Source organism: Streptomyces sp. NPDC096323, assembly GCF_040302845.1.
Taxonomy (GTDB): Bacteria; Actinomycetota; Actinomycetes; order Streptomycetales; family Streptomycetaceae; genus Streptomyces.
Genome location: NZ_JBEOSI010000004.1, coordinates 228,270 through 342,630, shown reverse-complemented (window position 1 = coordinate 342,630; position 114,361 = coordinate 228,270). Strand labels below are relative to the sequence as shown.

Annotated in this window: 98 protein-coding genes, 1 tRNA gene and 3 pseudogenes (1 of these 102 running past the window's edge); 55 read left to right on the top strand and 47 right to left on the bottom strand. The window is 69.5% G+C overall.

The window, feature by feature from the left end; translation table 11 throughout:
* Positions 1-295: 295 nt before the first annotated feature.
* The 7 genes from ABTX18_RS12875 to ABTX18_RS12845 all read left to right on the top strand — a co-directional run bounded on the left by ABTX18_RS12875 (position 296) and on the right by ABTX18_RS12845 (position 8,813).
* Entirely contained in the window at positions 296-1,828 is a 1,533-nt protein-coding gene (locus tag ABTX18_RS12875) for a DUF8823 domain-containing protein (protein ID WP_352122764.1), read from the top strand.
* 207 nt (positions 1,829-2,035) lie between these two features.
* Positions 2,036-2,800: a peptidoglycan recognition protein family protein gene (locus ABTX18_RS12870; protein WP_352122763.1), complete on the top strand. Its 765-nt coding sequence runs from the start codon at positions 2,036-2,038 to the stop codon at positions 2,798-2,800.
* 58 nt (positions 2,801-2,858) lie between these two features.
* Positions 2,859-3,452, top strand: a complete 594-nt coding sequence (locus ABTX18_RS12865) for a GNAT family N-acetyltransferase (protein ID WP_352122762.1) — start codon at positions 2,859-2,861, stop codon at positions 3,450-3,452.
* Positions 3,453-3,589: 137 nt separating this feature from the next.
* A complete protein-coding gene (locus ABTX18_RS12860; RefSeq protein ID WP_352122761.1) occupies positions 3,590-5,809 on the top strand; it encodes an MMPL family transporter in 2,220 nt (739 codons plus the stop codon).
* A 5-nt stretch (positions 5,810-5,814) separates the two neighbouring features.
* Positions 5,815-7,002, top strand: a complete 1,188-nt coding sequence (locus ABTX18_RS12855; RefSeq protein ID WP_352122760.1) for a sensor histidine kinase — start codon at positions 5,815-5,817, stop codon at positions 7,000-7,002.
* 1 nt (position 7,003) lies between these two features.
* Positions 7,004-7,678, top strand: a complete 675-nt coding sequence (locus ABTX18_RS12850) for a response regulator (RefSeq protein WP_352122759.1) — start codon at positions 7,004-7,006, stop codon at positions 7,676-7,678.
* Between the two features lie 400 nt (positions 7,679-8,078).
* On the top strand, positions 8,079-8,813 hold the full coding sequence (locus tag ABTX18_RS12845; protein WP_352122758.1) for a dienelactone hydrolase family protein: 735 nt from the start codon (positions 8,079-8,081) through the stop codon (positions 8,811-8,813).
* 57 nt (positions 8,814-8,870) lie between these two features.
* Here the strand turns inward: ABTX18_RS12845 and ABTX18_RS12840 are convergent, their stop codons facing one another.
* Positions 8,871-10,403, bottom strand: a complete 1,533-nt coding sequence (locus ABTX18_RS12840; protein WP_352122757.1) for an extracellular catalytic domain type 1 short-chain-length polyhydroxyalkanoate depolymerase — start codon at positions 10,401-10,403, stop codon at positions 8,871-8,873.
* 27 nt (positions 10,404-10,430) lie between these two features.
* On the opposite strand from ABTX18_RS12840, the gene ABTX18_RS12835 reads away from it, so the two are divergent.
* Positions 10,431-11,633 carry a PucR family transcriptional regulator gene (locus tag ABTX18_RS12835; RefSeq protein ID WP_352122756.1) on the top strand — a complete coding sequence of 401 codons (1,203 nt, stop codon included), beginning with the start codon at positions 10,431-10,433 and terminating at the stop codon, positions 11,631-11,633.
* Positions 11,634-11,654: 21 nt separating this feature from the next.
* On the opposite strand, the gene ABTX18_RS12830 is transcribed toward ABTX18_RS12835, so the two are convergent.
* Positions 11,655-12,623, bottom strand: a complete 969-nt coding sequence (locus tag ABTX18_RS12830; protein ID WP_352122755.1) for an alpha/beta hydrolase — start codon at positions 12,621-12,623, stop codon at positions 11,655-11,657.
* A gap of 355 nt (positions 12,624-12,978) precedes the next feature.
* On the opposite strand from ABTX18_RS12830, the gene ABTX18_RS12825 reads away from it, so the two are divergent.
* Together ABTX18_RS12825 and ABTX18_RS12820 are read left to right on the top strand one after the other, a co-directional pair.
* Positions 12,979-13,767 (top strand): polysaccharide deacetylase family protein, encoded by a 789-nt coding sequence (locus tag ABTX18_RS12825; protein ID WP_352122754.1) that lies wholly within the window; start codon positions 12,979-12,981, stop codon positions 13,765-13,767.
* Between the two features lie 202 nt (positions 13,768-13,969).
* Entirely contained in the window at positions 13,970-15,421 is a 1,452-nt protein-coding gene (locus tag ABTX18_RS12820; RefSeq protein ID WP_352122753.1) for an SGNH/GDSL hydrolase family protein, read from the top strand.
* A 23-nt stretch (positions 15,422-15,444) separates the two neighbouring features.
* Here the strand turns inward: ABTX18_RS12820 and ABTX18_RS12815 are convergent, their stop codons facing one another.
* The 3 genes from ABTX18_RS12815 to ABTX18_RS12805 all read right to left on the bottom strand — a co-directional run bounded on the left by ABTX18_RS12815 (position 15,445) and on the right by ABTX18_RS12805 (position 17,776).
* Complete coding sequence (locus ABTX18_RS12815; protein ID WP_352122752.1) at positions 15,445-15,783, bottom strand: P-II family nitrogen regulator; 339 nt, start codon at positions 15,781-15,783, stop codon at positions 15,445-15,447.
* Entirely contained in the window at positions 15,780-17,105 is a 1,326-nt protein-coding gene (locus ABTX18_RS12810) for an ammonium transporter (protein WP_352122751.1), read from the bottom strand. Before ABTX18_RS12810 ends, ABTX18_RS12815 begins: the two co-directional genes overlap by 4 nt.
* 218 nt (positions 17,106-17,323) lie before the next feature.
* Entirely contained in the window at positions 17,324-17,776 is a 453-nt protein-coding gene (locus ABTX18_RS12805; protein WP_352122750.1) for an Lrp/AsnC family transcriptional regulator, read from the bottom strand.
* Positions 17,777-17,877: 101 nt separating this feature from the next.
* Here ABTX18_RS12805 and ABTX18_RS12800 point away from each other — a divergent pair, with 101 nt between their 5' ends.
* The 4 genes from ABTX18_RS12800 (at position 17,878) to ABTX18_RS12785 (ending at position 21,928) form a co-directional block, all read left to right on the top strand.
* Entirely contained in the window at positions 17,878-18,834 is a 957-nt protein-coding gene (locus tag ABTX18_RS12800; protein ID WP_352122749.1) for an SMP-30/gluconolactonase/LRE family protein, read from the top strand.
* 124 nt (positions 18,835-18,958) lie between these two features.
* A complete protein-coding gene (locus ABTX18_RS12795) occupies positions 18,959-19,861 on the top strand; it encodes a helix-turn-helix domain-containing protein (protein WP_352122748.1) in 903 nt (300 codons plus the stop codon).
* Positions 19,862-20,003: 142 nt separating this feature from the next.
* Positions 20,004-20,978, top strand: coding sequence for an SMP-30/gluconolactonase/LRE family protein (locus ABTX18_RS12790; RefSeq protein WP_352122747.1), 975 nt, complete (start codon positions 20,004-20,006; stop codon positions 20,976-20,978).
* A gap of 167 nt (positions 20,979-21,145) precedes the next feature.
* A complete protein-coding gene (locus tag ABTX18_RS12785; protein WP_352122746.1) occupies positions 21,146-21,928 on the top strand; it encodes a polysaccharide deacetylase family protein in 783 nt (260 codons plus the stop codon).
* 299 nt (positions 21,929-22,227) lie between these two features.
* Here ABTX18_RS12785 and ABTX18_RS12780 read toward each other — a convergent pair whose 3' ends face one another.
* A complete protein-coding gene (locus tag ABTX18_RS12780; RefSeq protein ID WP_352122745.1) occupies positions 22,228-23,517 on the bottom strand; it encodes a hypothetical protein in 1,290 nt (429 codons plus the stop codon).
* Positions 23,518-23,596: 79 nt separating this feature from the next.
* Positions 23,597-24,106 (bottom strand): SigE family RNA polymerase sigma factor, encoded by a 510-nt coding sequence (locus ABTX18_RS12775; protein ID WP_352122744.1) that lies wholly within the window; start codon positions 24,104-24,106, stop codon positions 23,597-23,599.
* A 915-nt stretch (positions 24,107-25,021) separates the two neighbouring features.
* On the opposite strand from ABTX18_RS12775, the gene ABTX18_RS12770 reads away from it, so the two are divergent.
* Positions 25,022-25,360, top strand: a complete 339-nt coding sequence (locus ABTX18_RS12770; protein WP_352122743.1) for a MerR family transcriptional regulator — start codon at positions 25,022-25,024, stop codon at positions 25,358-25,360.
* Positions 25,361-25,492: 132 nt separating this feature from the next.
* On the opposite strand, the gene dacB is transcribed toward ABTX18_RS12770, so the two are convergent.
* The 4 genes from dacB to ABTX18_RS12750 form a co-directional block, all read right to left on the bottom strand.
* Entirely contained in the window at positions 25,493-27,043 is a 1,551-nt protein-coding gene (gene dacB, locus ABTX18_RS12765; protein ID WP_352122742.1) for a D-alanyl-D-alanine carboxypeptidase/D-alanyl-D-alanine endopeptidase, read from the bottom strand.
* Between the two features lie 394 nt (positions 27,044-27,437).
* Positions 27,438-28,196 (bottom strand): SDR family NAD(P)-dependent oxidoreductase, encoded by a 759-nt coding sequence (locus ABTX18_RS12760; RefSeq protein ID WP_352122741.1) that lies wholly within the window; start codon positions 28,194-28,196, stop codon positions 27,438-27,440.
* A gap of 173 nt (positions 28,197-28,369) precedes the next feature.
* Positions 28,370-28,954, bottom strand: a complete 585-nt coding sequence (locus tag ABTX18_RS12755) for a TetR/AcrR family transcriptional regulator (RefSeq protein WP_352122740.1) — start codon at positions 28,952-28,954, stop codon at positions 28,370-28,372.
* A gap of 182 nt (positions 28,955-29,136) precedes the next feature.
* Positions 29,137-29,532 carry a winged helix-turn-helix transcriptional regulator gene (locus tag ABTX18_RS12750; RefSeq protein ID WP_352122739.1) on the bottom strand — a complete coding sequence of 132 codons (396 nt, stop codon included), beginning with the start codon at positions 29,530-29,532 and terminating at the stop codon, positions 29,137-29,139.
* 158 nt (positions 29,533-29,690) lie between these two features.
* Between ABTX18_RS12750 and ABTX18_RS12745 the strand changes: the two genes are divergently transcribed.
* Together ABTX18_RS12745 and ABTX18_RS12740 are read left to right on the top strand one after the other, a co-directional pair.
* Complete coding sequence (locus ABTX18_RS12745; RefSeq protein ID WP_352122738.1) at positions 29,691-30,422, top strand: alpha/beta hydrolase; 732 nt, start codon at positions 29,691-29,693, stop codon at positions 30,420-30,422.
* Between the two features lie 346 nt (positions 30,423-30,768).
* Positions 30,769-33,996, top strand: a complete 3,228-nt coding sequence (locus ABTX18_RS12740; protein ID WP_352122737.1) for an FG-GAP-like repeat-containing protein — start codon at positions 30,769-30,771, stop codon at positions 33,994-33,996.
* Between the two features lie 45 nt (positions 33,997-34,041).
* Here the strand turns inward: ABTX18_RS12740 and ABTX18_RS12735 are convergent, their stop codons facing one another.
* Positions 34,042-34,440 (bottom strand): hypothetical protein, encoded by a 399-nt coding sequence (locus ABTX18_RS12735; RefSeq protein WP_352122736.1) that lies wholly within the window; start codon positions 34,438-34,440, stop codon positions 34,042-34,044.
* Positions 34,441-34,934: 494 nt separating this feature from the next.
* On the opposite strand from ABTX18_RS12735, the gene ABTX18_RS12730 reads away from it, so the two are divergent.
* Positions 34,935-35,534, top strand: coding sequence for a hypothetical protein (locus ABTX18_RS12730; RefSeq protein WP_352122735.1), 600 nt, complete (start codon positions 34,935-34,937; stop codon positions 35,532-35,534).
* A 98-nt stretch (positions 35,535-35,632) separates the two neighbouring features.
* On the opposite strand, the pseudogene ABTX18_RS12725 reads toward ABTX18_RS12730, so the two are convergent.
* Both ABTX18_RS12725 and ABTX18_RS12720 read right to left on the bottom strand, forming a co-directional pair.
* Positions 35,633-35,964 (bottom strand): annotated as a pseudogene (locus ABTX18_RS12725) (DNA-binding protein); the annotation flags it as partial.
* Complete coding sequence (locus tag ABTX18_RS12720) at positions 35,961-36,206, bottom strand: hypothetical protein (protein ID WP_352122734.1); 246 nt, start codon at positions 36,204-36,206, stop codon at positions 35,961-35,963. The pseudogene ABTX18_RS12725 and the gene ABTX18_RS12720, both read right to left, overlap by 4 nt.
* A 26-nt stretch (positions 36,207-36,232) precedes the next feature.
* Here ABTX18_RS12720 and ABTX18_RS12715 point away from each other — a divergent pair, with 26 nt between their 5' ends.
* Positions 36,233-37,618 carry an FG-GAP-like repeat-containing protein gene (locus ABTX18_RS12715; protein ID WP_352122733.1) on the top strand — a complete coding sequence of 462 codons (1,386 nt, stop codon included), beginning with the start codon at positions 36,233-36,235 and terminating at the stop codon, positions 37,616-37,618.
* A 393-nt stretch (positions 37,619-38,011) separates the two neighbouring features.
* Here the strand turns inward: ABTX18_RS12715 and ABTX18_RS12710 are convergent, their stop codons facing one another.
* From ABTX18_RS12710 to ABTX18_RS12700, 3 genes are all read right to left on the bottom strand, one after another.
* On the bottom strand, positions 38,012-38,359 hold the full coding sequence (locus tag ABTX18_RS12710) for a transcriptional regulator (protein ID WP_352122732.1): 348 nt from the start codon (positions 38,357-38,359) through the stop codon (positions 38,012-38,014).
* 422 nt (positions 38,360-38,781) lie between these two features.
* The gene (locus ABTX18_RS12705) at positions 38,782-39,123 is read right to left on the bottom strand and encodes a helix-turn-helix domain-containing protein (RefSeq protein WP_148019876.1); all 342 of its coding nucleotides are present in this window, start codon (positions 39,121-39,123) and stop codon (positions 38,782-38,784) included.
* 6 nt (positions 39,124-39,129) lie between these two features.
* Positions 39,130-39,489, bottom strand: coding sequence for a type II toxin-antitoxin system RelE/ParE family toxin (locus tag ABTX18_RS12700; RefSeq protein WP_352122731.1), 360 nt, complete (start codon positions 39,487-39,489; stop codon positions 39,130-39,132).
* A gap of 90 nt (positions 39,490-39,579) precedes the next feature.
* On the opposite strand from ABTX18_RS12700, the pseudogene ABTX18_RS12695 reads away from it, so the two are divergent.
* A pseudogene (locus tag ABTX18_RS12695) lies at positions 39,580-40,251 on the top strand (tyrosine-type recombinase/integrase); the annotation flags it as partial.
* Between the two features lie 726 nt (positions 40,252-40,977).
* Here the strand turns inward: ABTX18_RS12695 and ABTX18_RS12690 are convergent.
* The gene (locus tag ABTX18_RS12690; RefSeq protein WP_352122730.1) at positions 40,978-41,625 is read right to left on the bottom strand and encodes a hypothetical protein; all 648 of its coding nucleotides are present in this window, start codon (positions 41,623-41,625) and stop codon (positions 40,978-40,980) included.
* A gap of 620 nt (positions 41,626-42,245) precedes the next feature.
* Positions 42,246-42,395, bottom strand: a pseudogene (locus ABTX18_RS12685) (DNA-binding protein); the annotation flags it as partial.
* Between the two features lie 423 nt (positions 42,396-42,818).
* Here ABTX18_RS12685 and ABTX18_RS12680 point away from each other — a divergent pair.
* Entirely contained in the window at positions 42,819-45,110 is a 2,292-nt protein-coding gene (locus ABTX18_RS12680; protein ID WP_352122729.1) for an nSTAND3 domain-containing NTPase, read from the top strand.
* A 609-nt stretch (positions 45,111-45,719) separates the two neighbouring features.
* On the opposite strand, the gene ABTX18_RS12675 is transcribed toward ABTX18_RS12680, so the two are convergent.
* From ABTX18_RS12675 to ABTX18_RS12645, 7 genes are all read right to left on the bottom strand, one after another.
* Complete coding sequence (locus ABTX18_RS12675; protein WP_175515524.1) at positions 45,720-46,031, bottom strand: endonuclease VII domain-containing protein; 312 nt, start codon at positions 46,029-46,031, stop codon at positions 45,720-45,722.
* A 454-nt stretch (positions 46,032-46,485) separates the two neighbouring features.
* A complete protein-coding gene (locus ABTX18_RS12670; protein ID WP_352122728.1) occupies positions 46,486-47,295 on the bottom strand; it encodes a hypothetical protein in 810 nt (269 codons plus the stop codon).
* Between the two features lie 407 nt (positions 47,296-47,702).
* A complete protein-coding gene (locus ABTX18_RS12665) occupies positions 47,703-48,032 on the bottom strand; it encodes a MazG-like family protein (protein WP_352122727.1) in 330 nt (109 codons plus the stop codon).
* Between the two features lie 27 nt (positions 48,033-48,059).
* Positions 48,060-49,382 (bottom strand): UDP-glucose dehydrogenase family protein, encoded by a 1,323-nt coding sequence (locus tag ABTX18_RS12660; RefSeq protein WP_352122726.1) that lies wholly within the window; start codon positions 49,380-49,382, stop codon positions 48,060-48,062.
* A 107-nt stretch (positions 49,383-49,489) separates the two neighbouring features.
* Positions 49,490-50,722 carry an SIR2 family protein gene (locus ABTX18_RS12655; protein ID WP_352122725.1) on the bottom strand — a complete coding sequence of 411 codons (1,233 nt, stop codon included), beginning with the start codon at positions 50,720-50,722 and terminating at the stop codon, positions 49,490-49,492.
* A 391-nt stretch (positions 50,723-51,113) separates the two neighbouring features.
* Entirely contained in the window at positions 51,114-51,437 is a 324-nt protein-coding gene (locus tag ABTX18_RS12650; protein WP_352122724.1) for a hypothetical protein, read from the bottom strand.
* Between the two features lie 178 nt (positions 51,438-51,615).
* Positions 51,616-52,845: a helix-turn-helix domain-containing protein gene (locus ABTX18_RS12645; protein WP_352122723.1), complete on the bottom strand. Its 1,230-nt coding sequence runs from the start codon at positions 52,843-52,845 to the stop codon at positions 51,616-51,618.
* A gap of 253 nt (positions 52,846-53,098) precedes the next feature.
* Between ABTX18_RS12645 and ABTX18_RS12640 the strand changes: the two genes are divergently transcribed.
* Complete coding sequence (locus ABTX18_RS12640) at positions 53,099-53,941, top strand: NAD(P)-dependent oxidoreductase (RefSeq protein ID WP_352122722.1); 843 nt, start codon at positions 53,099-53,101, stop codon at positions 53,939-53,941.
* Positions 53,942-53,976: 35 nt separating this feature from the next.
* On the opposite strand, the gene ABTX18_RS12635 is transcribed toward ABTX18_RS12640, so the two are convergent.
* The 4 genes from ABTX18_RS12635 to ABTX18_RS12620 all read right to left on the bottom strand — a co-directional run bounded on the left by ABTX18_RS12635 (position 53,977) and on the right by ABTX18_RS12620 (position 58,608).
* Complete coding sequence (locus tag ABTX18_RS12635) at positions 53,977-55,677, bottom strand: relaxase/mobilization nuclease domain-containing protein (protein WP_352122721.1); 1,701 nt, start codon at positions 55,675-55,677, stop codon at positions 53,977-53,979.
* Positions 55,674-56,198: a plasmid mobilization relaxosome protein MobC gene (gene mobC / locus ABTX18_RS12630; RefSeq protein ID WP_352122720.1), complete on the bottom strand. Its 525-nt coding sequence runs from the start codon at positions 56,196-56,198 to the stop codon at positions 55,674-55,676. The genes ABTX18_RS12635 and mobC overlap by 4 nt, the downstream gene beginning before the upstream one ends.
* A gap of 223 nt (positions 56,199-56,421) precedes the next feature.
* The gene (locus ABTX18_RS12625; protein WP_352122719.1) at positions 56,422-57,195 is read right to left on the bottom strand and encodes a DUF2637 domain-containing protein; all 774 of its coding nucleotides are present in this window, start codon (positions 57,193-57,195) and stop codon (positions 56,422-56,424) included.
* A 186-nt stretch (positions 57,196-57,381) separates the two neighbouring features.
* The gene (locus ABTX18_RS12620) at positions 57,382-58,608 is read right to left on the bottom strand and encodes a DUF3631 domain-containing protein (protein ID WP_352123084.1); all 1,227 of its coding nucleotides are present in this window, start codon (positions 58,606-58,608) and stop codon (positions 57,382-57,384) included.
* Between the two features lie 309 nt (positions 58,609-58,917).
* Between ABTX18_RS12620 and ABTX18_RS12615 the strand changes: the two genes are divergently transcribed.
* The 6 genes from ABTX18_RS12615 to ABTX18_RS12590 all read left to right on the top strand — a co-directional run bounded on the left by ABTX18_RS12615 (position 58,918) and on the right by ABTX18_RS12590 (position 64,514).
* Positions 58,918-59,403 (top strand): helix-turn-helix domain-containing protein, encoded by a 486-nt coding sequence (locus ABTX18_RS12615; protein WP_352122718.1) that lies wholly within the window; start codon positions 58,918-58,920, stop codon positions 59,401-59,403.
* A gap of 188 nt (positions 59,404-59,591) precedes the next feature.
* Positions 59,592-59,810 (top strand): helix-turn-helix domain-containing protein, encoded by a 219-nt coding sequence (locus tag ABTX18_RS12610; protein ID WP_352122717.1) that lies wholly within the window; start codon positions 59,592-59,594, stop codon positions 59,808-59,810.
* Positions 59,810-60,943: a tyrosine-type recombinase/integrase gene (locus ABTX18_RS12605; protein ID WP_352122716.1), complete on the top strand. Its 1,134-nt coding sequence runs from the start codon at positions 59,810-59,812 to the stop codon at positions 60,941-60,943. The genes ABTX18_RS12610 and ABTX18_RS12605 overlap by 1 nt, the downstream gene beginning before the upstream one ends.
* A 166-nt stretch (positions 60,944-61,109) precedes the next feature.
* Positions 61,110-61,913, top strand: coding sequence for a hypothetical protein (locus ABTX18_RS12600; RefSeq protein WP_352122715.1), 804 nt, complete (start codon positions 61,110-61,112; stop codon positions 61,911-61,913).
* A complete protein-coding gene (locus tag ABTX18_RS12595; protein WP_352122714.1) occupies positions 61,903-63,069 on the top strand; it encodes a helix-turn-helix domain-containing protein in 1,167 nt (388 codons plus the stop codon). Before ABTX18_RS12600 ends, ABTX18_RS12595 begins: the two co-directional genes overlap by 11 nt.
* 131 nt (positions 63,070-63,200) lie before the next feature.
* Positions 63,201-64,514: a hypothetical protein gene (locus ABTX18_RS12590; protein ID WP_352122713.1), complete on the top strand. Its 1,314-nt coding sequence runs from the start codon at positions 63,201-63,203 to the stop codon at positions 64,512-64,514.
* Between the two features lie 226 nt (positions 64,515-64,740).
* On the opposite strand, the gene ABTX18_RS12585 is transcribed toward ABTX18_RS12590, so the two are convergent.
* The 3 genes from ABTX18_RS12585 to ABTX18_RS12575 all read right to left on the bottom strand — a co-directional run bounded on the left by ABTX18_RS12585 (position 64,741) and on the right by ABTX18_RS12575 (position 66,410).
* Entirely contained in the window at positions 64,741-65,238 is a 498-nt protein-coding gene (locus ABTX18_RS12585) for a zinc finger domain-containing protein (protein ID WP_352122712.1), read from the bottom strand.
* Positions 65,239-65,284: 46 nt separating this feature from the next.
* Positions 65,285-66,025 carry a hypothetical protein gene (locus ABTX18_RS12580; protein ID WP_352122711.1) on the bottom strand — a complete coding sequence of 247 codons (741 nt, stop codon included), beginning with the start codon at positions 66,023-66,025 and terminating at the stop codon, positions 65,285-65,287.
* A 314-nt stretch (positions 66,026-66,339) separates the two neighbouring features.
* Positions 66,340-66,410, bottom strand: a tRNA-Gly gene (locus tag ABTX18_RS12575).
* A 474-nt stretch (positions 66,411-66,884) separates the two neighbouring features.
* Here ABTX18_RS12575 and dcd point away from each other — a divergent pair.
* Positions 66,885-67,460 carry a dCTP deaminase gene (dcd, locus tag ABTX18_RS12570; protein ID WP_136326616.1) on the top strand — a complete coding sequence of 192 codons (576 nt, stop codon included), beginning with the start codon at positions 66,885-66,887 and terminating at the stop codon, positions 67,458-67,460.
* Between the two features lie 5 nt (positions 67,461-67,465).
* Positions 67,466-67,966 carry a phosphoribosyltransferase gene (locus ABTX18_RS12565; protein WP_352122710.1) on the top strand — a complete coding sequence of 167 codons (501 nt, stop codon included), beginning with the start codon at positions 67,466-67,468 and terminating at the stop codon, positions 67,964-67,966.
* A 92-nt stretch (positions 67,967-68,058) separates the two neighbouring features.
* On the opposite strand, the gene ABTX18_RS12560 is transcribed toward ABTX18_RS12565, so the two are convergent.
* From ABTX18_RS12560 to ABTX18_RS12545, 4 genes are all read right to left on the bottom strand, one after another.
* Positions 68,059-68,964, bottom strand: coding sequence for a Yip1 family protein (locus ABTX18_RS12560; RefSeq protein ID WP_352122709.1), 906 nt, complete (start codon positions 68,962-68,964; stop codon positions 68,059-68,061).
* Between the two features lie 126 nt (positions 68,965-69,090).
* Positions 69,091-70,269, bottom strand: a complete 1,179-nt coding sequence (locus ABTX18_RS12555) for an FG-GAP repeat domain-containing protein (protein WP_503061135.1) — start codon at positions 70,267-70,269, stop codon at positions 69,091-69,093.
* Between the two features lie 163 nt (positions 70,270-70,432).
* Entirely contained in the window at positions 70,433-72,709 is a 2,277-nt protein-coding gene (locus ABTX18_RS12550) for a (Fe-S)-binding protein (RefSeq protein WP_352122707.1), read from the bottom strand.
* Positions 72,710-72,825: 116 nt separating this feature from the next.
* Positions 72,826-73,509 (bottom strand): sugar transferase, encoded by a 684-nt coding sequence (locus ABTX18_RS12545; protein WP_503061134.1) that lies wholly within the window; start codon positions 73,507-73,509, stop codon positions 72,826-72,828.
* Positions 73,510-73,835: 326 nt separating this feature from the next.
* Between ABTX18_RS12545 and dnaK the strand changes: the two genes are divergently transcribed.
* The 4 genes from dnaK to ABTX18_RS12525 all read left to right on the top strand — a co-directional run bounded on the left by dnaK (position 73,836) and on the right by ABTX18_RS12525 (position 78,059).
* A complete protein-coding gene (dnaK, locus tag ABTX18_RS12540; protein WP_352122705.1) occupies positions 73,836-75,689 on the top strand; it encodes a molecular chaperone DnaK in 1,854 nt (617 codons plus the stop codon).
* Positions 75,686-76,339 (top strand): nucleotide exchange factor GrpE, encoded by a 654-nt coding sequence (grpE, locus tag ABTX18_RS12535; RefSeq protein WP_352122704.1) that lies wholly within the window; start codon positions 75,686-75,688, stop codon positions 76,337-76,339. Before dnaK ends, grpE begins: the two co-directional genes overlap by 4 nt.
* 84 nt (positions 76,340-76,423) lie before the next feature.
* Positions 76,424-77,611 (top strand): molecular chaperone DnaJ, encoded by a 1,188-nt coding sequence (gene dnaJ, locus ABTX18_RS12530; RefSeq protein WP_352122703.1) that lies wholly within the window; start codon positions 76,424-76,426, stop codon positions 77,609-77,611.
* 1 nt (position 77,612) lies between these two features.
* Positions 77,613-78,059 carry a heat shock protein transcriptional repressor HspR gene (locus ABTX18_RS12525; RefSeq protein WP_093899393.1) on the top strand — a complete coding sequence of 149 codons (447 nt, stop codon included), beginning with the start codon at positions 77,613-77,615 and terminating at the stop codon, positions 78,057-78,059.
* Between the two features lie 33 nt (positions 78,060-78,092).
* Here the strand turns inward: ABTX18_RS12525 and ABTX18_RS12520 are convergent, their stop codons facing one another.
* The 3 genes from ABTX18_RS12520 to ABTX18_RS12510 all read right to left on the bottom strand — a co-directional run bounded on the left by ABTX18_RS12520 (position 78,093) and on the right by ABTX18_RS12510 (position 81,140).
* Positions 78,093-79,127, bottom strand: coding sequence for a helix-turn-helix transcriptional regulator (locus tag ABTX18_RS12520; protein WP_352122702.1), 1,035 nt, complete (start codon positions 79,125-79,127; stop codon positions 78,093-78,095).
* Entirely contained in the window at positions 79,124-80,104 is a 981-nt protein-coding gene (locus ABTX18_RS12515) for a helix-turn-helix transcriptional regulator (RefSeq protein WP_352122701.1), read from the bottom strand. The genes ABTX18_RS12520 and ABTX18_RS12515 overlap by 4 nt, the downstream gene beginning before the upstream one ends.
* 187 nt (positions 80,105-80,291) lie before the next feature.
* A complete protein-coding gene (locus ABTX18_RS12510) occupies positions 80,292-81,140 on the bottom strand; it encodes a helix-turn-helix transcriptional regulator (RefSeq protein WP_352122700.1) in 849 nt (282 codons plus the stop codon).
* Positions 81,141-81,628: 488 nt separating this feature from the next.
* Here ABTX18_RS12510 and ABTX18_RS12505 point away from each other — a divergent pair, with 488 nt between their 5' ends.
* Positions 81,629-81,949, top strand: coding sequence for a (2Fe-2S)-binding protein (locus ABTX18_RS12505; RefSeq protein ID WP_352122699.1), 321 nt, complete (start codon positions 81,629-81,631; stop codon positions 81,947-81,949).
* Positions 81,950-82,085: 136 nt separating this feature from the next.
* Here the strand turns inward: ABTX18_RS12505 and ABTX18_RS12500 are convergent, their stop codons facing one another.
* The gene (locus tag ABTX18_RS12500) at positions 82,086-82,490 is read right to left on the bottom strand and encodes a pyridoxamine 5'-phosphate oxidase family protein (RefSeq protein ID WP_352122698.1); all 405 of its coding nucleotides are present in this window, start codon (positions 82,488-82,490) and stop codon (positions 82,086-82,088) included.
* Between the two features lie 196 nt (positions 82,491-82,686).
* Here ABTX18_RS12500 and clpB point away from each other — a divergent pair, with 196 nt between their 5' ends.
* Both clpB and ABTX18_RS12490 read left to right on the top strand, forming a co-directional pair.
* Positions 82,687-85,281, top strand: a complete 2,595-nt coding sequence (gene clpB, locus ABTX18_RS12495; protein ID WP_352122697.1) for an ATP-dependent chaperone ClpB — start codon at positions 82,687-82,689, stop codon at positions 85,279-85,281.
* A gap of 140 nt (positions 85,282-85,421) precedes the next feature.
* Positions 85,422-85,982, top strand: coding sequence for a type III secretion system chaperone family protein (locus tag ABTX18_RS12490; RefSeq protein ID WP_352122696.1), 561 nt, complete (start codon positions 85,422-85,424; stop codon positions 85,980-85,982).
* 86 nt (positions 85,983-86,068) lie between these two features.
* Here the strand turns inward: ABTX18_RS12490 and ABTX18_RS12485 are convergent, their stop codons facing one another.
* Positions 86,069-87,247: a pyridoxal phosphate-dependent aminotransferase gene (locus tag ABTX18_RS12485; protein ID WP_352122695.1), complete on the bottom strand. Its 1,179-nt coding sequence runs from the start codon at positions 87,245-87,247 to the stop codon at positions 86,069-86,071.
* A 787-nt stretch (positions 87,248-88,034) separates the two neighbouring features.
* Here ABTX18_RS12485 and ABTX18_RS12480 point away from each other — a divergent pair.
* The 15 genes from ABTX18_RS12480 (at position 88,035) to ABTX18_RS12410 (ending at position 104,326) form a co-directional block, all read left to right on the top strand.
* Entirely contained in the window at positions 88,035-88,559 is a 525-nt protein-coding gene (locus tag ABTX18_RS12480) for a DUF2617 family protein (RefSeq protein ID WP_352122694.1), read from the top strand.
* Between the two features lie 84 nt (positions 88,560-88,643).
* Positions 88,644-90,245: a polyamine aminopropyltransferase gene (locus ABTX18_RS12475; RefSeq protein ID WP_352122693.1), complete on the top strand. Its 1,602-nt coding sequence runs from the start codon at positions 88,644-88,646 to the stop codon at positions 90,243-90,245.
* A 92-nt stretch (positions 90,246-90,337) separates the two neighbouring features.
* A complete protein-coding gene (locus tag ABTX18_RS12470; RefSeq protein WP_352122692.1) occupies positions 90,338-91,330 on the top strand; it encodes an SRPBCC domain-containing protein in 993 nt (330 codons plus the stop codon).
* A gap of 21 nt (positions 91,331-91,351) precedes the next feature.
* Entirely contained in the window at positions 91,352-92,149 is a 798-nt protein-coding gene (locus tag ABTX18_RS12465) for an aldose epimerase family protein (RefSeq protein WP_352122691.1), read from the top strand.
* Positions 92,150-92,185: 36 nt separating this feature from the next.
* Positions 92,186-92,725 carry an orotate phosphoribosyltransferase gene (pyrE, locus tag ABTX18_RS12460; protein WP_352122690.1) on the top strand — a complete coding sequence of 180 codons (540 nt, stop codon included), beginning with the start codon at positions 92,186-92,188 and terminating at the stop codon, positions 92,723-92,725.
* 200 nt (positions 92,726-92,925) lie between these two features.
* Positions 92,926-93,948, top strand: a complete 1,023-nt coding sequence (gene fbaA / locus ABTX18_RS12455; RefSeq protein WP_136326593.1) for a class II fructose-bisphosphate aldolase — start codon at positions 92,926-92,928, stop codon at positions 93,946-93,948.
* A gap of 107 nt (positions 93,949-94,055) precedes the next feature.
* Positions 94,056-95,222 (top strand): MalY/PatB family protein, encoded by a 1,167-nt coding sequence (locus ABTX18_RS12450; RefSeq protein ID WP_352122689.1) that lies wholly within the window; start codon positions 94,056-94,058, stop codon positions 95,220-95,222.
* 187 nt (positions 95,223-95,409) lie between these two features.
* The gene (locus tag ABTX18_RS12445) at positions 95,410-96,915 is read left to right on the top strand and encodes an MFS transporter (RefSeq protein ID WP_352122688.1); all 1,506 of its coding nucleotides are present in this window, start codon (positions 95,410-95,412) and stop codon (positions 96,913-96,915) included.
* A gap of 65 nt (positions 96,916-96,980) precedes the next feature.
* Complete coding sequence (locus ABTX18_RS12440) at positions 96,981-97,394, top strand: DUF3151 domain-containing protein (RefSeq protein WP_352122687.1); 414 nt, start codon at positions 96,981-96,983, stop codon at positions 97,392-97,394.
* Between the two features lie 194 nt (positions 97,395-97,588).
* The gene (locus ABTX18_RS12435) at positions 97,589-98,437 is read left to right on the top strand and encodes a tryptophan 2,3-dioxygenase family protein (RefSeq protein WP_352122686.1); all 849 of its coding nucleotides are present in this window, start codon (positions 97,589-97,591) and stop codon (positions 98,435-98,437) included.
* Entirely contained in the window at positions 98,430-99,626 is a 1,197-nt protein-coding gene (kynU, locus tag ABTX18_RS12430) for a kynureninase (RefSeq protein WP_352122685.1), read from the top strand. Before ABTX18_RS12435 ends, kynU begins: the two co-directional genes overlap by 8 nt.
* A 231-nt stretch (positions 99,627-99,857) precedes the next feature.
* On the top strand, positions 99,858-100,733 hold the full coding sequence (locus ABTX18_RS12425; protein ID WP_352122684.1) for an alpha/beta hydrolase family protein: 876 nt from the start codon (positions 99,858-99,860) through the stop codon (positions 100,731-100,733).
* Positions 100,734-100,870: 137 nt separating this feature from the next.
* Positions 100,871-102,172 carry a sensor histidine kinase gene (locus ABTX18_RS12420; protein WP_352122683.1) on the top strand — a complete coding sequence of 434 codons (1,302 nt, stop codon included), beginning with the start codon at positions 100,871-100,873 and terminating at the stop codon, positions 102,170-102,172.
* Positions 102,169-102,846, top strand: coding sequence for a response regulator (locus tag ABTX18_RS12415; RefSeq protein WP_352122682.1), 678 nt, complete (start codon positions 102,169-102,171; stop codon positions 102,844-102,846). The genes ABTX18_RS12420 and ABTX18_RS12415 overlap by 4 nt, the downstream gene beginning before the upstream one ends.
* A 256-nt stretch (positions 102,847-103,102) precedes the next feature.
* The gene (locus ABTX18_RS12410; protein WP_352122681.1) at positions 103,103-104,326 is read left to right on the top strand and encodes a cytochrome P450; all 1,224 of its coding nucleotides are present in this window, start codon (positions 103,103-103,105) and stop codon (positions 104,324-104,326) included.
* 72 nt (positions 104,327-104,398) lie between these two features.
* Here ABTX18_RS12410 and ABTX18_RS12405 read toward each other — a convergent pair whose 3' ends face one another.
* Together ABTX18_RS12405 and ABTX18_RS12400 are read right to left on the bottom strand one after the other, a co-directional pair.
* Positions 104,399-106,027 carry an ABC transporter permease gene (locus ABTX18_RS12405; RefSeq protein ID WP_352122680.1) on the bottom strand — a complete coding sequence of 543 codons (1,629 nt, stop codon included), beginning with the start codon at positions 106,025-106,027 and terminating at the stop codon, positions 104,399-104,401.
* The gene (locus ABTX18_RS12400; RefSeq protein WP_352122679.1) at positions 106,024-106,950 is read right to left on the bottom strand and encodes an ABC transporter ATP-binding protein; all 927 of its coding nucleotides are present in this window, start codon (positions 106,948-106,950) and stop codon (positions 106,024-106,026) included. Before ABTX18_RS12400 ends, ABTX18_RS12405 begins: the two co-directional genes overlap by 4 nt.
* 113 nt (positions 106,951-107,063) lie before the next feature.
* Here ABTX18_RS12400 and ABTX18_RS12395 point away from each other — a divergent pair, with 113 nt between their 5' ends.
* Positions 107,064-107,624 carry a GbsR/MarR family transcriptional regulator gene (locus tag ABTX18_RS12395; RefSeq protein WP_352122678.1) on the top strand — a complete coding sequence of 187 codons (561 nt, stop codon included), beginning with the start codon at positions 107,064-107,066 and terminating at the stop codon, positions 107,622-107,624.
* Positions 107,625-108,003: 379 nt separating this feature from the next.
* On the opposite strand, the gene ABTX18_RS12390 is transcribed toward ABTX18_RS12395, so the two are convergent.
* On the bottom strand, positions 108,004-108,861 hold the full coding sequence (locus tag ABTX18_RS12390; protein ID WP_352122677.1) for a diacylglycerol kinase family protein: 858 nt from the start codon (positions 108,859-108,861) through the stop codon (positions 108,004-108,006).
* 186 nt (positions 108,862-109,047) lie between these two features.
* On the opposite strand from ABTX18_RS12390, the gene ABTX18_RS12385 reads away from it, so the two are divergent.
* Positions 109,048-110,331 (top strand): adenylosuccinate synthase, encoded by a 1,284-nt coding sequence (locus ABTX18_RS12385; RefSeq protein WP_352122676.1) that lies wholly within the window; start codon positions 109,048-109,050, stop codon positions 110,329-110,331.
* 94 nt (positions 110,332-110,425) lie between these two features.
* Here the strand turns inward: ABTX18_RS12385 and ABTX18_RS12380 are convergent, their stop codons facing one another.
* Positions 110,426-111,967, bottom strand: a complete 1,542-nt coding sequence (locus ABTX18_RS12380) for a substrate-binding domain-containing protein (protein ID WP_352122675.1) — start codon at positions 111,965-111,967, stop codon at positions 110,426-110,428.
* 232 nt (positions 111,968-112,199) lie between these two features.
* On the opposite strand from ABTX18_RS12380, the gene ABTX18_RS12375 reads away from it, so the two are divergent.
* On the top strand, positions 112,200-113,090 hold the full coding sequence (locus ABTX18_RS12375) for a glycoside hydrolase family 19 protein (protein ID WP_352122674.1): 891 nt from the start codon (positions 112,200-112,202) through the stop codon (positions 113,088-113,090).
* 57 nt (positions 113,091-113,147) lie between these two features.
* Here ABTX18_RS12375 and ABTX18_RS12370 read toward each other — a convergent pair whose 3' ends face one another.
* Positions 113,148-114,361 carry the 3' portion of a helix-turn-helix domain-containing protein gene (locus ABTX18_RS12370; protein WP_352122673.1) on the bottom strand. It continues 304 nt past the right edge of the window, so only the last 1,214 of its 1,518 coding nucleotides appear in the window; its start codon lies beyond the right edge, outside the window; it ends in the stop codon at positions 113,148-113,150.

Below are 114,361 nucleotides of genomic sequence, written 5' to 3'. Positions count from 1 at the left end.
CGTCGGCGGCTCTGTGCCGCGGTTCGGGTACGGCGGGCCCCACCGCCGCGCGGCGGCCGTCACCGGTCCCCGCTTTCGTCAGAATATCGCCCGCGTCCTGTGTGGGCGTGTCGGCCTGCGGGGCAGCCTTTAGGGTTGCCGGGTGTATGCCAACGGGGAGTTGCGGACAGCAGCAGGGGACGTAGAGGGCATAGGGCGGGGCCACACAGGAGGGGTCCGCATCCCGCGGCAGCGGGGCGGGGTGCCGGAAGGCCGGAAGCCGTGGTGGCAGAGGCACCGTGTTCCGGTCGTCGCCGTGGCTGTCGTCGTTCCCCTCTATGCCGTGTGGGCTGCTGTCCTGGCCACCGGCGGCGGTGACCTCGCCGCCCAGCTGGCCTGGTCGGGCTTCACCGCCCGGCACCCGGGCGCGGCCTACAACCTCTCCTGGTACGGGGGGATGCACACGGCCAACTACAGCGTCTTCTCCTCGTACGTGATGGCCTTCTGCGGCGTGCGTACGGTGTCCGTGGCGTCCGGCATCGCGGGCACCTGGCTCATGGCCCTCCTCTTCGTACGCGGAGGTGTGCGGCACGCCCGGCTTCCCGCGGTCCTCGCCGCGCTGGCGCTGTGGTGCAACGTCGCGTCGGGGCGTACCACCTTCGCGCTGGGTGTCGCCATCGGGCTCGTCGCCTGCCTCTACCTGCACCGTTCGGTGACCGCCCTGGTGGCCGGGGCGCTGGCGACGATGGCCAGTCCGGTCGCCGGGCTCTTCCTCGTGGTGGCTGGGGCGGCATACCTCCTGGACCGGCAGTGGCGGAAGGGAGCGGTGCTGATGGTGCCGTTCTTCGCCGTCGTGGGCGCCACCACGGTGCTCTTCCCGTTCGAAGGCGAGCAGCCCATGCACGCCAACCGGTTGTGGATGCCGATCGTCGTCTCCGCCGTCCTGGCGGTCGCCGCCCCGGCGGGACGGGAATGGCGTCTGCTGCGGTACGGCGCCGTGGTGTACGCCGTCGGCGTGCTGCTCACCTTCCTCATCGCGTCCCCGATCGGTACGAACGTGGAGCGGCTGCACGGGCTCGTCGCCGTGCCCGTACTGCTCGCGGCGGTCCTGGCCCTCGTCCGGGAAAAGGCATGGGTGCGGACGGCCATGGTGGTGGTGGCCCTCGTGCTGTCCGCCAACTGGCTTGTCGACAAGACCGCGGACGACCTCCGGGTGTCGACCTCGGTGCCGTCCTGGGCGTCCCGCACCGAGGGCGTGGTCGGCGAACTGCATCGCCTCGGTGCCGAACGCGGCCGTGTGGAGGTCGTCCCGGCCCGCAACCACAGGGAGGCGGCCGTGCTCGCCCCGCACGTGAACATGGCGCGCGGCTGGAACCGCCAGCTCGACGTCGAACGGGGGCGGCTCTTCTACGACGGGATGCTGTCCCCCGCCGACTACCGGGCTTGGCTGGAGCGGTGGGCCGTCGGCTACGTGGTGCTGCACCACGGACAGCCCGACGGGCCCGCGGAGGCCGAGGCGGCACTGGTCAGGGCCGGGCAGCCCTGGCTGAAACAGGTATGGCAGGACGCCGGGTGGACGATCTACCGAGTGCGGGGCGCGACGCCGCTGGTGGAGGCCCCTGCCGAGGTCGTACGCGGCGACGACGCCGAGCTGGTGGTGCGGATGCCCGAGGCGGGATCGGTGACCATCCGCCTCGCCCATTCGCCATGGCTGCGGGTGAGCGGGGTCGACGGGGCGACCGGGGGCTGCCTGCGGCAGGACGGCGAGTGGACGAGGCTGACGGTGCCGAAGGGCGGGACGTACCGGCTGGACTCGGCGTACCGGGTGCCGCGCGGCGGGGGCTGCTGACCCGGCGAGAGCTGCCGGCCCCGGGGTGGCAGGGGCTGCCGGCCCGGGGTGCGGGGCATATCGACCGGCGGGGGCTGCCGGCCCGGGGTGCGGGCCATATCGACCGGCAGGAATGCCGGCTCCGCGCGGCGCGCGGTCCGGACCAGCGGTTTCACCCGATCGGCCACCGTATCTGCGCGCCGGGCGGAGAGGCCGCAGGGTGGTCCCATGTGGCTCCGTCACCGACTCTGGCCGGCCGCCGCGGTCCTCCCGCTCACCCTCCTGGTGCTGCGGGACGCCCCGGTGCGCTTCGCGCTGCCCCCGCCCGACGCCCCGGTGCAGGAGCGGACGCCCGGGGTGCCCCAGCCGCCGATCGTCACCCGGGCCGCCTGGCATGCGGACGAGAGCATGGTGCGGGAGCACGCGGTCTACACGGGCGCCGTCCGGGCGGTCTTCATCCATCACACGGGTGAGTCCAACACCTACGACTGTGCGGACGTGCCACGCATGCTGCAGGCGGTCGAGGAGTCCCACATCAAGGGCAACGGCTGGGACGACATCGGCTACAACTTCCTCGTCGACCGCTGCGGCACGATATACGAGGGCCGGGCCGGCGGCATCACACGTCAGGTGCGCGGGGCGCACACCACGGGCTTCAACGCGGACAGCGTGGGCATAGCCGTGCTGGGCAACTACGGGCGCGGGGCCGAGGTGCCGCGGGTTCTCGTCCGGGCGCTGGCCGAGGTGGCAGCGTGGAAGCTGCGGCCGGGGGCCGATCCGCGCGGCACGGTACGGCTGGTCTCGACGAACGACGCGAGCAGGTACCCGAAGGGCAGGCCGGCCGTGCTGCACGTCATCTCCGGCCACCGCGACGCGTACCAGACCAACTGCCCCGGCGAGGCGTTGTACGCGGAACTGCCCGCGATCAGGGAAGCGGCGGCCGCTCTGCGCGAAGCGCGGACGGGCGCGGAAGATGCTGAGAACCCTCGTTGAGAGCTGCATTAGTACGTATTCCCGTTCTGTCTAGTTCGAAATGAGTTAGCATTTCGGCATGCCTGCCACGACCCCGCTTCCCGTGACCCTCACCGGCCGCCACGTCCGCGTGGAACCGCTCACCCCGGACCACCTCGACGACCTCTTCGTCGCCGGCGGCGGTGACGACGAGGTCTGGCGGTGGCAGGGCGGGCCGACCCCGCACACCCCGGACGAGCTCGGCGAGAAGCTCACGAACCTGCTCGCGGCGGCGGGGCGTGGGGAATACGTCCCGTTCGCCGTCATCCACCGTGCGAGCGGCCGGGCAGTCGGCTGGACCACATATTTGGACATCGACGCGGCCAACGAACGCCTGGAGATCGGCTGGACCTGGTACGGCCGCGCCCACTGGCGCTCGGCGGTCAACACCGAGACGAAGCTGCTCCTGATCGGCCATGCCTTCGAGGAACTGGGCATGGGGCGCGTGCAGTTGAAGACCGACCACCTCAACGTCCGGTCTCAGGATGCGATCGCCCGGCTCGGCGCCCGGCGTGAAGGGGTGCTGCGCCGCCACCGCCGCCGCCCCGACGGCACCTGGCGTGACACCGTCTACTTCTCGCTGCTCGCTGACGACTGGCCCGAGGCGAAGGACCGCCTGGCCGCGCGCCTTTGACCGGACCGCGAGCTGGGTGGCCCGTCGACGACGACGATACGGGGGCAGGCCCCCGGCCCGGGTCCACCGGTCGGTGGACACCCGGTTCCACCGGTCGAGGCTGCCGGGCGAAGGGCTCCGCGAACCAGCATGGACGCATGGAAATGCGACCCGTACGTATGGCCCGTTGGAGCGCCCGGCATCCGTGGCGCGCGATCGTCGGTTGGTTCGTCTTCGTGCTGCTGTGCCTCGGCGCGGGCATCGCCGCCGGCAGCAACCCCGCCACCACCAAGGACTTCTGGGTTGGCGAGGCGGGACACGCCGAGTCGATGGCCACCGACGGCGGCCTCCAGCGCCGGCCCACCGAACACATACTGATCCGGGCGAAGTCGGGCCCCCTGGACACCGAACGGGCCACCGCGGCGGCCCGCGACCTCACCACCCGCATGGGCGCGCTGCCCGAGGTGGGCAGCGTGGCACCGCCCGTCCGCTCGAAGGACGGCACAGCCCTGCGCGTCACCGTGGTCATGAACGGCGCTGAGCTGGACGCCAAGAAGAACGTCGTGCCGCTCCTCGACCGGACCGCGCAGGTGGCTGCCGCCCACCCGGACCTGATCGTGGAGGAGACCGGCTCGCCCGCCATCAGCAAGGGCGTCAACGACCAGCGCGGTGAAGACCTCGCACTGTCCGAGCGCCTCTCCCTGCCGGTGACGCTCGTCATCCTGCTGATCGTATTCGGCTCGGTCGTCATGGCCGGGGTGCCCCTGCTGCTGGCGCTCTCCTCGATAGCGGCGACGATGGGCCTGGCCATGCTGGCCTCGCACCTGATGCCCGACCCCGGTGTGGGGACCAACATGATCCTGCTCATGGGGCTCGCGGTCGGTGTCGACTACACCCTCTTCTACCTCAAGCGCGAACGCGAGGAGCGGGCCCGGGCGGCCGGCCGGCTCAGCCCCGAAGCCCTCGTGGAACTTGCCGCGGCGACTGCGGGCCGGGCCGTCGTGGTCTCCGGCCTCGCGGTGATCGTCTGCACCGCCACCCTCTACCTGGCCACCGACGTCATCTTCTCCTCGCTGGCGACCGGCACCATCCTCGTCGTCGCCGTGGCCGTCCTCAGCTCGCTCACCGTGCTGCCCGCACTGCTCGTGAAACTCGGCCACCGCACCGAACGCCGAACGGCGAAGAAGGCCGCCCGGAGGGCGAAGCGGGGCGCCCCCGCCGCTGCGCAGCCCCCGAAGGCCGGGAAGCCCGAGAACGGGCGTGTGTTCGGTTCCCTCATGCGACCCGCGCAGCGCCACCCCGCGATCACCCTGTGCGTATCGGTCCTGGTCATGCTCGCCGTGGCCGCGCCGGCGCTGGGCCTCAAGCTCATCGACCCGGGCAAGGACACCTTCTCCCGTTCCATCCCTGCCATGCAGGTGTACGACCGGCTGACCGCGGCATTCCCCGAACTTCTCGTCAAGCACGAGGTAGTGGCCCGGAGCACCTCCGACCGGGCCCGCGAGGTCAGGCAGGCGCTGACGGAGCTGGGCAGGACCGCCCAGGCGGACCCGCTCTTCGCCCGCACCTCCCAGCCCGTGGTGCGGACCTCCGCCGACGGCCGGATCAGTGTGCTGGAGCTGGCGGTGCCGCACCCGGCGCCGTCCAACGAGGCGATCGCGTCGCTGGACCACCTGCGAGAGCGCTACATTCCCGACACCATAGGCAGGATGGAGTCAGCGGACACCGCTGTCAGCGGTGACGTGGCCCGGGGCCGGGACTATGTGCACCACGAGCGGAGCAAGCTGCCGCTGGTGATCGGGTTTCTCCTGCTGTTGACCTTCGTGACGACCGCGGTGTCCTTCCGTTCGGTGATCGTCGGCCTGCTCGGAGTCCTACTGAATCTGCTCTCCGCAGCCGCCGCGCTCGGCGCCCTCGTCCTGGTCTTCCAGGGCACATGGGCGGAGGGCCTGCTGGACTTCGACTCCCTCGGTGCCATCGCGTCCAGGGTGCCGCTCTTCCTCTTCGTTCTCCTGTTCGGTCTGTCGATGGACTACCAGGTCTTCGTCGTCAGCCGGATCAAGGAGGCCATGGAGCACGGAATGACGGCCCGCGAGGCAGTAGTGGACGGCATCGACCGTTCGGCGAAGGTGGTGACGAGCGCGGCGCTGGTCATGGTGACGATCTTCGCGGCCTTCGTCTTCCTGCACCTCACCGAAATGAAGCAGATGGGCTTCTGCCTGGCAGTCGCGGTCCTCCTGGACGCGGTGGTCATCCGGATGATGATCCTGCCGTCCGCCCTGCTCCTCCTTGGCGAGCGTGCCTGGCGGCCGCTGCGCCGGCCGCGCCGTGGGGTGCCCGGAGCCCCGTCTGCCAGTCCGCTGCGCCACGTAGGCTGACGGGCATGCTTCAACGGCCTGAGCGCGGCGACCCGTTCTGGATATGGGTGCTCCACGGGTGGGCGGACCTTTCCTGGGGGCTGATCGCCCTGGTCACCCTGGTCACCATGGCGGGCGGAACGCCCACGGACCGGAAGCTCGCCATCCTCGCGCTGACGGCCGGGCTCGCCGCTTGCTACGTATGGGTGCGCAGGCGTCCCGCCCGCGGGGCGCTGAGCGCCTACCGCTATCTGTGGGTGCTCGTCGTCGTGGTGGGGCTCCTGTCGTATCTCGGAGACGGTTTCGGGGTGTTCTACGCCGTCACGCTGGGCCAGTTCATCGTCTTCGCGGACAGTCCCCGGGGCGCGATCCTCTTCCCCGGTCTCGGCGCCGTGGTGATCACCGTCGGTGGCAGCCTGAGGGAGGGCGGACAGGCGGAGGTGTTTCTCCAGAACACCGTCTCCTCCCTCGGCGTGTGGGCGGTCGCCGTCGTGATGGCCCTGCTGACGCCCAGGGCGCTGGCTCAGCGAAACGAACGGGCTTTGCTGCGGAAGGAGTTGCAGAGCACCCAGCTCGAACTGGCCGAGGTGTACCAGCGCCAGGGTGCGGCGGAGGAACGCGAACGCCTCGCCCGGGAGATCCATGACACCCTCGCCCAGGGCTTCGCCTCCATCATCGTGCTCGCCGAGGCCGCCAGGTCACAGTTGGCCGTGGATGTGCACCGCAGCGCGCAGCAGCTCCAGTCCATCGAGCAGACGGCCCGGGAGAACCTCGCCGAAGCCCGGGTCCTGGTCGGTGCCGCCCCCAGCAGCGGCGTGGCCCCGGGCTCGGTCGCCGAGACGCTCCGCCGCACGCTGGACCGCTTCATCGAGGACACCGGCCTCGACGTGAGGGCGGAGCTCGCCGACATCGCGTGCGACCGGCCGACGCGCATCGCCCTGCTGCGCTGCACGCAGGAGTCCCTGGCCAACGTACGTAAGCACGCGGCGGCGACCACGGTCGGCGTGGTCCTGGCGCAGGGGCCCGACGCCGTGGAGCTGGAGATCACCGACGACGGCCGCGGGTTCGTCGTCGAGGACTCCCACGGCTTCGGTCTGGACGGCATGCGCAAACGGCTCGCCGAGTTCGGGGGCGGTCTCACCGTCACCAGCTCGCTCGGCGACGGCACCCGGATACTCGCCACCATCCCGCTCGACCTCGACGGCCAGGAGTGACATGACAGCGGATACGACCACCGCACCCCTGCGAATCATCCTGGCCGACGACCACACGGTGATGCGCGCCGGCCTCGTCGCGCTGCTGTCCTCGGAACCCACCGTCGAGATCGTCGGCGAGGCGGGTGACGGCCGCGAGGCGGTCCGCCTCGTCGAACGGGTCCGCCCCGATGTGGCGTTGCTGGACCTGCGGATGCCGGTACTGGACGGGGTGGGCGCCACCCTGGAGATCGTCGCGGGCGAGGCCGCTACCCGGGTGCTCATCCTGACCACGTACGACACCGACGAGGACATCGAGCGGGGCGTCGAGGCGGGCGCCACCGGCTACCTCCTCAAGGACGCCACCCGTGAGCAGCTGGTGGAGGCGATCCACTCGGCGTCGCGGGGCGAGACGGTTCTGGCCCCGCGGGTCGCGCAGCGCCTGGTGGCCAGGATGCGCCGGCCCGCACCCGTCACCCTGACCGCGCGAGAATCGGAGGTGCTCCAGGCGGTCGCGGACGGACTGTCGAACGTCGAGATCGGCCGCCGGCTGTTCATCGGCGAGGCCACGGTGAAGACCCACCTGCTGCGGATCTTCGCCAAGCTCGATGTGAATGACCGGACGCGGGCGGTGGTGGTGGCGATGAACGCGGGTCTGCTGCAGCGGCGTGAGGACGACGAGGGCGGCGGCAGGTAGACCATTCCGGCGATGTACTCGCGACCGCACCGCGCTGAACAGCCGCCACTGCACCGCGCTGAACAGCAGCGGCTCGCTGAGGAGTGCAGTGGACCGGGCAGCGCCGACGCCGCTAGGTTGTGGGGCGATGACTACCGGGACGGCTTTGCGCCACACACGGATCGGCGACCCGGCGGGCCCTTGAGGGCGGCCGCAGGGGCCGGGTCCGGCCCGCTGCCGGACCGACGGCCGGACGTGCTGTCGGGCCACGGGGCCGGCCCGTTGTGGGACCGGAGGCCGGGCCCGCTGCCGGGCCGAGGGCCCGGCGCGTTGCCCGGCCGAGGACCCGGACCATCCGCGCGGGCTCCGCCCTCCTGTCGTGCTGACCAGGTCCGACACGTCAACCACGACAGGAGAAGTCATGCCCACCAAAACGCTGCACATTTCCACCGCGGACGGCCAGGCCGACGCGTTCGCCGCTTTTCCCGAGGGCGGTGAGCGGCACCCCGGGGTGCTGATGTACCCGGACGGTTTCGGTATCCGGCCCGTACTGCGGGACATGGCCCGCGAACTGGCCGGGCACGGGTACTACGTGCTCGTCCCCAACATCTTCTACCGGCACGGCCCGACGCCGGTGATCGAACTCCCCGAGCACATCGGAGAGGAGGCCCGGCCCGCGGTCTTCGCCCAGCTGATGCCCTTGATCCAGGCGCACACCGAGGAACGCACGCTGAGCGACGCCGACGACTACCTCAGGTTCCTCACCGCTCAGCCCGAGGTCGGCGCAGGACCGGTCGCGGTGACCGGATACTGCATCGGCGGGCTGGTGGCGATGCGCACCGCCGTGGCGCACCCCGGCCAGGTGGCCGCCGTTGCCGCGTTCCACGCCCCCGTGGGCGCGGTCGGGGCCGAGAGCCTCGCGAAGCTGACCGCCCGGATCCATCTCGGCCACGCCGAAGGCGACCTGACGCCCGAGGCACTCGCCGAGCTCAACCAGGCCCTGGACGCGGCGGGGGTCGAATACACCTCCGAGATCTACCCCGGCACCGTCCACGGCTTCACCATGGCTGACACCGATGCCTTCGACGCCGCCGCCCTGCAGCGCCACTGGGACCGCCTGCTGTCCCTCCTCGACGGCGCCCTCAGCAAGAGTTGAGCGTCCTGCCCGCGCGTCATCGCCGAAGCAGGCGGTCCCAGCGACACGTTCGCCCGGTCAGCCCGTGGTGCAGGCCGCTCCGCCGACGGTGAACGAGGAGGGCTTGCCGGTGTTGCCCGAATGGGTGGCCTGGAAGCCGATCTGGACGGTGGCACCCGGTCCGACCGTCGAGTTGTACGGGAGTCCGGTGGCGGTCACCGCACCGCTGGTCGGGCTGTAGTTCGCACCCCAGCCGGAGGTGATGGTCTGGCCCGCCGGCAGGGTGAAGGCGAGCGACCAGTTGGTGAGGGGCGTGGTGCCGGTGTTGGTGAGGTTGATCGTCGCGGTCAGCCCGGTGTTCCAGGCGTTGGTGGTGTAGCCCACCCGGCAGCTTCCCGGCGTGGGGTCGGTGCCGGGGCCCGGGTCCGTGGGTGTGGTGGAGTCCAGGCCGAAGAAGGTGATCGCCCGGGCCGCCATGCCGGCGGCGGGCAGCGTGTGACCGGCGCCCTGGACGCTGACCGCCTCCACCGGGGCCTGGCTGCCGCCACTGCCGTAGCGCGTCCGGGTCCAGCCTGACTGCGGGCTGTCGGTGGAGGCAGGGGTCCGGCTCACGCCCAGAACGTTCGTCCACTGGTCGATCTCTTCAGTGAAGTTCGGGTACCGCAGCGTGGCGTCCTCCGTGCCGTGCCAGACCTGCATCCGGGGCCGGGTGCCGGTGTAGCCGGGGTACGCGGCACGCACGAGGTCGCCCCACTGCTGCGGGGTCCGGTCCACGGTTCCGTTGGCGCAGGCGCTGTTCCACCCCGAGCCGTCGGTGGTGGCGAAGCACGAGTGAGGTACGCCCATGAAGGCGGCGCCTGCCTTGAACACGTCCGGGTAGTCGCCCAGCAGGACGTTGGTCATCATCGCGCCCGAGGAGGCTCCGGTGACGAAGACACGGCCGGGGTCGGAGCCGTAGTGCTGCTGGACGTAGCTCACCATGGACCTGATGCCGACCGGGTCGCTGCCGCCGTCCCGCTTGAGCGCCTGGGGCGAGGAGACGTCGAAGCAGTTGCCGCTCCGGGTCGCGGACGGGTAGACGACGATGAACCCGTACCGGTCGGCGAGCGAGGCGAACTCCGTACCGGAGTAGAAGGCCGGGCCCGATCCCGTGCAGTAGTGGACCGCCACCAGGACGGCCGGCCGCGTTCCGACGCCGTTCGGCACGTAGAGGTGCATGCGCAGGCTGCTCGGGTTGCTGCCGAAGCTTGTCACCTCCGTCAGCGTGGCGGCGGAGGCGGGAGGTGCCACGGCGAGGAGGAGCGCCGATACGAGCGGGAGGACGCATCCGAGGAGTGCGGTGAGCAGTGTCCTCGGCGACCGTCGCGGCCTCGCCGGCGGCCGCACCTGGGGCGTCGATACGGCCGGTGTCGGGGTGGCCGGTGCGTGTGTGAGGCGCTTGGCCCCGGACCGCTTGGCCCCGGACCGCTTGGCCCCGGACCGCTTGGCCTCGGACCGCTCGGCCCGGGACTGGTTGGCCCCGGACCGCTTGGCCCGGGACTGGTTGGCCCCGGATCGCTCGGCCCCGGACCCGTCCGTCCCAGATCGGCCGGTCGTGGATCTATTGGTCATGTCCCTGTCCTTCCTAGACTGCCCGCTGTGAAGGGATTGCTGCTGCGGCTGTCGGCGCTGGACGCGGACGCCGCCACTGCCGTGCGTGTGATCGCCCACTTCGAGGCGCTGCTCGGCAGCGGTCCTGACCCGGTGGTCCTGACGCGGTCCACCGCGGGTCTTGCCGGATGCGCGGCGGGGCTCGAGCTCCCCGACGGCCGCTCGGCACGTTTCGGGCCCGACGGGACGGCTCTGGCCGGAGCGCCGGGGCATGTCTCGGGGCGGGTGGCTCTGGAGCCGTCCGGTTCCGTGTGGCTGGAACGGGCGGGCGCCCAGGGTCCGTTCGACGAGCTGGTCCTGGAGTGGATGGCCATCACCGCGAGGGTGCTGGCCGGCCGTCCCCGGCAGCCCCAGGCGCTCCGCGCGGCCGATCCGGCCCTGGTCGAGCTGGTGCTGTCCGGCCGGGAGGACGCCTCGGACCGGGTCCGCGCATTGCGGCTGCTGGGCCTGGCGCCGGAGGAGGAGCTGCGGGTGGTCGCGGTGGCCGGTCGGCCCGGGGCGGACGCCGGGGTGGAGGCCGTGGCGCTGCTGGGGCGCGGGGCGCTGCGGGGCACGGTCCGGGTGGCGCGGGTCGGCGCACTGGGCGCGGCGCTGGTGCAGCGTAAGGGCAAGGGCAGTGGCGAGGGCGAGGGCGCAGGAGAGGGCGAGAACGGTACGGCGGCGGAGCTGCGGGATGCGCTGAGGGCGCGCGACCGGGAACGGGGCGCGTCCGGCCGGCCCGCGCACGGGATCCGGGTGGGCATCGGCGGCGGTACGGATCCGCTGGACGCGCGGGCCTCATGGGCACAGGCGCGGGCCGCCCTGCGGTTCGCGGTGGCGGCCACCCCGCAGGACGCGGTGGCCGACCACGGCGAGCTCGGACCAGTCGCCCTCCTGGCGGACATCCCGGCCGACCGGCTGCGGGCCCAGGACGACGTGAAGCGGCTGGGGAGGCTGGCCTGCGGCGAGCGGGCCGGGCAGGGCGACGACCTCCTGGCGGCCCTGGCCGCGTTCTGCCGCACGGGCACACTGCGGCAGGCGGCGGCCGAACTCCACCTGCACCACAGTTCGGTGGCGGCACGGCTGGCCCGCGTGGAGAAGGAGACCGGCTGGAGCCTGCGTGATCCGCAGGACCGCTTCCGGGCCCAACTGGCCTTGTACGCGGTGCGCCTGGCCGGTAACGAGGGCGGCCCGGAGGACGCCGGGGACTGAGGGAGGCCCGTCGTCACCATGTCACCGCCGTCCGAGTGCCGTACCGAGCACCTGGATCGCCTCGTCGGTGGCGTCCCGTATGACGGTGGCGTGCTCCACGGCCCACGCTCCGTGGAAGGTTCCCGGGAGCACTCGGATCCGGGTGGGTACGGAGGCGCTCGTCAGGGCATGGGCATAGTCGACGCCCTCGTCCCGCAGCGGATCGAACTCCATGACCGAGATGTACGCGGGCGGGAGCCCGGTCAGGTCACCGGCCGTGGCGCGGGCGGGGGCGGCGTACGCGGAGACCGCGGCGGTGGCCCGTACGTCCGCGCCCAGATAGGCGTCCCAGCTGAGGCACGCGTTGTGCCGGTTCCACACCGGCGTATCGGTGAACAGCCGGGCGCTCGCGGTCTCCAGCCGGTCGTCGAGCGCCGGGCTGCACAGGTGCTGGAAGCAGACCGCGGGACCGCCGCGGTCCCGGCAGAGCAGCGTTAGCGCGGCGGCGAGACCGGCGCCGGCGCTGTCCCCCCACAGGGCGATCCGGTCGGCCCGGATGCCCAGGGCACCGGCATGGCCGGTCAGCGCGCACAGCCCCGCGTAGCAGTCCTCCAGGGCAGCGGGAAAGGGGTGCTCGGGTGCGAGCCGGTAGTCGACGGAGACCACGAGCACCTCCAGCTCCCGGCAGAGCAGCAGGTTCCAGTCGTGGTCGACGTCCGGCGACCCCAGGACGAAGCCCCCGCCGTGGATGCCGTAGACCACCGGCAGCGGGCCCGCCCCCCGTGCGCGGCGCTGCGGCCGGTAGACGCGCAGCACCACGTCCGGTGCGCCGGGCGGGCCGGGGGCGAGGAGATCGCTGACGTCGACTCCGGCGCTGTCGGACGCGGCGAGGGCCGCGGCCACTTGCCGGGCCTGGGCGGCCCGGGCGGCGGCCAGATCGGTGATGTCGACCTCGGGCATCATCGCGAGTGCGGCGGCGAGCTCGGGATCGAAAGTGTGCGGCGAACGCATGTCTCTCCTCCGGTACCGGACGAGCCCCGTGGGGTGGTGAGGTGACGCTCTCACGGCGCGTTGCCGCAGGTCATCAGACGTACGTCGGGAGAAGTGGCACCCACGCCCGACACGGTGACGAACTCTGGCGCCTTTTTGGTCGGTGTGCGGTTCTGTGACCGTGGAAAAGTAGCCGTTGACCTGCGCAAACGTCGAGTGGTGGAGTGTTGTGGGCTCCCTTGACGGAACCCGAAAACCTCCCTAGGTTCTCCCCGCTCGATCGCGAACACATCCGAAACTTTCGATCACGGCGACGAGGTGCACGGGCCCGAGGCCCGGAGTGCCGAGCCGTCGGCACGCGGAATTGGGGCCGGCATTGACCACCAGCAGGAGCACCTCCCACGCCTCCACCTCCACCGACGGGCGGCGCACCCGCCCCCGCCGCGGCCTGGCCCGCCGCGCGGCGCCCCTGCTGCTCACCGGCGGGCTGTGTCTGAGCGCACTGGCGGCCCCGGGTGTCGCCCAGGCGGATCAGGCCGAACAGGCCGGTACCGGCATCGCCGAATCCAGCGGCATCATCGACTCCACCCGGCACGGCGGCAGAACACTCGCCCTGACCTTCGACGACGGCCCGAACCCCGCCGACACCCCGCAGCTGCTGAAGGTGCTGCGCAAGCACCACGTCAAGGCGGTGTTCTGCCTGTGGGGCGAACACGTCAAGGAGCACCCGGAACTGGTGCGCGCGATCGTCGCGGGCGGTCACACACTGTGCAACCACACCATGCGCCACGAGGACCTTTCCTCCTGGTCGCCAGAGCAGATCCAGGACGACCTGGAGCGGACCAACGCCGAGATCCACCGGGCCGCGCCCGGCGTGCGGATCCCGTACTTCCGTGCGCCGTACGGGAGTTGGGGCAAGAGCCCGGAGGTGGCGAAGGGCCTGGGCATGCAGCCGCTGGGCTGGCGGCTGGCTGTCGGGGACTGGGAGCCGCCGGGCGCCGACGAGCTGGTCCGCCGCATCGAGGAGGGGATCACGCCCGGTTCCGTGGTGCTGCTGCACGACGGTGGCGGAGATCGCAGCCAGACGGTGGCAGCCGTCGACCGCGTGGTGCCGAAGCTCAGGTCCCAGGGCTGGCGCTTCGAACGCCCGGCCCGCCACGCGTAGTACCGCCCGGCACGCGTAGCACCGTCCGCCGCGCGCAGCACCGTCCGGCACGCGCAGCACCGTCCGCCACGCGTAGTACCGCCCGCCACGCGCAGCACCGTCCGGCACGCGCAGCACCGCCCGCCGCGCGTAGCACCGTCCGCCGCGCGTAGCACCGTCCGGCAACCGGCGGGCGCCCCAGACCTTCCCTTGAGGAGACCGCATGAGAAAGCACCTGGCGCGGCTTCGGACGCACCGTACCGGCGGCCGGTTCGTGGCCCTGCTGGCCGGAGCCCTGCTGCTGGCCACGGCCCAGCAGACCACCGCCGCGCCCCTGCCGACGGCTCCCGCCGCCTCGCCGGCGGCCGCTCACCGGGCGGCAGCTCCGTCCTGGACCGGCACATGGGCCACGACGCCCACGCAGACGCCCGCTTCGGACACCACCGCGTTCGAGGACCAGACCCTCCGCCAGATCGTGCGCGTCAGCATCGGCGGCGACCGGGTACGCATCCGGCTGTCGAACGAGTTCGGCGACCGCCCGCTGGTCATCGGTGAGGCCCGGGTCGCCCGCCCCGCCGCCGGGGGACCGGACTCGCGCATCGACCCGCGTACCGACCGCCCGCTCACCTTCGGCGGCCGCGCCGCGGTGACGATTCCGGCGGGTGCACCCCTGCTCAGCGACCCGGTCGACCTGCGGGTGCCCGCGGGGTCCGACCTCGTCGTGAGCATCCACCTGCCCGAGCGCACGGCGGGTTCGACGCTCCACGCGTTCGCCCAGCGGCAGAACTACGTCGCGTCCGGCAACGTCACCCGGAACACCGGCATCGAGGCGACGTCGACCAACGACCGCTGGTACTTCCTGAGCGGCGTGAGCGTGACCACGGGCCGGGCGGACAGCGAGAACAGGGCGGACACCACGGGCCGGGCGGACAGCGAGAACAGGGCGGACACCACGAGCCGGGCGGACACCACGGGCCGGGCCGGCGGCGCGTCCCGCTCCTCGGCCGTCGTCACCCTCGGCGACTCCATCACCGACGGCGCGAACACCGAACCGGGCGCCGACCACCGCTGGCCCGACTTCCTGGCCCAGCGCCTGCGCACCGCCTACGGGCCGTACGCGCGAGGCGTGCTCAACGAGGGCATCAGCGGCAACCGTCTCCTGCACGACCCCAATCCGCCCGCCGGGTCCGACGCGGAGAACTTCGCGGCCTACTTCGGCCAGAGCGCGCTGCGCCGCTTCGACCGCGATGTGGCCGCCCAGCCGGGAGCGGGCCACCTCATCGTGCTCCTGGGCGTGAACGACCTCGGTCACCCCGGCACGGTGGCCCCCGAGTCGGAACGGGTTTCGGCAGCGGACCTGATCGACGCCCACCGGCAGCTGATCGCCCGGGCACACGAGCGAGGGCTGAAGGCGTACGGCGGCACGATCCTGCCGTTCAAGGACGACACGCTCGGCTTCTACTCGCCGGCGAACGAGGCCGCACGCACCACCTTCAACCACTGGCTGAGGACCAGCGGCGAGTACGACGGCGTCATCGACTTCGACAAGGCGCTGCGCGACCCGTCCGACCCGCAGCGGCTCCTGGCCCGTTACGACAGCGGCGACCACCTCCACCCGAACGACGCGGGCGCCGAGGCGATGGCGGAAGCGGTGCCGCTGAAGTTCCTGCGCTGACGGCGGGCCGAGGCGCGGCGGGACTACAACGCGTCCGGCCCCCGCTCGCCCGTGCGGACCCGCACCACCGTTTCGACCGGCTGCATCCACACCTTGCCGTCGCCGATCCGGTCGGTGCGGGCCGCGCGCACGATCGCGTCGATGACGGCTTCCGCCTCCGGATCTGCGACGAGGACCTCGACCCGGACCTTGGGGACCAGGTCCACCCGGTACTCGGCGCCCCGGTACACCTCCGTGTGCCCGTGCTGCCGCCCGTATCCGCTGGCTTCGGTGACGGTGAGGCCTTGCACACCCAGTTCGCGCAGCGCGGTCTTCACCTCGTCGAGGCGGTGCGGTCTGACGACGGCGGTGATGAGCTTCATGGGGCGGGGTTCCTGTCCTTGGAGAGCGGCGTCGGCCGGGCGGCCACGGCCTGCGGAGCGCCGTGACCCAGGGCGCCGTGATCGTAGGCGCTCTCCGCGTGCAGTGTCTGGTCCAGGCCGGTGAGCTCCTCGTCCGCGGAGGTCCGCAGGCCCATGAACCGGTCGACGGCCTTGCCGATCCCGTACGTCATGAGGAAGGTGTAGGCCGCCACGGCCAGGACGGCGGCGGCCTGCCGGGCGAGCTGGCCGAGCCCGCCCCCGTACAGCAGCCCCTCCGCGCCACCGGTCATCGTTGCTGTCGCGAAGAGGCCGATGAGCAGGGTGCCGACGATGCCGCCGACGAAGTGCACGCCGACGACGTCCAGTGAGTCGTCGTATCCGAAGCGGAACTTCCAGGCGACCGCGTACGAGCAGACGACGCCCGCGGTGAGGCCGATCGCGGCACCGCCGAGGATGCCCACGGTGCCGCAGGCGGGGGTGATCGCGACGAGCCCGGCGACCGCGCCCGAGGCGGCGCCGAAGGTGGTGGGGTGGCCGTCGCGCTTCTGCTCGACGAAGAGCCAGCCGAGCAGTCCGGTGCAGCCTGCGACGAGGGTGTTGAGGACGGATGCGGCGGCCAGCCCGTTGGCGCCGAGCGCGGAGCCGCCGTTGAAGCCGAGCCAGCCGAACCAGAGCAGCCCGGCGCCGAGCATCACCATGGGCAGGTTGTGGGGGCGCATCGCGTCCTTCTTGAACCCGATGCGCGGCCCGACGACGAGCGCGAGCGCCAGTCCGGACGCCCCGGACGCGATCTCCACGACCAGCCCGCCTGCGAAGTCGAGCGCGCCCAGCGAGTCCTTGATCCAGCCGCCGGGGCCCCATACCCAATGGGCGACGGGGGCGTAGACGAGCAGCGTCCACACCGGTACGACGACGAGCCAGGCGGCGAACTTCGTACGGTCCGCGATCGCCCCGCTGATCAGTGCCGCGGTGACGATCGCGAAGGTCAGCTGGAAGGTGGTGAACAGCAGGGTCGGCACGCTGCCGGTCATCGTGTCGGGCCCGATACCGGCCATGCCGGCATGCCGCAGATTCCCGACGAGCCCGCCGAACGCGTCGTCTCCGAAGGCCAGCGAGTACCCGGCGAGCAGCCAGACGACGGTGACGAGAGCGATCGAGACGAAGCTCATCATCAGCATGTTGAGTACGTTCTTCGTACGGACCATGCCGCCGTAGAACAGCGCGAGCCCGGGTGTCATCAGCAGAACGAGTGCGGTGGCGGCGAGCAGCCAGGCGGTGTCACCTGTGTCGATGCCGGCCGCGGCCACGGTCACGGGGGTCACGGGGGAGTCCCTCCTCGGGGCGCGTGCGGTGCGAGCGACTGAGAGCGTGACCGGTGCGCGTTTCGTCGGAGAGACCCGGATGTTTCCGCCGTATTTCATTGCGCGGGAGTTGCCGAAGTCTCACTGCCGTGTGCGGTGGGCGAGCGCCGGGCAGCGGACCCCGTTCTACAGGCCGCTGGGGCACCGACCCCACCGGTGACCCGCCCGCGACCGCATGGTCAGCCGGTTGCGGCCCCGTGCGGGGAGACGGGGCGTTCGAAGAGTGCCTCCAGCACGATCGTGGCCCGGGTTCCGTTGACTCCGTCGATCGCGTGGATCCGGCGCAGGACGTCCTGGAGTTGTTCGGTCGTCGCGGTCCTGACCTTCACCAGCACCGAGGCGTTGCCCGCGATGATGTGGGCCTCCACGATCTCGGGGAGCGCCGCGAACTCCGGGGCGGTATCGCCCATCCAGCGGGTGGAGTCGACGGTCACGTACGCCAGCACCCCGTACCCCAGGGCCGTCGGATCGACCTCGGCCGTGGTGCGCCGGATCACGCCCCGCTCCCGCAGTTTCCGGACCCGTTCGTGCGCCGCGCCGGTGGAGAGGCCCGCTGCCTGGCCCAGCGCCGCATAGGACTGTGTCGCATCCTGCTGGAGTTGCTCCAACAGCGTCCGGTCGATGTGATCCACGACTCTCCATTCGGTGGGCACTTGAAGTGACCATATCTCATTCGACACTATTCGATCAGCACCGAAAATCATTCGGCACCTGTTGGAAGGGATGGATATCCATGACCACCGAGCGCCCCGCGCTGTACGAGATCCTCGACGACCGGTTCCGTACCGGGCGGTGCATGAACGGTGACGACGGTCTCGAAGTCCTGCACAGCGGTTGCCGTTGGGCCGAGGGGCCCGTCTATGTGCCCGCCTGGAGGCAGGTCGTCTGGAGCGACATCCCGAACGACCGACTGCTGCGCTGGGACGAGGAGACCGGCGCGGTGAGCGTCTTCCGGCGTTCCGCGGGACACCCGAACGGCAACACGCTCGACCGCGAGGGCCGGCTCATCAGCTGTGAGCAGGGCAACCGGCGGGTGACACGGACCGAGCACGACGGCACGGTGACGGTGTTGGCCGGCCACTGGCAGGGCAAGCGGCTGAACAGTCCCAACGACGCGACGGTGAAGTCCGACGGCTCGGTCTGGTTCTCCGACCCGGACTTCGGCATCACCAGCGACTACGAGGGCTACCGGGCGGAGAGCGAGATCGGCTCCAACAACGTCTACCGCGTCGACCCGTCAACCGGCGAAGTGCGCCTGGTCGCCGACTGTTTCGGCGCACCGAACGGGCTGGTCTTCTCCGCGGACGAGCGGCAGCTGTTCGTCTCCGACACCCGGGCCGGTTTCATCCGTGTCTTCGACGTACGGGACGACGGCACCCTGTCGGACGGCGAGGTCTTCGCCGCCGCCGGGGCGCGCGAGGCGGCTCGTTTCGACAACCTCCGCTTCGACGACGGCGGTCGGCTGTGGGCCGCCGCGATGAACGACGGGGTGCACTGCTACGACCCGGACGGCACCCTGATCGGCCGGCTCCGCGTCCCGGAGGCGGTGGCCAACATCTCCTGGGGCGGGGCGAAGCGCAACCGCCTGTTCATCGCCGCCGAGACGAGCCTCTACTCGGTGGTCATGGGCGTGACGGGGACGCACCCGACCGGCCCCGGGCGCAGGCCGTGGCTGGACCCGCGGGGCTGAACGATCCGGGGCGCGGGCCGCGCGGTGCCCGCGCTCCAGGGTCCCGCCCGTCCCGGGTCACCCCACGGAGCCGCACCCCAGCAGGGTGAGGCGGCGCTCGCCGAAGGTGCGCATACTCGGTCACATGAAGAAGCACGGGCAACTCGCCGACTTCCTCCAGGCGCGCAGAGGCCAACTGCGGCCCGGGGACGTCGGATTGCAGACATACGGTGAGCGGCGCCGGGTACCGGGGCTGCGGCGGGAGGAGCTCGCGATGCTCGCGGGCATCAGCGCGCCGTACTACTCCCGCCTGGAGCAGGGCCAGTCGCACAACGCCTCCCCGGAGGTCCTCGACGCCCTCGCCGGTGCGCTGCGGCTGGACGAGTCGGAACGTGCCCACCTGCACGCCCTGGCCCAGACACCGAGAGGAGGCAAGACCGCCGGCCGGCCGAGGCCCGAACGGATCACCGAGGCCACCAGGACCCTGCTGGCCGCCCTCGACGGCACGCCGGCCATCGTCCTGGGCCGCCGCAGCGACGTCCTGGCGTGGAACCGCCAAGGGCACGCGCTGTTCGCCGGACATCTCGACCGGAGCGGTCCCGACGATCCCGGCCGACGGCCCAACATGGCCAGGACGGTGTTCCTCGACGCGCACACCCGCGACCTCTACACCGACTGGCCGGCCAAGGCGAGGGCCGTGGTGGGCAACCTCCGGCTGACCGCCGGCCGCTATCCGGACGATCCGCTGCTGGCCGCTCTCGTCGGTGAACTGTCCGTGCACAGCACGGAGTTCTCCTCGATGTGGGCGGACCACCGGATCGTTGCCTGCGGCGCCGCCGACTACGAGATGCGCCATCCGCTGGTCGGGACGCTCACCGTCACCCAGCAGACACTGCAGAGCCCGCAGGGCGACGGGCCGGCCCTGGTGGTGGCCACGGCCGCGCCCGGATCGCCCTCCGCGACCGCTCTGGCCCTGCTCGCCCACACCGTGGCACCGCAGGAGACGGCCCGGCCACAGCACGACGTGAGCCCCAGCGCCACCGGCTGACCGAACCCTTCCGCCGACCGCCGCGTAGGCATCCGCCGCGGTGCCCCGCGCTGCTCCGCCCCTCACCGCGCCCGCCCGCCGGGCCGCACCCCTTGATCACGGCACCGCACCGCGGCTGCCCCATGCCCGAAAACGGAGAACCATGTCCAAGCGAGCCGTCATCACCACCCTGTCCGCCCTCCTCGCGGCCGCCGCAGCCCTCACGACTGCCGCACCGGCCGGCGCGACGCCCGGCAGCGGGGGGCCGCTGACCGACGTCCGGATCAGCCGCCACTTCAACCTGACGGAGCACCAGACGCCGGAGAACATCGCCTTGCTGCCCGACGGCTCGGCGTACGTCACCTTCGCCGCCGCCCGCCAGGTCGCCCGCATCGCTCCCGACGGCGCGATCCGCATCCTGGCGACACTGCCCGCACCCGCCGACGGCGGAGTCAACACACCCGTCCTGAAGTTCGCCCTGACCACCGGCATCGTCCGCACCGCGGACGGCACCCTGTACGTGCTGTACGCCACCGGCACATCCGACCTCACAGGCCTGTGGCGGCTGCGCCCCGGCCAGGAACCCCGGCGCATCGCCGCCCTGCCGGCGGACGGCCTGCCCAACGGCCTCGCCCTGGACGAGCGCGGCAAGCGGTTCTACATCACCGACTCGGTCCTCGGCACCGTGTGGACGGTACCCACGGCCGGCGGCACACCCACCGCGTGGTCCACCGCCCCCGAGCTCGCCTCGACCGGATTCCTCGGCGCCAACGGCGCGAAGCTGCACAACGGCGCGCTGTGGGTGAGCAATCTCGACCTGGGCACTCTCCTGCGCATCCCGGTCCTCCCCGGCAACCGCGCGGGCACCCCGCAGATCAAGGCGTCCGGCCTCGTCGGCATCGACGACTTCGCCTTCACCGGCCACGGCAACCAGGTCCTCGCCGCACTCAACGGCCCCAACCAGGTCGTACGCGTCCGCCCCGACGGCACCAGCGCCACCGTCCTCGACGCCGCCGACGGACTCCAGGGCCCCACCTCCATCGCCCTGCGCCGCGACAACGTGTACGTGCTCAGCGCCGCGTACAACACGTCCACCGACCCGAACCTGCTGCGCGCCCGCCTGAGCACGCGTCGGTGACGACCGGTTTCCTGACCGGCCGACGGCCTCCCCCGCCGGATTTCCGTCGATTGTCGTCGACTCCCTGCGGGTTCGTCCGCGATCGGTAACAGAGGCAGCCCGTACGGCCGTTCGTATGTCTATATAGGGGCAGGGGATCGATGGAAACGACAAAGGGGCGGGCCGGCATGGCAAGGCACAAGGGAACGTCATGGCACGGCCGGCTTCTCGCGGCGGCGCTCGGGGTGACCGCGTTGGCCGCCGCCACCTCGGTGTGGACCGCGCAGGCGGGCACCGTCGTCGCAGGTCCTCAGACGCGCGTCTCCTCGCCGGAGGCGGAGGAGAAGCCCCAGGACCGGGTGGCCAAGGTGGCGGTGGACATCGCGCACGCCTCCGACCGCGGCCCCAAGGGCGTCAACATCACCATCGACGACGGACCGGACCCGACCTGGACGCCCCAGGTGCTGCAACTGCTGAAGGACAGTGGCGTGAAGGCCACGTTCTGCATGGTGGGCACGCAGGCCGAGGCGTACCCGAACCTCGTCAAGGCGGTCGTGGCCGACGGCCACCGTCTGTGCAACCACACGGTCTCGCACGACACCGCCATGGACAAGAAGTCCGAGGCCTACCAGTCCAAGGAGATCCTGGACGCCGAACGCATGATCACCAAGGCGTCCGGCGGCGTCCGGCCGCAGTACTACCGCGCCCCGGGCGGTGCCTTCACCCCGTACAGCCGCCAGCTCGCCGCTTCCCGGGGCATGCGGCCGCTGGGCTGGAACGTCGACACCAAGGACTTCGAGCACCCCGGCGTGGACGCCATGGTCGCCACCGTCAAGAGCGAGATCTCCAACGGGCCGACCGTCCTCTTCCACGACGCGGGAGGGGACCGCTCCCAGACCCTGGCCGCGCTGCGCGAGGTGCTGCCCTGGCTGAGGCAGCAGGGCTACTCCTTCGGCTTCCCCGTTCGTTGAGCCGGCCCGTCGGCGCGGACGCCCGGACGACCGGGGGTAAGCACTCGCCCGCTCCGTACGCCCGGACACTCGGACGTACGGAGCGGGCGGCGCCGGTGAACGCTCGCTCAGCGGCGTCGGGCCGGGGTGCGTAACCGACGGGATCAGGTCGTCATCGACGGCTTCCCCGCCGACCGCTTCCCGGCCGGCGGCCTTTCGCGGAGGGCGTCGACGATCGCGCGCTGACCGGTGGGCCGCACCGCGGGCTCTCGCCGGGGTCGGGCCGGGCTCGCGGGGTCGCCCGGCCCAAACGAAGGACCCTAGCTCCGCCACACCTTGCTGGTGGCGATCTTCTCCAGCTCGGCGAGGGTCAGCGCGGGGTACTCCCGGGTGGCGGCCTGGTTCTGGTTCGCCGTGTTGAAGGCGGAGATCACCACACGGAAGCCGTCGGGACGGATCGTGTCGACCTGCCTCATGTTCACGCCCTCACCGCCCTTCTCGCCGGGTCCTTCGTGTGTGACGACCTTCGTGCCGTCCGCCAGGACCTTCGCGTCGGAGCCGAAGAGATCACCTGCGACGTCCGACATGTCCGGCTGCACGTTGATCTGTACGAGGCTCTGGCCCTGCCCGTCGTCCACCACGACGTACGCGTACTCCGTCTCCTGCTTCCCGGACGCCTGCACCGTCAGGCCGTCGGGAAGCTGCTTCTTCAACTCGCGCAGGATCGCCTCACCGCTCATACCCCGCGGGGCCGAGGGTGCCGGTGCCGGCTGCGCGGGTTCCGGGAGCGACTCCAGGATCGGGCGCCACTCGTTGGCCCGGACCAGTGCCTCCATCCGGTCCAGGGACAGCGGAGGCGCGGGACGGCTGACCGGAGCGCCCTTCTCCGCGGGCGCGTTCCATTCGGACACCGAGACCCGGTAGCCCTCGGGCGTCAGCAGGTCCGCGTACCACCACTTCGTCTCCTCGCGCCGGTCCGGATACTCCCAGCCCTTGAACAGCAGGAGGCGCGAGCCGTCCTTCAGCGTCGTGGCGGAGCAGGCCTCGTACCCGTTGAGATTCTTGTCGGGGCAGGAGAACTCGTCCTCGGTCAGCGTCTGGGGGGAGTGCTCCCGGGCCAGGGTCACCGACAGCGCGGACTTCCCGTGACCGTCGTCGTACACGACAGAGGCATACGGCGCGCTCAGGTCCTCCTTGCCACCCTTGTCGCCGGCGTCGCCGCTCCGCTGCTCGCTGAGGCGCCCTTCCGGCAGCAGACCCGCGAGTGTCTTGATCACCTGCGGCCCGGAGGAGGGACGCCCGGACGCGTCCTTGGCCCCGTCGGCGGACTCCGTCGACGGGGCGCCCACGGCCGCCCCGTCGCCCCCGGCCCGAGAGGCGCCGACGCCTCCGGTGACGTACGACCCGCCGAGCCCGATCGCGGCCAGTGCGGCCACGCTCCCGGTCACGACGGCGCTGCGGCGCAGCACCATCCGGCGTCGGCCGCGCGCGACCCCGCCGTCCACGAGCGGGCGCCCCGCGGCGGAGAACCCATCCCCCGCCTGCTTCATCGCCGCGCCGAGCTTGCCTTCGAAGGCGTCCCAGTCCTCCTGAGCACCGTTTTTGTGCATGCCGACCACCACCGTCCCCACACCTGTGGAAAAAGGAACCAAGAAAAGAAGAACGAAGAGGATGCAGTGCGCTGACGAATCAGTGCGCGGACAGCTCGCCGATGCTGTCGCCGAGTTGCTCACGCAGCCGGGCGAGTGCGCGGGTGCTGCGGGTGCGTACCGCCGCCGAACTGACGTGAAGCGCATCCGCGGTCTCCGTGACCGACCGGTCCTCCCAGTAACGCAGCACGATCACCGCCCGGTCCTTGGGCGGCAGGCCGCTCAGCGCGTCGAGGAGCGTCATCCTCAACGAGGCGTCTCCCGGCGTGTCCCCTGCCCGGTCCGGCAGTTCGGCGCTCGGTCGTTCCCCGGCGGACTTGCGCCGCTGGTGCCCGAGATAGCACCGCACCAGCACAGTCTGCGCGTACGCCGCCGGATTCCCGACCCGCGAGATGCGCCCCCAGACCGCGTACATCCGGCCGAGTGTCTCCTGTGCGAGATCCTCGGCGAGATGCGTGTCCCCGCCGGTCAGCAGGCACGCCGAACGGAACAGATGACCCATACGGGCTTCCGCGAACACGCGGAAGGAACCTTCCCCGGACTGCCTCAACCGCCACTCCCTCTCACCTACACCCTTATAGATGCGGTGACCGCGGGGAAATGTTTCACGTGGTCGGCCGCGGCTTGTGACCCGGCCGGCCACCGTCCCCCGGTGCCACGGCACCGGGCGTCGGCGCCCGCCGAGGCTCGCGGCGCCCAGGGCGAACTGTCTCGTTGCACGGCACTCGGAAATCTATGGCGACGGAGGTAGACATTGGGTGGTGCGGTGGCTATGGTTTCTCTTGTAGCCGAGATCGAGACAGCCCGGCAGAGATGAACTGCCAGGCATGCGTGACACGTAGGTGCAGTTCGCAGGACGGTGCGGTGGTGGAGTTCCGAAGCCAGGGAAGTCGCAGGACGGCGACGGGGCTGACGACCGGACCGGGTGGCCCGCAGTGATGAGGGGCCGCCACGAGAGGACCGTCGGATCACTCCGGCGGAGCAGTTCGCAGTCCCAGCGGTATCAGCAGTGCGGTTTTCAGAAGTTCCTCGGTAAAGGCGTCGGCTGCGGGCGCGCGTGCCGGGAGGTTCGGCAGTGGGGTTCCAAGCCAGAGCAGATGCAGGACGGGCGACGGGGCTGGCTGCCGGAGGGTGGTGCCTTTCGAGGCCACCAGCAGTACGCAGTATCCGCAGTACGCAGGTCCCGATCAGGCAAGTAGTTCATCCAGAGGGAAGAAACGGAGGAGTTGACCGCCATCAGGATCGCCCGGGCGGAGTCAGAGAACCCGGGTACCGCAGGACATCGATAGTGAGGTGGTCTCCGGTCAAGCAACCGCGATCCCCGCGGCCCCGACCGTTTTCAGGCCGGGTCTGCGGAAACAGAGAGCCGGTGGATTTTCACAGCCGGCAGATGGTGTAGCAGTTCCTTCGGGGCCCTGGTGCGAACGCACCAGGGCCCCTCCACGCGTTCCATAGAGAGGTGCAAGTGACAGCAGACGACTCGTTCGGCCGTCTCGACGACGACGACTACCCCGCCTATACGATGGGCCGGGCCGCCGAGATGCTCGGCACCACCCAGGGCTTCCTCCGCGCCATCGGTGAAGCCCGCCTCATCACCCCGCTCCGCTCCGCGGGCGGCCACCGCCGGTACTCCCGCTACCAGCTGCGCATCGCCGCCCGCGCCCGGGAACTCGTCGACCAGGGCACCCCCATCGAGGCTGCCTGCCGCATCGTCATCCTCGAGGACCAGCTCGAAGAGGCACAGCGCATCAATGCCGAGTACCGCCGGGCCGGCGCATCGGTCGACTCGCCACCCGCCGGCTGAAGTGGTGCGCACCTGCCGGGTACCAGCAGGTGCGCTCACACGTCCTGGGATGTGGCGTGCGGCCGACGCACGCCACTCCCCAGTGGGCCCGTTTGGGGCACTCCGAGAGGCCGTTCGCGATGTGCGGTGCTCTCAGCCTTCTCGTCGGGCCGCCGCCTCCTGCAAGTACGCGGAGATCATGGCGAGGTCATTGGCGATGTCCAGCACACCGCTGACATCGGTCGTCGGGGTCGAGGCGCCGTTCACCCCGGCGAAGAAGGCGTCGAAGCGGCCGTTGCCCTTGTCCAGGTAACCGGCGATCGTGATGGCGCCGACGGCCAGGCGGTTGTTGAGCGCGTCCAGGCCGACGGCGGCGCCGGTCTTCGCGAACACCTTGCCGCGGGCGGGGCAGTGGGTGCAGTTGTCGGCCAGCAGACCGTCGACCCCGAGGATGGGCAGCGCGTTGCGGAAGACCGCCGCCTCCGGGGTGTGCTGCCAGTACGACAGCATCTGCACGACGGCCTTGGGGGTGGCCCGGTCGGCGGGGTTCCCGCCGCGGCCGTCCGCGAGCTGGACCTGCTTACGGTCGACGCCCGCGCGGTCCAGGAAGTCGGCCAGCACCGGGAAGCCGTCCATGCAGTCCTTGCTGCCGTTCGCGACCGCCATCAGACAGATGGCGAGGTTGGCGCCCAGGTTGTGGCTGACCTTGAAGATGAGCTTGGCGTACTGGGCGAACGGCGGCGAGGTGTACACAGCCACCCGCGGCCGGCCGTTGTACGAGGCGGGGAGCTGCCCGACCGGGTTGGCTCCGGTCGCCTTCGCTGTCACCTTCACCCCCGCCCGCCCCAGCGCCTCGATCAGCGCGGTGCGCCCGAAGGCCGCCGGGTCGGTGATGGGCGACACCTTCAGCGCCGGTGCGGAGCCGGCCGCGATGGTGCCGGAAAGCCGGATCCGGGTGCCGTTGTCGGAGGTCGTCACCTCGATGTCCGTCGGCTTCCCCGCCGCCACGGTCCTGACCGTCGACGTGACGCGGTACGGAGCGACCTTCGGCCGCCAGTCCAGTCGCGCGGGCGCGCCGGGGCGGGCGCCGGGCGTGGTCAGCAGATCGATCAGGTTGTCATTGATGATCAGCGGCGTCGGGACGGGGTCGAAGAGCGGCTCGGGCCGGAAGAGCCGGTCGTCGACGATCACGTTGCCGTTGACGCGGGTGATGCCAAAGCTCCTTACCTGCTGCGCGATCTTGTCGATCCCGGCGAGCGGGTTCTCCGGGGTGAGCGTGGCGCCCGGGAAGTCGTCGGCGTACGTGTGGTCGAGGTCGGTGTAGTCGACCGTGCCGTCGGGGCGGGTCCTGCCGCCCATGGTCAGGTCACCCTGCGCGACGAGGTCCAGGTCGCCGTTCAGCGTGGATCCGCGCCGCTCGCCGACCGCGTGGACGGGCGTCCTGAAGCGGTGGCCACCGCCGAGGGTGTCCCACGCCCCGGAGGTGCCGAAGAGCTTGGCCACCGAGCCGGGGATGAAGAACTGTTCGGCGAACCGACTGTGGACGACCCGCCCGCTGTCCGGGTCCTGCTGGAGCAGACCCCACTGGGCGTTGGGGTAGTCCGGTTTCCGCATGATCTCCGTGATCCGCGGGTCGAGCCGCCCGGGACCGCCGTCGCCGGACGACGCGGACGCCTGGGCTGCCGCGCCCGAAGTCAGGGCCACGAGCAGCAGGGCACAGCATCCGGCGACCATGCGATGCCGAAGGGATCCGGATCTCTCTCCTCGTACCGAAGCACGCACCGTTCGTCTCGGCAGTTTCCTGGCCATGGGATTCATGGGGTCAGGTATGGACCCCGAGGGCCGCCGGACGCGGGCGGCGCGAACGGTTGTCACCCGAACGGAACGGAGCATTCGTCGAGATGCGCGGTGAACACCGGGTCGGTCGCGGGGGCAGGGCCAGGCCGTGCCTCGCCGGTGAGGAGGCAGGCTGTGCCTCGTCGGACGTGGGGAACTGCGATGTGGGGGCTCGATGCCGCCCCGCGATCACCGGGCCTGCGTCCACCTGCGGCTGTAGATGGGCCACCACCGGTTGAACCTCATTGCCCCCGCCGGGCCGTCAGGCCGATGCCCCACTGTCGACGACCAGGTCGGTGCCGACCACCGCGCCGGCGGTGGGCGAGGCCAGGTAGAGGACCGCGGCCGCCACCTCTTCGGCCTCCGCGACCCGGCCGAGTGGGTTCTCCGACTTCACCCGCTCGGTGCGGTCGGCCTCCGTCTCGCCGGGCCGTAGCGACATGGGAGCGGCGGAGGCGCCCGGGCTGACCGCGTTGATGCGAATGCCCTGGTGGATGTGGTCGAGAGCGGCGGCGCGGGTCAGTGCGGAGACGGCTGCCTTGGAGGTGATGTACGCGGCGGCGTTCGGGATACGCAGGTGTGCCCCGAGGTTGGAGGCGATGTTGACGATGACCCCACCTCCGTTCTCCTTCATGTGAGCGATCTCGTGCTTCATGGCCAGCCAGACGCCGGTGACGTTGGTCCGCAGCACCGCGTCCCAGTCCTCCTCGCTCACCTCTCCGACAGGGACGGCGCCGCGGAGTATCCCGGCGTTGTTGACCGCGATGTCTAGGCCGCCGAATCGGGTGACGCTCTCGTGTACGAGGTCGCGGAGCCGGTCGGAGTCGGTGACGTCGACCGTGATGGCGGCAGCCGTGCCACCGGCCGCCTCGATGAGGCCGACCGTCTCGTCCAGGGAGGCCGCGGTGCGACCCGCGGCGATCACGGATGCGTCCTGGGCAGCGAAGGCGAGCGCGATGGCGCGGCCGAGACCGGAGCCCGCGCCCGTGACGAGCACGGTTTTGCCAGTGAAACCGTTCATTTCGCGACTCCCTTGAGTAAAGGACTACTTGGTAGAGAAGGGCGAAGGCGTATCGCCGCTGGACGTCACGACGTGGGTGGCTCTCCCGGCGGTCATACGCCTCCTCATAGTTGATCGATCGGTCTGTTATTCGGGCATGCGAGAGAAGGCTCGGTGGTTCCGGCGCATGTGATTCAGTCCAGCAGGGTCAGCGCCTGCTCGGCCGCATCCCGCACGCGGGTGGGATCGCTGGACGCCTTGCCGACGACCCGTACGCCCTGCAGCAGGACGAGCAGCATGCGGGCCAGCATGAGCGGATCGCGATCCTCCGGCAGCTCGCCCTGGGCTCGCGCCCGTACGAGCGCGCACTGCAGCAACGTCTCGAGATGCTCCCAGCTGATCTCGACCCGGCGGGTCGCCGCAGGGTCGTGCGGGGCCAGTTCGGCCGCCGTGTTGGTGATGAGGCAGCCATTCAGCCGGCCCTCCGGAGAGGCGGCCTCCGAGGCGAACCGGCGCACCATCGCACGCACCGCGGGCAGTACGGGTCCCGGCTGGGACAGCTCGGCGAGGAGGAGTGGATCACGCCCCTCGGAGTACCGGTCCATGGCCTTCAGGTACAGCTCGTGTTTGTTGCCGAAGGTGGCGTAGATGCTGGCGCGGCCGATGCCGAGGTGCTCGACGAGGTCGGCGATGGATGTCGCTTCGTAGCCGCGCCGCCAGAACAGCTCAAGAGCCGACTGCAGGGCGGCGTCCGGATCGAATTCCTTGGTCCTGGCCACGTCGGAGACCGTAAACCAATACAGAACGATCGGTCAACAATGGCCCGCCACAGGCGGGTTGCTGGGAGCGCCTTGCTTCCCCGCCCTGGCGCTTTCATACCGAGCGGGTGACGAGCGGCGAACTCGCGCTCCGAGCCTGCCCGGGGCCGAGGTCGGGGCCGAGGACGGGGCAGACCCCGGGGTCAGACGGGCGGGGTGTCGGGGCGGGCGTCGTACTCGGCGCGGGCGGCGCCGATGTGCGACAGGTGCGTGATGCTCCACTCCAAGAGGGGGGCGGTGGCTCCGCGGAGCTCCCGGCCCATGGGGGTGAGTTCGTAACTCACGTGCGGCGGCATGACATTGCGTACGGTCCGCGTGAGGATCCCATCGCGTTCCAGGCCGCGCAGAGTGACGGTGAGCATGCGCTGGCTGATCCCGTCGACGGCCCGCTTGAGTTCGGTGAAGCGGCGTGGCCCCTGACTGAGGTTGCGCACGATCAGCAGCGACCACTTGTCGCCGACGATGCCGAGCACCTCACGGACCTGGCACGGATCCTCCGGCTGCGCCGGCCGCCCGTCACCGCCCGCTGTGCCGCTCATGGTTACCTCCAGAGAACCGGGGCACCTCAATGTGCCGTATTGATCGGGGTGCGGCAGGTGCAGCACGATGATTTCGGTTCCCGAAGAGTACCGAGGCACGAACAGGAACCGCGATGTTCTCTGTGCCTCCACGCCCCGAAGAGGAAGAAACGCCCGTCATGTCAACTTTCCTGCTGGTACACGGTGCCTGGCACAGCGGCCGGAGCTGGGAGCGGGTGGTCCCGCTGCTGCAGTCGGCCGGACACCGCGTGTTCGCGCCCTCCCTGACCGGCTACGGCGACAAGGCGCACCTGCTCGCCCCCGAGGTGGGGCTCGACACGCACGTCGAGGACGTTCTGAGGCTGATCCACGAGGAGGACCTGAGTGAGGTGGTGCTCGTGGGCCACAGCTACGCGGGGCTGGTGGTCTCGTCCGTGGCCAACGAGGTACCGGAACGGATCGCGCATCTGGTGTACCTGGACGCGATGGTCCCGGAGCACGGCGAGACCGCCGTCGACGTGCAGCCCATGACCCAGCACCTGATCGACCTGGCCGCCGAGTCCGACCACGGCTGGCGCATCCCGCCACTGCCCGAGATGCCTCCGCCCCTCGGCCTGTTCGGGGTCACCGACCCGGCGGATGTCGCATGGCTGCGTGCGATGCTCTCCGATCAGCCAGTGCGCTGCCTGCAGCAGCCGGTCCGTCTGGACAACCCCGCCCTGGACCCGGTTCCGCGTACGCACATTCACTGTGTCGGCGCAGAGCCGGAAGGCATCGTGCGGCGCCCCGTCCCCGCGACGCAGCCCAACGGGGACCCGGCACGGATACGGGAACTGCCGAGCGGACACGACTGCATGATCACCATGCCGTCCGACCTGAGCGAGCTGCTGCTCGAAACCGTTCCGCGGTAGCGCGTCTTCTGGTAGTCGTGCTGGGTCTGCGTCTGCTTCGTCCAGTCCATTCACGGTACGGTCCCCCGCCTGCCGGAGCGCACCGCGAAACGCCCAGGCAGCGGGGCCCGCCCCGGGCGGGACTCGACGGCCCGGTCATGACCCTCCTGTGAGCCGGCGTCATGTGGTGCTGCGACGGCGCCTGTTCAGCGCGGCCGGAGGCCAGCGGGCGGACGAGGCCGTGCTGTTAGCATCGCGGCGTTTGCATGAGGCGGTACGGCTGGGGGGCCTTTCGCTCGTACTCGCGCGGCTGGATGAGCCGATGCCGTGCGCCTCCTGTCTCCTGGCCCTGGGGAGGGACCTCACTTTGACTCCTACGAGCAACGCCCGGCTGCGCGGAAACGGCCGAACCTACGCCGCTCTCGCGCTGGCGCTGGCGACGCTGACAGCGTCGACATCGGGAATCATGGCGCCGCCGGCATTCGCCGACGCGGCCCCGGACGTCACCGTCCTGCCTGCGGCCCCGCGCTTCTCACCGCGTGCCACCTCGATCCTCAACGCGGGGGAGACCGGCTACCTGCTGGCACAGGAGGGCGACAACCGCCTCCTGTGGATCGACTATGCGACGGGCTCGGCGTCACCTCTCGCCGTCACTCTGCCCGAGATACCGCGCTATGACCTCGACAACGGCTACTGGGACAGCACCCAGGGGCTGAAGATCGGCGGTGGCGGCTACTACGGCGACGGATCGGACACCGTCGCCCTCTACTCCGCCGCCCCCGCGCCCCACGTGACGCTGCAGAAGGGCGCGGGCGCTGTGTTCGCCGACGTACGACTGCCCGAGGGGCAGTCGTACGTCGGAACGTTCGGCGACACCGTCCTGACCCGCACAGGCGAGGCGGACGCGCCGACCGGCTATCACCTGCTGCGGTACGAGGCCGGCCAGGTGACGGACACACCGGTCACCGGCTTTCCCGAGGGGGCCGTGCTCGGCGGGCTGGAGGACGCCGACGCGACGTCGCTCATCCTCCGGTACAAGGACTCCACCGGAGGGTGGGGGCGGTGGGTCCTCGTGAACCTCTCGGACGGGGTGGCACAACCTCTCCCCGACCGTCCGGTTCCCGACGATCCATGGAGCGTGCGCAGCTTCCGGCTCGGCGCAGGGACGATCCTGCGGGACGGGAGCGATCTCCTGGACCGTGCCGCTCCGCACGCCGTGCTTCGTACCGTCGACACGGGCTCTGTCTCCTACGACGCGACCATCGTCCCCGTCGGCACAGCCATTTTGGCGGTCCAGCGCCAGAACCCCGGCAACAACGAGTACCGGGGTTCAGAGCTGTGGAGCCTTCCCGAGGAGGACGAGAGCCTGGCCCCGCCCGTGCTGCAGCAGGCGAACGCGCAGGTCGTCCTCGCCCCCGACGGCACCGCGCTGGTCGCCGGAGCGAAGACCGCGGAGGCCCGGGGCGACATCGATTGGGCCGTGCACCGGCTCGTACCGACCGCCGACGGCGGGGTGGAGACGCGTCGCGTCCGGACCGTCGCTCCCATGCCCGCCCGCGTCTACGGCCTCTCCCTGGGCTCCGGCATTCTCACCACGGCCGAGAACAGCACCTATTACCAGCCGGGCGACTACTACGGGGTGTACCGGAGCACCTGGCTGAGTTCTGCCGGGCAGCCGCAGCCGGTGCGTACGACCGTGGACGGGTTGCTGAGGACCCAGAACTGCGTCACGTTCATCCCGGACCGGTGTGTCTCGCTACGGGCGAGCGGCGACGGCTACCACGGACAGCGGACCGCCGCCGATCAGCAGGGGTACACGCTGCTCTACAAGAACGGCGAGAGCGAGTGGGGACCGCGTGTCGACACGGGCGGGGACCAGGTGGATGACCTCTCCGGCCGGTTCGGCGTGACCGTCAGCGGTGTCACCGGTGACTCGCCGTCCATCGTCGAGTTCAAGCCCCCGACGGGCGGAACCCTTCTGCGGCGGACCGACTCCGCTCTGGCCGCGGTATGGGGCTCCACCCTGTGGAGCGTGGCCAAGGACAGCCCGACGATCACGTCGAAGACCCTGCCGTCCGGTGCCGCCGGAGCGTCCTTCACCACACCCAACAGGTGCGTGCCGACGGAACTCCAGGCGGCGGGACGTTGGGTGTACTGGTCCTGCGAGGACAGCGAGTGGGGTCCCGAGGCGGGGTCGGGCGTCTACGACCGCGTGGCCAACCGGACGATGCGCGTGCCGGGACGCAACATCCGCAACGTCCTGCTCGGCGACGGCTACCTCGTCCGGCAGAGCGGGGAAGGGCTGCGGCTCTTCGACCTGCACGCCGGTCTTCCCACCACCGACACCGTGCCGCAGCGCGTGGTGGTGAGCGCGGCCGATCTGGGGCCCAACAACAAGCCCCACATGGGCTGGACGGTGGACCGCTTCGGCGGCCAGATCGCCTACGCGGGCGACGACGAGCGTGTCCGTATCGTCGGAACCGGGGTCCCCGCCCCGGCCGTCAGCGTGATCGACTCCGTCGTCGGGGGCTCTACGTTCAACCTGGCCACCGCCGCTCCGCGCTGGTCGGGTACCTGGTGGACCTCCAAGCCCACCGGTGCGTGGCGTCTGTCGCTGACGGAGGCCGCGACGAAGACCGTGGTCCGTACCGTCTCCGGTGCCGAGGCGCGCGGCCGCGTCGATGCCGTTTGGGACGGCAAGAACGCCTCCGGAAAGATCGTGCGGAACGGAGCGTACGTCTGGACCCTGACCGCCGGGCCCGCCGACGGGGTCGGCGCCGATCTGAGGGTGACCGGCTCGGTGACCGTGACCGGTGGCGCTCCGGCACCGCTTCCCGCGTGGCGGGATGTCAGCGGTGACGGCAGGGGCGACCTGCTCGCGCGCACCTCGGCCGGGGCACTGACCGTGCGGACCGGTACGGGAACCGGCGGCCTCGGGACGGGGGCCTCGGCAACCGGATGGCCGGCGACATCGATGGTCGTGCCGTTCGGGGATCTGTCGGGCGATGGGTGCAACGACGTGCTCGTCCGCAGTTCCGCGGGTGTGCTGACCCGATACGACGGAGGCTGTGGGAAGGCGTTCTCGCCGAGTGGGGTCCGGCTGACGATCGGATCGGGCTGGCAGACGTACAACATGCTGACCGCCCCCGGAGATCTGACCGGTGACGGACGGACGGACCTTGTGGCACGGACGCCGGCCGGCGAGCTGTGGATGTACGCCGCCGATGGCGCGGGTAAGTTCAAGGGCCGCGTGAGGGTCGGCGGCGGCTGGCAGATCTACAACGCACTCGTCGGGCCTGGCGATCTGAACGGTGACAAGGCCGGCGACCTGCTGGCCCGCGACACCGCCGGCGTCCTGTGGCGGTACTACGGCAACGGCAAGGGCGCGCTGGGTGGCCGGGTGAGGGTCGGCGGCGGCTGGCAGGTCTACAACGCCCTCGCGGGCGTCGGTGACATCACCGGTGACGGCAGGATGGACCTGGTCGCCCGAGACGCGACCGGGATCCTGTGGCGCTACAACGGCACCGGTGCGGGCACGTTCTCGGCGCGAGCGAGGATCGGCGGCGGCTGGCAGATGTACAAGACGCTGTCCTGACCCGTGACGCGAGGGCCGCAGCGATCCCTTTCGGCCCTCTGGCCGTCACGCCCCCAGGCACGTTTCCTGGGGGCGTGACGGAGGCGCGACTCGTTGGTTGATAAGCCGGCGCGGCTTTCCCGTGGCGTGCGCCGGGTGCCGGGTGCCGGGTGCCGGGTGGCATGCGTGGCAGGGGTGCGTCCGCGCCTCCGGCAGTCGGCGCATGCCGACGGCCGGCGTGCGCAGCACGCGCAGCGCTTGATCCGTATGGGCCGGGTCGGCGGGTTCGATGACGGTGGTGTCCACCAGGACCAGCGGCATGCCCATCACGGTCGCGTCCGTGTGGCGGAGAGAGCCGGATGCGAGCGTGCGTGTCCAGCCAAGGACAAGTGGAGCGGTCACCGGCTCGTCGTCCTCGTCCGACAACGGGGCCTCATAGGCGACCAGTTCGTGTGGCGCTACCACGTCGGCATCGATTCCCCGGAAGCACGGGTTCTCGGCGGTGATCAGTTCCGCACGCGCACCCTGACCGGTTCACCGCCTTCGGGGCGCATGTTCTGGAAGACGTTCCGCGCCTGAGCGAACCGCTGCGGGCCGACGTACAGGCGGCAGCGAACCGCTGGAGCCATGTCGAACCGGTCGGGGAATCCGGCCCAGGGTGATGAGGTCACAAGCGCAGCGCGTTTCCGGGCACCGCGGTACCTCTTGCCCGATTTCTCCATTCCGCAAAGTTTGCTCGCATTCTATTTTGCGACCGACTTGATTCGTCGAAAGCACCGCTGGAGTAAGTGAGCGAGGGCCTCGAGAATCGCGTACCATATCCGTGTGTTTGCCGCTGCCTACCTGCGACGTAGGAAGGGGTTCTGATGTTCTCCCATAAGGAATTTGGCGAGTCTTTGTGATCGCTTTCGTGGTATGGTTTCAATGATTTGCAGAGAGCCACAAAAAAGGAGAACGGCGTGAATACCGAAAAGGTCACGGCTCGACGACTTACGGCCGAAGAGGTTTCGGAGCTGGGTCTCCAGGACGGAATTTTCGTCGCCGCAGGGATGGATGGCCTCCCTCTCGACTGCTACGCTCCGGCTTTCCTTACCGAGTCGGGTAAGAATTTCGAGGGAGGGTCCTTTACTGCCAAGACAATCTTCGGTGAGGAGGTGCACGTTCTTCCGGGCAACGCCGAAGAGCGAGGGATCTGGGTTGCCGACAAGGCAGGGGAGGAAATTGAGGTTCTTCAGAGTGCCGGCGTCCTGCTGAACCTTGCCCTCTTCGTTCCCGAAGGGAATCAAGAATCTCTTGAGTCGCTCTACTCCGCAGCCCGTGAGGCCTTCGGTGCGGGGATCGTCCAGCGCTGGAGCGAGGAAGTCGCCGTGGTGCCTGATGTGAAGGTCGACCTCTTCGAGGAGCCGGCCCGGGCGCGGAAGAACGCGAGCAGCCAGCTCCGTGACCGCCGCGCCTTGGATATCTACCCGACCCGAGTGCGGTTCCTGAAGCCCAGTGATGGCTGGAAGTTCATTATCGAACCGCACAAGGAGGTCGTCGATGACACGCCGACGATCTGACCTGAAGATACGTTAGCCCCGGTCTTCCGCGGTAGCCCGTCAGCTTGCTGACGGGCTCCTCTTCTTTTGCCGGAGAGTAGCCGGGTACCTGGATGAGGCGCGACCGGTTTCGGCTGGCGCGGGGCGACCTCGGCGACCGTGGCGTCGATGGCGTACGTGTGTCCGTGCAGTCCGGCGCCTTTGAGGAGCTTCGCTGCCGCTGTCGCCGCCTGCTCGGTGACCGGATCCGCCTTGATGTGGGACAGAGCCCAGTTCGGGCGTGGGATGTTGGGACGGGAGTGGCTGACTTCCACGACGGTGTTCGCCCCGGTCGCGAGGTCTGCCCCCATCCGTGGAACACCTGCAGCATCGCGAGGGACTTGCGGTCCTGCGCGATCCAGGCGGAGAGCCCTTCCGAGTCCAGGACAACGGTTTCGATGCGCTCGCTCACGCGGGGTCCGTGTCCTTGGCGGAGCCGGCGGAGTCGAAGATCTTCGCGCGGGCCTCGGTGAGCTCCTCGTCGCTGATGGGGCCGTGCTCCTCCTCCTGGCGGCGGAGGCCGTCGGCCAAGAGCTGGTGCCGGACCTGGCGTGTTACGGCTTCCGCCACGTAGCCGGAGACGTTGTCCGTGAGATGAAGGCCCCGGTCGGGGACCGGGCGACTGTTGTTGCCAGGACAGCCGGGGACGGACAACTCAGGGCTGAGCTCAACCTTCGGTGATGGCCCGGGGCGAATCGGCTACAGGCTCCGCCGGCCTCGGTGACCAGCCGGGCGGCGGTCTTGTCGTGGCAGCCCACGGCCTTGGCGATGACGGATCCGGGGCCTGGACGGGCGTCTCCTGGGCGAGGGCCAAGGCACGCACCGCTATGGTGTCCTCCTCTGATCTTGGGGGGTCAACTATGCGTATATCGCTTCGCTCTGCTGTCGTCAGTGCGGCCGCGGCGATCGGCCTACTCGCTGGGGTGACAGCGCCGGCCGCGGCCGCGCCTACGGGCTACGACCGCTGTCCGAAGGGGAAGATCTGCCTGTTCGACGGAGCGTATGGCGCGGGAGCCATGGCAACGTACTCCGGCAGCAAGCCGACCCTGGGTTCCTTCGAAAACAAGGCTTCGTCCCTCATCAACCGCACAGCGTCCGACTACATCTGCGTCTACACCAGATCGTCCTACCAGTACATCGACGGCGTACACGACGTTGTGATGTGGACCGGGAGCCATGAGGGTCTGGACCTGGCCGGCTTCCACGACGCCAACAGCCACCTGTCCAACAACGTCAGCTCGTTCCGTCTCGGCGGCACGTTGCACAGCTGCCTGACCGGCCTGGACTACATGGAGTGGTACAACAGCAGCAATTACGACGCCCGGCCCGCCCGGACCTTCGGCGACCTCAACGCCGACGGCAGAAGCGACCTGCTGTTCCGCTCCCGCAACGGCCGACTGTGGTTCCTCCGCGGTGACGGTACCGGCACCCTCATCGGAGCCGGGTGGAACTCCATGACCGCGCTCACCAGGCACGGTGACCTCAACGGTGACGGCAAGGAGGATCTCCTCGCCCGTGATACCTCTGGCGTCTTGTGGATATACCCGGGCAACGGCAAGGGGTGGTTCGGTACCCGCGCCAAGATCGGCGGAGGCTGGAACAGCATGCGCCGCATCACTGCGGCCGGTGACCTCAACGGCGACGGCAAGGGCGACCTGCTCGCAGCCGACACCTCTGGTGTGCTGTGGATATACCCGGGCAACGGCAAGGGGTGGTTCGGTACCCGCGCCAAGATCGGCGGAGGCTGGAACGGCATCAATGCCCTTGTCGGCATCGGTTCCTTCAACAAGGACACCACTAACGACCTCATTGCCCGTGACACCGCCGGCAAGCTCTGGCTCTACCCCGGCAATGGCAAGGGATGGTTCGGCACCCGCACCTTGATCGGTACGGGCGGCTGGCAGCGGTTCCGGTCGCTCTTCTCCGTCGGTGACGCTACCGGTGACGGCAACAACGATCTCTTCGGGGAGGGTAGCTACCTGGGCCTCTACGAAGGCACGGGTCGGGGCACCCTGAACCGCGGTGCAAGCGACTATCAGTGGGACGACCGCGAAACCGCCTTGTAAGAAACCACTGATACCGCAGCCGCACGAGTATCAGGCACCGCCGCATCCGGTTGCCAGGCGAGGTATCCAAGTCTCAACGAGTTCGCCCGCCTTGGGGCACAGGGGCGAACACGCTGCAACTTCGTGGGGCACGCCGGCTTACAAACGACCTGTAAGCCGGCGTGCCCCACGGGTCTCGAACCGCGGCGTGGCAGCTGCTGCAAGTCCCCGTTGCGTTGCGAGCGGACAGGCTGGCACATTTGCGGGGTTCTCGGTCGCGATGTCGAGGTCCTGGCTGAGCCGGTCGACCAGGCCGTGCGCTTGGACCGCGTAGCCACCGGGTAAGCGCCAGAGGGTATGCACCGCCTACGGCAAGCACGTCTGCAAGCAAGCGACGGTGCAGGTCGGTGAGGTTCACGCCGCGGCCTGGGCACTGTGAGCCAACTCGTCGAAGGCGCGTTCCCAGACTTCACGGGCATCACGGCTGATCAGCGTGCGCAGTGTGGGCCACAAGCTGACGAGGAGGCCGCGATCGAGATACCGGCCCAGATCATCGTGCCGGCCCTCGGCCAGCACGATGCGGTAGTAGCTCATCCGCAGCCGGGGCTGATCGAGGTCGAAAGTGGTCAGTCCCGACCACGCCAGGTGAAGTGGCAGGCTCACTGTGCCGTGCTCGGGTCCGGCGAGCTCGGAGAGCGCCGCGGGTGCGCGCCGGGCGAACTTGGCCCGGCGGAGATCGGAAAGACTGGGCTGTGATGCCATCCCCCGATTATCCAGGGTGGGGCCGCTGGAGGCCGACCGGGCAGTGACAATGTGCTGTATACAAAGAAGCCCCCGGCCGCTGGCCTGGGGCTTTTTCATGGAGCGGGTGACGAGAAGCGAACTCGCGCTCTGAGCTTGGGAATCACCCAGCACTTCAGGGGTGATGTGGTCTTTGACCTGGGAAATCGTGCTGCTGCACGTTACCTTCCGGCGGTCCGGGGTCACCCCTGTTGACCGCTGGATACCTCCGTGACTGGCACGTAGTGGCACGGCGTTGGCCAGGCCGCAGAAGGCCAGTCCGTTATCGCGGCGGCTGATGCTGCTGGTGTGACGGGACGGCGCTACTGCGGGAGCCGCGTCCGGCGAACGCGCTGGGCGACGACTGAGAAACTGGACCGTCGGCGTGCTGGACGCCTGCCGCTTCAGCCCAGAACCAGGGATTCGTCGCCGAAGTCAGCCACCAGCTTGAGCTGCCCGCCCAGGGCCGCCACGTATGCGGCGAGAGTCTCGACCTCGGACCGGCTGATGGCACCCTTCTCTATGGCCGAGATGCGTCCCTGAGTGACGCCGAGAGTCCTGGCCACTGCCGTCTGCGTCATCTTCTGGCGCTTGCGTACCTCAGCGAGGCGATGCGCGCGTACTTCCGACAGCAACGTGGTGGTGCGCTGCTCGACTTCCTTGGCTTCCTCGGTGGAGAAGCCGAACTCGTCTTTGAGGTCATCCCAGTCGACGGAGCTGGCCGTCTTCGGCTTGGTTGCGCTCATGACTCCTCATTCCTGGTCATTCTGGTACGCCTTGTAGGCGTCTTCCGCTTCCTTGATCGCTGTTCGATACCACCCCGACCAGTTGCCCGCCTTGTCGCCGCCCACGAGGATCACGGCGTTGCGCCCGGGGTCGAACACGAACAGGACCCTCACCTCACTGGCTCCGGACGATCCCGTCCGCAGCTCCTTCAGATTCGAGATGCTCGATCCAGTGATGCGGTCGACCAAGGGACGGCCGAGAGCCGGGCCCTCCTGTTGCAGGACGTTGATGGCGGCAGTGATCTGGAGGAGTGTGTCCCTGTCGGCGTTTCGCAAGCTGTGCAACCAACTCCTGGCCGGTTCGATAACGATGATCTTGAACGGCATTCACTCTCCCACCCACCAGAACATCACCTGTGCATAATATCACGCAGGGGTAATATGGGCGAGGTGTCTACGATGCGCTGGGCTTGTCCGAGCCCTTGCGGCGCCGGCAGCGAGAACGCCAAGGAACGCCCGACGGCCACTGTCGAACAGGTCGACGCGCTCGCTGACGCCATGGGACCGAGGTGGCCGCTGATGGTCTACTGCGGCGCCTACGGGCCCATGCGCCCAGAAGAACAGGCCGCCCTCCGGCGCCCCGACGTCACGCTCGAACCCCTCGCGGTCAAGGTCCGTGACGCCGCGCCCGAGCTGAACACCGGTCGCCGCGTCGAAGGCGCCACGAAGTCGGCCGCCGGAAGGCGAACCGTCTACCTCCCGGACTTCCTATGCATCGAGGTGAAGCGACACCTCGACTGGTACGCCGAGAAGGAACCCGACGGGCTCCTGTTCATCGGGGAGAGGGGAGCCCCCTTCCGCCGGTCCACCTTCGGCCGCAAGTAGCGCAGGGCTCGGGCCAAGGTCGGCCTGCCGGAGGGTTTCCGCTTCTACGACCTCCGGCACACCGGCCATACCCTGTCCACCCAGTCAGGCGTCACGCTCAAGGACACGATGGTCCGCGCCGGCCAGTCCTCGGAGAAGGCGGCGCTGATCTACCAGCACTCCGACGGGGAGCGACAGCGGGAGGTCGCCGGGGGTATCGATGCGCGGGTGCGGGCTGCCCGTGGTAAGGCAGCGGCCCAACTGAGGCAGGTTCGCGAAGCCTGAAAAGTCGGGGCCGGGACAACAGCAGGCCGTCCCGGTCCCGATACTGGACAGAGCGCGGGCGTGCGTTCCCGATCAGCGGCGGCGCCAGAACTTCTTCTGGAACTCCTCCTGAGTGGTCGGACTTTCGTGGTACGCGGCCTCGGTCTACCCCCTCCGGCAGGTCGCCAATCGGATCATCGACAGGTTCAAGAACGCTCGGGTCGACGGGTGCCGTAAGCCTGGTGGTACGGCAGCTCCGCGTCTGTGGCCCTCAGGAAGTGCGGGGCTCGAACCCGCCCGCCGGCTGTGTGGCAGGCATCGCCGATTCGTGCCCCGCAGGCGCGGCAGTCCCAGTCCAGGGCTTCCTTGATGCCTTGCGCCCTGATCTCCTCCAGCGTGGCGGTCCGTTCCGCCCACCACGCCCTTCGAGCGGGTTCGTCGGTAGGGGAGTCCGCTTGCCGTTTCCGGAAGACTGCCTGCCGTGTCGGATCCGCGAGCGGACCCGTCAGCGGCTTTGTCAGCACGGCGTCCTCGGCGGACTTCTCGATCGCTTCGGTCTGCCTCGAAATCTTCCATCTCCAGGCGGATGTACTGCTCGAAGTCGGCAAGGGTGGCGTCGGGCTGTGACGCGGCGAACGCGGTGACCTGGACATGAAGCATGCGAAGGATGTGCAGCGTCTGCTGGTCTTTGTAGTTGGTGAACTCGCCCATGGACGATCCTCCTGGCTGTGATGGGAAGGGGCGAACTCAGTTGGCGAGCAGGGTGTTCTCCAGGCGCTGCACTGCGTCTCCGTGGGGCCGCAGGTGTGGCTGCATCACCCACAGGTCATCGTGGAACGGTTCGAAGCCCAGCGACTGCCATGTCTTCTGCACCACAGATGTCTCCCTCGCGAGCCTGGCCTTGTCGTCGCGTTCGTCGACTGGGATGTCGATGGGAAACGGGTGAGTGGCCACCAGAGCCGCCGAGTCCGTCGTCCAGCGGAGCAAGCGCCCGATGAGCAGCCGGCCAACGCCGCCGAGACCACGCCAAGCGGGGGCAAGCCTGGCTCGGTCGATGAGGACGACGTGGGTGCCACCGATCAAGCACTCCTCGAACTCAGCATGCAGTCCCATGTCGCCCGAGGAATCGAAAAGCCGGGAGAAGTGCTCGTAATCGGAGCTACGGGAGTCCAGCGAGTCGTAGATGCGGTGGATCCGCCACAGGTCGAGGGTGAGGCCCGACATCCTGAAGATGGTCAGCTCCTCGCCGTCGTCGCGTTGAGAACGTGACAGGGATACGTCTGGTGAGAGGAGTCTTTCGCCCTCGGTGACCTCCTCGTCGTCCATGGGTTCCCACACGGGGAGCACAGCCTTGCAACTCCACTCCAGCGTCGCGGGGTCGTCATCCGCGTCCATAGCTACCAGTGACGCGCTGGAGGTGAAGCGCAATTGGAGGCGGGGCAAGTGAGTTAGAAGGTCCACCCCGATGGGGGCCGCGGCTGTCATGCTGGCAACGCTAGAACGGTGAGGGCAGGTGCTGGGTGCCCTTTCCGGGAATGCGCGGCAGGGCCGCTGACCGGGGTGCCGTCACTGCCTGACGCGCCGTCCTTTCTCCTTCGGGTTTGTGATCGGGCGTGACTCAAGAGTGTCCCAGATCACTACGGTGGAGGATGGGTCGTGAGGAGCAGAGCCCTTGTACGGGGTGAACAGGACGGGTTTGTTTCGGGCATGCCCCTGAAATGGGGCACGCGCAGGGCACGTCGCCTGGCAAGAGGTCTAGACAACAAAGAAGCCCCCCGGCCGCTGGCCTGGGGCTTTTTCATGGAGCGGGTGACGAGAATCGAACTCGCGCTCTGAGCTTGGGAATCAACGGTTCTTACGCTGTTTGAGAGGCTCTGACCTGTGGTTTCGGTTTGGGCAGGTGGATGGCTCCCGGTCTCCGGGAGCCGTATCTGACCGCTGTTGTCCGCTCTGCTGGGCACGGATGGGGCACGAGAGCTGGCAGTGCGACGCGCGCTCCAGGGCGGGCCGACTGGTCAGAGGGGGATGATGCGGACTTGGTTGCTGCAGAGCTTGGTCATGTCATCGCTGTCGGACGTCAGCAGGGCGACGGGTTTCGGCTGGCGGAGCGCGACCTCGGCGACCGTTGCGTCGATGGCGTACTTGTGCCCGTGCAGCGCGACTCCCGTGGGAGCGTCCCGCGTAGACGGCCGACGGGGTCGCTTACGGCGACACGCCGGCCGTGGCTGCCTCGACGGGGCTCGTCACGCGGCCCCTGCCGATCCGCCGCGCGCTTTCCGACTGTGCGCATGGCTCTCCCAGAGCGTCCGTAGGGGGCAGGCCAAGCACCGTGCACGTACGGCGCTGAGGGGTTGCGGCCAGCAGTGCACTGGCCAAAGACCGGGACAACAGGCAGGTGCAGAAGAGTTCTCCGCACAGATGCCAGGAGGTGCGTCGGCGATCTCGCTGCGGTTGGTGGCGGTGAAGGCCAGCATGCTTACAGCTGCACGTTGGGGCGACGCGCATGCTCGCTGCCCGAGTGCGCCGAACGGCAGACGCACTGATGGCACCGAGCCGATACTGGGTCTTATGCTGCGAGGGGGGACCCGTTGGAAACGTTTGAGTTGAGCCGCCTGACAGACTTCGACTTCGAGGCGGTCTGTAAAGACGTATTCGAGGAGGAGTTTGGAGTCAGCCTCGAGATCTTCACCTCGGGTGCAGACGGTGGCGTAGATCTGAGGCACACCGAACCCGACGGCACGTCACTAGTAATTCAGTGCAAGCACTGGCATAGATCCACTCGCGCCAAACTGGTGGAGTATGTGACCAAGGTTGAGGCCGCTAAGGTGGCGCGCCTTAACCCCGCGAGGTACGTGTTGGCCACATCGCTAACGCTCACCAAGGGGGCTAAGGATAAGCTATTTACTGCCCTACAGCCGTATGCGCTGTCTCCAAATGATATTTATGGCAAGGATGAGATAGACGCGTTGCTGCGTAAGCACGGGCACGTTGTGCGTAGACACCTTCGCCTGTGGCTAACAAGTGCATCCGTCTTGAACGCACTGCTAGCCAAAAACATTGTTACCCGATCACAGGCGTTGGTTCGCGATCTGGAGCAAACTCTTCTCACGTACGCTGAAAACCCAAGCTACACCAAGGCATTGGATATTCTGGAGAGGCGTCGAGTCTGCGTGATTGCAGGCATACCGGGAATAGGAAAGACCACCCTCGCCCACATCTTGTGCGCGCAATACCTCAAAGATGGATATGAGCTAGTTGAAATATCGGAGGACGCGGAAGAGGCGAACAAAATTTGGGACGATGATACAAAGCAAGTTTACTATTATGATGATTTCTTGGGTCAGACCACACTTCAGGAGAAACTTGGGAAGAACGAGGACGGACGTCTGCTGTCGCTAATGGGCAGAGTTGCGCGTGATCCGAGCAAGAGACTCATCCTGACGACGCGAGAATACATCTTGGCTCAGGCTAAACAGCGGTACGAAAAGCTAGACAGGCACTCGTTTGACACGCATACATGCGTTCTCGATCTGACGGACTACACCTTCCAGTGTCGAGCATCCATCCTTTATAACCATGTCTATAGTTCCTCGCTGCCTGCGAGCGTCAAGGAGCTGTTTGCGGTTCCAAGTGTGTACAGACCCATCGTCGAGCATCGCAACTTCAATCCGCGAATAGTGGCGGCGACGCTGGCGGAGGCGGATTTGCTTTCCGTTCAGCCTGAGATGGCACCTAACAACATTCTCGCCAACTTGGAGGATCCGCAGCGACTCTGGGCCCACATCGTTTCACATCAGCTCGGCGATACTGATGTGAAACTACTAAAAGTGATACTTTCATTCCTATCCAGTGTTCGCCTCAAGGACTTGCAGAACCTGTGGAGGGTGTATGGGGAGTCCATTCGAGACCTTAAGAATGCGCTGAGCATCCTGGACGGAACTATGTTGAAAACGTCAAAAGAGTTTGGAGAAATCGTTGTAGGTTTCCATAACCCCTCAGTGCGTGATTATTTCGTCAAATTGATCGAATCTGACGTAACGGAGCTGCTCTCGCTGATTAGGCTCGTAAGATATTACGATCAATTTGAGACGCTGTGGCTACAATTCCCGGCCAGGAGTAACGGGCCGATGCTGCCAACGTACAAAGAGTGCAAGAGTGAGTTGGAAACTGCTGCGGCTGCCGCCTTTCGTTCTCTGCCGTTCAAGGCTTATAGGCGCCGAGGTGCGCCAGTAATTGACTTCGCCCGTCGGGCCTGGGTGTACTTGGAGATGGGGCGTGATATTGAATCTTCGATGATTCGCCGCATGGGATTCGAGGCGGTCGCCGAGGATGGGCAGAGATTGACCGCAGAGGACGGAGCGGTGGATTATGAGGCGCTGCTTCAGATTCTTGTGGATGACAATACTGCGGAAGGTCGCAAGGCGTTCGCTCAGGTGGTTAGCTCAGCGATCGACTGGGCTTTGGCGGACGTCAGTGACTGGGCTTTAATTAAAAAGGCCGATGAAGTTTTGCGGTCCACCCAGCACTACGCGCCCGGAGTGGAAGTGGAGGCGGCGCTAGAGAGGCTTGAGTCAGTACGTCAGGAATATGCCCAAGCTGCGATTGATGATTGGTCGCATCCTGATGGTCCCAATTCCTCTGCTGCCGAAATGAAGGAGATTGTCGATTATTACAGCGCCGAGCAGGATGCTCCTCACTTTGCTGGTTTCGAGACAGCCGCGGAGGCTGTCTATGGGATCGATTGGGAGCATCTCGAGGTTTTCAGTAGCGGCCGGGCGAAGCAGGTGCTTGACCGGAGTTGGGTATCGGCGCGGGAGGTCGAGCACATGATGGGAACGCTTCGAAACGAGAGTAGTCAAGGTATGGACGTGCGAGATTGATCGCAGGGGCCTTTCCGGGCTCGAACGGGCAGAGTCAGTCGAGTGGTTGAGAGCGCATTGAACTGCGAGTTGAGCAGTCGTGGGACCCTTGGGGCGAGCGATGGAGCGACGCGAGAGGAGTCGGAGTTGCCGACGCTCGCCGAGCTGCAGTGATGGCGACGCACAACGTTTCATGCGGCGTCACGATTCGCGCGTTCAAGGTGCTTATGGAAAAGGGGAGGGCGGGGCCACCAGTAGGCAGCCGATGGAAAGTGGTGCGTTCACATGAGCGCCAGGACCGCTGGCCGCTGGCCGTACGGAGCATGGACATTTTTCGTGCGGACAAGTTGAACTCAAGAGCTGTACATGACCGCTGTTGTCCGCTCCGCTGGGCACGGATGGGGCACGGGTAGCCCCGCAACGGAACTGCCAAGTTGCGCGTGGACAGCCAGCACAGCCTTGACTCCCTCGCCGAAGTGCCCGAGCCGTCCGCATGCCCGCCGTGATTCTGCCATTCCTACGGAAAATATCCGGAGCCGCGCCGTCTACGTGTTCCCATAGACCCTCCCCGAGTTGCCCCAGCGAGGCACCATCCAACATGCCACTGACAACACCTGGCTACGCTTTCACTCACCCTCGAATGGTGGGCGCTTCTCGATCCAGGGTGTTGCCTCTTAGGTACTCTGCGGCTCTACTGCAAAGCTCGGCGGAGTCTCGGAGGTGGCCTATAGCCGTATTGCAGCTGTGACAAAGCAGACCACGTATGCAATTGCCGCACGATTTCATTTGTTGCGGGCAGCATTCGTGGTCGTGATCGACCGCGAGGGAACGTCCGCCAGCATTAGTGAGGCGGCAAATTTTGCAAACACCCCCTTGACTTTCAAGAAGTTTTTCGTATTCCAAAGAAGTTATATTGAATCGCGCAAGACCGGCACACTTCATGCAGCGATGGTCGATCTTGTCGCTGGTTCCGTTGTTCACGCCGAAGGAAGGAGGTGGCAGATAGCGCATGCATGCTGTGCACCACCGCTTTCCTGTCTCTACATCAGTTCGTTTTTCCGCGGAGGTCTTCCAGGATGCCGCAGCTCGCCACCTAGGGGCAGGAGTCATGCTTTTCCCATCTCGCAACTGCCTCGCATGGTACTGGCAGAATTTCTTGGCGTAATGCTCTCGCGAACAGTCAGGAAAAGCGCATCCTAGTCTCCTTTTGCGATCCGTGAGAGGCGTCAGATCCTTTCCTGCGGCGAACTGCTGCCGATGCCCGCTACAGTAGCCGTATGCGCTGATCTGCCGGCGGCAGCCTTCAAATTTGCATCCGTCGACCATGCTTAGATTGCCCCCCGCTCCGCTAATGCCTGGGTTCGATCCAGGCGACTATTTGGTGGCGTGTTCCACATCAGTCGGCTTCGGGGTCGGTGGCATGCATGTCGTCTCGGATCTCGTCGCATCGTTCTTGCAACTCCCGCAACAGCGAAACCATCAGCATGATTGCGACGATGGCGTGTCCCTGACTGAGATGCCCGAGCGAGATGCTGTGGACCAAAGCATGCCGGGAGAGCTGCTCGGGGACGTCGTGGCCCTTGTCAGCCCAGTACTGCGTGTAGAGCGGAAACAGCGGGCTCAGCGCAGTTTGGCCCTGAGGGAACCAGTCGTCGTTGGAAACTATCGCCTCAGCAGCCCCCTGTAGGCCCTTATGCTTCTTGCTTCGGTCTACCCGACTTACTTGATGAGCCAGTTCCTCAACCGCCAGCAGCGCCATGCAGGCGGCAGCCTCCGGATGACCATCGCGCCAAGCAGCAACGATCTTGGCGGCCATCTCCGGGGCATCGCCTAGCCACTCGTCGTCGCAGTACGCGGCCATCTCCTCGCAGAGGGCTCGGATCTCGTCTTCGTGGTTCACGAGCACTCGCAGCCGCGCATCGTGGTCTCCAGCGTCCAGTAGGAGTCGCAGTACGCGAGCCGGCGGGACCCATGAGACGGGTATGCCGCTACTCTTTGCCAACTTGTGGAGGTCCTCCGGGGTGGCGCCTGCACCCCACCAGTTGGGCCTGCGGCCTGCCAAATACAGGCCCGGCATCGGACGGAAGCCGTCTCGGGTCATGTCATAGCTGTCCCATGCTGGCTGCGCTGCCCGGATGTTCTTCCACGTGGCGAAGAACGGGCGGGACGGCTTCTGATCCTGGGGTGGATCCTGCTGCTCGGTCATGTCCACATCTTTCCGCTACAAGGTGACGGTGTCCGCCGAATTTGCGAGCGCAGTGATTAGTTACCGACCTGATGGATGGTTGGACTGGAGGCCGCAGTGGTGGGCAAGCGGAATACTGCCGGCAGACAGGGGCATAACCAAGATCGTCAGTCCGTGAGGAGCTTTCGTGTGCTTGTCCACTCGGCTGGCATCGATCTGTCCAGCCGCGTCCTTTAACACCCGTCCTGCCTCCTCGCAGGTCACGGCCGTCGTCCATGCCGTCATCGCCGCCGGACTCGCCACCTGATCAAGATGGAAAGGGCTCAGTAGGAAAGTTCAACCGCGCTGGGATCGGGCTTGCGTGGCTCGTGCTCGACCATGGCCGTCGACCGCTGAGGGGCGCAGCCGACGGCCATGGTCGGCGGTTGTCAGGTCGATGCGGCGGCCTCGCGCCCCCTACGAGTACGACGATGAAGGATCTCGTCGAAGGTGGCGCGGGCGCCCGTGGGGTCGATGTAGTGCATCGCCAGGAGGGCTGCGATGACGGCGCCGACGAGGTCGTTCTGGACCTCGGACCAGGTGTGGTCGTCTGCGCAGGTGGTGAGGCCCTTCAGGCCGTGGAGGGCGTGCATCGCCTCGCCGGCTTCCTCCGCGACCTTGCCGACCTGGAGGGCTTTGAGCTCCTCGTCGGGCAGGTGGGCGCCGGCCGCTCGGCAGACGGCGGAGAGCTTCTCGATGTTGTCCCACAGGGTGTCCACGGCGGACCTCCGATTTGATGGGTTCGGTTATTCCTGTGCGGGGCGTCCGAGCTGGCGTACGGTCCATCCGGCCATGCGCCAGGCGTCGGCGTCGATGAGGTTGCGGAGGTCGACGAGGACCGGGTCCGCGACCAGTGGGGCGAGGGCCTTGGGGTCGGCCTCTCGGAAGTGGGGCCACTCGGTGGCCAGGACGATCAGTTGGGCGCCTTGGACGGAGTCGTCGAGGGCTTCGGCGTAGTCGAGCTCCGGGTGCCGGCGCAGTGCCGTGGGCACGGCGTGCGGGTCGTGGACGGTGACGGTCGCGCCGCGCTGGTGCATGAGGGCGGCGACCGCGAGGGCCGGAGATTCACGGACGTCGTCGGTGCCTGCCTTGAAGGAGGCGCCCCAGACGGTGACGCGTACACCGTCGACGGAGCGGCCGAGAGTCTGCTCGATGAGCTTCAGCGCAGCGGTGGGGCGGGATTCATTGACCTCCTCCGCCGCGCGCAGCATGGTCGCTGCCTCGGTGGCACCTAGGGTGCTGGCTGAGGCTGTGAAGGCGCGGACGTCCTTCGGGAGGCAGCCGCCTCCGTAGCCGGGTCCGGCGTTGAGGCCGCCGCGGCCGATGCGCGGGTCGAGGCCGATGGCCTCGGTGAGCTGCTGGACGTCGGCTCCGGCGGCGGTGCACATGTCGGCGACGCCGTTGATGAAGGAGATCTTCATGCCGAGGTAGGCGTTGGCGGCGCCCTTGATGAGTTCGGCGGTGGCGGGGTCGGTGACGAACAGCGGGATCCCGTTCGCCAGGAGAGGTGCGTAAACCTGGCGTACCGCGTCCTCTGCGCGGGCCGAGGGGACGCCTACGACGATCCGGTCGGGTCGCAGGGTGTCGTCGATGGCGTGGCCCTCGCGGAGGAACTCCGGGTTCCAGACGACCTCCACGTCTTCACCCGCCGGGGAGAGGCGCGCGAGGAGTGCGCCGAGGTCGCGGGAGGTGCCTACGGTGACCGTGGACTTGCCGATGATCACGGTCGGGCGGGTGAGGTGCGGGGCCAGGGCGCGGGCGGCGCCGAAGACCTGGCCGGTGTCGTAGCTCCGTCCGTCCGCGTCGATGGGCGTGCCCACGGCGAGGAAGTGGACGTCGGCGAACTCCGCCGCCGCGGTGAGGCTGGTGGTGAACCGCAGTCGCCCGGATGCGGTGTGGGTGGCGAGGAGTTCCGGGAGGCCCTCCTCGTAGATGGGGCACTCGCCGGCGTTGAGGCGGTCGATCTTCGCCTGGTCCAGGTCCACGCCGATGACCTCGTGGCCGATCTCGGCCATGGCAGCGGCGTGGGGGATGCCCAGGTGACCGCAGCCGATGACGGATACGCGCATGGGTCGACGCTCCTTTCCTTGCCTTTCGACCGCCCGAGGAGTCCGGGCCGGCCGGGGTGCGTCACGCTAGCGCCACCACCCGGCGCGGCCCTCTTCGTGCAGGTGAATCAACCAGCCTGCTGCTTCAGGAGATTGACGAGTGCGGGCAGCGCCTCAGCGGCGGTTGCCCGGCACACCAGGTCACCGTCCTGGGGCCCCTCCAGCGGGTACGGCATGAACTGGCCGTCGTGCCAGAAGCCCTCCGGGTCCAGGTAGACGATCTGCATGCCGCGAGCACGGGCGCGAGCCTGGACCTTGCGTCGGTCGGCGTGCAGGCCGACGACGAGGAGGGCCTTGGCGCCGTCGACCCACTCGACGTCAGGTACGGCCTGGTCGTAGCGGCGCATGAAGCACTCGTCGAGTCCGGCGCGAGCGGCGAGCACGTCGAAGTTGTTGGTGATGACCGGACCGACGAGGTGCCCGGCGTCCTTCAGTTCCTTCAGCGCCCACATGGCCGGAGTCGGCTCGGCCAGAAAGCAGGCACGGAACATCTCCACGAATTCCGCGGTCTTCTCCTCCGGCTCCGTCAGCACCTCATGGAGGAGCGTGTCCGCTGTCGGGGAGAGAGTGAAGCGATGCTCACGCGGCTCGTGGCCCTGGCGGTCGGTGACCCGGTAGATCTCGTGGAGCCGGTGCAGGGGCGGGATACCCGCCTCGACCGACGTACCGCATCCGATCTCCACCTGGAACGGCCGCAAGTCCACGAGGACGGACAGGTCCGGCACGCGGGTCGGCGTGCCGGGGCGGTCCTTGAACCGGATTCCGGTAGAGAGTACGTTCCACGGCAGTTGCCGGACAGCGGGCGGCGGCGCGTAGGACACAGAGGCGATCTGCACGTCCAGGCTCCGGTAGCCGGCTGGGAGGGTGCGGCCCGCAGCGGCGTCCTGGGGGTGGACGTCGTGCTCGGTGATCCGGCACTTCAGATCCCGCCGTGTCCATAAGAATCCACCGGGAGCCTCCGTCCAGCCGCCAGTGGCGAGCGAATCCCGCAGGGCGTCGTGGTGCGCGTCGATCTCCTCGGCCAGGGCGGATGCGGAGTGATAGAGGTACAGGTCGGTCAAGCCGATAGCCGGCGCAGCCGTCGTGGGCACCAGGCCGTACCGGTAGCGGTAGTGGATGATCCGCCGCCGTGCGTCGTCGGAGGCCGCCCAGCCGGACTGGCCGGCGGTGGCCTTCTCCTGGGTGCGGCGCCAGATGCCTTCCTCGATGTAGCGGGGGCGGTCGGCGTCGCCGAAGTACGTCTTCCAGACCTGCTGCTGGTCGGGGACGAGCTGGTCGATGACGATGTACGGGATGTCCATGATCCCTCCCTGGGGAATCACGCGTGGATGTTCCAGATGGCTGACGAGGGGCCGGTCGTCCCGCTCCGTGCAGCCGAAGCCGCGCTGAGCGGGGCGGTTCTTCAGCGCCGCTCGACGAGAGAGCAGCGTGGGAGGCTCCGGCGGTCGAGCGCGGGCAGACGGCGGCGGTGCCGGGAGCGGCCTCAGCGGTCGGAGGGCAGACCGGCGTCCGGTGCGACGACGGTGGGCGGCTGGCCTGCTCCTTCAATGAGGGGGCCAGCGTGCTCACGCAGTGCCCAGGCCGGGCCGACCAGGCCGGCGACGGCCAGGAACGTGAGCGCGATTCGACCTCCGTGGTCGGCCCGTGCGGTTCTGGACGCGGCGATTCGGGCATGGCGGCGCCGCACCCCGGTCACGAGGTGCCGCCGAGGGCGCGTTCATGTGCATCCAAGAGGCGGCTGGTCTGCGCGTACAACCGCTCCAGCTCTGCCGTGGTGAGGATGAGGGCGCCATTGAGGGTCGAGCCGTCATCGAAGTGGAACTCGACGGGAACCGACCCTTGCCGGGCCCTCGGGTCGTAGACCGCGTCCCGGCCAGCCAGCAGCGTGGCGTGGGTGGCCTTCACCGGCACGGGCCTGAGCGTCGTCCCGTCGGCGGGCGCGGACCACTGGGTCCCGCCCCCGAGAGGGCGCAGGTGGTAGGTCGTGGCGGAGCCCTCACCGGGGAGAGCGACCACGACCCCCACACGGTCCTCGCGGGCGCTGTCGGTGGCGAGGTCGCCAAGCCGGGGAATGAAGGGAGCTGCGGTACCTAACCCGGATCCCTGCGAGGGAAGGTGGGGAGAACGTCGTCGCGTCATGCCCTGAAGTTAGGGACAGGGCAACCCTCGAATATGAGCCGGAGGAATACGACCCCTATCCGTCCAGGTGAAAGCGGTCGGACATGCGCCGCAGCTTCTCCCGCGTGGCTGCTCGCTCCGCGTAGACGATGCTGCGAAGCGTCGAACGGGCGATGGGGTGGTTCCGTACGAGCTGGGGCGCGATCCGCTCGGCTGTCTCCAACTCGGCCAGGGCCTTGCCCCGGTTCCCGTCCCACAGCCAGGCGCGCGCGACGTCCATGTGGTGGTGTCCCTGACGGGAGTTGGGCAGCGAACCCACCAGTCCCGGGCTGGTACGGCGGTTTATCTCCAGCGCCTTGCCCTGCTTGCCCATTTCCAGGGCCACGCTGATCGCGTGGATCTGCACGTTTCCGGCGGAGAACGTCAGCGAATGCCGGTCGTACACGGGTGCCCCGACATAAGCGTCCATGCGCTCGGCAGCAGCCTTCGCGTGTCCGATCCGGTCCTCGGCCTCCGAGGCGCGGCCGGCTCGGGCGGCGGAGACCGCAGCCCTTAGCTGCAGCGTGCCCCAGGCCCGCACGGCCAGCGGCTCACCACGGTGGTACTCCTGCTCCACCGAGGTGATTGCCTTGTCCGAGAGCGTCAGAGCGTCGGCCCAGTCAGCCGTTGCCCACATGTCCCAGACCCTCATCCAATCGGCGACGGCGGGCAGCACCGGATCTCCCGACAACCTGGCTGACCAGGCGGCCCGCTCGCAGGCCATGGCGACCAGTTCGGGGTGCCCGAGGGAGTGGGCTGCGGTGTGTGCGAACTTGCAGCACACGGCGTAGATGGCATATGCCTCCTCCCGCTCGTGCCCCTCCGACTCCTCAGCCAGGGCGCGCGCCTCGCGGAACAGGTCCGGGAGAACGCGGAGAATTGCCACGTTGGAAGCGGTGTCCCGCAGGCGGTGCAGCCGGGTCACCTCACGCCACAGCTGTGCTGCGGGCCGCGGAGCCCCGTCGAAGACGGGGACGAGGTCGTAGCGGCGCAGCTCGCGCAGGATCGACGAGGCGGCAACCTGCCACTGGTTGTCGTCTGGGGAGCTGCTGTACGGCCGCCCGATCAGGTCGTTCGGGTGGACGTGCAGCTCCGCGGCCACCTGGTTAAGCAGCCCGACCCGGTCCAGCTCGATCAGGCCACGTTCCATCTTCGACACCCAGCCCTGCGACTTCCCCAGGGCCGTCGCCAGGTCGGCCTGCGGCATGCCCAACCGCAGCCTCGCCCGGCGGACGCGCTTGCCGATCTCCTCGGCTTCCTCCAGCATCAGGACACCTCCCGGCCGCCGGACGATCCGGCGCGATCGCCGGTCTGTCCGTACAGAGTTCGTCTCCAGCACGGTACCCATGACGCGGCTTGCCCGTGAGTCCCGCTGTCGGGACAGGGATGCCACAGCCGCGTTCCCTGCTTCGCCATGAAGGGCCGACACGAGGCAGGGGCACGTCCGCCGCCGTTGCTGCTCCACGACAGTGGATCATGTTGATGAGGAACACCACGTCGCATTTCGCCGGAGGCAGCCAGTGACCGTCGTGACCGTCTTGCACCCGGGATCCATGGGGGCGGCGGTCATCGCCGAGTTAGTCGCCGGCGGCCATGAGGTGCTGTGGGTACCCAAGGAGCGCAGCGAGAACACGTGGCGCCGCGCGAGGGAGGCCCGCGCCACGCCTTGCGACTCGCTCGCGGCAGCGCTGTCCCGTAGCGCGGTCGTTCTCTCGGTCTGCCCACCGCAGGCGGCGGAGGACTTGGCAGCGGCCGTGGCTGCGCACGCCTTCGCGGGGGTGTACGTCGATGTCAATGCCATCAGTCCCCGGCGCGTGCAGCGCATCGCGGAGGAGATTCGCCCTGGCTCCGAGGTCGTCGACGGCGCTGTCTTCGGTCCACCGCCGGGTGAAGGGCGCAAGGCACGGCTCTATCTCGCAGGGGCCGGCCCCGCCGTCGACCTGGTGGAGCCGCTGTTCGCGAAGTCCTCGCTGGATGTGCTCCGGGCAGGCGAGGCCATCGGTTCCGCTTCCGCCCTGAAGATGGCCTTCGCCAGTTACCAGAAGGCCGCTCGTACTCTCGCAGGGGTCTCCCACGCGCTCGCACACGCTCATGGCGTCGGCGACCAGCTCACGGCTGAAGCCGAGATCATGGTCTCTGCGATCCTCTCCGATCCGGGATACCTGCCGAGCGTGGCTGCCAGGGCCTGGCGCTGGGCGCCCGAGATGGAAGAGGTCGCCGATACCCTCCGGGCGGCCGACCTGCCCGCCGACATGGCCGAGGCTACGGCTCGGGCCCTTTCGTTCTGGGAACAGGACAAGGACCAGTACGACTTGCCGGTCGCGCAAGTCCTCTCTCAGCTCCGGTCAGGAAGAACGACTTGACCCCGCTCCTGCTGAGGGTGCCCACCCAGGGTTGATCACCTCCGCCGAGGCCGAGAGGTAGCGGTGGGTGTGGCCGGTGCCGCAGGTTGCGGGAGAGCTACGGGGCGTAGGACGCTGCTGCGTGCCTGTGCGGCCTGAGCTTGCCGGCTTGGAGCGGGCCTCTGCGAGAGCCGTTGTACGCGCCAGGCCAGTGTGCGTGCTGGGGAGCGGGCGTCGTCGAGGGCGCGTTCGTCTGCCGCCTGCTGCAATAGCCGGCCGGGATCGTGGCCTGCAGTCTCCGCGGCGGCCAATGCGGTGGTCAGCGCATCGGTGGCGGGATCGGCGAGAACTTGGTCGGCATGTGCGGGGGCGGTCTGGCGGATGAGCTGGGCGTACCGGACTGCGACCTTCTGAGGCGGTCGATGCTGGCCGGCGGCAAGCAGGTGCCCGGATGAAGTTCGCTCGTAGGCGGCCTGGAGGTGGAGCAGAGTCTGGTGGGCGGCTGCGGTCTGCTGGTTGTGCTGTCGTTGGTCGTGCCAGCGGGCGGCGGCGATGACGGCCAGGAGTGCGGCATCGAGGAACATCGCCAGGAGAGCTCCGTCCTTGGGCGAGGGCTCGCGGAGTATGGCCTTCACAGCCCCGCGTAGCGCGCGGGCGTGGTGGTGTTCGGCATGGATACGTGAACGGGTTGCCCGTTCGAAGGCAGAGGCTGCCGCCCGGAGTTCACTACGGATGTCCGGTGGTGCGGTGAGAGCTACGGCGTCGAGTGCTTCGCCGAGGGCGGCAAGGTGGGCCTGGGCGGCTTCGGCGTTTGGCCGGCCGAGGTGGTGGGGGATGCGCTCTGTGGCTGCGGTGGCTTGGTGCCACGGATGCGGCCGTAGATGCCCGTTGGGGTTACCGGCAGGGATGTCTGCTGCGGTGAGACGGCTCTGGATCTTGGGGAGGGAGAGGTCCGGTGACAGCGTGGAGCCGGAGAACCACACCGGTTCTCCTTCGGTATTCGTGTCGTGCTCCAGGGCGACTTTGTATCCGCGTGGTTCTCCGGAGGGAAAGTGCAGGACCTTGACGAGGACGCCGTTGGTGCGGGTGAGCAGAGCGAGGAACTCCTCGGTGTTGGTGGCGGCAGCCGCTGCTGTGCGGACAAGGGTGCGCAGGCGTATGCGGGCGGGCTTGTCGTGGCCGGTGCGGCGGGCCTTCTCCTGCTCGGCGCGGGTGGGCCGTTTCGCGGCGGTGCGGTCTCCGCGTACGACTTGGAAGAGGCCGTATTCCTTCTCAATGGCTGCGAGTTCGCGGTCGGCGGTGAGGTAGTCGTTCCAGTGGCGTGCGGTGCGCAGGTCGCCTCGGATCTTGGTGGCGGCGATGTGGATGTGGTCGTCGGCATGCCGGACGGCGACCCATCGGCAGCCGTCCGGATCGTCTGTCGGTTCGATGCCGGTCGCTGTGACGACACGGCGGGCGATGTCCGCCCATTCGGCGTCGTCGAGGATGCGGTCGCCGGGTGCGGCGCGGACGGAGCAGTGCCACACGTACTGCTTCGGGGCCCGGCCGAGTCGCCTGGCCTGCTGGACGCGTAGGTCGAGGTCGGCCACGAGGAGCTTCTTCGTGGCGGCGGTGTCGTCGGTGCGGCCGGGGTCGGGTGCGAAGCCGTCCCAGGAGGCGACGAGGTGCGGGTCGGTGTGCTCGTTGGCCCGGCCGGGGCCGTAGAGGTAGCGGATGAGGCCGGCGGTGCTCTTGCCGCTGCTGATCTTCGCGATCACCGTGGCCCCTTTGTGGCGGCAACCTGATTGGTGGCTGCTGCGATGTGGCGGACGGCGGTGCCGGCCGTGTCGAGGAGGCGTTCCGCATGGTCGAGGAGTGCGGTGTCCCCAGGGTGTGGACGATCGCCGGAGTTGAGCTTCTTGGCGATCTGGTTGACGTTGTGGCCGATCTTGGCGACTTCACCTCGGAGGGCTGTGAGTTCGTCGATGTAGTCGTCGAGCTGGGTGCGCTGACCAGGCAGTGTGAGGTCTCCCTGGATGTGGGCCATGACGACGGCGCCGACGTAGTGGGCGGCGGCGATGTTCAGCGAGCGGGCCACGGTGAGGATCGCTGTTTTCTCGTCGGTGCTGTAGCGGACGTCCACGCGTTCCTTGCGCTGGGTCTCGTTGCGCTGACGGCGGCGGGCGACTCGGTGCAGTGCGGCGGCTTCGGCGGCACGCTGCGGCAGCACGGTGCGGGTGGTGGTGTCGACGGGCTTGTTCCGGTCGGGCGCCCCCTGGCGCCCGAGCTCCTCCGCCACCCCCGGGGCGGAGGCATCTGCGTTGGACCGGCCCGTGGACGGTCCAACGCCATACCTTGCTCCGCCTGATGCCGGGGTGGAGGTGGTCGGCTGCTGCGCCGGAAAGGGTTCGCGGACGGGCCTGTGCATGAGGGCTCCTGCAAGCGGTGGTGGAGGGAGAGGGCCCGGTCCTCCGGTGCTGATTCATGGGAGGAACGGGCTGGGGTGACGCGGGGGGCGAGGTTCAGTCGGTGCTTGTGGTGACGGCGTCGAGTTCGGCCTGCAGCAGGTCCTTGACCTTGTCCAGGCGGGCGCGTGACATGCCGAATCCGTTGTCCCGGATCGCCTTCTCGACGTTGCGGCGGGAAATGCTGCCGCTTCGTCCGAGGGGAGCCGTGCGGCCGATGGCCACGGCCTGTTCCAGGGAAACGCTCGACTGCTTGCCTCCCGGCTTACCGGGTTGCTGCGGCACATCGGTGTCCGTGTCCGTGGTGTGCGGCGGCGTGAGCTCGCCGATGGTGTGTTCCGCACCGGGTTCGTGGCGGTCGTCGCTGTTGTGGCGGTCGGTGGCTGTGGGGCGTCGGGCCACGAGGAGGTAGAAGTGGACGGCTCCGGCAAGGGCGAGCGGGGCGATGGCGGAGATGACCCCGACGGTGATGTTGTCGAGGGCGAGGTTGGTGTGGCGGGTCTGCTGGTTGAGGCGGACGGCGTGCAGGACGTTGGCCCAGATGCTTGTGGCGGTGGCGACGCCGACCAGGGCGGAGACGTAGAGGCGGGCGGACAGGGGTGCGGTCCGCAGGATGAGCAAGGCGCCGATCCCGATGGCGATGAACCCGTCGATGACGAGTGGGAAGGCATAGGTGAGCGCCCGGTGGATGTGGCTGGCGGCGGCCATCTGACGCAGCGCGTCGTAGGACAGTGCGAAGGCGGCCACGGCCAGCAGCGACACGCCCGTGCGGATCGCGGTGGCCAGTGGCAGCGGGGCAGACGGTGCCGTGGTGATGGCGGGGGAGGGCAAGGGAAATGCTCCAGAGTGCGGGTGCGGCTGAGGTGCCCCTGCGGGCGGGGGACCCGTCACGACTCGTCGCGTGCCTGGTCAGGGCCGGTACGAGTGCGGCGGTAGTGACGAGTTGACTCGTCACCGGACCGCGACTCGTCACCGCGCTGACCTGCGCGGGGACGGGTCGTGACGGGTCGTGCCGGGTCAGGCCCCGGTCGCCGTTTCGGGGGTGGGCTCGGGGCAGTAGCGGGCCCAGGAGTCGGCGAACTGCAGGCGGGTGAAGCCACGGGCCTGGACGTTGCCGTGGAAGCGGCGGGTGACCGAGCTGATGTCGTACTCCTTGAGCAGGAGTTGCAGGCCCCGAGGGGTCAGGCCGTGGGTGGTGTACTCCGCCCAGGGCATCTCGTCGTCCTGGTTGAGGATGTCGAGGAGTCGGCTGGTGCGAAGTGCCGACGGGTTGCCTTCGGTGGTGAAGGCGCGGCGGATGTCGGCCAGGAGGCGGATGCCCAGGCTGCTGCGGTCCTGGTCGTGCTCGGCTTCGTGCTTGGCCATGATCTGGCAGGCGGTGCGGGCGAGGTCCGGCCACGCTCCGCCGGCGAGATCGGCGACGCTCACCAGCGGCTGCCATGTGTCGGCCGCCCGGTCTTCGACCGGCATGGCCGGTGTCAGCTCCATCGCCTCGGAGTGCAGGGGAGTCAGCCAGGCGACGAGCCGGTCACGTAGCGCGTGGAGGGGCGGGGTGTCACGGAAGGTACGGAACTCCGCCACCTTCTCGCCCGGCCTGCGGCGCCGCATCCGGATGACGATCGACCGGTCCATGATCGTGTCCGGCAGGTCGCCGATGCCGGCGAGGGCCGCCATGGCGAAGGTGGGGAACTTCGATATTTCGTGGTTGGGTCCGGAGACCCGCAGGGTGGGACGGTTGCGCTGGTGCCCCGCGTTGAGCAGGCCACGCATCTCCTCGTTCTTCTCCGCGACCTTCGCGGAGCCGAAGAGCGTGTCGGCCTCGTCGACCAGCAGGGTGGGCGGCGTGGCGGTGATCGACCGGAACACCGCGGCGGCCGACGCGTTGACTGTGATCAGCGGATCGTGAACGCTCTCGGTGATCACGTCCAGCAGCCGCGACTTGCCGCACCGCTTCGCCGGCCCCACGACGGCCAGTCGCGGAGCGTGCTGCCACGCCGTCTGCAAGTGAGTAGCCGCAACCCACAGGGTCACGGCTGTGAATGCCTCCCCGCTCGGCAGTACGACGTAGCGGCGAATCTGCTCCCGCAGTTCCGCGAGCACCGCCTCGCCTTCGGACAGCGGAGCAGGTTCGGGCTCCTCTGCCGGCGGCGGTACGGGCTCGGCGGGGCGGCCGGGTATGGCGACCGGCGGCCATAGGGCGGCGGTGTTTCGAAGGGATGGCGTGCTCTGGGCGGGATCGTCCATACTGGACATGTAGCTCCTCCGCTTGCGGGCCAATGGGACGGCAATCCCGGCCTCGCAGGTCAGTCGTTCAGGGATGGGCGGCGTGAGGTTTGCGCTCTGAGCCCCTCGGTGTTGGGTCACCGGGGGGCTTTTTGTATGTCGGGGGCTGGTTGAAGGCATGCCTCAGCGGATCGGTGCGGTCTGCTGGGGTGCTTTACAGTACCACGAACTATGCGGATCGCATAGCGCTATGCGATCCGCAGAACTGATGCTAATCTTGTTCCATGCCGCACAACCGGCGGAACACGCAGCGAACGGGAGGAGGGGGCGATGCCGGACGACGAGGGAAACTCTGAGGGCGTGCTCCTCAGCGGAGAGGAGAACGCTGCTGTGCGGGTCAAACTGGAGCGCGAGAAACGCGGCTGGAGCACCACCACGCTGTCCGACCGCATGAACGACGTCGGCTTCGACATGAACCCGTCTGCGGTCTGGCGCATCGAGAACCGCAAGCGCCGGATCAACCTCGATGAGGCCATCGGCTTCGCCGAGATCTTCGGCATCCCGCTCAGCAACTTCGTCGGGCCGCCCAGCCTGGCGACCATGGGCCGTGCCATGGAGCTGATCGACAACGTCGTCGCCGCCTACAGAGCCTCCAACCGTGCCAACCACGAGGCGCGGAAGGCTCGCGACCAGCTCGACGCCTACCTTGCCGACCACCCGGACATCCGTCAGGAGGCTGACGTGATGGTCTCCAACGCCATCGCCACCGAGCTGATGAAGAGCAACGAAGAGTACGGGCCTGCCTCCGACGCATAGCGGCCCACTCCACCAGGCGCAGTGGGAACGCAAACCCCTGCTGTGACCGTCCAGCCCATCCCATCCCTGAACGACACGAGGCCAGGCGCGGGGTTGCCGCCCCATCCGCCGGCCGGAACCGGAGCACTCACTTGCGCCCTTCGGCGATACCGCACGCCCCCGCTCAGCACCCGCGACCGCAGGGGGAGGTGACCACAACCGACACCCTCCTCACCGTGGAGCAGGCCGCCGAACGCCTCGGCACCGGCGTGCGCTTCATCCGGCGACTCATCCAGGAGCGCCGCATCCGCTACGTCAAGCTCGGCAAGCCCGTACGGATCCCCGAGAGCGCCGTCGCCGCCTACATCGACGAGCGCACCGTTCCGACTCTCGGCGACGCGCGTTCCCGCTTCGGGAAGGCCGCCTGATGGCCGCCCGCAAGCCGCAGCGGCGGCGCGAATTCGGCACTGTTCGCCAACTCCCGTCGGGGCGGTGGCAGACGCGCTACTGGGCTCCGGACGGCAGCCGTCGCACCGCCCCGGAGACCTTCGAGACGCGTACCGAGGCCCAGACCTGGCTCACGCTCACCCAGGCCGACATCGAGCGCAAGCACTGGGTCGATCCCGACGCTGGGTCGATCAACTTCGAGGCGTACGCCATGAAATGGGTCGAGGAGCGCGGGCTCTCCGCCACCACGGAGGAGCTGTACCGAAGGCTCCTGCGCCTGCACCTGCTGCCCGCATTCGCCTCGGTGAACCTGGATGACATCACGCCGCCGGGCGTACGAACCTGGCGGGTCGAGCGGCTAGGGACTACCGGTGCGACGACCGTCGCCAAGTCCTACCGCCTCCTCAAGGCCATCATGGAGACGGCGGCCGACGACGAGCTGATCCGCCGCAACCCCTGCCGGATCAGGGGCGCCGGCAGCGAGAACGCCAAGGAACGCCCGACGGCCACTGTCGAACAGGTCGACGCGCTCGCTGACGCCATGGGACCGAGGTGGCGGCTGATGGTCTACTTCGGCGCCTACGGGCCCATGCGCCCAGAAGAACAGGCCGCCCTCCGGCGCCCCGACCTCACTCTCGAACCTCTCGCGGTCAAGGTCCGTGACGCCGCGCCCGAGCTGACCAGCGGCCGTCGCGTCGAGGGCGACACCAAGTCGGCCGCCGGAAGGCGAACCGTCTTCCTCCCGGCCTTCCTGTACATCGAGGTGAAGCGACACCTCGACTGGTACGCCGAGAAGGAACGCGACGGGCTCCTGTTCGTCGGTGAGAGGGGCGCCCCCTTCCGCCGGTCCACCTTCGGCCGCAAGTGGCGCAGGGCTCGGACCAAGGTCGGCCTCCCGGAGGGTTTCCGCTTCTACGACCTCCGGCACACCGGCCACACCCTGTCCACCCAGTCGGGCGCCACGCTCAAAGACACGATGGTCCGCGCCGGCCAGTCTTCGGAGAAGGCCGCCCTGATCTATCAGCACTCCGATGGTGAGCGGCAACGGGAGGTCGCCAGGGGTATCGATGCTCGCGTCCAGGCCGCCCGCCAGTGTCCGGCGCGCGGAGCCTGAATTGGCCGCAGGGGCGTGTGGCACCACACCACGCGCCCTTGCGGCCCGGGCGATAGATCTTGGAGGCGTGGAAGATTCGTCGAGAGTGCAAGATTCACGTGATCGACTAAAGTTCCTGCGGTAGCATCCTCGGAGTAACGCAAGCTGTCGTGGATCGGAGTGATGCGTGGACGCGAACGTCGACGGGCCTATGCCGTCTTGGGCCAGTGGTCGATTTGGGGAAGATGTCACCGGCCTTCGACTCGCGATTCAGATGGGGCTCCTCGACACGGAGTCGGCGATGCTCGAGTCGCATCTGGCTGGTCGGTCCAAGCACAAGTTCGCTGCTGGGGCGGCGCGCATGACCAATCAGTACGACCGGATCGCTGAGCACGTGCTTGACCTTGGCATCCCCGGGACCGAACTCATCAAGCCTGGCACGTTCTACGAGCTTGTGTTGGTGCACAACACCATCCTCTGCCCCTACCGCGTGGACTCGGTCGACGGCTTTGAGCCGGGCGACAAGTGGCCGAAGAAGCTGTCTCTCGTGATGCGGGAGCTGTTCGCCCTTACCGATGCGCCAGGACCCCGATGGATCGCGGATCCTCTGGTTGAAGTGGAAGGCCCGGAGCTGCTTCTTCGGCGCTCACTGGCTGATCTTGCGCAGAGGGACCCCCGCCCCGGCCTGGTCCTCATCCCGTACGAGATGAACATGAGTGGTCTGCAGCGCGCCTGGTGGGGCCAGGCGAATCTCTTGGACGATGCTGGGAACCTGCAGTGGGTGACCGAGAAGTCTCTGCTCACGACCGGTGCCGAGAGCCGTATCTACGCTGTACCGAACCAGCGCGCAGGGGATAACTTTGCCTCTGGTGATCTTCCTGAGGTTGCGCTTTCCACACGCAGCGAGGCGGCCCGTGCCACGGGAACTCCGCCGCAGAGTGAGACCGAGTACGAAGCGTTCGTGAACGCTGCTGAGGACAATGAACATTGAGCAACCACTACTGCCGGGGACGAGCCTGGGCGGTACTTCGCCGAGGGCAGTCTGGGACGGTTTCCACGCACCTAGGCTGACTCAGGCACGTCGCCTTGCCGGCCTCACCAAGCGCGAGGTCGCGGACGGTATAGGTGTGTCGGCAGCTGCTGTTGGCCAGTACGAGGCGGGTACCAACCGTCCTCGCCCTGAGCTCATTCCTCGGTTGGCCGACGTGCTGGACGTGCCCATTCAGTTCTTCGTCGCAGGCCGCCCGATGGGTAAAGTCGATAGCTCCATGGCTCACTTTCGGGCCCTGCGTTCCACATCCGGAGCGCAGCGAGAGCGGGCCCTCGGCTTCGTCGAACAGGTTTGGGAACTCACTCACGCGCTGGAGAAGCGCGTGCAGCTTCCTCTCGTGAACCTTCCCGGCTTCACAGGAGGCGAGGTATGCCCCGGCGCCGAGCTACCTGACGACCCCGTGGGCGCTGCCCGAGCGCTCCGGCATCACTGGGGGCTGGGTGACGGCCCTGTGCGCCACCTAGCTCGCCGGATGGAAGCGAATGGCCTCATCGTCGTCGCGCCGGCGGAAGCCGAGGAGGCTGCGGCTAAAGTCGATGCTTTCTCCAGCTCCGGGCTGTTGAGACCCGTTGTAGTTCTCACGCCAAATCGCGCCGACGATGTCTACCGATACCGCTTCAGCGCGGCCCACGAACTCGGGCACCTGGTTCTCCACGCGGGTGCTACTGGCGACAGCCGTTTGGAGCGCGAAGCAGATGCGTTCGCTGCCGAGTTCCTCACCCCTCGGGAATCGATCCATCCGCTGCTACCGCAGAGGGTGGACCTTGCGCGGTTGGCCGGCCTGTCGCAGACCTGGGGCGTCTCGGTGAACTCGCTCGTCTACCGGTACCGCGAACTTGGGCTCGTCTCTGATGCGACGATCAGTCGTGCGTACCAGCGGTTGCGAGGGCTCAGCGCGCAGCCCGGTTTCGCCCCGCAATCGGTACGTGGGTACCCCGGCGAACAGCCGGTAATGCTCAGTAAGGCATTCGAGCTGGCAGAGCAAGACACGGGACTGACGATACGTGCGCTAGCTGCGGAACTCGCGTGGAAGCCGGCGAGGGTACGTGAGCTGCTGGGGATGCCCGACAGCCGCCCTGTACTGAGACTTGTCTGACGAGTGGCTGGGGGAAGGGACTTGCATCGCTTCCCCCAGCGACTGCCAGTCCATTGCCGAGGGGCGAGGGTCACAAATCCATCAAGAGCCCGCATTCTCGACGTACGTGATGACGTAAGGGGTCCCATCGCTTGAGTGACGTAGAGACTGCCCTGGCCATCGCCACGCGCGTGCTGGTGCTGGGCGTCATTGGCGCGGTGCCGACCGTCGCCTTCGCCGCCGCCGAGTCCAAGGTGGGCCGGTGGCGGCGGAGACAGGCCGACAGATTCCGCACCCTCCGCAGACGGCTGACCGTCCGCTTGGCACGGCACACGCTCACCCGGGCCGACGAGGCGATTTCCCCGGTGCTCCCCGACAATGGACTGCACACCAGGCCGTTGATCGAGCAATCCATCACGCGCTGGTGGCACGAGGCCGTGATCGGCCTGCCCGCCGGCCTCATCTTCATGGCCTTCTTCGGCTACCTCGCCTCGTACGTGGTGGAGGTCTCCGAGGTCATCCGCCGACCGCTGCCCCCACCGAACGCGAACCCGCAGGAAGGGGAAGGGGCGTACAGCGGCCTCGATCCTCTCGCCAGCCTCTACGCCGGGACCAGGGACGCGGTCCTGTTCCTCGTAGACCAGGCGGAGGATCTGGTACACCGCCTACAGAAGCTGTGGGGCCAGCCGTGGGAGAAGCCCTGGGACACGGCCACCACGCTCGTGTTCCTGATGCTCGTATTCGTCGTGATCGACATGGCTCGCCGGATACTTCCCGCGATCCTCGCCGCCTTCGGGGTAGCCCACAGGAAGAATGAGTCGACCGGTGGCCTGCCGCCGTCGCTGCGCTCTGGCCTCGGTGTCGTGTTCGCCCCAGCCGTCGACAACCATAACGAGCAGCAGCACCGGCCGGTCGCAGTGATCCTCAGCTACGCCACTGGCGTCGCCCGAGCCCATCAGGAGATGGGTGAACGGTCCCCTCTGGACGCCCGGCGAGTCTCGGTGCGCGGCGTCGAACGTGTCATACGGCGGGCCTGGAAGGTCCGCCACGGCAAGCCCAAGCCGCCCCACCGTCGTGAACTCAAGACCCACGCCGCGAAGGTCGCGGGCGCGCTGCGCCGGGCCGAGGAACGCCAGTACACCGACGAAGACCCGGGCATGGCGTTGAAGGACCTCACCGAGATGCTGCTCACCATCGCTGAGCGATACGCGGAAGGCCGCACCGGACAGCTCCTGGACGACGTCGACGAGATCGAGCCGGTGACCGACCGGACCGCGCTCCGCGTGGCTGGCGCTGTCGCCGTGTTTCTCCTCATCCTGTTCGGCGCCCCCAAGCTCGGCCTGCCGGACTCCGTCACAGGATCACTCCAAGGGATCGCCGCTATCGCGGCCGTTGCCCTGTTCTTCAACCACCGGTACAACGCTACAGACCTGGTCGACATCTTCCGAGGCGCCGACCGTAAGTGAGAGGGGCGGCCCGCATGGCAGTTCCTCCGCAATTCGCCAGCTTGGCTGCTGGACCTGTCCCCCACCTGGTCCATCAACAACACGGCCGCGGCCTGGCTCAAATTGGCGCTGAGAGCCGTGCCCGAACCACCGAGGCTCGAGCGACTCCGCATCTGGACGGTCTGACAGCAGTAGCTCCGGGCGTCGCGGCATCGATTCCCTGTGATCAGCGGAGACCACGGGCTAGCTAACGCAGGCCATACGCGTGGTTGTAAGGCGCTTCTGCGTCGGTGGCCCGGAGGAAGTGAGGCTGCTTCTTGGGCCTGCCGCCGCCCGTACGGCAAGCGACTCCAACCGGGGCACAGCAGTGGCGGCACTCCCAGCCAAGGGCCTCCTTCACCCCCTGCGCCTTGATCTCGTCGAGCACCGCCGTGCGCTGCTTCCACCAGGCTTCCCTCTCGGGCCCTGTTGCAGGCAGCTCCGAGTCTTGAAGCTGACGGAACGCTTGCTGGCGCTCGGAATCGGCGAGGGGGCCAGACAGCGGTTTGGTGACGACGGCGACCTGGGCGGCCTTCTCATCCGTCTTAAGTTCCGCCTCCAAGACGTCGACCCGCAGACGCAAGTGGTGCTCGAAGTCAGCCAGCGTCGCCTCAGGATGCATTGCGGAGAAGTTCAAGGTCTCCAGGTGGAAAGCGCGCAGGATGCCGACCGTGTGCTGCGCCTTATGGTTGGTGAACTCGCGCATCGCGGTACCGGTGGTCCTCTCGTTTGGTGGCCGGGTGGGTGAGGGCTCAGAGGTACCGGCCGAAGGCCGTCTCCAAGCGCTCGATGGCATCGTCGTGGGCGCTCAAATGCGGCTGCATAACCCACAGGTCCTCGCGAAAGGGCTCGAACCCCAAGGACTGCCAGGTGCGTTGGATTACCGCCTTCTCCCGCGCCTCCCGTGTCCTGTCGTCCCGTTCGTCGACAGGGATGTCGATCGGATACGGATGCGTCGCCACGAGCGCCGCCTGGCTGGTCACCCAGCGGAGCATGCGTCCGATCAACAGCCGGCCGACGCCGCCCAGGCCACGCCAGGCCGGCGCGATCCGTGCCCGATCGATGATGACGACGTGGGTGCCGTTAACCAGGCAGTCCTCCAGGTCGCCATGAAGGCCGAGATCGCCGGACTTGTCGAAGAGGGGGGCGAAGTGCTCGTAGTCGGCGTCGCGCGAGTCCAGCGACGCGTAGATGTGGCCGATGCGCCACAGGTCCAGCGTGAGCCCGGACATGGAGAGGATCGTCAACTCCTGGCGCTGGCCCTGAAACGCCTGGGCCAGCGACATGCCCTGGCCGAGAAGGCGGGCGTTGTCTGCCCGGGCTTCCTCGTCGTCCGGCTCCCACAGAGGCAGAACGGCACGGCAGCCCCATTCCAGTGTCGCGGGGTCGTCGTGGGCGTCCGATGCGACAAGAGATGCGGCGGAATCGAAACGTAACTCCAGACGATTCAGGCACGTCAGAAGCTCCACCCCTGCGGGTGCGGCACCAGTCATGTGGTCAAACGCTAGTCACTGGTCCCGCTGCCTGTGGGGCGTTTCCTGATACCAGCGACGTCCCTCTGTCCAAAGGGAGAGCCTTGGCCTTGCCCGCGGCAATGAGCGCGCCGGGAGGCGGGCAAGTGGCCCGGATCACGGACTAGCGTCCCGCCGTCGGCCCCGGGTGCAGCCTGAGGTGGTGCAGGATGGCGCGCCGCGTGCGCTCCGAGCTGGGTATTTCCGGGAGATAGGGCACGTGGAGGGCACGGCAGGTCGTGAGAGGTCTAGACAACGACGAACCCCCAGGTCGATGACCTGGGGGTTCGTAAAAGAGCGGGTGACGAGAATCGAACTCGCGCTCTGAGCTTGGGAAGCTCATGTTCTACCATTAAACTACACCCGCGTAGCGTACTGGCTGACCAGGGACGCAGCGCTTCACACTCTACCCCATCGCAGACCCCCCGAGGCGTGAGCCCGTGCGGGCGTCGTGGCGTGGGCTGGGGGAGTGGATGGGGGTGTGGTGGGCGGGAGTTGGGGGCGTAGCGTGGGGGTCGGAGTGCCGCGTGCGGTGGCGTCCCGTTCATCCCCTAATGTGGCTTTCTCGTCCACGGCTTGATGGGGAAGGGACTTGATGGACTCCATGGAGCGCACCGTCGTCCGCTGTGCCGAAGGGCACGTTTTCGCTACCGCCTCGTTCCCGATGCAGCAGCTCGGGCCCGCGCGGATCGGTCCCGGGCGGCTTATCCGTTGTCCTCGGTGTGCGCGGTTGCGGCATGCCGTGCCGGTGGTGCCCGAGCAGCGGTAGGGGAGAGCGGGCGACAGGCGCGCGGGGCGGCCCGATGGGGGCGGGCCCGCGCGTTCTGCGTATCCTCGGTGGGTGCTTCTCTCAGACAAGGACATCCGGGCCGAGATCGACGCCGGACGCGTACGTATTGATCCTTTCGATGCGTCGATGGTGCAGCCGTCGAGCATCGATGTGAGGCTCGACCGCTATTTCCGGGTGTTCGAGAACCACCGCTATCCGCACATCGATCCGGCCGTCGAGCAGGCCGATCTGACCCGTACCGTCGAGCCGGACGGGGACGAGGCGTTCATCCTGCACCCCGGTGAGTTCGTGCTGGCTTCGACGTACGAGGTCATCTCGCTGCCCGACGATCTCGCCTCACGGCTGGAGGGCAAGAGCTCGCTCGGGCGGCTGGGGCTGGTGACGCACTCGACGGCCGGGTTCATCGACCCCGGGTTCTCCGGGCACGTGACCCTGGAGCTGTCGAATCTGGCGACGCTGCCGATAAAGCTCTGGCCGGGGATGAAGATCGGTCAGCTGTGCATGTTCCGGCTGAGTTCACCGTCGGAGTTCCCGTACGGCTCCGAGCGGTACGGCTCGCGGTACCAGGGGCAGCGCGGGCCGACCGCGTCGCGGTCCTTCATGAACTTCCACCGGACCCAGGTGTGAGCGCGATGAGTGATGAGACGCGGGAGAACCTGACGTACGACGGCTTCGGGCACGCCGTACGGGAGCTGGCGCAGGCCGTGGCCGACGACGGGTACGAGCCGGACGTGGTGCTGAGCATCGCGCGCGGCGGGGTCTTCGTCGCCGGCGGGCTGGCGTACGCGCTGGACTGCAAGAACATCCACCTGGTCAACGTCGAGTTCTACACGGGTGTGGGCACCACGCTGGAAATGCCCGTCATGCTGGCGCCCGTGCCCAACGCCATCGACTTCTCGGACAAGAAGGTCCTCATCGCCGACGATGTCGCCGATACCGGGAAGACGCTGAAGCTGGTGCACGACTTCTGCATCGATCATGTCGCCGAGGTGCGCTCGGCCGTGATCTACGAGAAGTCGCACTCGCTCGTGAAGTGCGAGTACGTGTGGAAGAAGACCGATCGCTGGATCAACTTCCCGTGGAGTGTCGACAAGCCCGTCGTGCGACGCAGCGGGCAGGTTCTGGACGCCTGAGCCCGACGGGCGGATGCGAGAGCCCCCGCAGCCCCTTCCGGTGGATTCCGGGATGGGCCGCGGGGGCTCTCGTTCTTGTCGGAGCGTTCCCGCTAGATCGTTCCCAGCTTGAGGATCGAGACCAGGGCGAGCAGCTGGATCGCCGACGCGCCCAGGGCCTTGGGCCACGGCAGGTCGTGGGACTTGCTCACCATCGAGGTGAACAGGGCCGCGGCCGCCAGCCACGTGAGCCAGCCGAGGATCTGAACGAGGGAGTTCTCGCCGCCCAGGAAGAGCGCGAAGATCAGGCGCGGGGCGTCCGTGATCGACATGATCAGCATGGACAGGCCCACGGTCGGCTGCCACGCGCCGTCGCCGCCGAGCTGGCGGGCGAGGGTGTGGGTGACCGCGCCGAGCACCAGGCCGCCGAGCACGAAACCGATGCCCGTGATGATGACGTAGGGGATCGCGTTGCCGACCGGAGCGTTGATCGCGTCGTCGCGTGCCTGGTCGAAGCCGAACAGCGCCAGCAGGCCGTACAGGAACGTGACGACGAGCGCCGGGCCCCAGACGGGGTAGTCGCGCATCTGCCAGAACGTCGGCCCGGGGCGGGTCACGATGCCGCTCAGCAGCTGCTTCCAGTGCAGGCGCGGGCCCGCCGGCTGGGCGGGGGCCTGTCCGGCGCGGTAGGTGTTGCCGTCGCCGTAGGGGTCCTCGTTGATGCTGAAGGCCTGGGTGTGACCGGCGCTGTTCGCGTACGGGTCGCCCGGGTGCTGGGGGTGGTGCCCGTGCTGCTGCGGGTACGGGTCGGCGAAGTACTCCGGCTCGTCGGCGCCGCCGGTGTTGTAGCCGCCGCCGCCGTTGTTGTATCCGGCGTTGTGCGGGGCTCCACCACCTCCCGTCGGCGGCCATTGCTGCTGTCCGTACGGCGGCGGTGCCTGAGTGCCGTACGGCTGCTGTTGCGCTTGCTGCGGGGTGCGGTTGTTGTCCCGGCCGCGTCCGATCCTGAATCCAGCCACGTAATCGAACGTACCTGGTCCGCGCGGGCCGGGTGCGCGGGCGGGGGAACTGGGCGGCCTTTGCCGCCTACCTGTGACATCCCGTAAGGGAACCCTGAGGGGCTGCCCCCAGTCGGTCAGTCGGCGTCAGTCGGTCAGGAACAGCGCGCTGGTGAACGTGCTCAGTGGGCGGTCCGGTGTGGCCGCCGGGTACAGCGCGATCAGGTCGGCGCTTTCGCCCCGGTGCGTACGGACCACCGTGTCCGGCTTCTTGTCGCCGTCGAAGTCCGCGTAGCGCTGGAGGAGAGTCGTTTCCGCACGGGCGGCAGGGGCGCTGTTGCCCGCCGCCTTGCGCAGGGGCGCCGCCGGGAGGGCCGTGGCCGGGGCGCGGAAGCGGTACGTGCCACCCGGACGGCCCGGTCCGTCGGGGCTGCCGAGCAGCAGCGTGCCCGTGCCGGCGGTGCCGGGTTCACGGGGGGCGGCCGTGTACACCAGGTCGTCGTACCCGTCGCCGTTCGCGTCCGTCCGGGGCTCGGGGGCGGACAGGGCGGGGCCCGCGCCGGGGACGGTACCGCCGGCGGCGTGCGGGCGGCCGTCCCGGGTGAACGGGCCCCGCAGGAAGCTGATCCGGCCCGCGCTCGCCGTCACGGCCAGGTCCGGCTTCCCGTCGCCGTCGAAGTCGCCGCAGACGGGGTGGCCCGGCCAGGCGTTGCCGAAGCGGGCCCGGTCCGGGATCCGCAGGGTGACCGCCTTGCCGGTGAGGCCCGCCGGGGAACCGAACAGGATCTGCAGCGGCACGGGCGGGCGGCCGATGCCGTTGTACGGGGGGTCGGTGCCCACGATCAGGTCGGTGAAGCCGTCCCGGTCCAGGTCGCACGACGCCTCGGCGTCGAACGCGGAGGGGAGGGTGTCGCCGGACTTCGCGGCGTTCGCGTGGGCGCTGAGCAGTTGGCGTACCGAAGGGTCGAGGCCGCGGGTGGCGGAGCCGTACACGATGCCGATCCCGGCGTCCTCGCCGTGGCTGCCGGCCGCCGGTTTCACCAGGTGGTCGAGGACGAGGTCGCGGTGGCCGTCGCCGTTGAAGTCGTCGGGGGTGCGGCTGCCGGTGCCGTGCGGGACGGCGCGGGGCTCGGCGCCCGCCAGGCCGGAGAGGGCGGTGGGCGGGGCGTCGCCGTTCTTGGGGGCCGGGGCGGCGGGGGGACCCGCGCACGCCGCCAGCAGGAGGACGCAGCCGGTCGCCATGGCGGCTGCCGCGCGGGGTGTCCGTCCGGTGCGTGCTGGTGCTGTTGCCCTCGGGATGCGTATCCGCACGGGGTGCCTCCGCATGCGTATCCCCGCAGGAATACCTCGTACGTCGTGGTCGTCCCGGCCGTCTCGATTCGTCCCGGCCGCCCCACATGATGCGTCACCGGCGCCGTAAAGCAGAAGCGGCCGGTCCTGCCCCCGAGGCAGGTCCGGCCGCTTGTGCAACGCGTGGCGCGGATTCCGGTTACTTCACCGGTTCCGGCTCCGGCGCGTCAGCCTCTTCCGGTTCGCCCGCGGGGTCGGCCGGGGTCTTCACGGAGTCGAGCAGCAGCTGCGACACGTCGACCACCTGGATCGACTCCTTCGCCTTGCCCTCGTTCTTCTTGCCGTTGACCGAGTCGGTCAGCATGACGAGGCAGAACGGGCAGGCGGTGGAGACGATGTCCGGGTTGAGGGAGAGGGCTTCGTCGACGCGCTCGTTGTTGATGCGCTTGCCGATCCGCTCCTCCATCCACATCCGGGCACCACCGGCGCCGCAGCAGAAGCCGCGCTCCTTGTGGCGGTGCATCTCCTCGTTCCGCAGACCCGGAACCTTGGCGATGATCTCGCGCGGGGGCGTGTAGATCTTGTTGTGACGGCCCAGGTAGCAGGGGTCGTGGTACGTGATCAGACCCTCGACCGGCGTCACCGGGATCAGCTTGCCCTCGTCGACGAGGTGCTGGAGCAGCTGCGTGTGGTGGATGACCTCGTACTCGCCGCCGAGCTGCGGGTACTCGTTCGCGATGGTGTTGAAGCAGTGCGGGCAGGTCGCGACGATCTTCTTCGTCGCTTTCGCCTTCTTGGTGGAGTCGTCACCGTCCTCGGCGGAGTCCTCTCCAAAAGCCATGTTCAGCATCGCGACGTTCTCCTGGCCGAGCTGCTGGAACAGCGGCTCGTTGCCCAGGCGGCGGGCCGAGTCACCGGTGCACTTCTCGTCGCCGCCCATGATCGCGAACTTGACGCCCGCGATGTGCAGGAGCTCCGCGAAGGCCTTGGTGGTCTTCTTCGCCCGGTCCTCCAGGGCGCCCGCACAGCCGACCCAGTACAGGTAGTCGACCTCCGTGAGGTCCTCGACGTCCTTGCCGACGATCGGGACCTCGAAGTCGACCTCCTTGGTCCACTCGACGCGCTGCTTCTTGGCGAGCCCCCAGGGGTTGCCCTTCTTCTCCAGGTTCTTGAGCATCGTGCCCGCCTCGGACGGGAACGCGGACTCGATCATCACCTGGTAGCGGCGCATGTCGACGATGTGGTCGATGTGCTCGATGTCGACCGGGCACTGCTCGACGCACGCACCGCAGGTGGTGCAGGACCAGAGGACGTCCGGGTCGATGACGCCGTTCTCCTCGGCCGTGCCGATCAGCGGGCGCTCGGCCTCCGCGAGGGCGGCCGCGGGGACGTCCTTGAGCTGTTCCTCGGTGGCCTTCTCGTTGCCCTCCATGTCCTTGCCGCCGTCGGCCAGCAGGTACGGGGCCTTGGCGTGCGCGTGGTCGCGCAGGGACATGATCAGGAGCTTCGGGGAGAGGGGCTTGCCCGTGTTCCAGGCGGGGCACTGCGACTGGCAGCGGCCGCACTCCGTACACGTGGAGAAGTCGAGGATGCCCTTCCAGGAGAACTGCTCGACCTGGGAGACGCCGAAGACGTCGTCCTCGCCCGGGTCCTCGAAGTCGATCTCCTTGCCGCCGCTGGTCATCGGCTGCAGCGCGCCCAGCGCGACCTCGCCGTCGGCGTTGCGCTTGAACCAGATGTTGGGGAAGGCGAGGAAGCGGTGCCAGGCCACACCCATGTTGGTGTTGAGCGAGACCGTGATCATCCAGATCAGCGAGGTGCCGATCTTGATCATCGCGACGAAGTAGATGAGGTTCTGCAGCGTGCCGAGCGCGAGTCCCTTGAAGGCGAGGACCAGCGGGTACGAGACGAAGTACGCGGCCTCGTAGCCGCCGACGTGGTGGATCGCGCCTTCGAGACCGCGCAGGGTCAGGATCGCGAGGCCGATGACGAGGATGACGTACTCGACGAAGTACGCCTGCCAGGCCTTGGAGCCCGCGAACCGCGACTTGCGGCCGGCCCGGGAGGGGAGGTTCAGCAGCCGGATGGCGATCAGCACGAGGATGCCGACCGTCGTCATCAGGCCGATGAACTCGATGTACAGCTCGAACGGCAGCCATTCACCGATGACCGGCAGCACCCAGTCGGCCTTGAAGAGCTGTCCGTACGCCTGGAGCAGCGTCGGCGGCAGCGTCAGGAAGCCGATCGCGACGAACCAGTGCGCGAAGCCCACGATGCCCCACCGGTTCATCCGGGTGTGGCCGAGGAACTCCTTGACCAGGGTGATCGTGCGCTGCTTGGGGTCGTCGGTGCGGCTGCCTGCCGGTACCGACTGTCCGAGACGGACGAACCGGTAGATCTGCGCGACCGCTCGGGCGATGAGCGCAACGCCGACGACGGTCAGCACCAGCGACACGATGATCGCGGCGAGTTGCATTTGGGGGCTCCTCGGGCCTGCGAGGGTGGGGTCCAGCGATGATCGCTGATTACTCAGAGATGACGCAGTGTGCTTACTAAGCAGTAACTTAATCAGTCTGTGCTGACACTATCCACTTATTCCGCCGTCCTGTAGCCGGGCAGGCGGTGATCTGTGTCGCTCAGGTCCGCCTTGCCGCGCCCGGCGAAGCCCCGGGCCGCCCGGCGCAGGGGTGCGCCGACGGCTTCCGCGAGGATCGCCAGGTCCAGGCCCGGGCGGTGGCGCTCGGCGTAGTGCTGGTCGAGGAGGTCGGGCTCGTCCCAGGGCATCGCCGAGCGGTGGCGGATCTGGGCCAGGCCGGTCAGGCCGGGCTTCAGTTCCCGCCGCCAGTCTCTCGCACCCGCCGGCCTGCCGCGTACGTCGCCCGGTACGAGCGGGACCGGGCCGACGAGGGAGAGCTCGCCCCGTACGACATGGGGAAGCCGGGAGATCACGTGCAGCCGCAGCCGGCGCGTGCGCAGCGACCGCAGGACGAAGGGTCTGCCATCGGCTCCGACCCGGGTCGAGCGCGTCAGTACGCCCCCGGGGCCGCGCTGGGCAGCGAGGGTGAGCGCGGCCGCGGCGAGCAGGGGGGCCGCCAGGAGAAGCAGGGCCGAGCCGAGGGTCAGGTCCAGGGCGCGTTTGGCGGTGGGGCGGGGCGGGACAGCCGAGGCCGCGGTCCGCAGGGCTTTGCGGGCGGCCGTGAGGCGGGGTGGGCGGGGCGGCTGCCAGGTCCGTCGCGCGCGGCGCCGGGGGCCGTGACTCTGCCACTGCTTCTGCATCGTTCGCACCTGCCTGGGTCGGCTGACGGAGTCGGCGGTTCGCGTGCCGGTTTTGTGCGGCTCGCGGCATTTTGTGACAGAACGATCCCATGAGGCGATGATGGGGAGGGCCGTGCGACCCGTGGGGAGAGCAGGTGTCGCCCGTACGCGGGTGGGATGTGCCGCCGATCGCCGGTACGGGCCTCCTTGGCTCACGCTGTTTCGGCTGGTGGGGAGGGGTACATGCACGTTAGTTGAGTCGGCCCGACTCAGGTCTGTTGACTCCGGGACGCGTGTCATGCATCCTTGAGCCAGATCCACTCAAGTAGTCAGTTGGAGGAATTGAAATGGCACGTGCGGTCGGCATCGACCTGGGCACGACTAACTCCGTCGTCAGCGTTCTCGAAGGCGGCGAGCCCACCGTCATCACCAACGCCGAAGGCGCCAGGACCACGCCGTCCGTCGTCGCCTTCGCGAAGAACGGCGAGGTTCTGGTAGGCGAGGTCGCCAAGCGCCAGGCAGTGACGAACGTCGACAGGACGATCCGTTCGGTCAAGCGCCACATGGGCACTGACTGGAAGATCGAGATCGACGGCAAGAGCTTCAACCCGCAGCAGATGAGCGCCTTCATCCTGCAGAAGCTCAAGCGCGACGCCGAGTCCTACCTGGGCGAGAAGGTGGCCGACGCGGTCATCACCGTCCCGGCGTACTTCAACGACTCCGAGCGTCAGGCGACGAAGGAGGCCGGCGAGATCGCGGGCCTGAACGTCCTGCGTATCGTCAACGAGCCGACGGCCGCCGCGCTGGCGTACGGCCTCGACAAGGACGACCAGACGATCCTCGTCTTCGACCTCGGTGGCGGCACCTTCGACGTGTCCCTCCTGGAGATCGGCGACGGCGTCGTCGAGGTGAAGGCCACGAACGGCGACAACCACCTCGGTGGCGACGACTGGGACCAGCGCGTCGTCGACTACCTGGTGAAGCAGTTCGCCAACGGGCACGGCGTGGACCTGTCCAAGGACAAGATGGCTCTCCAGCGTCTCCGCGAAGCCGCGGAGAAGGCGAAGATCGAGCTGTCGTCCTCCACGGAGACCTCGATCAACCTGCCGTACATCACGGCGTCGGCCGAGGGCCCGCTGCACCTGGACGAGAAGCTCACGCGCTCGCAGTTCCAGCAGCTGACCGCTGACCTCCTGGACCGCTGCAAGAGCCCGTTCCAGAACGTCATCAAGGACGCGGGCATCCAGCTCTCCGAGATCGACCACGTCGTTCTCGTCGGTGGCTCGACCCGCATGCCGGCCGTCGCCGAGCTCGTCAAGGAGCTCACGGGCGGCCAGGAAGCCAACAAGGGCGTCAACCCGGACGAGGTCGTCGCCATCGGCGCCTCGCTCCAGGCCGGTGTCCTCAAGGGCGAGGTCAAGGACGTCCTGCTCCTCGACGTCACCCCGCTGTCCCTCGGCATCGAGACCAAGGGAGGGATCATGACCAAGCTCATCGAGCGCAACACCACGATCCCGACCAAGCGGTCCGAGATCTTCACGACGGCCGAGGACAACCAGCCGTCCGTGCAGATCCAGGTCTACCAGGGCGAGCGCGAGATCGCGGCGTACAACAAGAAGCTCGGGATGTTCGAGCTGACGGGTCTGCCGCCGGCCCCGCGCGGTGTGCCGCAGATCGAGGTCGCGTTCGACATCGACGCCAACGGCATCATGCACGTCGCCGCCAAGGACCTGGGCACCGGCAAGGAGCAGAAGATGACCGTCACCGGTGGCTCCTCGCTGCCGAAGGACGAGGTCAACCGGATGCGCGAAGAGGCCGAGCAGTACGCGGACGAGGACCACCGCCGTCGCGAGGCCGCCGAGTCCCGCAACCAGGGCGAGCAGCTCGTCTACCAGACGGAGAAGTTCCTCAAGGACAACGAGGACAAGGTCCCCGGCGACGTGAAGACGGAGGTGGAGACCGCGCTCACCGAGCTGAAGGAGAAGCTCAAGGGCGAGGACACCGCCGAGATCCGCACCGCCACCGAGAAGGTCGCGGCCGTCTCCCAGAAGCTGGGCCAGGCGATGTACGCCAACGCCCAGTCCGAGGGCGGCCCGCAGGGTGACGCGCAGCCCGGTGCCGAGCAGGCCAAGGCTGACGACGATGTCGTCGACGCCGAGATCGTCGACGACGAGAAGGACTCCAAGGGCGGTGCGGCGTGACCGAGGAGACTCCGGGCTTCGAGGAGAAGCCCGACGTCCCCTCCGGCGCCACCCCTGAAGACGCCGAGCCGGAGGCCGCCGCCCCCTCTTCGGAGGAGGCGGCGGCCCCGGCCGGGGACGACGCGAACCGGACGACGGCACTGACCGCACAGCTGGACCAGGTCCGCACCGCGCTCTCCGAGCGCACGGGCGACCTCCAGCGGCTCCAGGCCGAGTACCAGAACTACCGCCGCCGCGTGGAGCGGGACCGGGTCACGGTCAAGGAGATCGCGGTCGCGGGCCTCCTGTCCGAGCTCCTGCCCGTGCTCGACGACGTCGGCCGGGCCCGTGAGCACGGGGAGCTCGTGGGCGGGTTCAAGTCGGTGGCCGAATCGCTGGAGACGGTCGTCGCCAAGCTCGGACTGCAGCAGTTCGGCAAGGAAGGCGAGCCCTTCGACCCGACGATCCACGAAGCCCTGATGCACAGCTACGCACCGGACGTCACCGAGACGACCTGCGTGGCGATCCTGCAGCCCGGGTACCGGATCGGCGAGCGCACCATCCGCCCCGCGCGGGTGGCGGTGGCCGAACCGCAGCCGGGGGCGACCCCCGCGGCAGCGAAGGAAGAGAAGGCAGACGACGAGGAGAGCGGTGGCGGCGAGGAGGTCTGACATCCTGTCCGACCATCTGGCAGCACACCGCCTGGCACCACTCCACCCGGCCACCCGGCCGGGCGTCCGGAAGGAGGGACGTCGATGAGTACGAAGGACTTCGTCGAGAAGGACTACTACAAGGTTCTCGGCGTCCCCAAGGACGCCACCGACGCCGAGATCAAGAAGGCGTACCGGAAGCTCGCCCGCGAGTTCCACCCGGACGCCAACAAGGGCGACGACAAGGCGGAGGAGCGCTTCAAGGAGATCTCCGAGGCGAACGACGTCCTCGGTGACACCAAGAAGCGCAAGGAGTACGACGAGGCGCGCGCCCTCTTCGGCAACGGCGGCTTCCGCGCCGGACCCGGCGGGGCCCAGGGCAACTTCAACTTCGACCTGGGGGACCTCTTCGGAGGCGCCCCGGGCGGGGGCCAGCAGGGCGGCGCCGGCGGTTTCGGCGGCGGCGGCCTGGGCGATGTCTTCGGCGGGCTCTTCAACCGGGGCGGCTCCACGGGCACCCGGGTGCAGCCGCGCCGCGGCCAGGACATCGAGTCCGAGGTGACGCTCAGCTTCACCGAGGCCGTCGACGGGGCCACGGTCCCGCTGCGGATGTCCAGCCAGGCGCCCTGCAAGGCGTGCTCCGGTACCGGCGACAGGAACGGCACCCCCAGGGTCTGCCCGACGTGCGTCGGCACCGGCCAGGTCTCGCGTGGCAGCGGCGGCGGGTTCTCGCTCACCGATCCCTGCGTGGACTGCAAGGGCCGGGGCCTCATCGCCCAGGACCCCTGCGAGGTCTGCAAGGGCAGCGGCCGGGCGAAGTCGTCCCGCACCATGCAGGTCAGGATTCCGGCGGGCGTCCTCGACGGCCAGCGGATCCGGCTGCGCGGCAAGGGCACCCCGGGCGAGCGCGGCGGTCCGGCCGGCGACCTCTACGTCGTCGTCCACGTCGACGCCCACCCGGTCTTCGGCCGCAAGGGCGACAACCTCACGGTCACCGTGCCCGTCACCTTCACGGAGGCGGCGCTCGGCGGTGAGGTGAAGGTCCCCACGCTCGGCGGACCGCCGGTCACCCTCAAGCTCCCGGCGGGCACGCCGGGCGGGCGCACCATGCGGGCCCGCGGCAAGGGCGCCGTCCGCAAGGACGGCACCCGCGGCGACCTGCTGGTCACCGTCGAGGTGGCGGTCCCCACCGACCTGGGCCCCGAGGCCCGGGACGCCCTGGAGACCTACCGCAAGGCGACCGCGGACGAGGATCCGCGGGCGGAGCTGTTCCAGGCAGCGAAGGGAGCTTGAGGTGGACGGCCGACGACGTAATCCGTACGAACTCACGGATGAATCCCCGGTGTACGTGATCTCGATCGCGGCCCAGCTCTCGGGCCTGCATCCGCAGACGCTGCGCCAGTACGACCGCCTCGGCCTGGTCTCCCCCGACCGCACGGCCGGACGCGGACGGCGTTACTCGGCCCGCGACATCGAGCTGCTGCGCACCGTGCAGCAGCTGTCGCAGGACGAGGGCATCAACCTGGCCGGCATCAAGCGCATCATCGAACTGGAGAACCAGGTAGCGGCCCTCCAGCAGCGCGTCGCCGAGCTCTCGGCGGCCGTGGACGGGGCGGCGGTGGCCATGCAGCAGCGCGAGGCGCAGGTGCATGCGTCGTACCGGCGCGACCTGGTGCCGTATCAGGATGTGCAGCAGACCAGCGCGTTGGTGGTCTGGCGGCCGAAGCGGCCGAAGGACTGAACGGGGCCTGCCCCCGTACGCACGAGGAGCCCGTCACCCCGGAACGTCGGGGGTGGCGGGCTTCTGCGTGGTGCCCGGGGGCGCGGGGCCTGTTGGTGCGCCCGGCGGTACGGGCTCGGTGATGCCGGACTGGGCGAGGAGGGCGCCGAGGTGGGTGCGGCTGGTGGCTTCGAGGGTCTGCATGAGCTTGGCGATGTGGGTGCGGCAGGTGCGGACGCTGATGCCGAGCTTGCGGGCGACGGCCTCGTCCTGGTTCCCCTCGGTCAGGAGACGGGCGATGCTGTGCTGGACGGCGGTGACGGGGGTGCCGGGGAGGGTGGTGGGGAGTTGCTGGTTGAAGGGAGTGGCCTGCGCCCACAGCGTCTCGTACATCCCGGCCAGGAAGCCGACGAGCGCGGGGTGGCGGATCTCGAGGGCGACGCTCCGGTCGGGCGTGGCGGGAACGTAGGCGATCTTGCGGTCGAAGATGAGGAGACGGTCGACGGCCCGTTCCAGGGTGCGTACCTGGAGGAGGCTGTCGGGTAGTTGGCCCATGTACGCCTTGAGTGCCGAGCTGTAGCGCGCCGAATGCTGGTAGATGTGGCGCAGCCGGACGCCCCGCTCCACGGTGGGCAAAGTGCCGGCCAGTGCCACATGGAGCTCTTCGGCCGGCCGCGTGCTGCCGGGCTGAATCATCAGGATCTCGCCATCTGTCTCGCACAGTGAACGGCTGATCGCAGCCTGAATGGCCAGCGGGCCGACGATTACGTCGATGGCGAGACGCGGCGGGCGTTCGAGGGATGTCAGCGGGATCAGTGCCTTGGCCAGGAGGTCGGCGTCCCGGGCCTGACGCAGGAGGCCCTGGGCCAAGGGATGCAGCAGGTGAGCGAGAGCCGCTCCCGGGGGTACGGGGCGCAGGAGCCGGCCGTCGTGCGGGTCGGGCCGCAGGAGAGCCGTGTCGATGAGGCAGGGCGCGGGTTCGACGGCTGACCGGGCGAGGCTGCCTCTGGCCAGTGCCTCGGCGTACAGACTGACGGCCACGTCGCACAGATCGCGGTCCACGTGCGTGTGCACGGGTCGTGCCGTCACGTCCGCGTCGGTCCGGCGATGCCCGACTGGACGAGGAGGGCGCCGAGGTGGGTGCGGCTGGTGGCGTCGAGGATCTGCATGAGCTTGGCGATGTGGGTGCGGCAGGTGCGGACGCTGAAGCCCAGTTTGCGTGCCACGGCCTCGTCATGGTGTCCCTCGACCAGGAGGCGGGCGATGCTGAGTTGCACGGCGGTGACGGGAGCCCCCGGGGTTGCCGTCTGCAGGTGTTCGGTGATGGGGGTGGCCTGCGCCCACAGCACCTCGTACACCTGCACCAGGTAGCGGACCAGAGCCGGATGGCGGATCTGGAGCGCCACCTCGCGGTCGGCCGTCGCGGGAATGAACGCCACCGCGTGGTCGAAGATGATGAGCCGGTCGATGGTCAGTTCCATCGTTCTCACTTCGACCTGGCCCGAGGGCATTCGCTCCAGGTAGTCCTTGACGGGGGCGCTGTAGCGCGCCGGGTGCTGGTAGATGTGGCGTAGCCGGGCCCCTCGGCTCACGGCTGCCAGTCCGTTGGCCAGCCCTTGGTTGATCTGCGCGGGCGACCGGTGGCCGCCCGGCTGAGCAGTCAGGACTTCTGTATGGGCGCCGGCGGCTGCTTCCTGGAGGGCGGAGTCGATCAGTTTCTTGCCTTCGAGGACGGTGATGGAGAGGTTGGGGTCCTCGCTCGCGATGGCCGCCAGTGGTGCCAGGGAGTCGACCAGTGCCGCGCTGCGGCGTACCTGCTCGAAGACGTCGCGGGTGAGGGGCTGCAGGAGATGGGTGAGCGCGACCGAAGGAGCGGCAGGGCACAGCATGGTCGTATCGCGTGGGTCCGGGTGGAGCAGGGCCATCTCGATGAGGCAGGGAGCCGCTGCGACATCGGCTCGGGGGAGCCGCCCACGGCGCAGGGATTCGGCGTAGAGCTGGATTGCGGGCTCGCACAGTTCGGAGTTGTTGTGCGGGTGGTCTGGTATGCCTGTGTCCGTACCCATCTGGACCCCCTCATTCTTTGCAGTGCAACAAGATGACGGTGGTGAAACCCTAACCACCGAGGGAGTGTTGGCGTGTCGGGGGAGCCGGGAACTCCCTCGGCTGTTCAAAGGGCGTGGCCATGCTCTCCCCCGTTGCGTGGTCACGCGCGCCCGGCCCGGGGGTGGGGATCTTTTGGGGCCGGCCCGGTCAGGAATCCTGGTCAAGGATTCCTGACCGGGCAATCAAATAGCCGAGTTGAGTGCGGCTCTTGCTGCCGAGGGCGGTGTTCAGTTTCGCGATGTGGGTCCGGCAGGTACGCACGTTCATGCCGAGACGTCGTGCTATCGAGTCGTCTACGTGGCCCTCTACGAGGAGTTGGGCGATGGAGCGTTGAACGCCACTGATTCCTTGGGGAGTGTGGTCGTACCGCACATCTTCGAGAAGTGGGGTGGCGCGCTGCCAGAGTTGCTCGAAGACCCTCGTCAGGTATGCCACCAGGCCGGGGTGGCGCAGTTCGAGTGCGACTTCCCCATCCTCCTGGGCAGGAATGAAGGCCACGGTGTGATCGAAGACCAGCATGCGCTCGACGAGTTCTTCGAGGGTACGGATCTCGACCTTGCCCTTTGCCAGGCGCTCGGCGTAGGCGTACGTCCCGTGATGGTGTCGGACAGTGTGCTGGTACAGCGTGCGGATGCTGACGCCGCGATCGATCACGGCCTGTCCCCGTTCGACGCCCTTGCTGAGTATCAGTTCGCTGCGTCCGCCACCGGGCTGGATGGTGAGGACTTCGTTGGTGCACTCGGCTGTAGCGACATCGATGGCGGCGTTGATTCTGGCGTTGCCCTCCAGCACGGTGATGGCATGCGTGGTCGGAGCATCCTGAGCGCTGATGTCCATGAACGGTTCGAAGGATTCGGCCAGTTCGAGGGAGCGCCGACGGCGGTCCTGGATCTCCCGCTCGATGGGATGGAGGCGCTGGGCGAGCGCGGCCGACGGTGGTACGGGGCGGAGCCACTCGGGGTCATCGGGGTCCGGGTGCAGCAGTGCGAAGTCCATCAGGCAGGGTGCGGGCGCGACGTCTGAACGGGGTATCCGTCCGGATCGCAGCGCACTGGCGTAAAGGCGCCGCCCTGCTTCGCAAAGGTCGGTGATCCCATGAGGATGTCCCGTATTCGGTTTACTTGTGGCCATATCTCCACCCCCCATGTTCTTGAACCAGCAGGAACATGATGCATCGACCCAGTGGTGTTCGGGTCCCTGGGTGGGACATCGTCTTACGTGCGGGGGAGATGACCCATCAAGTGAGGACGAAGCCGAAATGTATAAGCGAATGCTTCGCTCGGTGCTTGCCACTGCGTTTGCGGGGGCCCTGGCCTACGGCGTACTGGGTGCCAGTGACATTACTTGGGAGGTCGCGCCCCGCACGGCATCGAGCCATGTCGCGGCAGCCCCCCTCGGTGACATCACCTGGGGCGGTGCAGCGCCGAAGGATGCAAAGGCTGACATCACGTGGGGTTCCACGCCGACTTCGGCGGGCGTCTGACATGACCACCCCGCCCGACGACCGGACCTTCCGGCGCGAGATGGCAACCGCCTACCGCTCAGGGTGGCATTTCATCGACCTCGTCACGGCACTCCCCCACCGTGGTGATTCGTTGATGGTCACTCTGTTCGGTGACCCGGTCGTCGTCGCCCGTGAGGACGACGGGGAACTCCACGCCTACCGTTGCCTCCGCAAGCCGCGCGGAGCACCGCAGCCCGTGCGGTGTGCCATTCGGTACGACATGATTTTTGTGAACCTCGCCCAGCGTGACCACCAGCTGTTCGAGCCCGAAACCATCTCCGCCACCCCCCGCAGTGCCTGAGCGATCCCCCGTCGTTCCACGTCGCTCAGACACTCCCCCACACAACGGCACCACCGTGACCTGAACACGGTGGTGCCGTTGTGCTTTCCCCGGCCCGTGGCGGGGCGGAAGAACGCCCGCAGAGGCTGGGACGCGGTCACCCCCGGCCGAGCGCCCGGTCCAGGCTGATCTCGATGGCGACCCGGTCCGGGTTGGGCGAGGGCGTGCGCTCGTAGCGCTCCATGTGGCGGCGTACCGCCTCGTCGACCCTGTCCTGCTCCGTACGCACCCTCGCGACGCCCTCCAGGGTCGCCCAGCGGGCCCGGTGCACCTGGCAGACCGCGACGCGGGCGCCGTCCGGGCCCGCGGCCAGGATGTTCGCGACCTTGCGGCTGCTCTTGTTGGTGATGATGCGGGCGAGGCCGGCCTCGGGGTCGTACGTCACACAGACCGGCACCACATGCGGAGTGCCGTCCGGGCGGGGCGTGGTGAGGGTGCACAGGTGCGACTCGCGCCAGAAGGCGAGGTACTGCGGACCGGGGTTGCGTACGTCGACTGCCATGGCGCCAGCGTAGGCAGCCCGGGGCCGCTCTGCGGTGGCGGGTGGACGCAGCGGCCGGTTCACTCGGACTGAGGAAGGGCCGGGAAACGGCTCACGCTTGCCTTGAGTGGAATAGACTCAACTTTGTGCACGTTGACCGTGTCAGCAGTGGGAACGGATCAGTCATCGCCAGTATCACCAGGAGGAGAGAGGGCACGTGGACGCCGAGCTGACCAACAGGAGCCGGGACGCCATCAACGCGGCCACCAGCAGGGCCGTGAAGGACGGGCACCCCGATCTGACCCCGGGGCATCTGCTGCTCGCGCTGCTCTCGGGCGAGGACAACGAGAACCTCGTCGATCTGCTGGCCGCCGTCGAGGCGGACCAGATCGCCGTACGCACCGAGACCGAGCGGCTCCTGAGCGCGCAGCCCAGCGTGACCGGCTCGACCGTCGCACCGCCGCAGCCCAACCGCGAGCTGCTCGCCGTCATCTCCGACGCCGCCCAGCGGGCGAAGGAGCTCGGCGACGACTACATCTCCACCGAGCACCTGCTCATCGGCATCGCCGCCGAGGGTGGCCGCGCCGGTGAGATCCTCGACGGACAGGGCGCCAGCGCGAAGAGGCTGCTGGACGCGTTCGAGAAGAGCAGGGGAGGGCGCCGGGTGACCACACCCGACCCGGAGGGCCAGTACAAGGCCCTGGAGAAATTCGGCACGGACTTCACCGCGGCCGCGCGCGAGGGCAAGCTCGACCCGGTCATCGGGCGCGACCAGGAGATCCGCCGCGTCGTCCAGGTGCTGTCCCGCCGCACCAAGAACAACCCGGTGCTCATCGGTGAGCCCGGCGTCGGCAAGACCGCCGTCGTCGAAGGGCTCGCCCAGCGCATCGTCAAGGGAGACGTCCCCGAGTCCCTGAAGAACAAGCGGCTCGTCTCGCTGGATCTGGGCGCCATGGTCGCGGGCGCGAAGTACCGCGGCGAGTTCGAGGAGCGCCTGAAGACCGTCCTCTCCGAGATCAAGGAGAGTGGCGGCCAGATCATCACGTTCATCGACGAGCTCCACACCGTCGTCGGCGCCGGCGCCGGCGGCGACTCCGCCATGGACGCGGGCAACATGCTCAAGCCCATGCTGGCCCGGGGCGAGCTGCGGATGGTCGGCGCCACCACGCTCGACGAGTACCGCGAGCGGATCGAGAAGGACCCCGCCCTGGAGCGCCGCTTCCAGCAGGTGCTCGTGGCCGAGCCGTCCGTCGAGGACACCATCGCGATCCTGCGCGGGCTCAAGGGCCGCTACGAGGCGCACCACAAGGTGCAGATCGCCGACGCCTCCCTGGTCGCCGCCGCCACGCTCTCCGACCGCTACATCACCTCCCGCTTCCTCCCCGACAAGGCCATCGACCTCGTCGACGAGGCGGCCTCGCGGCTGCGCATGGAGATCGACTCCTCGCCCGTCGAGATCGACGAACTCCAGCGCGCCGTCGACCGTTTGCACATGGAGGAGCTTGCGCTCAAGAACGAGACCGACCCGGCGTCCAGGCAGCGCCTGGAGAAGCTGCGCCGCGACCTCGCCGACAAGGAGGAGGAGCTGCGCGGCCTCAACGCCCGCTGGGAGAAGGAGAAGCAGGGCCTGAACCGCGTCGGTGAGCTCAAGGAACGCCTCGACGAACTGCACGGCCAGGCCGAACGCGCCCAGCGCGACGGCGACTTCGACACCGCGTCCAAGCTGCTGTACGGGGAGATCCCGGGCCTGGAGCGGGAACTGGCCGAGGCCGCCGAGGCCGAGCAGGAGGCGGCGAAGGAGCCCAAGGAGACCCTGGTCAAGGACGAGGTCGGACCCGACGACATCGCCGATGTCGTCGGCGCCTGGACCGGAATCCCGGCCGGACGCCTCCTCGAGGGCGAGACGCAGAAACTGCTGCGCATGGAGGAGGAGCTGGGCCGGCGGCTCATCGGGCAGACCGAGGCCGTACAGGCCGTCTCGGACGCGGTACGCCGTACCCGGGCCGGCATCGCGGATCCCGACCGGCCCACCGGATCGTTCCTGTTCCTCGGGCCGACCGGTGTCGGCAAGACCGAGCTGGCGAAGGCGCTCGCGGACTTCCTCTTCGACGACGAGCGGGCCATGGTCCGCATCGACATGAGCGAGTACAGCGAGAAGCACAGCGTGGCCCGGCTGGTCGGCGCCCCGCCCGGATACGTCGGTTACGAGGAGGGCGGCCAGCTCACGGAGGCGGTCCGCCGCCGCCCGTACAGCGTCGTCCTGCTGGACGAGGTGGAGAAGGCGCACCCGGAGGTCTTCGACATCCTGCTCCAGGTCCTCGACGACGGCCGGCTCACCGACGGACAGGGCCGGACGGTGGACTTCCGCAACACCATCCTGATCCTGACGTCCAACCTCGGCAGCCAGTACCTGATCGACCCGCTGACGAAGCCCGAGGAGAAGAAGCAGCAGGTCCTGGACGTCGTACGGGCCTCCTTCAAGCCGGAGTTCCTCAACCGGCTCGACGACCTGGTCGTCTTCTCCGCGCTGTCCGGCGACGAGCTCGCCCACATCGCGGGGCTCCAGATCGACCGGCTGGCCAAGCGGCTGGCGGACCGGCAGCTCACCCTCGACGTCACCCCGGCCGCCCTGGCCTGGCTGGCCGATGAGGGCAACGACCCGGCCTACGGGGCCCGGCCGCTGCGCCGCCTCATCCAGACGGCGATCGGCGACCGGCTCGCCAAGGAGATCCTCGCGGGCGAGATCACGGACGGTGACACGGTCCGCGTCGACCGGGTCGGTGACGGTCTGATCGTCGGCCCGGCGACCTGACCCGGGCACGTGTGGGCTAACCGGCGGCCCCGCCCCCACCGGCTGGATATCAGCTTGTGGCGGATCGGGGCCGTCCGGGCTTGCCATGCCCCGCCCGGGATGGGAGAGGATGGCAGCCAACCGCACGAAGGGAAATTACGGTGAGCATCGATCCGTCCTCGATTCCTAACTTCGGGGGCCAGCCCGAACCGCAGGCGGCAGGACCGGAGGGCCCCGTCGTCCCTGACCAGGACCTCGTCAAGCAGCTCCTGGAGCAGATGGAGCTGAAGTACGTCGTCGACGACGAGGGCGACCTCGCGGCGCCGTGGGAAGACTTCCGCACGTACTTCATGTTCCGTGGCGAGGGCGAGCAGCAGGTCTTCTCGGTCCGCACGTTCTACGACCGCCCGCACGACGCGGACCAGCGCCCGGTCCTCCTCGACGCGATCGACGACTGGAACCGCCGCACCCTGTGGCCCAAGGTCTACACGCACACCCACGAGCCCGAGGAGGGCTCCGAGGACACCGGCACCTCGGTCCGGCTGATCGGTGAGGCGCAGATGCTCATCGGCACCGGTGTCTCCCTGGAGCACTTCGTCTCCTCTACGGTCAGCTGGGTGCGCGCCTCGATCGAGTTCGACAAGTGGCTGCTCGAGCACCTCGGCCTGGCGCCGGCCGACGAGAAGGCCGAAGGCACGGAGCAGGACGCTCCCGAGGCCTGAGCCCCACGCGACACCTGCACGGCGCGGGCGCGGTCCCACGGGACCGCCCCGCGCCGTGCTGTGTCACACCCCCGCGCCGTGCCGTGTCACAGGCTCTTGAGCCGGGCGACCGCCTCCTCCAGCACCTCCGTACGCTTGCAGAACGCGAAACGGACGAAGGGCGCGCCCTGATCCCGGTGGTCGTAGAAGACCGCGTTGGGGACGGCCACCACCCCGCACCGCTCCGGCAGCGCCCGGCAGAACGCGACGCCGTCGCCGCCGCTGTCGAGCGGGCGGATGTCGGTGGTGACGAAGTACGTGCCGGCCGGGCGGTAGACCGCGAAACCGGCCTCGGCGAGCCCCGCGCACAGCAGGTCCCGCTTGGCCCGCAGATCCGCGCGCAGCTCGTCGAAGAAGCTGTCGGGCAGCCGCAGGGCCTCGGCGACGGCGTACTGGAGCGGTCCGCCGGAGACGTACGTCAGATACTGCTTCGCCGAGCGCACCGCCGTCACCAGTGCGGGGCTCGCGGTGATCCAGCCGATCTTCCAGCCGGTGAAGGAGAACGTCTTGCCGGCCGAGCCGATGGTGACCGTCCGCTCGCGCATCCCGGGGAAGCCGGCGAGCGGCAGGTGTTCGCCCTCGAAGACCAGGTGCTCGTAGACCTCGTCGGTGACGACGAGGAGATCGCGCGCGCACGCCAGCTCGGCGATCGCGCCGAGCTCCTCGCGGGTCAGGACGGTGCCGGTGGGGTTGTGCGGGGTGTTGAGCAGCAGCAGCCGGGTGCGGGGTGTGACGGCGGCGCGCAGTTCGTCGAGGTCCAGCCGGTAGGTGCCGGTGGACGGCTCGGGGCGCAGGGTCACGGGGACGCGGGTGGCTCCCGCCATGGCGATGCAGGCGGCGTACGAGTCGTAGTACGGCTCCAGCGCGACGACCTCGTCCCCCGGCTCCAGGAGTGCCAGCAGTGAGGCCGCGATGGCCTCGGTGGCGCCCGCGGTGACGAGGACCTCGGTGTCGGGGTCGAACGTCAGGGCGTAGCGGTGCTGCTTGTGGGCCGCGATCGCGGTACGCAGCTCGGGGACGCCCGGCCCCGGTGGGTACTGGTTGCCGTGCCCGGCGCGCAGGGCACGGACCGCGGCCTCGCGGACCTCCTCGGGGCCGTCGGTGTCGGGGAAGCCCTGGCCGAGGTTGATGGCGCCGGTGCGGACGGCCAGCGCGGACATCTCCGCGAAGATCGTCGTACCGAACTCGGCGAGGCGGCGGTTGAGGAGCGGTCGTCCCTGTGTCATGACCGCCATCCTGCGCGGAAGCTCTGGAGTTGCTCAAGTCTGCTTTGGCCGTACGGGGGCGGGGGAATCCCCCTGGCACGCAGGACTCGGCACGGAGCGGGGGACATCGCTTCGGGGGACGGAAGGGCGTGGGGGCCGTGAATGATGTGCTCATCGGGGTGGCGGTGGTCGTGGGGGCCATGCTCCTCGTCGTGATGATGGCGAACGCCGGAAGCCGCGGGAAGCCGCTGGGCCGGGGCAAGCGGCGCGGGGCGGCCGGCAGCGGCGGTGGGGCGGGTGGCGGCAGCTGGTGGGCCGGCGACGGCGGGGGCGGTGACGCGGGGGGCCACTCGGGCGGTCATTCCGGTGGCCACTCGGGCGGTCATTCCGGCGGCCACTCGTGTGGCGGGGGTTCCTCGTGCGGCGGTGGTTCGTCGTGCGGCGGCGGGGGCGGATGCGGCGGAGGCAGCTGACACGGGGCAGCTGGTCCGCGGCCGGGCACGACGAGCCGGCCCGGTGCCCGGCGGGACGAGGAGCGAGGCTCTAAGTCCCGCCGGACACCTTTTCGTTGGCCTGCGCGGCGCGTTGCTGGTGAACACCAGAACCGACAGGCCCCCGGGGGGATGGAAACCACGCCAAGTTGGGCAAAAACGCTGCGAGTGCGGCGTAGTTCGTGATTCCCTCAGTTGAGAGAACATTCAGCCCTCGGACCCCAGTTGGACCTGATCGGGCGCTTCCCACCTCCCACGTGCACCACTCCGGGGCGCCCCCTGTCCACGTGTCCATGTGTGTTTTGCGGAGCCGACCCATGCTCACGACCCTTCATACGGCCTATTCCGACACCTGCGCCGCCGACCTTGCCTGGGCGCTGGGGCGTGAACCGCTCCCGGCGCTGGCCGTCCTCGACCTCCAGCTCGCGGGTGCGCAACTGCAGTTGCGCCTGCTCGGCGCCTCCCACCAGGTGCTTCTGGAGGAGGAGCACGGCAGTTGCTCCGAGACCGTCGCCTGTATCCCCGGCAGCAGCACCCCCCTGCCCCTGGGCGTCTCCAAGCGCCTGGGGGACTGGGAGTACGAGTTCGCGGCGCGCGTCGAGACCCTTGGCGCGGGCTCCTTCGCGGGCCGCGCGCAGGAGTTGCTGGCACTCGTCGCCGACCACCCCCATGGACTGGCCGGGACGTTCCCGGGGAGCCCGCACGCCTTCACCGCCATGCTCGCCCAGCGGACCGAGGGCCAGGTGCGGTGGCGCACCTGGCACGCGTACCCGCAGGAGGGCCGGCTGGTGGTGACGCGTACCAGGGTGGGTGCGCGGATGCCGGCAGCGGCGGCGCTGTGACCGGCGCCAACCCCCCGGGGAGTGCGCCGATTGCACCCGTGTGGGTGACAAGCGGCGACGTTTCCGTGACGTAGCGTTCGCGGCATGATCGACCAGCAGCTACCGCTGCGAGGGGGCGCGACGCGGCTTCCCGTGCGGCCGAGGACCGGCAGGTACCTCGTGCTGGCCACGGTCTTCATCTGCGCCGCCTGCGGACTGGTGTACGAGCTCGAACTGGTCGCACTCGCGTCCTATCTGATCGGTGACTCCGTCACCCAGGCGTCCGTCGTGCTGTCCGTGATGGTGTTCGCCATGGGCATCGGCTCGCTCCTCGCGAAACGTTTGCGCAGCCGCGCCGCGGTCGGCTTCGGACTGATCGAGGCGGCGCTCGCCCTGGTCGGCGGCTTCTCGGCGCTGGTGCTCTACGCGTCGTTCGCCTGGATCGGGGAGTCGCGGTACGCACTGGTCGGGTTCTCCCTGGCGATCGGGGTCCTGATCGGTGCCGAGATCCCGCTGCTGATGACGCTGATCCAGCGGGTGGACCGGCAGGACGCGGGCGGGGCGGTGGCCGATCTGTTCGCCGCCGACTACGTGGGCGCACTGGTCGGCGGGCTGGCGTTCCCCTTCCTGCTGCTGCCGATGCTCGGGCAGCTCACAGGTGCGCTGTTCACCGGGGCGGTCAACGCCGCGGCGGGCGGGGCGCTGGTCCTGTGGGTGTTCGGGCGGGATCTCACGGCCCGGTCCCGGTGGCTGCTGATCGGCGCGAACGTGGCGGTGATCGCCGTGCTGGCCACGGCCGCGGTGCTGGCGGACGACTTCGAGCGGGCGGCGCGGCGCGCGGTGTACGGGAACCAGGTGCGGGTCGCGGTGCAGACCGAGGTCCAGGAGGTCGTGCTGACCGGCGGCGACCGGGGCTCCCTCGACCTCTATCTGGGCGGGCGGCTGCGGGTCAGCTCCCGCGACGAGTACCGCTACCACGAGGCGCTGGTGCACCCGGCGATGAACGGGCCGCACGCCCGGGTGCTGATCCTGGGCGGCGGCGACGGCCTGGCGGCCCGCGAGGTGCTGCGCTACGCGGACGTGCGGAGCGTGACGGTGGTGGAGCTGGACCCCGGCGTCACCCGGTTGGCCCGTACCGACCGCGCCCTGTCCGAGCTGAACGCGCACGCCTACCGCGATCCGCGGCTGACGTCCGTGACGGCGGACGCGTTCAGCCGGCTCCGCACGACGCACGACCGCTACGACGTGGTGATCGCGGACCTGCCGGACCCGGGGATCTCGGCCAGTACGAAGCTCTATTCGGCGGAGTTCTACGGACTGGTCGCCCGGGCGCTCGCACCGGGTGGCCGGGTGGTGGTGCACGGAGGGCCGGTGGTGAGCCGGCCGCGCACCTACTGGACGGTCGAGGCGTCGATGCGGGCGGCGGGGCTGCGCACCCGCCCCTATCGGATCAGCGGGCGGTACGCCGGATTCACGGCCGGCCCCGACCGGGCCACGGGGCGTACGGGCCAGGCGCACGGCTGGGGTTTCGTCCTGGCCGGTTCCGCCGCGGCGCCCGTCCTCGGCCTGGACCCCGGAGCTCCGCGGCTGCGGTCCCTGACGGCTCCGGCGCTCCGGGAGGCGGGGCGGCGCGCGGAATCCGGCCGGCTGCGGGGCCAGACACCCTCGACGCTGGTGCACCCGCGGTACCGGGAGGAGGAGCGGTGAGGGGTGAGCGGGGCGGGCCGGGCCCGTGGCAGGGGCCTCCGGGACACGGATTGCGCTGACGCGGGGGCCGGGTCTGAGTAGGCTCGGTTTCCATGGAGCATGAGGTGTTCGTTCCGGTTCCGGTCCCGGCCCTTCGGCGGACGCTGGGCGATCCCGCCCGGGTCGCGCGCTGTGTGCCGGGGCTCCAGCAGGACGCCGACACGTCCGTGGGCCCGCTGGCCGGCCGGCTCAGGATCCGGGCCGGCGGCCACACCATCACCTACCGGGGCACGCTGCGCCTCACCCCGCTGCCGGACGGGGACGCCGCGCACGGGGTGTCCGTGACGGGTGAGGGAGCGGAGGCGCGCGGCAGCGGTTCGGCGAAGCTGGCCCTCACCGTCCGCCTCACCGAACGCGATGGCGGCACGGTCATCGCCTTCGACGGCACGGTGAGCGGCGACGGCCGGCTGCTGGACCTCGACCCGGAGGCCGCGCTGTCGGCGGCCCACCGCCTGCTGGACCGGTTCGCGCAGCAGCTGGTGACGGAGTCCCTCGCGGACGGCGGGGAGGCCCGGGACGCCGCGGAAGGCGTGGACGGCGGGGAGGCCCGGGACGCCGCGGAAGGCGTGGACGACACGGGCGGCACCCCCCGTGAGCCCGTGACCGAGTCCGATGCGGCCGTCGCCGCGGAGGAGCAGGCCGTCGGTGAAGCGGTGGAGCAGGCCATCGAGGAGGCCGCCGAGGAGGCGGACACCTCGCGCGCCGACGCGTCCGCGGCCGCGGACGAGGCACCGGCCGGGGAACAGGCGCCGGACGAGGCCTCCGTCTTCGACACCCCGGTGCCGCCGTCGGCGCTGGACCCGGTGGCCGGGATCGAGTTCACCGTGCCGGACGGGCCGCCCGCCGAGGCCGCGCACGCCCGGCGCACCATGATCGGCCGCAGCGCGGAGGAGGTCGACCACGCTCCGCCGCGCGGCCGGTACGCCCCCGTGCCGTCACCCGATTCGTCCGGTGCCGGCGCCACGCTGCGCTGGGTCGCCCCCGCGGCCGCGCTCGCCCTCGCCTCCGCGGTGGTGGTGGGCCGGGCGTTGCGGCGCCGGAGGTAGCCGCGCCAGTAGGGTCGTCGTGTGAGCAGCAGCGAGAAGGACGTCCGGCTGTCCGTCGGCGACGCAGAGTTGACCGTGAATCCCGCCAACGGCTGCCGTATCAGCAGCCTCCGGATCGGTGGCACCGAACTGCTGCGGCAGGGGGAGCGCTACGGCTGCTTCCCGATGGTGCCGTGGTGCGGGCGGACCGAGAACGGGCAGTTCCACAACGGCGATGTGCTGCACCAGCTGCCGCTGACCGCCCCGCCGCACGCCATCCACGGCACCGGCCGTGACACCGCGTGGCACACGGCACGCGAGAGCGGGACGGAGGCGGCGTTCTACTACGACCTCACCGACCCGTGGCCGTACCCGGGACGGGTGACGCAGACCTTCGAACTCACCGAGTCCTCCCTCACGTTGGCGTTCGGCATCGAGACGTACGGGGACTCCTTCCCCGCGCAGGCCGGCTGGCATCCGTGGTTCCGGCGCAACCTCGGCAGCGGCGATGACGTCCGGATCGCCTTCGACGCCGCATGGCAGGAGGAGCGCGGCGGGAACCACCTGCCGACCGGCCGCCGCATCCCGCCCCTGGACGGGCCGTGGGACGACTGCTTCGGCATGCCCGACGGCGTGGATGTGACCCTCACCTGGCCGGAGCAGCTGGAGCTCACCGTGCGCAGCCGCACCGAGTGGGTCGTGATCTACGACGAGCAGGACGAGGCGGTCTGCGTGGAGCCGCAGTCGGGCCCGCCGAACGGACTGAACACCACGCCCCGCTATGTCACCCCGATCGAGCCCCTGGAGATCGCGTCGACCTGGAGCTGGCGCACGCTCTGAGGACGGGCAGGCGCCGGGCACCTTATCCTCGTAGCCATGACTGACGTACGTGCTGAGCTGTTGCAGCAGATCAAGGACAAGGCCGTGGTTCACGGCAAGGTGACACTCTCCTCGGGCCTCGAGGCCGACTGGTACATCGATCTGCGCCGCATCACGCTGGACGGCAAGGCCGCTCCGATGGTCGGTCAGGTCATGCTGGACGCCACCGCGGAGCTCGACTACGACTGCGTGGGCGGGCTGACGCTGGGTGCCGACCCGGTCGCCGCCTCGATGCTGCACGCCTCCGCCGCCCGCGGGCAGGAGCTGGACGCCTTCGTGGTGCGCAAGGCGCAGAAGGCCCATGGCATGCAGCGCCGCATCGAGGGCACGGACGTCAAGGGCCGCCGCTGCCTGGTCGTCGAGGACACCTCGACGACCGGCGGTTCGCCCCTGACCGCCGTCGAGGCGGTGCGTGAGGCGGGTGGCGAGGTCGTCGCCGTCGCCGTGATCGTGGAGCGGGGCGCGGCTCCGGCCGTCGCCGAGGCGGGCCTCCCGTATGTCCACGTCTACTCGGTCCAGGACCTCGACCTGGCCTGACCTGCGGTTTCCCTCAAAGGGGGTCGGTTTCACGTGAAACCGACCCCCCTTGTCGTATCCCTGCAGCGGGAGCCCGGGAAGGCTGGGGGAGTACACCGGGTGGAGCCGGGGCCAGAGTCTGGGAAGATGGGGGCGACGATGACGTCGCCCCCAGGTCAGGGAACCAGCAACGCACACCGCACATCCCAAGGAGCGGACAGATGCCCATCGCAACCCCCGAGGTCTACGCCGAGATGCTCGACCGGGCGAAGGCAGGCAAGTTCGCCTACCCGGCCATCAATGTGACGTCGACCCAGACCCTGCACGCTGCGCTGCGCGGCTTCGCGGAGGCCGAGAGCGACGGCATCGTCCAGATCTCCACCGGTGGGGCGGAGTTCCTGGGCGGCCAGTACAACAAGGACATGGTCACGGGCGCTGTCGCCCTCGCCGAGTTCGCGCACATCGTCGCCGCCAAGTACGACGTCACGGTCGCGCTGCACACGGACCACTGCCCCAAGGACAAGCTGGACACCTACGTCCGTCCGCTGATCGACATCTCCGCGGAGCGTGTCGCCAAGGGTCTGAACCCGCTGTTCCAGTCCCACATGTGGGACGGCTCGGCCGAGACGCTGGCCGACAACCTGGCCATCGGCCAGGAGCTGCTGGCCAAGGCCGCCGCCGCCAAGATCATCCTCGAGGTCGAGATCACCCCGACCGGTGGCGAGGAGGACGGCGTCACCCACGAGATCAACGACGAGCTCTACACGACCGTCGACGACGCGCTGCGCACCGCCGAAGCGCTCGGCCTGGGCGAGAAGGGCCGCTACCTGCTGGCCGCGTCCTTCGGCAACGTGCACGGCGTCTACAAGCCGGGCAACGTCGTCCTGCGCCCCGAGCTCCTCAAGGACCTCCAGGAGGGTGTCGCCGCCAAGTACGGCCAGGCGTCCCCGTTCGACTTCGTCTTCCACGGCGGCTCCGGGTCCACCGCCGAGGAGATCGCCACCGCGCTGGAGAACGGCGTCGTGAAGATGAACCTCGACACCGACACCCAGTACGCCTTCACCCGCCCGATCGTGGACCACGTGTTCCGCAACTACGACGGCGTGCTGAAGGTCGACGGCGAGGTCGGCAACAAGAAGGTCTACGACCCGCGCAGCTGGGGCAAGTCCGCCGAGGGCGGCATGGCCAAGCGCGTCACGGAGGCCTGCGCCAACCTGCGGTCCACCGGCACCAAGCTGAAGTAGTAAGCGACTTAAGTACGTACGGATGTCCGCGTGGGCCCGGTACCCCTTTCGGGGTGCCGGGCCCGTGGCATGTCCGCACCCGTCACCAACGATGTGAGGGAACAGCTGTGAGCACGTCCTACGACTTCGACACCGTCATCGACCGCCGTGGCACCTGGAGCGTGCAGTGGGACGGGGTCGCGGACCGGTTCGGGGTGGACGGACTGCTGCCGTTCACCATCTCCGACATGGATTTCGAGACGGCCCCCGAGGTGCTGGCCGCCCTGCGGGCCCGGCTCGACCACGGCGTGTTCGGCTACACGGACTGGCGGCTGGGCGACTTCCGCCCGGCGGTGGCCCACTGGTTCGCGACCCGGTACGGCACCGCGATCGACACCGGCAGGCTGGTCTACGGCCCCTCCGTGCTCAGCCAGTTCTCGCAACTGCTCCAGATGTGGACGGCCGAGGGCGACGGCGTGGTCGTCCACACCCCGACGTACGACGGGTTCCGCAAGGCGGTCACCGGGCTCGGCCGCGAGCTGCGCGGTGTCGGCCTCGGGGACACCGAGGCGCTGGAGCGGGAACTCGCGCGTCCGGACAGCAAGGTGCTCGTCGTCTGCTCGCCCCACAACCCGTCGGGGCGGGTGTGGACGGAGGCCGAGCTCACCGGGATGGCCTCGCTCGCCGCACGGCACGGGGTGGCGGTGATCAGCGACGAGATCCATGCGGACTTCGTGCACGAGGGGCGCGTCCACGTGCCGTGGACGCGGGTGGGGGGTGACGGGCGCTGGGCGCTGATCACCTCGGCGTCCAAGGCGTTCAACTTTCCTGCGCTGACCGGCTCGTACGGGATCATCGGCCGTGCGGAGGACCGGACGGAGTTCCTGCGCCGGATGGAGACGGCGGAGGGCCTCGCCTCGCCGGCGGTGCTCTCGCTGACCGCGCACATCGCCGCGTACCGGGAGGGCGCGGCGTGGCTGGACGCCGCGCGCGCGTATGTCGCCGGGAATCTGGCGCTGGTCGCGGAGCGGCTGAACGCGGCGTTCCCCGAGTTGGAGTGGGAGCCGCCGCAGGCCGGGTACCTGGCCTGGATCGACCTGCGGCGGGCCGGCGTCGAGGACGAGGAGGCGCTGCAGCGCGTGCTGGTCGAGCGGGAGCGGGTCGCGGTGATGCCGGGGAGCGTGTACGGGGCCGAGGGCTTCGTACGGCTGAACGTGGGGTGTGCGCGGAGCAAGGTGGAGGCGGGGGTGGAGGCGCTGATCCGGGGGGTGGAGGCGGTGCGGGGCGCCGCGTAGCGGGGTGCGGGCCGTTTGGGGGCGCTGCCCCGTACCCCCGCTCCTCAATCTCCCCCAGACTTCGTCCGGGGGACCCCAGGGGCTTGATTGGGCCGGCCGTGGGTGGAAGGCGCCGGAGGGGCTTGATTACGGGGCCGGCCGGAGCTTTGAAGGGGTCGGAGGGGGGTGGTTGCGCGATGCTGAGGCCATGACGGAGCAAGCAGCAGGTCCCGGCGGCATCCGTGTCGCCTCCCTCACCGGCCGCTGGGTCGTGCTCACGACCGTGCTCGGGTCGAGCATGGCCATGCTCGACTCCACCGTCATCAATGTCGCCCTGCCCCGCATCGGCGAGGACCTCGGCACCGGCATGGCGGCGCTCCAGTGGACCGTCAACGCCTACATGCTGACCCTCGCCGGGCTGATCCTCCTCGGGGGAGCGCTCGGCGACCGGTACGGACGGCGCCGGGTCTTCGTCGTCGGCGTGGTGTGGTTCGCCGCCGCCTCGCTGCTCTGCGGCATCGCGCCGAACGCCGACATGCTCATCGCCGCCCGCGCCCTCCAGGGCGTCGGCGGCGCCCTGCTCACCCCGGGGTCGCTGGCCCTGATCCAGGCGAGCTTCCACCCGGACGACCGGGCCCGCGCGGTCGGGCTGTGGTCGGGGTTCGGCGGGGTCGGCGCCGCAGTGGGGCCGTTCGTCGGCGGTTGGCTCGTCGACGGGCCCGGCTGGCGCTGGGTGTTCCTGCTCAACCTGCCGCTCGCCGCGATCTGCGTGCCCGTCGCCCTGCGCCACGTACCGGAGTCCCGGGATCCGTACGAGCACGGCCGCTTCGACGTCCTGGGGGCCGCCCTCGCCGCCCTCGCGCTGGCGCTCGTCACGTACGCGCTGATCGAGGCGCCGGGGAGCGGCGCCTCTCCGGCGGTGATCGGCGCGGCGGTGGGCGGGGTGCTCCTGGGGGTCGCGTTCGTGCAGGCCGAGCGGCGGCGGCCGGACCCCATGCTGCCGCCGTCGGTGTTCGCGTCCCGGCAGTTCACCGCCGTCAACGTCGTCACCCTCTGCGTGTACGCGGCGCTCGGCGGCTTCTTCTTCCTCTCGGCCATCCAGCTCCAGGTCGTGGCGGGGTACTCCGCCCTCGGCGCGGGCGCCGCCCTGCTGCCGACCACCGTCCTGATGCTGCTGTTCTCGGCCTCGTCGGGCGAACTGAGCCGGCGCATCGGCCCCCGCATCCCGCTCACCGCGGGGCCGCTGATCGCCGCCACCGGGATGCTGCTGATGATGCGCGTGGGGCCGGGGTCCAATTCCATGACCGGATACCTGGCCGACGTGCTTCCCGCCGTCGCGGTTCTCGGCGTCGGCCTGGTCACCCTCGTGGCACCCCTCACCGCGACCGTCCTGGCCTCCGTGGACACCGCGCGGGCCGGGCTCGCCAGCGGCATCAACAACGCCGCCGCCCGCGCCGCCGGACTGATCGCGGTGGCCGCCCTGCCGCTGCTCGCCGGGATGGGGCCGGAGGCCTACCGGGAGGCCGGCGAGTTCGCCGCGACGTTCCGGCGGGCCATGCCGATGTGCGCCGGTCTGCTGGTCCTGGGGGCCCTCATCGCGTGGGCGACCGTGCGCACGCCGCCGGCCGCCGGGAAGGACACCTGCCGTCCGGAGTGCACGACGCACTGCGGCGTCACGAGCCCCCCGCTGGAGCCCGCCCCTGACCATACCTAGAGGTTTCGCGGTCCGGGCGGCACCGGATGCCCCGGGCGGCGCCTGGGGCAGGCACACTGGAACCCATGTCGATCCACGAGAACCTGCTCGGGGGCCCCGCCCCGACCCATCTGCCCGACGACCCGGAGCCGCGCGAACTGCTCGCCGCCGGCACCGCGCCCGCCGACGTCGCGGCGAAGTACCCGACCTCCTCGCTGGCCTGGGCCCAGCTCGCCGACGAGGCGTTCGACGGCGGCCGGGTCATCGAGTCGTACGCCTACGCCCGCACCGGTTACCACCGCGGCCTGGACGCCCTGCGCCGGGCCGGCTGGAAAGGCCACGGCCCCGTACCGTTCGAGCACGAGCCGAACCGCGGCTTCCTGCGTGCCCTGCACGCCCTCGCGCGCGCCGCGCAGTCGATCGGTGAGCAGGAGGAGTACGTGCGCTGCTCGACGTTCCTCCGCGACTCCTCGCCGACCGCCGCCGAGACGCTCGGCTAGCCGCCGCACACCCCCCTGCCGGGCCCCGTGGACGATCGCCGTCCGCGGGGCCTTCGCGCTGTCGTGCCCGCAGGGCCTCTGCGCTGTCGCGGCATGCGGACCTCCGCTTAGGATGCGGGCAGGGGACCGGAGCTCCACCACCTCACAAGGTGGGGGCGGACCGCTACCCGGAAGCTCGCGTCGAGGAGACAGAAATGTCGACGATCCCCCCCGACCCCGAAGCCACCGGTGCGCAGACCCCGCACCTCGACTTCGCGGGAACGACTCCGTACGAGGACTATGTCCAGGCGGATGTCCTGACCCACCTCCAGCACCTCCGCTCGGACGACCCCGGCGAGATGGTCTTCCTGGTCACCACCCAGGTCATGGAGCTGTGGTTCACCGTCATCGTCCATGAGTGGGAGACCGCCGCCCACGCCCTGCGCGAGGACCGGCTCGGCGTCGCGCAGGACGCGCTGAAGCGGTCGCTGCGGGAGCTGGAGGCGCTGAACGCCTCCTGGACGCCGCTCGCCCAGCTCACGCCCGCCCAGTTCAACTCCTACCGGTCCTCGCTCGGCGAGGGCTCCGGCTTCCAGTCGGCGATGTACCGGCGGATGGAGTTCCTGCTCGGTGACAAGTCCGCGTCCATGCTCGTGCCGCACCGGGGCGCCCCCCGCGTCCACGCCGAGCTGGAGAAGGCGCTCGCCGAGCCGGGTCTGTACGACGAGGCGCTCGCCCTGCTCGCCCGGCGCGGCCACCCCGTGCCCCGGGCGGTGCTCGGCCGCGACCTGACTCAGAAGTACGAGCCCTCGCCCGAGGTCGAGGCCGTCTGGGCGGAGATCTACGCCAACCCCGACCAGAACGACGAGCTGGTACGGCTCGGCGAGGTGCTCACCGACGTGGGCGAACTCGTCTGGCGATGGCGCAACGACCACCTCGTCGCCACCCGCCGGGCCATGGGTTCCAAGACCGGCACCGGTGGCTCCGCCGGGGTCGCCTGGCTGGAGAAGCGCGCCACGAAGAACGTGTTCCCCGAGCTCTGGACGGCCCGCAGCCATGTCTGATCTGCAGGAGCGCGCACAGGCGCTCGACACCGCGGACGAGCTCGCTCCGCTGCGGGGGCTCTTCACCCTCGACGACACCGTCTACCTGGACGGCAACTCGCTGGGCGCTCTGCCCCGCCACGTGCCCGCCAGGCTGCAGGAGGTCCTCACCCGCGAGTGGGGCGAGCTGCGCATCCGGTCGTGGGACGAGAGCGGCTGGTGGACGGCGCCGGAGCGGATCGGCGACCGCATCGCCCCGATCGTCGGTGCGGCCCCAGGTCAGGTCGTGGTCGGCGATTCGACGAGCGTGAACGTCTTCAAGGCCGTTGTCGCCGCTAGCCGGCTGGCACCGGAGGGGCGCGACGAGATCCTGGTCGACGCCTCCACGTTCCCCACCGACGGGTACATCGCCGCGTCCGCGGCCCGGATGACCGGCCACCGGATCGTCCCGGTCGCCCCCGCCGACGTACCGGGCGCGCTCGGGCCGCGTACCGCCGCAGTCCTGCTCAATCACGTCGACTACCGCTCGGGCCGGCTCCACGACCTGCCCGGCCTCACCGCCGCGGTGCACGCCGCGGGTGCGATCGCAGTCTGGGACCTGTGCCACAGCGCGGGCGCCCTGCCCGTCGGGCTGGACGCCCACGGGGTGGACCTGGCGGTCGGCTGCACGTACAAGTACCTCAACGGCGGCCCCGGTTCGCCCGCGTACCTGTACGTCGCCGAGCGGCATCAGGCGGCCTTCGACTCGCCCCTGCCGGGGTGGACGTCGCACGCCGACCCGTTCGCCATGACGCCCGGGTACGCCCCCGCGGACGGCGCCGTGCGGGGCAGGGTCGGCACCCCCGACATCCTGTCCATGCTGGCCCTGGAGGCGTCCCTCGACGTCTGGGACGGGGTGGGCATCGACGCGGTACGGGCCAAGTCCCTGGCGCTGACGGACTTCTTCCTGGAGTGCGTCGCCGCGTACGCCCCCGAGGGCCGCGTCACCTCCGTCACCCCGGCCGCCCACGCGGAACGCGGCAGCCAGGTCGCGCTGCGGTGCGATGACGCCGAACCCGTGATGCGCGCGCTCATCGCGCGCGGTGTCGTCGGGGACCTGCGGCGGCCGGATGTGCTGCGGTTCGGCTTCACACCGCTGTACGTGGGGTTCGCCGACGCGGAACGTGCGGCGCGGGTGCTCGCGGACGTGTTGACCGGTCCGGCGGCGTAGGCTGCCGGGTCAGTCCGGCGACCGGCTCGCCCCGGTCGCCGGACGGTGCCGTCGGTTCCGCTGATTTCGCCACTGCCGCCGGTTTCGCCACCGCCGGAGTGGGGCGCACTTCCGCCGACTTGACGGTCCGTGAGGCGGGACCACCCGCCGCGGGGAGACGGGCGCTTCCGTACTGATACCGTCCCCGCAGGTCAAGGCAGTTGGCCATGGCACAGGGACGGTTGGAGCAGCATGTCGGATTCTGCCGCGCGTGATCAGGACGCAGCCGAGACCGAGTCGGCGTTCTCGCATCCGGTGGTCGCCCCCGATGTCTCCGCCGTCTACGGCAGCCACCCGGACCAGGTGATCGACTTCTACGCCCCGCGCGACGGGCGGGTCGGCGCCCCCGTCGTGGTCGTCCTGCACGGCGGGGCGTGGCGGGCGCCGTACGACCGGCTCCACATCTCGCCGTTCGCGGACTTCCTGGCCCGCCGCGGCTTTGCCGTCGCCAGCGTCGAGTACCGGCGCGGCAGCGAGCTCCCGCAGCAGCGGGGCTCGGGCCCCGTCGCCGGCCGCTGGCCGGAGACCTTCGACGACGTCGCGGCGGCGATGGACGCGCTGCCGGAGCTGCTGGCCCGGCACATGCCCTCCGCGGACGCCCGGCGGACCGTCGTCACCGGGCACTCGGCCGGCGGCCAGCTGGCGCTGTGGGCCGCCGCCCGGCACGTCCTGCCCGAGGGCTCGCCGTGGCGGCTGCCGCGGGCCCCCGCGCTGCGCGGCGTGATCGCGCTCGCCCCGATCGCCGACTTCGCCTCGGCCGTCGCGCTGGACGTGTGCTCCGGCGCGGTCGGGCAGTTCCTTGGGCGGGCGGAGGACTTCGCCGAGCGGAGCGCGCACGCCGACCCGGCCCTGCTGCTGCCCACCGGCATCGCGACGGCGGTGGTGCAGGGCACCTCCGACGTGACCGTGCCGCAGGCCGTCTCGGAGGCGTTCGTCGACGCGGCGGCGCTGGAGGGCGAGACGGTGGGGCTGACGCTGCTCCCGGACGTCGGGCACTTCCCGCTGATCGATCCGGCGGCCGACGCCTGCGCGGTGGTGGCCGAGGAGATCGCCCAGCTGGCCTGGTAGGGCGGGGGACCGCCCGGACGGCCCGGAAGAGTGCGTGCCGGGGCGGCGAGGGGGACCCGCGTAGTACTTGCGACGGACCGTTCGGGATCCGTATCACTGCTGACGACCCGGGGCGCCGCGCCCCCTACCGTGGAAGCGTGACCGAGACCAAGACCAGAAGCCCGGAGCTCCGGGTGGCCGCAGGGGCGATAGGCGGCCTGCGCAAGGACCTCATGCATGAGGCGTTCGCCTACCGCCCGCTGCCGCCGATGCGGACCGACGGGGTGCTGACCCGGATGCTGCCGGAGCGGCTCAGGGCGCGCGCCGAGTGGACTCCGCACGCGGTCGTCCTGGCGGCGGCGCTGTTCGCCTTCCTGGTGGGTTTCGGCAGTACCGGGAACGCCGGCGTCCTCGTGTCGGGGCTGCTGCCCGCCATCTGCGTCGGCATGACGCTGATCCGGCCGGTCGGGGCCTTCTGGATGTCGATGGGGCTCATCCCGGTGAGCATGGTCGTCGGCGGCGACGGGCCGTGGGGACCGAGCGCCTTCTTCGCGCACCTGGTGGTGCTGATCGTCGTCGCGGCCAGGACCAGGCCGCGCACCGCGGCCTGGATGTGGGGCCTGACCGTGCTGCTCGGCACGCTGGTGGAAAAGGCCGCCGGGTGGGACTTCGCGGGGTCCACCGCGGCCATGGCGGTGGTGTCCGCGTTCGCGCTGCTGCTGGTGAGCGTGGTGCAGATCCGCCGGGAGGCGGAGCGCGAGGTCACCGTGCAGCGCACCGTCACCGCCGTCGAGCGGGACCGGCGCACCCTGCTCGAGGAGCGCACCACCATCGCCCGCGAACTGCACGATGTGGTTGCCCATCACATGTCGGTCGTCGCGATCCAGGCCGAGGCCGCCCCCTACCGGGTGGAGAACCCGCCGCCCGAGCTGGAGCAGGCCTTCGTCACGATCCGGGAGAACGCCGTCGCCGCCCTCACCGAACTGCGCCGGGTGCTCGGCGTCGTACGGGCCGAGGACTACGAGGCGCCGGACGCCCCGCAGCCCACCCTCTCCGAGCTCGACGGGCTCCTCGCCAACGTCGGCGAGGCCGGACTGCCGACGGAGAAGACCGTGACCGGTGCGGTGCGTCCTTTGCCGCAGGGCGTCGAGCTCTCGGCGTACCGGATCATTCAGGAAGCCCTCAGCAACAGCCTGAGGCACGCACCGGGTGCCACCGCCAAGGTCGAGATCGGCTATGTGCTGGGCGGACTCGGGCTGCGCGTCGTCAACGGCCCGCCGACCGGGCCGGTGAAGCCCTCGCCCGGTGCCGGGCACGGGATCACGGGCATGCAGGAGCGGGTGGCGATGCTGAACGGCGAGATGACGGCCGAGACGACCGCGGAGGGCGGTTACGAGGTCACCGCGTTCATTCCCGTGCAGGCGGCCCCGTCCGACGCGCCCGCCGCGGAGCAGTCATGACGGCCCCCGCGGCGGTCCCGATCCGGGTGCTGATCGTCGACGACCAGATGATGGTCCGCGAGGGCTTCTCGGTCCTGCTCAACGCGATGCCGGGCATCGAGGTCGTCGGTGAGGCCGTCAACGGGCGCGAGGCCGTCGCCCAGGTCGCCGCGCTCCGGCCCGACGTGGTGCTGATGGACATCCGGATGCCGGAGCTCAACGGCATCGAGGCGACCCGCGAGATCGTCGCCGCCGACGCGGACGCGAAGGTGCTGGTGCTCACCACCTTCGACCTCGACGAGTACGTCTACCAGGCGCTGCGCGCCGGTGCGTCCGGCTTCCTCCTGAAGGACGCCTCGGCCCGGCAACTCGCGGAGGGTGTACGAGTGGTGGCCTCCGGCGAGGCGCTGCTGGCCCCCACCGTCACCCGGCGCCTGATCACCGAGTTCTCCAAGCTCGCGGCGGCCCCGCGACCGCCTGCCCTCGCCCAGATCGGCGAGCTCACTGAGCGCGAGACGGAGGTGCTCGTGCTGATCGCCCAGGGCCTGTCGAACGCGGAGATCGCCGCGCACCTGGTGGTCGCCGAGTCCACGATCAAGACCCATGTGAGCCGCATCCTGGTGAAGCTGGGCCTGCGCGACCGCACCCAGGCGGCCGTGTTCGCCTACGAGGCCCGGTTGGTCACACCGTCGTGAGGCGGGCGGCGGCCCCCGGGGCAGGTCTGGCCCGGGGGCGGGTGGCCCGGGTTAGCGTCGGTCCGTGACTCCTCCTCCTCGTAAACGAGGCGGCTTCTCGTTCAACCCCGGAGGATCTCATGACGGCCAAGCCCTGACCGCTGCCGAAGCAAATACGCAGCGTACTGCACCGATTGGCGGCGCCGAAAGTCAGGATGCGATTCCCTCCCGGCCTGAAGGCCGGGAGTCCCACGCAAGATCAAGGATGGACCAGCCGATGCGCTCCGACTCCGGCCCCGCCGCCCCGTTCGACCCCTGGTCGGCGGCGTTCGTCGCCGACCCGTACCCCGCCTACGCCGAGCTGCGTGCCACCGGCAGGGCGCACTACTTCGAGCCGGCCGACCAGTGGCTCGTCCCGCACCACGCCGACGTGTCGGCCCTGCTGCGCGACCGGCGGCTGGGCCGGACGTATCTGCACCGGTTCACGCACGAGGAGTTCGGCCGGACGCCGCCGCCCGCAGCGCACGAGCCGTTCGAGACGCTCAACGGGCAGGGGCTGCTGGACCTCGAACCGCCGGACCACACGCGGATCCGGCGGCTTGTGTCCAAGGCGTTCACCCCGCGCACCGTGGAACAGCTCGTGCCGACGGTTCAGCGGCTGGCCGCCCGGCTCGTCGACGACTTCGTCGCGCAGGGCGGCGGCGATCTGCTCACGGCGGTCGCCGAACCGCTGCCTGTCGCCGTGATCGCCGAAATGCTCGGCATCCCGGAGTCCGACCGTGCGCCGTTGCGTCCCTGGTCGGCCGCGATCTGCGGAATGTTCGAGCTCAACCCGTCCGAGGCGACCGCCCGCGCCGCCGTCCAGGCATCCCTCGAGTTTTCCGCATATCTGCGCGAGCTGATCGCCGAACGGCGCGGGAACCCGGGTCCGGACCTGATCTCCGCGCTCATCGCCGCCCATGACGAGGGCGAGCGGCTCACCGAGCAGGAGATGGTCTCCACGTGCGTGCTGCTGCTGAACGCGGGACACGAGGCGACCGTCAACACCACCGTGAACGGCTGGTGGACGCTGCTGAGCCACCCGGAACAGCTGGCCGCACTGCGGGCGGACCACGGTCTCCTGCCCACCGCGGTGGAGGAACTGATGCGTTACGACACCCCGTTGCAGATGTTCGAGCGATGGGTGCTCGACGACATCGAGATCGACGGCACGGTCATTCCGCGTGGCTCGGAGGTGGCCCTGCTCTTCGGCTCGGCCAACCGCGACCCCGCCCGCTTCGCAGACCCGGACACGCTGGACCTCTCCCGGCAGGAGAACCCGCACGTCACCTTCGGCGCGGGCATCCACTTCTGCCTCGGTGCGCCGCTGGCCCGGTTGGAACTAACCACCTCCTTCGGTGAGTTGCTGCGCAAGGCGCCCGGCCTGCGACTGGTCGAAGAACCGGAATGGAACCCGGGATATGTGATCAGGGGCGTGAGGGAACTACGCGTCGAGCTCTGAGTCGCGGGCGGGGCGGGGGCTGGGGGTGTCGTCCCCCGCCGCCGGTCGCCCCCACCCCACCCGGGCGAGGCCTCAGGTCAGCATGTCGCGCCGCCGCAGCGCCGCCAGGCCGCCCGCCACCAGTACCACCGAGGCCATGGTGAGCAGCACCACCGGCCCCCACTCCATGCCCGCCGTCCCTGGCAGCTTCGGCAGGTGCGTGAACGGCGACACGTCCATCACCGGCTGCGGCAGATCCAGGGCGGGGCCTATCCAGCCCAGTGTCAGACAGAGCCCGACCAGTCCCCAGCCCGCCGCAGCGGCCTTCGGTAGCGCCCCGTACAGCAGGACCGTCACCCCGCCCAGCAGCCAGACGGCGGGGAGCTGTACCAGCGCGGCGCCCAGCACGGCGGGGAGTTCGTGGCCGTAGCCCGCCGCCAGGCCGAGGCCGCCGACCGCCATGATCAGGGCTGCGCCGCCGAAGGCGATGAGCAGATGGCCGGCGGCCCAGCTCATCCGGCCGACCCCGCCGGCGAGCACGGGTTCCGCACGGCCGGCGGTCTCCTCGCCGTGCAGCCGCAGTACCGAGGAGACGATGTACAGCGCCGCCACCGTGCCGAGAACGGAGACCATCGAGGCGAGGAACGCATCCGTGAGGCCGGACCGGCCGCCCATCCGCTCGAAGATCTCCCTCGTCTTCTCGTTGTCCCCGACGAGTTCGGCCGCCCCGCCGGTGAGCCCGCCGAAGACGGCACCGACCGCGGCGAACGACGCCGTCCATCCCAGGAGGGCACCGCGCTGGAGGCGCACCGCGAGGCCGAGGGCGGTGGATATCCGGCCCCGCGCGGGTCCGGGCCGCGTCGCCAGGAAGCTCATGCCGACATCGCGGCGGCCGGCCAGGGCGTAAGCCACCGCGCACTGCACGGCCACGGCACCGGCGATCACGAGGAGGACCCACCAGCGCTCGTCCGCGTACGGCCGGATGTTCTCCGCCCAGCCGAGCGGGGAGAGCCAGGTGAGGACCGATGAGCCGTCGTCCGTCGCGGAGTCGCCCGCGGCCTTCAGGACGAACGCGCCGCCGATCACCGCCGCCGTCAGCCCCTTCGCGAGCCGCGCGCTCTCGGTGAACTGTGCGGCGATCGCGGCCGTGCAGGCGAACAGCGCGCCGACCCCCGCGACGGCCGAGGCGAGCGCCGCCGCCCCTGCCCCGCCCGCCCCCGAGCCGGCCATGCCCGCGACGATCACCAGGCCCAGCGCGGCGTTGGCGGTCAGGGCGGCGAGCAGCGCGGCGGTGAGCGGGGCGCGGCGCCCCACCATGGCGGAGGAGAGCATCTCCTGACGGCCGGTCTCCTCTTCCTCCCGGGTATGGCGCACGACGACGACCAGGCTCATCACCGCGGCCAGGGCCGCGCCGAAGGCGATCATGCGCCAGCTCACGAGCGCGCCTACGGAGTCGCCGAACACGGGCCCGTACATCGCGCGCAACGAGCTGTTGCCGTTCATCGAAGCGGCGAGCTCGGCGCGCTGTGCGGCCGTGTCGTAGAGCGAGGCGATGGACTGTCCGACGGACGAGAACGACCCGCCGAGCAGGAGCACCCACAGGGGCATGATGATCCGGTCGCGCCGCAGGGCGAGCCTCAGCAGGGGCCAGGTCCCCGCGAGCTGCCCGGTCCCGGCCCGGCGCCCCGCGCCGGCCGTCGCGGTCATGATCACGGCAGTCATCGCGACCCCGCCTTCGCGCCTTGTGCACTGCTCTGATCGGAATCTGTCGCGTAGTGCCGGAGGAAGAGCTCCTCCAGGGTGGGCGGCGTGCTGGTCAGGGACCTGACCCCGGCCGTGGAGAGCGACTTGAGGACGGCGTCCAGCTGATCCGTGTCGACCTGGAGCGAGACCTGCCGCCCCCGGATGTCGAGGTCGTGGACCCCGGGCAGCTCCACCAGGCCGTCGGGGGAGTCCGCCAGTTCGGCGGTGATGTTCGTACGCGTCAGATGGCGCATGCCCGCCAGCGAGCCGGTCTCCACCGTCCGGCCCTGCCGGATGATGCTGACCCGGTCGCAGAGCGATTCGACCTCGCTGAGGATGTGGCTGGAGAGCAGCACCGTCCGCCCGCGGTCGCGTGCTTCGACGACGCAGCGCTGGAAGACCTCCTCCATCAGCGGGTCGAGCCCGCTGGTCGGCTCGTCCAGGATCAGCAGGTCCACATCGGAGGCGAACGCGGCGATCAGGGCCACCTTCTGCCGGTTGCCCTTCGAGTACGTCCGTCCCTTCTTCGTCGGGTCGAGTTCGAACCGCTCGAGGAGGTCCGCGCGCCTGGCTTCGTCGAGGCCGCCGCGCAGCCGGCCGTACAGATCGATGACCTCGCCGCCCGAGAGGTTGCGCCACAGCGTGACGTCCCCGGGGACGTACGCCACGTGCCGGTGCAGCTCCACCGCATCGCGCCAGGGGTCGCGGCCGAGCAGCTGGGCGGCGCCGGAATCGGCCCGCAGCAGGCCCAGCAGGACCCGGATGGTGGTGGACTTCCCCGATCCGTTCGGCCCGAGGAAGCCGTGCACCTCACCGGACTCGACGGTCAGGTCGAGCCCGTCCAGTGCGTGTGTCCGGCCGAACGACTTGTGCAGTCCGGCCACGGTGATTGCCTTCGTCATGATTCTGAACGTACGCTACTTTCACAAAGTTGTGAAGTTATGGAAGCGTATAAACTCGGATGAGTGAACAAGGTCCGGACCGCACGCCGGAACGCACGGAGGACGAGGGGCCGATGACCAGCGACACCGCCAAGGGCGCACGTGAACCGCAAGGCGCCGCCCAGGAGCGCGAGGAGCGGGATGCCGAGGCGGTCTCGCGGTTCGTCGAGCGGTTCGCGTCCGAGATGACCGAGGCGGGCATGCAGCGGATGGCGTCCCGCGTCTTCGCCGCGCTGCTCGCCGACGACGACGCCTCCATGACCTCGGCCGAACTCGCCCTGGCCCTGCAGATCAGCCCCGCCGCCGTGTCGGGCGCGATCAACTACCTCACCCAGGTCAGCATGGTCGGCCGCGAACGCGAACCCGGCTCACGCCGCGACCGCTACCGCCTGCACAACGAGATCTGGTACACCACGTTCGCCAGCAGGGACCGGGTGCTCACCCGTTGGGAGCAAACCCTCAGGGAGGGTGCGCGGACGCTGGGGGAGCACACCCCGGCAGGCGCCCGGATCGCCGAGACGGCGGCGTTCTTCGAGTTCATGCAGTCGGAGCTGGGCGCGATGATGGACCGCTGGGAGGAGCACCGCAAAACCCTCGACCTGCCGGCGGCCGAAGGTACGCAGGACGACGCCTGACGGGCTCCGGTCACATGCCGAAGCGGGTGCCCAGATCCTGGAGGCCGGCCGGATCGATGTCCTCCCAGGCACCCTGCGGCCAGTAGCGGCGCCCGTCGATCCACGCGACGGCCAACGGCCGGGCACCCGCCACCAGACCAGCGGCTCTCCCGGCTGCCCGGGACCTGTCGCGGCGGGCTTCTCCGGGGCTGCCCCCCGCAGCCCGCCCGCGGTGGCCGGGAGATCGAGCGCGACCGGAGCCGCACGGCCGGGCCCGGACGCGGACATCACCGCCCCCGGGTCCGCCCCAGGTCTGCCACCCTCACCCGAACCGTCCGACACGACCATCCCAGCCCTCCGGATCGACCGGAACCAGCCCGCTCCGCCCCACGGGCGGAGGCTACCCTTCCGCAACCGGCAGCATCAGCCCCCAGCCCCCCGCCCGTACCGTCCACGTCCGGGTCCGCACCGGGCCGCCCACCTGGATGTCCGCCCGGTAGCGGAAGTCCGCCCCGGAGACCGTGACGGCCTTGGCCTCCGTGGTCACCGGGTCGCCTCCCGGCGCCTGGATCGTCACCTCGGCGATGCCGTCGTGGCCGCAGCCCGAGGTCACCGTCACCGATTCGACCGGGCGCCACAGATCGTTCAGCACGACGCCGTCCGCCTCGACGCGCAGCCGGTGCGTGGCCGGCGGGACGGCGGGAGCCGAGGGCGGGGGGCGCACCAGTGTGCGGACCAGGGAGCGGCAGGTGTCCCACACGGCGGTGACGCCCGTGCGGTCCGGCCGCGTGCCCGGCGCACTGCTGAGCGCCGGGATCCGCAGCGCGCCCAGGACCACGCCGTCGCTGTCGTCGACCAGCAGGTCCAGCCGTCGCACCGCACCGTCCAGCGCCGTGCGCGCCGCCGCCACCGCCCCCATCGGCACGCCGAGCGAGTGCGCGAGTTCCAGCGCCGCCGCGGCCCCCACAGGGACGAGCGAGACGGCGCTCGTGGCCGGTTCCCGCTCCCGGTGGAGGAGGGCCACCGCCCGCCGCAGCGCCCGGTCGTCGCCTATCACCACCGGCCTGCGGGCGCCCCTGCGGGACAGGGCCCGGGCGAACTCCGCGGGGCCGTCCGGGAGGCAGATCTTGGCGTGCGAACCGGCGCTCAGCACGTCTTTCGCGATCCGGACGGATTCGCCGTCCGTCCGTCGGGCGACCGGATCGATCACCACCAGCAGATGGGGCGCACCGTTACCGGGGGGCTGGGCAGCCGACACCTCGGTCCTTCCTCGGGTAGCATCTTGGTGCAAGAGCCCCTTGCGCTATTGCGCCAGGGGCTTCGTCTATTCCGGGGCACCCGGTTCGACGGTTCAGACCGTGCCGTACAACGTCGTACGGCATGTACGGCGTTTACGTACGCCCCCTGACCTTGGACATGCCCCGCCCGGAAGGGGTGTACGCCTGTGCCCGCACTTGTGCTGCTCGGTGCTCAGTGGGGTGACGAGGGCAAGGGAAAGGCCACCGACCTCCTCGGTGGATCCGTGGACTATGTGGTGCGCTACCAGGGCGGCAACAATGCCGGCCACACGGTGGTGGTCGGTGACCAGAAGTACGCACTTCACCTCCTCCCCTCCGGAATCCTTTCACCGGGGTGTACCCCGGTCATCGGTAACGGTGTCGTCGTCGACCCTGCGGTCCTGCTCTCCGAGCTGAGTGGGCTGAACGACCGTGGCGTGGACACGTCCAAGCTGCTGATCAGCGGTAACGCTCATTTGATCACCCCGTACAACGTCACGGTCGACAAGGTGACGGAACGGTTCCTCGGCAAGCGCAAGATCGGTACGACCGGGCGCGGTATCGGCCCGACGTACGCGGACAAGATCAACCGGGTCGGCATCCGCGTCCAGGACCTCTACGACGAGTCGATCCTGGAGCAGAAGGTCGAGGCGGCCCTGGAGCAGAAGAACCAGCTTCTGGCCAAGGTCTTCAACCGGCGCGCCATCGAGGCCGGCAAGGTCGTCGAGGACATGCTCCAGTACGCGGAGCAGATCAGGCCCTACGTCGCCGACACGACGCTGATCCTGAACAACGCCATCGACGAGGGCAAGGTCGTCCTCTTCGAGGGCGGTCAGGGCACGCTGCTCGACGTCGACCACGGCACGTACCCCTTCGTCACCTCGTCGAACCCGACCGCGGGCGGCGCCTGCACCGGTTCCGGCGTGGGCCCGACGAAGATCAGCCGGGTCATCGGCATCCTCAAGGCGTACACCACCCGCGTCGGCGCCGGTCCGTTCCCCACGGAGCTGCTCGACGAGGACGGCGAGGCGCTGCGCAGGATCGGTGGCGAGCGCGGTGTCACCACCGGCCGTGACCGCCGCTGCGGCTGGTTCGACGCCCCGATCGCGCGGTACGCGACCCGGGTCAACGGCCTGACGGACTTCTTCCTCACCAAGCTGGACGTCCTCACCGGCTGGGAGCAGATCCCGGTGTGTGTGGCGTACGAGATCGACGGCAAGCGCGTCGAGGAGCTCCCGTACAACCAGACCGACTTCCACCACGCGAAGCCCATCTACGAGATGCTGCCGGGCTGGTCCGAGGACATCACCAAGGCGAAGACCTTCGGTGACCTGCCGAAGAACGCGCAGGCGTACGTGAAGGCGCTGGAGGAGATGTCCGGCGCCCCGATCTCCGCGATCGGTGTCGGCCCCGGCCGCACCGAGACGATCGAGATCAACTCCTTCCTGTAGGCATACGTCTTGCAGGCGTACGTCCCTGTAGGCATACGGGAACGGAAGAGGGCCGGGGCGGCACCATCGCCCCGGCCCTCCGGCGTGTCCGTCCTCAGCCCTCCCCCTCCCCGCAGATCCGCAGCCCCTCCGGCGTCGCGCACGGCAGATGGCCGTGGGTGCGGATGACGTCCTGCCCGCTGCCCCGGCTGAGGTAGGCGAGGAAGCTGGAGGCCAGCGAGTCGGCCGGCGGGCTGCCGTACGTGTACGCGTACTCGATCTCCCGGTACGGATAGCTGCTCGTGCCGATCGTGTCGGCGGACGGGACCGCGCCGTCGATGGCGAGCTGGTGCGCCCCGGCGGGTTTGGTGCCGGTACGCAGTTCGCTGTACCCGATCGCTCCGTCGAGCCGGCCGACCTCGGCCAGGACCTGGTCGGTGGAGTCGAGTTCGCAGCGGATGACGGGTGCCTGCGGGTCGTCCTTCGTGGTGCAGTCGCGGGAGGACTGGGCCGGTTCGTTGCGGCCGAGGACGCGGCGCTGGAAGACCTCGCGGGTGCCGGAGTTGGCGTCCCGGCTGACGAGGAGGACGGGCAGGTCGGGGCCGCCGAGCTGCTTCCAGTTGCGGATGTCGCCCCGGTAGAGGGCGCGGACCGTGTCATGGGTGAGGTTCCTGAGCGGCACCTTGTCGTTGACGACCAGGCGGAAGAGCGAGACGGCGACGCGGTTCTCGCGCAGTTGCGGGAAACCGCCCGGCTTCGGGCCGTCGGAGAGGGCCACGAAGGCGGGCGACCCGGACTTCCCGGCCTCGGCGCCCCGCTGCGCCAGCTCCCTGATCCCGGCGGTGCTGCCGTGCGGGTCAACGGTGATGGTGGCCCCGTCACACGCCTTGCCGTACTTCTCCGCGAGTTCGTGCAGGACGGGCTCGAAGGCGGTGGAGCCGGTCACGGTCAGTTCGCCGCGGGCGCAGCCGATCGGGGGCCGGGTGTCGTTCCGTACGAGGATGATCGAGGCGAGCGTGACGACGCAGACGGTCAGGGCCACGGTGATGGACCGGGCGGCCCGGCCGAACAGCGGGGGCTTCTCGTCCGGGCGCGCCGCGGTGTTCGGCCGCACCTCGCCGTCCCGGATACCGCCGGTGACGCGAATGGGGCTGCCCACATGGGAACCGGTGAGCAGGACCAGGAGTTTGAAGTGCTCGCCCCGGTTGAGCGGGACGCGCGGCAGCCGGATCAGGGATCCGCTGCCGCGGAGTCCCTCGGACGGGGTGAAGTGGTCCATGAGGTGATCGGCGCCCGGGGAGTGGGTGACGGCGACACCCCGCACCCTGCGTTCGGTGAACTCGACGACCAGCCCGTGGAGCTGTCCGTCCGGCCCGGTGTAGTCGCCGCGGCCGACGGACTGCGAGCCGTCGTTCTCGATGCGCAGCAGGACCAGGGTGGCGTCCGCCATGTCGGGGGTCTCGTCGAAGAGGCCGAGCCGCACGTTGGCCCGCGCCTGGCCGGCGTCGCTGCCGATCGGCGTGTCCATCTGCACGCGGTAGCCGATGCGCTTGCGGCGCGGCACCCGGCGTTCGTACCAGAGCACGCCCACGGAGGCGAGGACGCCCAGCACGGCGGTGAATACCGCGACGATGTTCTCGGCGCTGAACCACTCCACGGCCCGTTCCCCCTCGGCTGCCGGACGTCTGTACGAGTGCGGGTCACCGTATGCATCCGGGGGAGCCGGCGGCGACGAGTACCCGGTCCTGTCGCCAGGTGTTCGCCCGCCGTTCGACCGAGGAGCGATTGGTCCAGACCTTGACAGGTCCAGACCAACAGCGCTTGAGTGGCGGCACCCCCCATGGCGGCGCGCCGACGAGCTCGGTGCGCCGCGCCGAAGGAGTGCTCACATGATCAAACGCTTCATGGGCCTGCTCGCCGCGCTGGCCGCGGTCGTCGCGACGGTCGTCATCCTCCCCGCCACCACCGCCTCGGCGGCCGGGTGCGTGGCCGCGTGGAACTCCTCCTCCGTCTACACGGGCGGTGGCGCCGCCTCCTACAACGGCCACAACTGGACCGCCAAGTGGTGGACCCAGAACGAGAAGCCCGGCAGTTCCGACGTCTGGGCCGACCAGGGCAGCTGCGGAGGCGGTACGGACCCGGGTGGTCCCGGCTCGTCCACCGGCTTCGTCGTCAGCGAGGCGCAGTTCAACCAGATGTTCCCGGGCCGCAGTTCCTTCTACACGTACAGCGGGCTGACCGCTGCCCTGAGCGCCTACCCGGGCTTCGCCAACACCGGCAGCGACACGGTGAAGAAGCAGGAGGCCGCGGCCTTCCTCGCCAACGTCAGCCATGAGACGGGCGGCCTGGTGTACGTGGTCGAGCAGAACACGGCCAACTACCCGCACTACTGCGACACCAGCCAGTCCTACGGCTGCCCCGCGGGCCAAGCCGCGTACTACGGCCGCGGCCCGATCCAGCTCAGCTGGAACTTCAACTACAAGGCCGCTGGTGACGCGCTCGGCATCAACTTGCTCGCCAACCCCTACCTGGTCGAGCAGGACGCGTCCGTGGCCTGGAAGACCGGCCTCTGGTACTGGAACACCCAGAACGGCCCCGGCACCATGACGGCCCACAACGCCATGGTGAACGGCGCGGGATTCGGGGAGACGATCCGCTCCATCAACGGTTCGCTGGAGTGCAACGGCGGCAACCCCGCCCAGGTCCAGAGCCGGATAGCCAAGTACCAGGCGTTCGTGCAGATCCTCGGCACCACGGCCGGTTCCAATCTCGGCTGCTGACCGCCGGACTCCCGGGTACGGGTGTGCCGGGCCGTTCGGCCCGGCACACCCGTCCCGCTAGGCGCCGTCCGCGAGGTCCAGCGCCCGGAACGCCAGCCACAGGTCGTAGCGAGCGCTCGGTGCCCGCAGGAGTGAGCGCTGGAGGACGGTCTCCAGCCGGGTCAGCCGCTTGCGCACCCCGGGCACGGAGAGGCTCAGCGCCTCGGCGGCCGGACCGAGCTGGGCCTCGTGCTCCAGCCAGGTGCGCAGGGTGGTGTACGGATCCGGGGAGCCGCCGGCCGCTCCCGGGTCGCCCAGCGGCCGCAGCTGCTGCACCGCCCACGAACGGGCCGCCGGCACGCGCAGGATCCCGTCCAGCGAGTGCGCGGGCGCCGAAGGGCCGTCGCCCGGCCGGGGCAGGGCGGGCGTGGCGCGGATGCGCAGCGCCAGGTCGAGCGCGGCCTGGTCGGCGACCGTGTGCAGGTCCTTGCCGAGCAGCTCGCCGATGAGCCGCAGCCGCGCGGCCAGAGTGTTGCGGTGGATCTTCAGGTGCTCGGTCGCGTGCGAGGAGAACGCCAGCCAGGAGGCGAGGGTCGCCGCGAGTTCCTGACTGCCCGGGTCCTGGCCGCGCCGCGGCAGATGGCCCAGCAGCGGGGCCAGCAGCGCGTCCGCCCACCGGGCACCCTCCGCGCCGGCCACCAGGGCGAGTTCGGGGGCGGAGCCGAAGCGGGCGTGGCGATCGGGCAGCCCGCGTGCGACGGCGAGGGCGTGGAACGCCTGGCGGTAGGCCGTCGCCGTGTCGGCCAGCGTCACGTCCTCGCTGATGCCGACGACGCAGCCGTCCACCACCGAGGCGACCCGGGAGCCGAGCCGCCCGTCCGCCAGGCCGGCTTCGGCGGGCACGACGAGGATCAGGTGGCGTGCGTACACCGGGCACCGCACGATCCAGGACCGGCCGCCGGAGAGGTCCGCACAGATCCGGGCCACCTCGTCCCGGTCGCGGCCCGCGCACTCGACGACGCAGACCCGGACGGGGTCCGGCAGGCAGGGCTTCAGTGCGCCCGCGACCTGGTGCGCGATCGACAGCTGGCCGGTCATCAGAAGGTGCAGCACCGCCTCCCGGCCGCGGGACTCCGCCAGATCGACGCGACGGCGCTTGCGCTCGACGGTCTCGGCCGCCCAGCACATGGCCAGCGGCAGGGTCGCGTCGGCGAGGAGCGTGGACAGCCCGGCGGGCAGCGGGCGCCGGCCGACCACGGCGAGCACCGGCGCGGGCACGTCCGGCGGCGCGT

What these genes read in the sequence shown, in the direction of transcription:
- ABTX18_RS12870 (WP_352122763.1), top strand. Translation starts at nt 2,036, where the DNA reads ATGTGGCTCCGTCACCGACTCTGGCCGGCCGCCGCGGTCCTCCCGCTC.
- ABTX18_RS12865 (WP_352122762.1), top strand. Translation starts at nt 2,859, where the DNA reads ATGCCTGCCACGACCCCGCTTCCCGTGACCCTCACCGGCCGCCACGTC.
- ABTX18_RS12860 (WP_352122761.1), top strand. Translation starts at nt 3,590, where the DNA reads ATGGAAATGCGACCCGTACGTATGGCCCGTTGGAGCGCCCGGCATCCG.
- ABTX18_RS12855 (WP_352122760.1), top strand. Translation starts at nt 5,815, where the DNA reads ATGCTTCAACGGCCTGAGCGCGGCGACCCGTTCTGGATATGGGTGCTC.
- ABTX18_RS12850 (WP_352122759.1), top strand. Translation starts at nt 7,004, where the DNA reads ATGACAGCGGATACGACCACCGCACCCCTGCGAATCATCCTGGCCGAC.
- ABTX18_RS12845 (WP_352122758.1), top strand. Translation starts at nt 8,079, where the DNA reads ATGCCCACCAAAACGCTGCACATTTCCACCGCGGACGGCCAGGCCGAC.
- ABTX18_RS12840 (WP_352122757.1), bottom strand. Translation starts at nt 10,403, where the DNA reads ATGACCAATAGATCCACGACCGGCCGATCTGGGACGGACGGGTCCGGG.
- ABTX18_RS12830 (WP_352122755.1), bottom strand. Translation starts at nt 12,623, where the DNA reads ATGCGTTCGCCGCACACTTTCGATCCCGAGCTCGCCGCCGCACTCGCG.
- ABTX18_RS12820 (WP_352122753.1), top strand. Translation starts at nt 13,970, where the DNA reads ATGAGAAAGCACCTGGCGCGGCTTCGGACGCACCGTACCGGCGGCCGG.
- ABTX18_RS12815 (WP_352122752.1), bottom strand. Translation starts at nt 15,783, where the DNA reads ATGAAGCTCATCACCGCCGTCGTCAGACCGCACCGCCTCGACGAGGTG.
- ABTX18_RS12800 (WP_352122749.1), top strand. Translation starts at nt 17,878, where the DNA reads ATGACCACCGAGCGCCCCGCGCTGTACGAGATCCTCGACGACCGGTTC.
- ABTX18_RS12795 (WP_352122748.1), top strand. Translation starts at nt 18,959, where the DNA reads ATGAAGAAGCACGGGCAACTCGCCGACTTCCTCCAGGCGCGCAGAGGC.
- ABTX18_RS12790 (WP_352122747.1), top strand. Translation starts at nt 20,004, where the DNA reads ATGTCCAAGCGAGCCGTCATCACCACCCTGTCCGCCCTCCTCGCGGCC.
- ABTX18_RS12785 (WP_352122746.1), top strand. Translation starts at nt 21,146, where the DNA reads ATGGCAAGGCACAAGGGAACGTCATGGCACGGCCGGCTTCTCGCGGCG.
- ABTX18_RS12780 (WP_352122745.1), bottom strand. Translation starts at nt 23,517, where the DNA reads ATGCACAAAAACGGTGCTCAGGAGGACTGGGACGCCTTCGAAGGCAAG.
- ABTX18_RS12760 (WP_352122741.1), bottom strand. Translation starts at nt 28,196, where the DNA reads ATGAACGGTTTCACTGGCAAAACCGTGCTCGTCACGGGCGCGGGCTCC.
- ABTX18_RS12750 (WP_352122739.1), bottom strand. Translation starts at nt 29,532, where the DNA reads ATGAGCGGCACAGCGGGCGGTGACGGGCGGCCGGCGCAGCCGGAGGAT.
- ABTX18_RS12745 (WP_352122738.1), top strand. Translation starts at nt 29,691, where the DNA reads ATGTCAACTTTCCTGCTGGTACACGGTGCCTGGCACAGCGGCCGGAGC.
- ABTX18_RS12715 (WP_352122733.1), top strand. Translation starts at nt 36,233, where the DNA reads ATGGCCCGGGGCGAATCGGCTACAGGCTCCGCCGGCCTCGGTGACCAG.
- ABTX18_RS12710 (WP_352122732.1), bottom strand. Translation starts at nt 38,359, where the DNA reads ATGGCATCACAGCCCAGTCTTTCCGATCTCCGCCGGGCCAAGTTCGCC.
- ABTX18_RS12705 (WP_148019876.1), bottom strand. Translation starts at nt 39,123, where the DNA reads ATGAGCGCAACCAAGCCGAAGACGGCCAGCTCCGTCGACTGGGATGAC.
- ABTX18_RS12700 (WP_352122731.1), bottom strand. Translation starts at nt 39,489, where the DNA reads ATGCCGTTCAAGATCATCGTTATCGAACCGGCCAGGAGTTGGTTGCAC.
- ABTX18_RS12690 (WP_352122730.1), bottom strand. Translation starts at nt 41,625, where the DNA reads ATGGACGCGGATGACGACCCCGCGACGCTGGAGTGGAGTTGCAAGGCT.
- ABTX18_RS12675 (WP_175515524.1), bottom strand. Translation starts at nt 46,031, where the DNA reads ATGAAGTGTGCCGGTCTTGCGCGATTCAATATAACTTCTTTGGAATAC.
- ABTX18_RS12670 (WP_352122728.1), bottom strand. Translation starts at nt 47,295, where the DNA reads ATGACCGAGCAGCAGGATCCACCCCAGGATCAGAAGCCGTCCCGCCCG.
- ABTX18_RS12660 (WP_352122726.1), bottom strand. Translation starts at nt 49,382, where the DNA reads ATGCGCGTATCCGTCATCGGCTGCGGTCACCTGGGCATCCCCCACGCC.
- ABTX18_RS12655 (WP_352122725.1), bottom strand. Translation starts at nt 50,722, where the DNA reads ATGGACATCCCGTACATCGTCATCGACCAGCTCGTCCCCGACCAGCAG.
- ABTX18_RS12645 (WP_352122723.1), bottom strand. Translation starts at nt 52,845, where the DNA reads ATGCTGGAGGAAGCCGAGGAGATCGGCAAGCGCGTCCGCCGGGCGAGG.
- ABTX18_RS12620 (WP_352123084.1), bottom strand. Translation starts at nt 58,608, where the DNA reads ATGGACGATCCCGCCCAGAGCACGCCATCCCTTCGAAACACCGCCGCC.
- ABTX18_RS12615 (WP_352122718.1), top strand. Translation starts at nt 58,918, where the DNA reads ATGCCGGACGACGAGGGAAACTCTGAGGGCGTGCTCCTCAGCGGAGAG.
- ABTX18_RS12605 (WP_352122716.1), top strand. Translation starts at nt 59,810, where the DNA reads ATGGCCGCCCGCAAGCCGCAGCGGCGGCGCGAATTCGGCACTGTTCGC.
- ABTX18_RS12595 (WP_352122714.1), top strand. Translation starts at nt 61,903, where the DNA reads ATGAACATTGAGCAACCACTACTGCCGGGGACGAGCCTGGGCGGTACT.
- ABTX18_RS12585 (WP_352122712.1), bottom strand. Translation starts at nt 65,238, where the DNA reads ATGCGCGAGTTCACCAACCATAAGGCGCAGCACACGGTCGGCATCCTG.
- ABTX18_RS12580 (WP_352122711.1), bottom strand. Translation starts at nt 66,025, where the DNA reads ATGACTGGTGCCGCACCCGCAGGGGTGGAGCTTCTGACGTGCCTGAAT.
- ABTX18_RS12565 (WP_352122710.1), top strand. Translation starts at nt 67,466, where the DNA reads ATGAGTGATGAGACGCGGGAGAACCTGACGTACGACGGCTTCGGGCAC.
- ABTX18_RS12555 (WP_503061135.1), bottom strand. Translation starts at nt 70,269, where the DNA reads ATGCGGAGGCACCCCGTGCGGATACGCATCCCGAGGGCAACAGCACCA.
- ABTX18_RS12550 (WP_352122707.1), bottom strand. Translation starts at nt 72,709, where the DNA reads ATGCAACTCGCCGCGATCATCGTGTCGCTGGTGCTGACCGTCGTCGGC.
- ABTX18_RS12545 (WP_503061134.1), bottom strand. Translation starts at nt 73,509, where the DNA reads ATGCAGAAGCAGTGGCAGAGTCACGGCCCCCGGCGCCGCGCGCGACGG.
- dnaK (WP_352122705.1), top strand. Translation starts at nt 73,836, where the DNA reads ATGGCACGTGCGGTCGGCATCGACCTGGGCACGACTAACTCCGTCGTC.
- dnaJ (WP_352122703.1), top strand. Translation starts at nt 76,424, where the DNA reads ATGAGTACGAAGGACTTCGTCGAGAAGGACTACTACAAGGTTCTCGGC.
- ABTX18_RS12515 (WP_352122701.1), bottom strand. Translation starts at nt 80,104, where the DNA reads ATGGGTACGGACACAGGCATACCAGACCACCCGCACAACAACTCCGAA.
- ABTX18_RS12510 (WP_352122700.1), bottom strand. Translation starts at nt 81,140, where the DNA reads ATGGACTTCGCACTGCTGCACCCGGACCCCGATGACCCCGAGTGGCTC.
- ABTX18_RS12505 (WP_352122699.1), top strand. Translation starts at nt 81,629, where the DNA reads ATGACCACCCCGCCCGACGACCGGACCTTCCGGCGCGAGATGGCAACC.
- ABTX18_RS12500 (WP_352122698.1), bottom strand. Translation starts at nt 82,490, where the DNA reads ATGGCAGTCGACGTACGCAACCCCGGTCCGCAGTACCTCGCCTTCTGG.
- ABTX18_RS12485 (WP_352122695.1), bottom strand. Translation starts at nt 87,247, where the DNA reads ATGACACAGGGACGACCGCTCCTCAACCGCCGCCTCGCCGAGTTCGGT.
- ABTX18_RS12480 (WP_352122694.1), top strand. Translation starts at nt 88,035, where the DNA reads ATGCTCACGACCCTTCATACGGCCTATTCCGACACCTGCGCCGCCGAC.
- ABTX18_RS12475 (WP_352122693.1), top strand. Translation starts at nt 88,644, where the DNA reads ATGATCGACCAGCAGCTACCGCTGCGAGGGGGCGCGACGCGGCTTCCC.
- ABTX18_RS12470 (WP_352122692.1), top strand. Translation starts at nt 90,338, where the DNA reads ATGGAGCATGAGGTGTTCGTTCCGGTTCCGGTCCCGGCCCTTCGGCGG.
- pyrE (WP_352122690.1), top strand. Translation starts at nt 92,186, where the DNA reads ATGACTGACGTACGTGCTGAGCTGTTGCAGCAGATCAAGGACAAGGCC.
- fbaA (WP_136326593.1), top strand. Translation starts at nt 92,926, where the DNA reads ATGCCCATCGCAACCCCCGAGGTCTACGCCGAGATGCTCGACCGGGCG.
- ABTX18_RS12445 (WP_352122688.1), top strand. Translation starts at nt 95,410, where the DNA reads ATGACGGAGCAAGCAGCAGGTCCCGGCGGCATCCGTGTCGCCTCCCTC.
- ABTX18_RS12440 (WP_352122687.1), top strand. Translation starts at nt 96,981, where the DNA reads ATGTCGATCCACGAGAACCTGCTCGGGGGCCCCGCCCCGACCCATCTG.
- ABTX18_RS12435 (WP_352122686.1), top strand. Translation starts at nt 97,589, where the DNA reads ATGTCGACGATCCCCCCCGACCCCGAAGCCACCGGTGCGCAGACCCCG.
- kynU (WP_352122685.1), top strand. Translation starts at nt 98,430, where the DNA reads ATGTCTGATCTGCAGGAGCGCGCACAGGCGCTCGACACCGCGGACGAG.
- ABTX18_RS12425 (WP_352122684.1), top strand. Translation starts at nt 99,858, where the DNA reads ATGTCGGATTCTGCCGCGCGTGATCAGGACGCAGCCGAGACCGAGTCG.
- ABTX18_RS12415 (WP_352122682.1), top strand. Translation starts at nt 102,169, where the DNA reads ATGACGGCCCCCGCGGCGGTCCCGATCCGGGTGCTGATCGTCGACGAC.
- ABTX18_RS12410 (WP_352122681.1), top strand. Translation starts at nt 103,103, where the DNA reads ATGCGCTCCGACTCCGGCCCCGCCGCCCCGTTCGACCCCTGGTCGGCG.
- ABTX18_RS12405 (WP_352122680.1), bottom strand. Translation starts at nt 106,027, where the DNA reads ATGACTGCCGTGATCATGACCGCGACGGCCGGCGCGGGGCGCCGGGCC.
- ABTX18_RS12400 (WP_352122679.1), bottom strand. Translation starts at nt 106,950, where the DNA reads ATGACGAAGGCAATCACCGTGGCCGGACTGCACAAGTCGTTCGGCCGG.
- ABTX18_RS12395 (WP_352122678.1), top strand. Translation starts at nt 107,064, where the DNA reads ATGACCAGCGACACCGCCAAGGGCGCACGTGAACCGCAAGGCGCCGCC.
- ABTX18_RS12375 (WP_352122674.1), top strand. Translation starts at nt 112,200, where the DNA reads ATGATCAAACGCTTCATGGGCCTGCTCGCCGCGCTGGCCGCGGTCGTC.